This window comes from Mesorhizobium sp. GW821-FHT04C10 (assembly GCF_059420305.1).
In genome coordinates, this window is sequence record NZ_JBWKTL010000001.1 from 3,723,503 (window position 1) to 3,834,741 (window position 111,239).

Sequence of the window (111,239 nt, forward strand, 5' to 3'; positions counted from 1 at the left end):
TTCCAGTCCATGGTGTCACTCCAAGCCGTTTTCGTAGGGGACAACGGCTCAAGGGCGAAATTGGTTCAATCTTGAGCGTCTTGTCGCAGTCAGGCGAGATCGGGAACCGACTCGGGAGTTCCACAAGCAATTGAAGATAAAGACTTTCCTGGCGGCTAACTGCTGGATGCAGGCTTGTGGAAGGCGACACCGGCAACCACCAGTGCGATGCCGAGGCAATCGATGAGGCTCGGAATCTGACGCAGCACGATGACGCCGATCAGCGTTGCCGTGACCGGCAGCAGCGACAGCATCAGCGCGAAACTCGCGCGCGGCAACCGCGACATGGCAAGCTGGTCGCAGATGTAGGGAATGACCGAAGAGCAGATGCCGACGCCGATGGCGGCGACCAGCAGCGGCGCCGAGAAAAAGGCGGGCAGGGCATTCGCGAAGCCGATCGGCAGCACGACGATGAAGGCGACCGCCATGGCGGCACCGAGGCCCGCAATGCCGTCGCCTGCGCCGGAACGCGCGACGCGGTGGCCGAGCACGATGTAGCCGACAAACAGCGCGCCGTTGAGGAAAGCCCAGAATAGCCCGACGGGATCATCGGACCATCTGACGTCGATGAGCAGCAAGGTGCCGGTGACGGCGACGGCGAGGGCAGCCAGGTTGCGGGCGCTCCTGAGGCCAACGAGCGCGACGCCGATGGTGCCGACGAATTCGATCGCCGCCACCAGCGAGATCGGCAAGCGGTCCAGCGCCAGGTAGAACGAGCAATTCATCACCGCCAGGCAGGCACCGAAAGCCAGCAGCAACAGGCGCGTTGCGGGATCGGCGCGAGCGAAGCTTCGCCACGGGCGCGTCAGCGGCGCGAAGATCAGCGCCGCGGTGGCGATACGCAGCCATGCCATGCCGAGCACGCCGACATGCGGGAACAGCAGCACCGCGAAGGCCGGGCCGAGATAGTGGAAGATTGCGCTGACACCGAACCAGACATGTGGCGGCAACCTTGCCGCCAGAGTGTCGAGCACCGGCCCGTTGAGGGCAGGGCCGGCAGCCGGCGCTTGCGTCTGATCGTTCATCAGATCAGTATCGCAGGCGGTTTTTCTACTTTATATGGCGAATAACCGACAATTCCGGCAATTTTATTCCTGAAAGAAAGGATTTTTCGTTGAAACGCCTTGGAACTGAAAATGCCGATCTCGACGCGGCGGATATGAAAATCCTGCGCCTGCTGGAAAAGGATGCGCGCATCAGCACGGCGGAGCTTGCACGCTCGGTCGGCCTGTCGGCGCCGAGTGTCGCAGAGCGCATCAAGCGGCTGCAGGAGAATGGCGTCATCGAAGCCTATTGCGTCCGGATCAATCCGGCCGCGCTTGGCCTGACGTTGTCAGCGTGGCTGCGCATCCGGCCGGTGCCGGGACAATTGTCGGTCGTCGCCGATATCATTCGCGAGCTGCCGGAGATCGCGCAATGCGACCGGGTGACCGGCGAGGACTGCTTCATCGCGCTCGCCCATGTCGGCTCGGTGGCCGAGCTCGAACGGGTAATCGACCGCATCATCCCCTATGCGATGACGAATACGGCCATCATCCAGTCATCGCCGGTAGCGGCGCGCTCGCCGCTGGCGGCGGCGAAGCGATCGCCGTGAAATGGTACGACAAAATTGGTTGGCCGGTTTTTCTCAGGCCGACGCGCCGACGCTAGGCGTGGCCGCGCTTCAGGCGGGCGCGCTTCAAAATGCTGCGCCAGCGGATCATGTCGAACGGGATCGGCTCGTTGTTGTTGGCTATATGGAAGATCTCGTTGTCGACATTCTTGAGCGAACGCCAGAAATCATAGTCCGATATGCGCGGATCAGCGGCCAGCCTGTCCACCTCGACCTTGATGTCGGTTTTCATGCACGTCCCTCGAACCGGCTTCGCCCCGCCGCTCGTAAACAACTCTATGCGGATGGTTTTCGACCGCTCCGCTGAGTCGTTCAACGGCTCAATTGGCTTGTTCCCGTTAAAACCTCGGTAAGGTTAACGCCGGTCCAAACCCGCTTCAAGCACCGCTGCCGGTGGATATCGGGGGCTCCGCGATTTTGAGTTCAGGGTGTGGCTTTGAAGTCAGACCCAATGCCCCGCCGTGCCGAATCTGGATGGATGTCGGCTTCGCCCTACTTGTGTTTGATGCCGATCGCGCGGCCGGCGCGCTCCGGCATGGGCAGCACCGAATGGGCGGCGCGCATGGCTTCGATCTTGGCCAGAACATCGGCGGGGAAGGGCGCGACCTTCGGCCCCGCCATGTCTACATGCAGCGACAGCGTCTCGGACGTGGCGGCGAGCCAGCCATCGACATGGCGGATTTCCTGGTAGGACCTGATCCGCTTCGCGTCATGGTCGATTAGCTGGAAGGAGACCGTGACCTTGTGGTCGAGATGCAGCTCCTGGACGTAGCAGACATGGACTTCGGCGGTGTAGATGGTGAGGCGCCGTTGCTTCACATAGTCCAGTCCCACGCCCATCGCCTCAAAGGCCTCATCCGAGCAGCGGTCGAACAGGACGTTATAATAGGCCATGTTGAGATGGCCGTTGTAATCGATCCAGTCCTTCTGGATGTCCATGGGCCTGGAGACGAAGGGGGCGGGGATGGACATTGAAACTTCCTTGTTCTGGTGCTGGACAGAGCGTGGCTGCGGAGACTTTTTTGTTCTGACGCCATCCCCAGGGAAAGCGCCATGCGGTTTTCCCGGGAAAAGCGCTTCACACTTTTCCTGGAATTGCTTTAGGCATCCATAGCTGCAAAACAAGCGTGGGCGCTGGTCCATTCGCGGAGGAATTCATGGCTCTGAGCGACCTCAATCCGGTCGAACGCAACGAGGAAGGGATCGCTGCGGTCCTCGGCATCCTCAAGCAACAGTTGGGCGAGCGCTTCCAGACGGGCCAGGCCATCCGCTCGCAACACGCGCACACCACCACCTATATCCCGACGCAGGCGCCCGATGGTGTCGCTTTCCCGGAGACGACGGCCGAGGTGCAGGAGATCGTGCGTGTCTGCGCGGCGCACCGTGTGCCGGTCATCGCCTTCGGTGTCGGCTCCTCGCTGGAAGGCCACACCAACGCGCCGGGCGGCGGCATCTCGGTCGACACGTCGCGTATGAACCGTATTCTTTCGGTCAACCCGCAGGATCTCGACTGCACGGTCGAGCCCGGCGTGACACGCGAGGATCTGAACCGGCATCTGCGCGACACCGGCCTGTTCTTTCCGATCGATCCGGGCGCCAATGCCTCGCTGGGCGGCATGGCGGCGACGCGGGCTTCTGGCACCAATGCGGTGCGCTACGGCACGATGCGCGAGAACGTGCTGTCGCTGACGGCCGTCATGGCCGATGGCGAGACGGTGACGACCGGCAAGCGAGCCAAAAAGAGCTCGGCCGGCTACGATTTGACCAGGCTTCTGGTCGGTTCGGAAGGCACACTCGGCATCATCACGTCACTGACGCTGAAGCTGCAAGGCATTCCGCAGGCGATCTCGGGAGGCGTCTGCCCGTTCCCGACTGTCGAGGCGGCCTGCAACGCCGTCATCGCGACGATCCAGATGGGTATTCCGGTGGCGCGCATCGAACTGGTCAACGGGTTGCAGATGCGGGCGATGAAGAATTATTCCAAGCTCGACTATCCCGAGAGCCCATGCCTGTTCGTGGAGTTCCACGGCAGCGACGCCAGCGTTGCCGAACAAGCCGAGACTTTCGGCATGATCGCCGAGGAAAATGGCGGCGGCCCGTTCCTGTGGACCAGCGTCGCAGAAGAGCGCACCAAGCTGTGGAAGGCCAGGCACGATGCCTACTGGGCGTCGCTGACGCTGCGGCCGGGCGCCAAGGGCCTGTCGACCGATGTCTGCGTGCCGATCTCGCGCTTTGCCGAATGCGTCACCGAAACCGAGGCCGACATCGCCGAAATGGGCCTGATCGCGCCGATCGTCGGGCATGCCGGCGACGGCAATTTCCACGTGCTGGTGCTGATGGATGTGAACGACCCGAACGAGATAGCGCTGTCGGAAAAGTTCGTCGCTCGGCTCAATTTGCGGGCGATCGCCATGGATGGCACCTGCACCGGCGAGCACGGCATTGGCCAGGGCAAGATCGGCTTCCTGCGCCGCGAACTCGGCCACGGCGTCGACATCATGCGAACCATCAAGCAGGCGCTCGACCCGCAAAACATCATGAATCCGGGCAAGATCCTGCCTGATGTGGGGTAGGGACCATCCCGCCGCAGCCAGGAGCCGGCGCGAGGCCGGTATTCTCATGTCCAGCGGTGGCCCAGATCATATCGACGAACGACGTGCCGGCTCGGCCCGGTGGAGATAGCCGGTGAATGTGTCGGGAGACGTGGGCTTCGACAATTGGGTGACGATGCGGCCGACTTCGCCGCGATGATAGCCGCCATGGGTGATGACGTGCGCCAGCATCTCCTCGCGCGACATTTGCCCCAAGGCGCCGTCCGTGAAGGTAAACCGGATCGTCTCCGCCAGCGCTACCGGTTCAACCTCTTCGACATAGCGGAGATACCACCGGTCCGTTTTGACGATTGCCTTGGACAGTTCGGCAAGGGTCGGCGTGTTGTTCGTGCCGGTGTCCCGGTAGGCGTGCTTCTTCTTCTCGACGTTCGAGGCAAATATCCGATCGACGACATGCGCGTGATTGATGGTTTCAAGGATCTCGCCGAGCTGCTGGTCGGGTAGCTCACTCTCGATCTCGGCCAGCAAAGCGAGCAATTCGTCGTCGGCCCAGCATTTGTAACGGAACAGGGATAGAAGCAGTGTCTTGCTGCTCATGATGGTCTCTCATTGGCTTGCGTTGCGGGCTTGGATAAATGTGAGCTGACAATCGCATTTTGGTGAAGACGCCCTGACATGGCTACTCGCGTTCCGGCAGAGCAGGCAAACGTGCGCAAAGCGCCACGGCAGCAGCGTTCGCGCGCGACCGTGGACACGATTGTGGAGGCTGCGGCTCGCGTTCTGGCGTGGCGCGGCTGGGCGGATTTCACCACCAACGAAACCGCCTCCGTGGGCGGTGTCAGCGTCGGTTCGATCTATCAATATTTTCCCAACAAGCTGGCGCTGGCGGAAGAGATCCGCAAACGCCATCTCGACGCAGTGCTCGCCGCGATTTCCGGTTCGGAGGAGCGCGATGGAGCGATGACGCTCGAGCAGTGTGCAGCAAAACTGATCGACGGTGTCGTCGCCGCCCATAATGTCGATCAGGACCTGCATCGTGTCCTGCTCGACGAGGTGCCGCTTGCCGCGCGCTCGACGCAGGATGAGTTCGAGGCGGAGTATCTGCGCCGCTACCAGCGCGTAATCGCATTGGCCCCGGGCAAGTCCGACCCCGAGCGGGACGAGATTGCCGGGCGTGTGCTGTCGGGCGCCGTCGAAGGGGTCGTGCATACTGCGGCGCGACATGGCGAACTCGATTCACCAGCGCTGCGGGCCGAACTCATCGAACTGGTCTGCGCGTATCTGCGCGGCCGATCCGCTAGCTGATCGGAGTGGCATCGGCTGCCCGACAAAAGGCTCGTCTTGACCGCGCCACCATTCGGACCGAACCTCCAGAGGCGGCGGGCCTGAAAGAGCAGGCACGCCAGCTGAGGAGGACTGTGATGGCCATTTCACGCAAGGAAGAAGCGCGCGCGCTGAGCGCCGATGAAAAGGAACTGGTGGAAAAGTCGCACCATCCGGCGGTGCAGGAGCTTTCCGACGCCGACCTTTCCGGTCTGGTCAAGCTGCTGCGGGAGCGGCGCGACAAGGCGCAGACCGAAGCGCACCGCCGCCGGCGTGAGATCCGCGGCAAGGGTGCGCCGAAAGGCGCTACGCCTTCAAAGGCCGATGGTGGCTCGCAGGTGAAGCTGGCGGTGCTGGCCATGGCCATGCGGCGGCTGAATGGCGAGGCCGAACGGCGGCGCCAACTGGCGGCCCGCGTTTCCCTGGTCGGGAACGCACGCAAGGCCTTGGCCCTGAAGCAAGGTGCGCCATCGGACGGTCCGTCTCACAATTCACGGACGGCTCACAAGGGCATGCGCTCCGTGGCCAATAAGCGGGCGCCGAATCTGGTCCGGCCGGCGGAACTCGGCCGGCAGCGCAAGGCAGGCAAGGTGGCACAAGCCAAGCGCGACGCACGCTGAGGTTTTGCGGACAATAGCTGTCGGCCCGCCGCTTTACCGTGCGGCGGGAAGCTGCTCCTGCGCGTTCTGGACGAGAGTTTGCAGCAGGGGACGGGTCGGCGCGAAGAATGTCGTGCCGGTCTGCGGTGTCGAGACGTCGAGCAGCCGGTCGTAAGCCCCCGGCGGGTCGCCGACATACATGCGCTGCAGCATTTTCTCGGTGACCCAGAGGTACCTGCTGTAGCCGATGAAGTAGGTGCCGAACTCGTTCTGCCCGGGCCTGCCGAACGGCATGTTGTCGCGCAATATGTCGTACTCGTTGCCGTCGGCATCCTCGATCGTGGCCAGCGACTTGTGCGATTTGCGCGGCGCGTCGTCATCATCGATCTCGATGTTGTCGATCTTGGTTCGGCCGATGATCGCCTCCTGCTCGGGCGTCGGAATGCGCGCCCAGGCCTGCATATCGTGCAGATATTTCTGGACGACGACATAGCTGCCGCCGGCAAAGTCACCATCTTCGTCGCCCACGAGCGCCGAGGCGGGCAGGTCGAGGCCGGTCGGGTTGGCGGTGCCGTCGACGAAGCCGAGCAGGTCACGGGCATCGAAGTAGCGAAAGCCCGTCACCTCGTCGACAACGGTCACATCGGCACCAAGCCTGTCGAGCAGGATACGCTCGAACTCGAAGCACATGTCTGGCCGTTCGGACCGGATGTGGAAGAGGAGGTCGCCCGGTGTCGAGGGCGCCGAATGGACCGCTCCCTTGATCGGCGCGAACGGCTTCAGTTCCAGCGGCCGCCGGCCGGGGCTGAGCCGGTCCCAGAGATCGCGGCCGATGCCGGCAATGCACGACAGGTGGCCACCCAGGTCGCGGAACCCGACAGTCTTGACCAGATCGTCAAGCTCGCCCAGCACGGAACAAACCTTGGCCAGGGCCGGCTGCTCCGCGGCGACCGTGACGACGAGGAAAATCGCCGATTGAGAAAGCGGGGCATCGACGCTCTGCGCATCGATCGGCACACGGTCCCAGTTCTTGCTCGACATCCGAAATCTCCGCTTGTCCCGGATTTGTTTCAGATCGTCCGGGATGACGCAATACTGGATGAATTGCCTCTTTATCGACACGCGGATGCGGGTAGAGTGCGGCAGAATTTCAATCAACCTGTTCGGAGCTGATGCTCGCACGCCTGTTCGTGATCTTCGGTGGCTTGTTCGTGCTGGTGCTGTGCGCGGCGCTGGTGGGACCGTATTTTGTCGACTGGACCGGTTACCGCGCCCAGTTCGAGCGTGAGGCAAGCGCGATCCTCGGCCGCAAGGTGACCGTGCAGGGCGACGCCACGGCCAGGCTTTTACCATTCCCCTCGGTGACCTTCTCCAACGTCGCCGTCGCTGGTGGCCCCAACGGTCAGCCGGCCATGACCGTCGAGACGTTTTCGATGGATGCGGAACTGGCGCCCTTCCTGCGCGGCGAGGTGCTGATCTTCGACATGCGGCTGGTGCACCCGAAGGCGACCATCGATATTGCCAATGACGGCACGGTCGACTGGGCGATACGGCCGTCCTCGCCCTTCGATCTCAACCAGATCTCGATCGAGAAGCTTACGGTGACGGAGGGGCAGATCGAACTGCGCCATGCCGCGGGCGGACGCAGCCATGTCTTTTCCGAAATCAACTCGACCATCTCGGCCAAGTCGCTGGCCGGCCCATGGCGCATGGACGGCACGTTGCGGCTGGACGGGTTGCGCACCACGGTCGCGGCGTCGACCGGCAAGGCCGAAGGCAATGGCCAGATGCGGCTGCGGCTGAAGGCGGATCCCGATGCCTATCCGCTGGTCATCGAGACCGACGGCAATGCCGGCATCGTCAACGGCGCCGCCGTCTATTCCGGCCAGTTCAAGATTTCCGGTGCCGACAAGAACAGCGCCCAACTGCGCGGCAACGATGGCGAGACGGTGAAGGTCAGCGCCGGCAAGCCCGATCCGGGCTTCCGGCTGAACGGCAAGTTCTCGCTCGACCACCAGAAGCTCGCCGTCGACGAGTTCCGCTTCGAGACCGGACCGCTGGACAATCCCTATACAGCCGACGGCAAGGCCTCGGTCGATCTCGGCCAGAAGCCGAGCTTCGCCATCGAGGCCAATGGCGCGCAGGTGCAGTTCGACGAGGCGGTCGGCGCCCAAGCCGGCACCGGCCTGACGCTCGACCAGCGCATTGCCGGGCTGGAGCAGGCGCTGCTCGGGCTGCCGAAGCCGACCATACCCGGCAACGTGGAAGTGAAGCTGCCGGCGGTGGTGGCCGGCGATACCACGGTACGCGATGTCCATCTTTCCGCCGAGCCGGTCGAAGGAGGCTGGTCGGTGAAGTCGCTCGCCGCGACCTTGCCCGGTCGCACCACGCTGGAAGCCAATGGCATGCTGAGGGTCGAGGACCATTTCGGCTTCACCGGCTCGCTGCTGCTGGCCGTCGCCCAGCCGTCCGGTTTTGCCGCCTGGCTGTCGAAGGATGTCGACGAGGCGATCCGCCGTCTGCCCGCCGCCGGCTTCAAGGCCAAGGTCGATCTCTCCGAGAAGCGCCAGGCCTTCAGCGACCTCGAACTGATCCTGGGCAAGGCGAAGTTTTCCGGACGCATCGATTCCAGCCAGCCCGACGAAGCCAGGCCGTCGGTGCTGATGCGGCTTGAAGGCGGCGAGCTTGACGTCGATGGGCTGGCGGCCTTCGCCTCGATCTTCGTCAGCGACAAGGGGGCCAACCGCTTTGCCGACCGCGATCTCGATTTCCAGATCAAGGCCGGGCCGGTCAGCGCCGGCGGGTTGACCGCCGACACGGTCGACACCGCGCTCAGGCTGCGCGATGGGCTGCTCGAAGTCGACCGGCTGTCGGTCGGCGGGCTGGCGGGCGCCTCGATCAGCGCCACGGGCCGGATCAAGGATTTCCCGGCGAGCCCCACCGGCAAGCTCGACGCTTCCGTCGTCGCTGTCGACCTCAAGCCGCTGATCGACGTTGCCGCGCAGCATTATCCCGACAATGCGGTGCTGAAGGGGCTGGCAAGCCGTGCCGCCGCCTATCCGGACCTGTTCCAGGATGCGCGTGTCGACCTTGTGGCGAGTGCCGCCGACAATGGCGATGGCACGACGGGATTGGCTGTAAGCGGACAGGGTAACGCCGGAGGCTCGGCTTTTTCGGCTTCGCTGTCGGGGAAGGGGACGCTGGACAGACTGCTTGACGCGCCGGTGACGCTGACCTTCAACGCCAAGAACCCGGACGCCACCGCACTGCTGGCGCTTTACGGCCTGCCGGCGCTGCCGCTTGGCATGCTGGGCGAGGCACACACGGACATCCAGGCCAAAGGCACGCTTGGCGGCGGCCTGGCGACGACTTTCAGCCTTGTCGGCAATGACTTCAAGGCCGGCTTCGAAGGGACGATCGCCGATACGCCGCAAGGGCCCACCGCCAAAGGCAAAATCGACCTCGATGCCGCCGACATCGAACCCTGGCTGATGACGACAGGCATTGGCCTGCCGGGCATGGGAGCGGGCATGTCGACGTCGCTCTCGGCGCAAGGCGACTACGGCAACGGGCTGCTGGTGCTGGACAGTGTCAGCGGCGCCATCAACGAGGCGGCGGTCTCAGGCGACATCAATATCGACACCAAGGACGGCATTCCGCATCTGGCCGGCGCGCTGGCGCTCGATGAGCTCGATCTCGATCCGATGGCCGTGGCGCTGTTCGGCGATTCCGCTTTCCTTGTTGACAAGAAAAACGGGGCCGACAAGAGCGCGAGCGACAAAGCGGGCGTTTGGCCGTCCTCGCCCTTCAGCCAGAAATCCAGCCTGCCGTTCACCGCCGACCTCGATCTGACGACATCAGCCCTTGCCGCCGGACCGTTCGCCACCGCCTATGACGCCGCCTTTTCGCTCAAGCTCGACAAGGAAGGCATCCGGGTTTCGGACCTCAAGGCGAAACTTCTTGGCGGTGCGTTGACCGGCCTGTTCGAGCTGAAGAATAATGAAGGCACCGGGCTCTTCACCGGCCAGATGAAACTGGCGGGTGCCGACCTGGCGAACGTGTTGCCGGATACAGGCATTGGCGGCATCGGCGATTTCTCGACGACGCTATCGACCAGCGGCAAGTCGGTCGATGCGATGATCGCGGCCCTGTCCGGCTCCGGTACGGCGACGCTGAGGAGCTTGCAGGTCGCCGGCGTCAATCCCGATGCGTTCAGCGCCTTCCTGGCCAAGGCGGACGCGATCGGGCGCGACATCGACGTGGCCAAGACCGCCGACTTCGCGCCCGGGATCGCGGCTGATGGCAGTTTCGCCGCCAAGGATGCCGACATCGCCTTCACCATTGCCGGCGGCACGCTGCGGGCGCCGCCGATCAGCCTTGAAAACCCGGCGGCGACCCTGTCCGCCGACATCACGGCGGATCTCAACACCAGCACGGTCTCCGCCAAGGGCGCGATCACCTATCGGCCCGGCGACGAGGCGCTGGTCGGTTCGGAGCCGGTCGTCAATTTCACCGCCGAAGGGCCTTTCGGCGCCGTCACGCGGCAGTTCGACAGCGAGCCGCTGGCGCAGTTCCTGACCCAGCGCGCGCTGGAAAGAGAGCAGCAGCGCGTCGAGGCCATGCAGGCGGCGCTGCTCGAAAAGCAGAGGCTGCGGCGCGAGGTGCGCTATTACGCGGCACTACAGGACGCGCGCGACAAGGCGGCGGAAGAATTGCGCCAGCAGGAGGAAGCGGCGCGGCTGAAAGCCGAGGCGGACGCCAAGGCGAAAGCGGAGGCTGACGCCCAGGCCCAGGCTGAAGCGGAGGCGAAGGCGAAGGCCGACGAAGAGGCGAAAGCCCAGGCCGATGCCGACGCCAAGGCAAAGGCCGATGCCGATGCGAAGGCCGCAGCCGAGCAGCAGGCCGCCGACGAAGCCGCCAAGGCGCAAGCCGAGCAGGAGCGGCAGAAGGCGGAAGAAGCGCTACGCATCGCTTCGCAGGAAAAGGCCAGGCTCGAGGCCGAACGCAAGGCCGCGGAACAGGCACCCAAGGTCGACCGTGCGCCGCTGCCGGAGGCCAACGACAATCCGCCGCCGGCCAAGCCGAAGTCCAATCCGTTCACGATCGACAATCTGCTGAAGTCGTTGCAGTAGGGCCGCGCAAGACGCCCGCGCGTCACTCGCGACCCTGGTCGAGCAGGCGCCGCAGCATGGGCTCGATGCGAGAAAGCTCGTCGAGATGCGCCGCCGACAGTTCGGCCAGGCAATCGTCGGCGCGCTCGGTCAGCCGCAGCAGCACACGGCGGTGGTCATCCTTGTCCTGATCCCGTGCGACCAGGCCCGCCTCGCTGAGGCGGTTGACCAGTTCGACCGCGCTGTGGTGGCGGATGCGCAGGCGCTCCGCCAGGTCGCCGACCGTCACCGGTCCGCCGCCCGGAAATCCCTTGATCGCCAGCAGGGCCTGGTGCTGGCGCGGCGTCAGGCCGGCGTCTTCCGCCTGCAACTGGCTGAATTCGAGGAAGCGGCGGATCAGGTAGCGGAATTCGGACAGCCGCTGGTAGTCGGCCTGTTTGATGGCGGGGCGAGGTTTCTTCGGCTGCGTCATTCCTGACATTTGTTCCATTCCGGCAAAAGGCTCAAACGGTTTTGATGCAAACCGGCTTGAATTTATATCGTGTTACGATACATAGCGAGCCGACAAAGCCGGCTGGCGTCTTCGCCAGTGCCGCATATCCGAGATCCGGCCGCCGCCAGAAAGCCAGCCATGAAGCCCCATCATTCCGAAAACGGTCACTTGCGCGATTTCACCACCGACGCGCGGGTCTTGACCATTGCCACCATAGCCGTGGTGGTCGCCACGGCGGGGCTGTTCGCCGGTATCGTGCTTTTGAAACTGATCCGGCTCGCCACCAACATCGCCTACTTCGGCCAGTTCACGCTCGACGACCTGAAATTGCAGGACACGCCGCTCGGTTACGCCGCGGTGGTGGTGCCGATGATAGGTGCACTGATCATCGGCCTGATGGCGCGCTATGGCAGCGAGAAGATCCGCGGCCACGGCATACCCGAGGCCATCGAGGCGATCCTGCTCGGGCGCTCGAAGCTCGATGCCAAGGTTGCGATCCTGAAGCCGCTGTCGTCGGCGATTTCGATCGGCTCCGGCGGACCGTTCGGCGCCGAGGGCCCGATCATCATGACTGGCGGCGCGATCGGCTCGCTGATCGCGCAGATGCTGCCGGTCACCGACAATGAGCGCAAGACGCTGCTGGTGGCGGGGGCGGCGGCGGGCATGACCACGGTGTTCGGCACGCCGATCGCCGCGATCATGCTGGCGGTGGAACTGCTTCTGTTCGAATGGACGCCGCGCAGCTTCATTCCGGTGGCGGTGGCGGCCATCGTGGCCGAGGTCGAGCGCACCGTGCTGCATTTGCCCGGGCCGATCTTTCCGTTCCAGGGCGGCATGGCGGTGTCGTTCACCGGGCTCGGCGGCTGGGTTGTGGTCGGCATCTGCGCCGGCCTGTTGTCGGGGCTGCTCACCCAGATGGTCTATGCCTGCGAGGACGCCTTCCAGAAACTGCCGATCCACTGGATGTGGTGGCCGATGATCGGCGGCCTGGTGGTCGGTATCGGCGGCTTGATCGAACCACGGGCACTCGGCGTCGGCTACGACAACATCGCCGACATGCTGGATGGCCGCACGATCGCCGCCGCGGCGCTTCTCCTGCTTGTGGTCAAGGCGATCATCTGGTCGGTGGCGCTCGGCTCGGGAACATCCGGCGGCGTGCTGGCGCCACTGCTGATCATGGGTGGCGCGATGGGCGCGGTGCTTGCCGGGATACTGCCCGCGGCGGATCCGGGCTTCTGGGCGCTGCTGGCCATGGCCGCCACGATGGGCGGTACGATGCGCGCGCCGCTGACGGCCACGTTCTTCGCCGTCGAGTTGACCGGCAACACGCATGTGCTGGTGCCTCTGATCGCGGCCTGTGCGGCGGCGCATGCCGTGACGGTGCTCCTGATGAAGCGTTCGATCCTGACCGAGAAGATCGCCAGGCGAGGGCACCACCTCGTGCGCGAGTATCGTGTCGATCCGTTCGCGCTGACCAGGGTGCGCGAGGTGATGACGTCGCAGGTCGAGAGCGTGCCGGCGACGATGACGCTGCATGGCGCGGCGGCGTTCCTGACCGCGCCGGAGACACGCCATCCGAGTTTTCCCGTGATCGATGAGACCGGGCAGGTTCTCGGCCTTATCGATCCGCCGGCGATCCTGCGCTGGCGCCGTGCCGGCACGCACAGGACGACGACGCTCGGCGAGCTGCTCGCCGGAAGCAAGGTGACCCTCGCTTTTCCCGACGAATATCTGGAAGGTCTGTCCGACAAGCTGTTGATGGCCAATGTGTCGCATCTGCCGGTCGTCTCGCGCGAGGACGCAAAGCTGGTTGGCTATGTCGGCTGGAAGGATCTGATGCGCGTGCGGTCGAGGAAACAGGCCGAGGAGCGTGATCGTTCGACCTTGCTTGGCTTCGGCACCAGGCGCGGGAAAAAGGCAGGCGCTGTCGAGAGCACCTAGGCTAGGCGTTGGCTCCGCGCTTCGCCCACTCCAGGACATGCAGCCTCAACGCCGAGGACAGGTTGGTGTCGCGGGGCCGGGTCTCGTCGACTTCGGCCACGAGTGCGGCGAGCGTCAGCTTTCTCTGTGCCGCGATGGCGACGAGATCGTCGTAGAACGGTTTTTCGAGGGAATAGCTGGTGCGATGGCCGCGAATGGTCACCGAGCGCTTTTCGACGCCGCTCACGGCCGAACGCTCATTGCTCGTCCTTGCCGGACGGCTCGAGGCGATGGCCTTCGACAAATTTTTCGGCCTTGTCGGCGACCAGCCGATCGCGTTGCTTGTCAGCCTTGGAACGACCGTGCAGGGCCCGGTTCTGTTCGGCGACGCGCAGCTTCTCGTCCCGCGCCCTCTGCTTGCGAGCCTGGCGGAGATTGACGATGTCGGCCATGGCGGGAGCCCGGGAGCCTATTTCTTGCGGAAGGCGTCGAGCGAAACCACTTCGGCGCCCTTGGTGCCGGCTTCAGCCGCGGCGGGCTTCTTCTCCGCTTCGGCGGCGGCTTTCTTCTCGGCCTTCGGCTTCTTCTCGGAGACGATGGTCAGCGGCTCGGGCGCGGGCGCGGCCGGTTCCTCATCGGGTTGGGCGTCGGTCTTGACGTCGAACTCGAGTTCGAAATTGACCGAGGGATCATAGAAGCCGCGCACGGCCGAGAACGGGATTTCCAGTTTCTCCGGCACGTCGGAGAAGGACAGGCCAACTTCGAAGCCGGTGTCGGTCACCTTCAGGTCCCAATACTGGAATTGGATGACGATGGTCATCTGCTCGGGATAGCGCTCGCGCAACCGCGACGACACGCGCACGCCGGGCGCGCCGGTCAGGAAGGTGATGAAGAAGTGGTGGTTGCCGGGAAGGCCGGTGCGTGCGACCTCGGCCAGGACCTTGCGCATGACGCCGCGCAACGCCTCCTGGGCCAGAATGTCGTAGCGGATGTGGTCGTCGGCCATGTGGTGGTCGGGTTCCGTTGAATCGTCCGCATAGCTGTAATCAAGCTTGAGCGCGGCGTAAACCGCATATAGATCACCGCCGCGTCGAAGCGAGGACTATTGCCAACGATTTGATCGGCAAGCCGGCTTCATGGCAACCGCAAATGTTATGCGTTAGCCAGCGTAGGGTGCTTTTTCGCGCTGGCCGCCGTGGGGCGCTTGCCGAAAGCGCGCAGGAAGGTGCGAACGCCGTTTGTCGCCGATTGCACCACCTCATCCTCGCGCGGCGTGCCGCCGAGCATGAAGGTAGTCTGCAGTTCGGCATTGACCAGGCCGAGGAACTGGCGCGCCGCGACGTCGGGATCATCGATTACGAGATGGCCGCCATAGGCGAGGCGGGCGAAGCGGGCGGCGATTGCCGGCCATGTCCTTCCCGGGCCTTGCTCGCGCCACTCGGCAAACAGTTCGGGATAGCGCTCACCTTCGGTCTGGATCAGCTTGCGCAGGAATTTTCCGTCGCGGTTGCAGATGCAGTTCTGGTTCAGGCGCACGGCAAAGCCGATCAGGTCGGCTTCGAGATCCCCTGGCTGGTCGGGAAAGGTGGCTATGGTGGCGAAGATGCCGACATTGCAGCGCTCGGTGAGGTCGCGCACCACGGCCATGAAGAGCTTTTCCTTGTCGCCATGGTGGTTGTAGACGGTCTGGCGCGAGACGCCCGCCTCGGCGGCGATCAGGTCGATATTGGCGCCGGCGAAGCCTTCGCGGCAGAACACGGTCGCCGCGGTGTCGACGATCGACAGGCGCTTGGCCTCGTGGCCGCGTGGCGGGAAAGTGTCAGGAGAAACGCTCGCTCTCATGAAAATCTATATAGAGGTGATTGACGATTTAGACAAGACTGTCTAAATTTGTGGACAAGATACAAAGAGGTTTCGCTCCGAAGAAGTGTCGGAACCTCATGGGATGGACCGTCCTAGGGTTAGACGTCGCTTGGCGGCGGCAGCCAGATTCGAAAGAAGCCAATATCATGAGTCCCAAATTCCTCCGCATCGCGGTCGTGCTCGGCCTGTTGTCCGCCATCGGCCCGTTCGCGATCGACATGTATCTCCCCGCTCTGCCGTCGATCGGGGCGGATCTGCATGCCGGCACGGCCGCCGTACAGATGAGCCTGCTGATCTTCTTTCTGTCGATGGGTTTCGGCCAGATCGTCGTCGGTCCGATCTCCGATATGGTCGGCCGCAAGCTGCCGCTCTATGGCGGCCTTGCGCTGTTCATGGTCGGCGGCATCGGCTCGGCAATGGCGCCGACTATCGAATGGCTGATCGCCTTCCGGTTCCTGCAAGGCCTTGGCGCCAGCGCCGGCATGGCCGTGCCGCGCGCGATCGTGCGCGACCTGCACACAGGCAATGAGGCGGCCAAGCTGATGTCCTTGCTCATGCTGGTGTTTTCGGTGTCGCCCATCCTGGCGCCGCTGACCGGCAGCCAGATCATCGAGAATTTCGGCTGGCGCGCCGTGTTCTGGACGGTGACCGGCGCGGCGGCCCTTGCCACCATCCTGCTCGCGACCTCGCTCAAGGAGACGCGGCCGGCGGAAGAACGCGTCGGTTCTTCCTTCGGAACCGCACTTGCCGGCTACCGCTTCCTGATGGGGGACCGCAATTTCCTTGGCCTGGTGGCGATCGCCGGCTTCGGCATTGCGAGCTTCTTCGTCTATCTGTCGAGCTCGTCCTTCATCCTGATCGACCATTACGGGCTGTCGCCTTCGGTCTACAGCGTGTTCTTCTCGATCAATGCGGTCGCCTTCATCGGCATGTCGCAATTGACGGGAGTGCTGGCCGAGCGTTTTGGGCTGCGGCGCGTGGTGCGTGTCGCTGTGACCGGCTATGCCTCGACGATGGTGGTGCTGTTCGCGGTGATGGCGACGGGTATCGACCGGCTCGATGTGATGGCGGCACTGCTCTTCGTCGGTTACGGCTTCCTCGGCCTGGTCATCCCGACCACTTCGGTGCTGGCCATGGAAGAGCATGGCGAGATCGCCGGCACGGCCTCGGCGCTGATGGGCACGCTGCACTTCGCCATCGGCGCACTCGCCATGGGCGTCGCCGGTGTGTTCTTCGACGGCACGCCGCTGCCGATGGTCGCCGGCATCACGCTTTGCGCGGTGATTTCCTTCACGCTGGCCAAGGTCACGCTTGGCCGCTCACGCGAGGCAGTCGAGGCGCCGGCGGAATAGGCACCACTTGCAAGCACATGAAAAGGCCGGGTTTCCCGGCCTTTTTTATTGCGTGGCCCATGGCGGCCGGCACAAGCACGGCCATGTTCCGAGCTGCGTATCTCTCCGCAACGCCTCATGAAATCCGGGCTTCGAACGACCTTGTGATCAAATGGGTACCACGTTTAAGTGAGTATCTTGCATAAACAGGTACCTTCCAATAGAGTGTACTAGACTTGCCGGGAACGGACGATGACCGATCCAAATGACGTCCAGCTGAAAAAGGGAGCGCTCGAACTGTGCGTGCTTGCCTTGCTCGCCCGGCGGGAAAGCTACGCCTATGAGATCGCCAGCACGCTGGCCGAGCGTGTCGGCATGGGGGAAGGGACGATCTATCCGCTGATGCGGCGCATGCAGAGCGATGGGCTTGTCGCGACATGGCTCGTCGAATCGACGAGCGGCCCCTCCCGCAAATACTACCGGCTCACCGCGGCCGGCAGGGCCGCCTACGAAGCGCGCAGCAGAGAGTGGCGAAGCTTTGTCGATGCCGTCGACCTTTTCCTGGGAGAGATGGAATGAACCGCGATGCTTTCTTGGTTTCCCTGCGCAACAGCCTGGCCGGAATGCCCGCGGGCGAAATCGACGAAATCGTCGCCGACTACGGTGCCCATTTCGACGAGGCGCGGGCCTCGGGACGGAGCGAAGAGGATGTCGCCAAGGCACTCGGCGATCCGGCGCGGCTGGGGCGGGAGCTGAGGGCGGAAGCAGGGATCCGCCGCTGGGAGCATGATGGTGGTCCGGCCGGCGTTGCCGCCGCGCTGCTCGCGCTGACCGGGCTCGCCGCCTTCGACATCCTTCTGCTGCTGCCGGTTCTCATCGTCTTCTGCGTCGTTGCGCTCGGTCTCGGCATTGCGGTCCTGGCGCTGGGCGTCACCAGCATCGGACTGCTGTTGAGCGTCGTGCCGTTCTGGCATTTCGCTTCGTGGGCCACGGCGTTCGCACGCCTGCTGGCCGCTGTCGGCCTTGCCGCCGCCAGCATCGGATTGGGCTCGCTGCTGCTGCTTGGCCTCAATGTCGGGGTCAAGCTGCTGGGGGATTATGCGCGCCTGCACTACCGCCTGGTCAAACCACGCCAGCCCTGATCAACCCCGTGGCGCGCTGCCACGCAGAAATAACAGGTGCAACATGAACAAGACGCTTGCCTGGACCGCCGTGCTGTCGCTCGCCGTGGCGGTGATTTGTCTGTCGCTGGCCAATTCGATCGCCGGCAACGAGTGGAAAGGCGGCCGTTGGTGGAATTTTGCCTCCAGTTGCCGCACTTCCGGGGACGGGACCAAGCCAGGATCGGTAACGCTGGCCTGGGAACCGATCTCCAGCGAATTCCAGATTGCGCTGCCGGCAACGGTGACTTATCGGCCCGGCACGCCTTCCCAGGCTGTCGTGAGCGGCGATCCCGAAGCTGTTTCGCATGTGCGCCTGTCCGGCAATGTCCTCGACTTCGACGACGGCTTCGATTGTGATGGCCTGCCGGTCAGCGTCCAGCTTACCGGTCCAGCGGTCCCCAGTTGGCGGTTGAGCGGCAGCGGCAAGCTCGAGCTTTCCGCTCTTGCCCAGGAGGCGCTCGATCTGCGCATCAGCGGCAGCGGCGATGTGCGCGCCAGCGGCAATGTGCAGGATCTCTCCTTGCGCATCTCCGGTTCGGGTTCAGGCGATTTCGGCAAGCTCGCGGCCAAGACCGCCAGCGTCCAGATCAGCGGCAGCGGCAATGCCGATATCGCGCCGCAGGACCAGGCTGACATCCGCGTGTCGGGCAGCGGCAACGTGCAGGTCCACGGCAACCCGAAGATCAATTCGCATGTCAGCGGAAGCGGCAGGGTCGAGACAGTGCCTTGAACGGTCGTAAGGCGCTTGCGCAGGGTTGGACCGCGATCCTGCGCCATGGGCATCCGTGACCGGTCGGAGACAGGGAAATGCGTTTGATAAGACTTCTCCTTGCGGGCCTTGCAAGCCTGGTGGCCACGACGGCTCATGCCGCCGGCCTGAAATTCATTCGGATTCCGGCGGATGCGGCGGGGCCGGCCATCGACGCGGCCATGTGGTCGCCGTGTGCCAGCGGCTTCGACCGCATTGCCTTCCACAAGACGTTCAATGCCGATGTGTTTTGCCTTTTTTCGCCGGTATCTGGACGAGGACCAGGGGGCAAAGACGTCCGGGCCTGGCCACGAAGCAGTTGAAACGGTGGTGCAATAGAGCAATTGCCACCGATGGAAGGCCCGGACTATCCGGCCTTTCACGCCAATCCTGCCTCGGCCAGTATGAAACGCAGCCGTGTCTCGACCGGCCCCAGAGGCAGCGGAACCAATTCATAGCCCATCTCCGTATAGACGCCGGCCAGCGCATGGTAAGTGCGCTCGGCCTCGTCTGGTGTCTGCTTGCGCTCCTCATCCTGCGCGAAAATATCAGGCCAGGGCGGAGCGATGAAGACGCGCGGATTGTAGCGGAAGCGCTTGGCGGCGGTCCTGACGTGCTCTGCCACGGGCAGGCCGCTCAGCCTGAGATAGCCAAGCGTGTCCGGCACGCCGCGATCGAAGAAGACCGGTCCTTTCTGTTCGATTGCGTTCTGGTAGGAGCGCATCTCCCAGGACAGCATCAGTTCGGCGAACAATCCACGATCCGCCCAGGGTAGGGCGGATCCGCCAATGGTGCCCTGGTCGCGGATGATGCCGCGTCCGGCTTCGACTGAAGTCGCAAAGCCTGCCCGGCGCAAGGCTTCGATCAAAGTGGTCTTGCCGGAGCCCGGACCACCGGTCAGCACGAAGAATCGATCGGAATCGTTTTGCATTGTTTGCCCATGGAGGAACAGACACGCGCGACGCGGCAGCTTCGCGGCCCACGGGCCGTGCGAAGTCTGGTCGGCAAAAGCCTGGCGTTGCGCATGACGCAAATTGAAGGGAGGGAGAAGTGGAGGTTTCTGTTGCCAGGTACCTCCGAACCCCGCCTAGAAGTGCGAACCCCTAGGGCTTGATTTGAAGCGTTCGCACTGCATTAAGCAGCGAGACGAGCTTCCGCATAGTTGTCGTTGGCAACTATAAGTTTAGCCCGATGACGGTGGTACAATGCCGGGCAAAAGTACGATCTTTACACCTTCGTCGATCCTATTTCGCCCCCAGCAAAAACCGCTCTGTCGTCAACAGCGGCTTTTGGTGGAGGCGCCGGGTACCGCCCCCGGGTCCGAACGGCTTATTTCATCGCCCATTTATCGCCATAGTCGGTCAAGCCGACAAAACGAATATAGGGGGCGTTTGACTGAAATGAAAGGCCGCAATGGGCCTTTGTCCCTGTGTCAAATTGCGACGGCAAGGGTTGACTTGGGCGCGGTCTCAACCGAAGCTTTGCGGGCGGTGAGGAGTTATCGACCTAGCGCACAGATTGCGAAGCGCGCCACAGCCCTCATCGATCGGATCCGTGGCGCCGACGAGGGGAATTTTAATGGCCGACTATCTTGCAGACGTGAAGAAGTACGACGCGGGCGCCAGCGCTGAAATTGTCGAAAAGATCGTCAAGCATCTGGGCATTGCGCTCAGGAACCGCGACTCCTCGCTGGTGTCCTGCACGGACCCGAAGGAGCTTGAACGCGTCAAGGAGAGCTGGGTCGCCAAGAAGCTCGGCATCAGCGACGGCGCGAAAGCCGACGCCTCGATCGAGAAGACCTGCAAGGCCATGCACGCCGACAATACCAAGAGCCGGGTGACTTTCTACTATCTGGTGGCCAAGGATCTGGGCAAGCTCGGCTCGCTCTGAGACATCTGATACTTCCACTTTGGCGGCCGATTAGCGCGGTCTTCCGCGCTTCCGGCTCGCCAGAGCGAGTTCTGAAGAGGGCTCCGCTGCTCATCCGCGTGGGGAAGACTTCAGACAGGCGTGGCGTCGGCGCGCACATGCGCTATGATTGGTGAAATCTCGAATCGAGCCGGAACCGATGCGCCAATATCTCGACCTCTTGCAGCATGTGCTGGAAAACGGTGCCGATCGCGGCGACCGCACCGGTATTGGCACGCGCTCCGTCTTCGGCTACCAGATGCGTTTCGATCTGGCGCGCGGCTTTCCCGTGACCACGACAAAGAAGCTGCATCTGAAGTCGATCATCCATGAACTGCTGTGGTTCCTGGCCGGCGACACCAACATCAAGTACCTGACCGAGCATGGCGTCACGATCTGGGACGAATGGGCCGACGAGAACGGAGACCTTGGCCCCGTCTATGGCAAGCAATGGCGTTCCTGGCCGGATGGCCATGGTGGCTCGATCGACCAGATCGCGAATCTTCTCAAGGAGATACGCCGCAATCCTCAATCGCGGCGACTGATTGTCTCTGCATGGAATCCCGCCGAGGTGGAAGCCATGGCACTGCCGCCGTGCCACTGCCTGTTCCAGTTCTATGTTTCCGAGGGCCGGCTTTCCTGCCAGCTCTACCAGCGCTCCGCCGATATTTTCCTCGGCGTGCCGTTCAACATCGCGTCCTACGCGCTGCTGACGCTGATGGTGGCGCAGGTGACCGGGCTGAAGCCGGGCGATTTCGTCCATACGCTGGGTGACGCGCATCTCTACTCCAACCATTTCGAACAGGCGCGCGAGCAGTTGCGGCGAACGCCGAGGGCGCTGCCGACCATGTGGATCAACCCCGAGGTGAAGGACCTGTTCGCCTTCCGCTTCGAGGATTTCCGGTTGGAAAATTATGTCGCCGATGCCTCGATCAAGGCGCCCATCGCGGTTTAAGCCGCTCGCAGGACCTAGCCAATTTCGAAGTCACCCGCCTGTGGTGGCGCGATCGGCTTGAACAGCGTGCGATCCGGCTTGAGGTCGAGCAGCGGCGTGCCGTCGACGCAATCCATGCCGCGTACCAGCAGTGCCGATCCCTCGACGCCGACAAGGCTGACGATCGAGGTGCCGATCGGATTGGGCCGGACCGGCGAGCGCAGCGCGAATGTCCCGCGCGAGGTGCCGTCGCTGGCCGGGCTCTGCTTGACGAGGTCGCGCCGCGACAGATGCAGCCAGTAGAGCACTTCCAGCCGCTCGAATTTTTCGACGCCCTCCAGGGCCTGCCGCCAGGGATCGAAGATTTCGATGCGGCAGACAGGGCCGTCGTCACGGCCCTGTCGCGGCGTGACCAGACGCGAAACCCAGGGCGTGCGGATGACGCCGGTGAACACCAGTCCGGCGTCGGTCGCCGGCGGTGCCTCGATCGCGACCTCGCTCGGCCGGATCTCGTTTTCGCGAACCATGTCTGGCCGCAAGTGGTTCAGTCGATGCCGACCATCACGTCCGAGGCCTTGACCACGGCATAGGCCTGCTTGCCCTTTTCGAGCTTGAGGTCGGCGACGGCTTCGTTGGTGATCGAGGCGGTGACGATGGGGCCGCCGCCGATATCGATCCTGACATGCGAGGTGGTGGCTCCCTTGACGATCTCGGTGATCGTCCCCTTGAGGACGTTGCGGGCGCTGACCTTCATCGGGCTCTCCTTTGGTTTATGCATGCCGTTCTCCCAAGACCGAGGTCACTTTTGGGCGACATGCATTAGGTTTCCTGCTCGTCTTACCAGAACAATCGACGCCGCACAGACGTTTTCGCAAGGTGCCGGGCCTTCCCTTGTTATATTCATGCGGATATATCGGATGGCAGGCTGCGAGCCGCACGGATTTCAAACCAGGGAGAGTTTTCGATGACGCGCAAAGGTTTCGGGTTGAGGGCGATCGCCATTGGCGGTTTTGCGGCGACGCTGATGGCGGCGATGCCGGCCGCCCATGCGGAAGACAAGGTCGTGGTGTTCGCGGCGGCCAGCCTCAAGGACGCGCTCGATGCGGTGAACAAGGCCTGTGAGGCTGATGTCGGCGAGGCCGCTACCGTCTCCTATGCCGCGAGTTCGGCACTGGCCAAGCAGATCGAGGGCGGGGCACCGGCCGACGTCTTCATCTCGGCCGATCTCGACTGGATGAAATATCTCTCCGACAAGAAGCTGACCAAGCCGGACACAGAGGTGAAGCTGCTCGGCAACGAGATCGTTCTGGTGGCGCCGAAGGATTCGACGGTTGACGCCAAGATCGAGAAGGGTTTTGACCTCGCCAAGCTGGTCGGCGACGGCAAGCTCGCCATGGGCGATTTCAAGGCCGTGCCGGCCGGCAAGTACGGCAAGGCGGCACTGGAATCGCTCGGCGTCTGGTCTTCGGTCGAAGGCAAGGTGGCGCAGGCCGAGAATGTGCGCGCGGCACTCAAGCTGGTTTCAACGGGGGAGGCCGCTCTCGGCATCGTCTACGCCACCGACGCGCATGCCGAAAAGGGCGTCAAGGTGGTCGGCACATTCCCGGAGGATTCGCATCCGCCGATCATCTATCCGGTTGCCCAGACCGCCGATTCAAAGGACAAGGATACGCCGGCTTTCCTGAAATGCCTGCAGTCCGCCAAGGCTGGCGCGCTCTTCAAGGAACAGGGCTTCACCGTGCTCACGCCGAGCAACTGAGACGGGTCTGACATCGCAATATGAACTGGCTGCTGGACCTCACTCCCGACGAATGGAATGCGGTCCGGCTATCCATCAAGGTGGCGACTGTGGCGATGCTCGCCAGCCTGCCGCCCGGCATATTGATCGCGCTGCTGCTTGCCCGAGGACAATTCTGGGGCAAGACGCTGCTCAACGGCGTTGTCCACCTGCCGCTGATCCTGCCGCCCGTGGTGACCGGCTATCTCCTGCTTTTGACGTTCGGCAAGCGCGGCCCGGCCGGTGCCTTCCTGGCCGAGCATTTCGGCATTGTCTTCTCGTTTCGCTGGACCGGTGCGGCACTTGCCTGCGGCGTCATGGGATTTCCCCTGATGGTTCGGGCGATCCGGCTGTCGATCGAAGCGGTGGACCGCAAGATGGAGGCGGCGGCGGGCACGCTTGGCGCCAATCCCTTGTGGGTGTTTGGCACCATCACGCTGCCACTGATCCTGCCCGGGCTGATCGCCGGTTCCATCCTGGCCTTCGCCAAGGCGATGGGGGAATTCGGCGCGACCATCACCTTCGTCTCCAACATCCCTGGCGAGACGCAGACGCTGCCCTCGGCGATCTACACTTTCACCCAGGTGCCGGGCGGCGATGAGGGCGCATTGCGGCTGACATTGATCTCGATCGTCATCTCGATGGCGGCACTGGTCGCCTCGGAAGTGCTGGCGCGGCGCGTCGGGCGGCGGATGGACATCGAATGAGCGTTATCGTCGACATCAGCCACCGGCTGGGCGATTTCGCCATCGAGGCCCGTTTCGAGAGCGCAGGGCGGCTCACAGCGCTGTTCGGGCCATCCGGTTCGGGCAAGACCACGCTCATCAACATGATCGCCGGGCTGATCCGGCCCGACAAGGGCCGCATCGAGGTCGACGGCCGCGTGCTGGTCGACACAGATGCCGGGATTTTCGTACCGAAGCACAAACGCCGCATCGGCATGGTGTTTCAGGACGCGCGCCTCTTCCCGCATATGAGCGTGGCCGGCAATCTGCGTTACGGCCGCTGGTTCACGCCGGCAAAGGAGCGCTATGCCGACATGGATGGCGTCGTCGACCTGCTCGGCATCGGCCCGCTGCTCGGGCGGCGCCCGGCAAAGCTGTCGGGCGGCGAGAAGCAGCGTGTGGCGATCGGCCGGGCGCTGCTGGCCAGCCCCGGATTGCTGCTGATGGACGAGCCGTTGGCCTCGCTCGACGAGGGGCGCAAGGCCGAGATCCTGCCCTATATCGAGCGGCTGCGCGACGAGACGAAAATCCCGATCGTCTATGTCAGCCATTCGGTCGCCGAGGTGGCGCGGCTGGCCAGCGACGTGGTGATGCTGGCGCAAGGCAAGGTCGTTGCCAGTGGCCCGACCGAGGCCGTCATGCAAAGGCTCGACCTGTTGCCGGCGGAAGAGCGTGGCGAGGGTGGCGCCGTGCTGGACACGAAGGTGCTGCGTCACGACGAGGTGTTCGGCATGACCGTGCTCCGCTCGGCCGCCGGCGAAATCCGCGTGCCGCGCCTTGCGATGAAGGCGGGGGCTCCCGTGCGTGTCCGCATTCGTGCCCGCGATGTGATGATCGCGACGGAGACACCGACAGGCCTCAGCGCGCTCAACATCCTGCCCGGCACGATCGTCGCGATCAGCCCGGGCGAGGGGCCGACGGTCGAAGTCGGCATCGATTGCCATGGTGCGACCGTGCTTGCCCGCATCACCGAACAGTCGCGGCAGGCGCTGAAACTGCGGCTTGGCGGCAAGGTTTTCGCGGTGGTCAAGACGGTGAGCTTCGACCGGGCGAATACTGGGGCCGGCCTGCCCGCCGAGGCGGATGGATGAGTGCGCTATGTCTTTTTGGAATAGCGGTATCGCTGAAGACCTTCTACTATGGGGATCGGGCGTGAGCGAGGAGGAGCAAAAATGCCATCGCTGAGCTTGCGGATAAATCTCGATCCTGACGGGCGGATCGGTCCGGGCAAGATCGAGCTTCTGGAGCATATCGCCACCTTCGGTTCGATCTCGGCCGCCGCGCGCGGCATGGAGATGTCCTACAAGCACGCCTGGGATCTGGTCGAGGACATGAACCGGGTGTTCGGCAAGCCGCTGGTTTCGGCGCAGACCGGCGGCCGCAAGGGTGGCGGCGCGCAGCTGACGGCCATCGGCCTGGCGGTGGTCAGCCGGTTCCGCGCCATCGAGCGCGCGGCGACGGCCGCGGCGGCGACGCATATGGATGCACTGCAGGCGGAGATCGATGCGGGTTGAGATCGACTGGAAACTCTACCCCGACGGGCGACTAGCGCGATTTTCTGCGCTTCCGGTGCTCACGGACTTAATGTCCGCTCCGCTCCGGTTCTCGAAATTCACGCTATTCACCTCGTCAGGGCGAGTTTCGAGCCGATCTCAGCGTTGGCGCTGACAAAAGGGATTAATTCTCTTCCGGCTCACCAGCCTTGCGCAGCAGGTAGGTGTCCATGATCCAGCCCTTTTTCCGGCGGACCTCCTCGCGGACCTTTTCAATTTCGGCACCGACATCGCTGAGGCGGCCTGAAAGAATGATTTCGTCAGGCGTGCCGAGATAGGCCCCCCACTGGATGAAGACATCCTTGTCGGCCAGCGTGTTGAAGGCGCATTTGCCATCGAGCATGACGACTGCCGAGCCTGCATTGGCAGGCAAGCCTTCCTCGGTCAGCCGTCGGCCGGTGGTGACCAGGATGGAATCGCCAATGCGATTCAGCGCTGTCTTGTGACTGGCGGCAAGCGCCTGGATTGCGGTGATGCCGGGGATGACCTCCAGTTCGAAGGCCACATTGTCTCTCAGGCGCACCCGCTCGAGGATGCGCAACGCGCTGTCGTAGAGCGAAGGGTCGCCCCAGATCAGGAAGGCTCCGCAGCCGTCGTCCGCAAGCTCATCGCGGATCAGGCTTTCGTAGATGGCGGCGATGGCTTCGTGCCAGTCGTCGACGGTCGAGCGGTAGGAGGATGTCGGTTCGGCACGCACCGGCACGTCGAACTCGACCCGGCGGGATTTCGGGTTGGTGACGAAGCGGTCGCAGATCTCGCGCCGCAGGTCGGCAAGGTCGTTCTTTTTCGCGCCCTTGTCGGGGATGAACAGCACATCGGCGCGGTTCAGGCCTGATATGGCCTGCACGGTCATGTGGTCGGGATTGCCGGCGCCGATGCCGATGACGAGAAGCTTGCGCATGGGCGAACTCCTGCCCGATCGCAACCTGCCTGTCCAGACCGCCACTGCGTGTCCAGACCGCTACTGCGTGTCAGGCCCTGGGCCGCATGCCAAGACGCTGTCGTGTGCCCATGCGAGCGGAAGGGCTTTGAAACGCCGCATTGAAACGGCTAGGGTCATCAGGGCATTCTTGCCGAGGGGGCTTCGATGTTGCGATATGTTCTGACTGCGGCGCTTGCGCTTTCCGCTGTGCCTGCCTTGGCCAACGACTCTATTGCCGAACTCGGCACCGGCGGCCTGATCCTGTCGCGCAGCGACGCGGTCGCGATGCAAAGCGAGGATCTCTTCATCTCGCCCGAGAAGGTGACGGTCGACTACGTCTTCCACAACAACACCGATAGGGATGTCGATTCGATCGTCGCCTTCCCGATGCCGGACATTTCGGGCGATCCCAATGAGATGCCGGCGATTCCTGAAAACCAGAGCGACAATTTCCTCGGCTTCGAGGTGACGATCGACGGTGTCGCGGCAAAGCCGCAGCTCGAGCAGAAGGTGTTCGCGCTCGGCATCGACATCAGTGCCGACCTGAAGGCGCAGAATGTGCCGTTCAACCCGTTCGGTGACGCGGCCAAGGCGGCACTGGCGAAGTTGCCGAAGGCGGTGGCAGACGACTGGGTCGACCGCGGCATCATCATCGAGGATCCGGAAGGCGACAGCGACCCAGGCACCAGCCCGTCCTATGCACCCTTCTGGCAATTGCGCTCGACCTATTGGTGGCGCTCGACCTTTCCGGCCAACAAGGACGTGCGTGTCTCTCACCGCTACAAGCCCAGCGTCGGCGCCACGTCATCGGTCAGCTTCTTCAGTGACGGCCAGTTCCAGGGCGCATACGCCGCCTACAAGACCCGCTACTGCCTGGACGGCACGTTCGAGAACGCGGTGCGCAAGGCGGCGAAGGACAATCCGGACGGTTATCCGAAATATTACGAAAGCCGCATCGCCTATATCCTGACCACGGGCGGCAACTGGGCGGCGGGCACCATCGGCAAGTTCAAGCTGACCATCGACAAGGGCAATGCGAAAGCCCTGGTCTCGTTCTGCGGCGACAACGTAAAAAAGGTCGGGCCGACGACCTTCCAGATGACGGCGGATGATTTCTACCCGGAGCACGACATCGATATCCTGCTGCTCGAACCGTCGAACAACAATGGCGGGGACGCGAACTGATGCATGTCGCCATCTATGTCGCCATTGCCGAGAACGGCGTGATCGGGCGGGACGGCGGGTTGCCCTGGCGGCTCTCCACCGATCTCAAGCGTTTCAAGGCCGACACGATGGGCAAGCCCATCATCATGGGCCGCAAGACCTATGAAGGCATCGGCCGTCCGCTGCCGGGCAGGCTGAACATCGTCGTCACGCGCGACAAGACCTGGCGCGCCGAGGGCATCGAGGTGGCGCATACGCTGGAAGCCGCGATTCAGCTGGCAACGGTGCGCGGGCGCTGCATGGCCGGCGTGGACGAGGTCTGCGTCATCGGCGGCGGGGAGATCTATGCCCAGGCGCTGCCGCTGGCCGACCGGCTGCACGTCACCCACGTGCTGGCCAGCGTCGATGGCGATGCGCATTTTCCGCCGATCGACCCTGAGATATGGCGCATGGTCAGTGCGCAGGAGGTTCCGGCTGGAGAAAAGGACAGCCACGCAACGCGCTATTCGGTTTACGAGCGCCGTCGCCAGATACTTTGATAGATAAAACGTGCATTGAGGGACGACAAAGGGTCGCTACCGGGCCAAAAGGGATGATGTCGGCGGCGCATCGCGTTGAAAGCGCGCCGTGGCGTCCCTATAGAAGAACAACACTGGATTTGCGCCGTAACTCCGGCGCTTGAGGGAATTCCAAGCGAAAGGACATTCATGCCCTGGAACGACAAGAGTGGCGGAGGCGGCGGCCCGTGGGGCGGCGGCGGTAACAATCAGGGACCCTGGGGGCAGGGGCCAAAGGGGCCGAGCGGCCCGCAAGGCTCGCCTCCCGACCTCGAAGACATCATCCGCCGGGGCCAGGATCGGCTGCGTCGCGCGCTGCCCGGTGGCGGCGGTGCCAGTCCGGCTATTTTCGCGCTTGTCGCGGCAGCGCTTGTCGTGCTGTGGGCGTTCCAGGCGATTTACACCGTGCAGCCCGACGAGGTCGCGGTCGAACTGCGCTTCGGCAAGCCAAAGGCCGAACTGTCGCAGCCCGGCCTGCATTTCCATTGGTGGCCGCTCGAAACCGTTGAAACGGCGAAGATTTCCGAGCAGCTCGTGGACATTGGCGGCGGCAACACAAGCGGCAACGGCCTGATGCTTTCCGGCGACCAGAACATCGTCAACGTGCAGTTTTCGGTGGCCTACCAGGTCTCCGATCCCCGCGCCTATCTGTTCGACGTTTCCGATCCTGACGGCATGCTGCGACAGGTAGCCGAAAGCGCCATGCGCGAAGCCGTCGGCCGCAGGCCGGCGCAGGACATCTTCCGCGACGACCGCCAGGGTATCGCTGCCTCCGTGCGCGAGATCATCCAGACCACGCTCGACGGCTACAAGGCCGGCCTGCAGGTCAATGCCATCTCGATCGAGGACGCGGCACCGCCGCGCGAAGTGGCCGATGCCTTCGACGAAGTGCAGCGTGCCGAGCAGGACGAGGACAAGTTCGTCGAGCAGGCCAACCAGTATTCCAACCAGAAGCTCGGCGGCGCGCGGGGCGCGGCGGCGCAGATCCGCGAGGACGCGGCCGCCTACAAGAACCGCGTCGTTCAGGAGGCGGAAGGTGAAGCGCAGCGCTTCATCTCGGTCTATGACGAATATGCCAAGGCGCCAGATGTGACCCGCAAGCGGCTTTATCTGGAAACGATGGAGAAGGTTCTGAAGGACTCGAGCAAGGTCATCGTCGAACAAGGCAACGGGCAAGGGGTCGTCCCCTATCTGCCGCTGCCGGCATTGCAGCCGAAAGCGCCGGCACCAGCCGCCTTGGGTGCGAACACGGGAGGTAACCAGTGATGGCCAACCGTCTTCCCATCTTCGTCGTCATCGCGGCGGTCATCCTGTTCCTCATCTATTCCTCGGTCTTCGTGGTCAATGCGAAGCAGCAGGCTATCGTGCTGAGGTTCGGCGAGATCGTCGACGTCAAGAGCGAGCCTGGCATCTACTTCAAGGCGCCGTTCTCGTTCTTCGACGCCGATACGGTGCAACTGATCGAGAACCGGGTGCTGCGCTTCGACCTCGACAACATCCGCGTCCAGGTTTCGGGCGGCAAGTTCTACGAGGTCGATGCCTTTATCGCCTATCGCATCTCCGATCCGCGCATCTTCCGTGCCGCGGTGTCCGGCCAGATCGAACTGGCCGAAGCGCGGCTGAGGACCCGTCTCGACGCTGCCTTGCGCCGCGTCTACGGCCTGCGTGACTTCGAGGCGGCGCTCTCGGAAGAGCGCGCCGTGATGATGCGCGAAGTCCGCGATCAGCTCAGGCCGGACGCCACGTCGCTCGGACTGCAGATCGAGGATGTCCGCATCCGCCGGACCGATCTTACGGCCGAGGTTTCACAGCAAACCTACGACCGCATGAAGGCGGAGCGCTTGGCGGAGGCTGCGCGGCTCAGGGCGCGCGGCAACGAAGCGGCACAGCGCATCACGGCACGGGCCGATCGTGAAGTGGTCGAGATCGTTGCCGAAGCGCAAAAGGAGTCCGAGATCCTGCGCGGCGAGGGCGAGGCCCAGCGCAGCGCCACCTTCGCGCAAGCCTATCAACGCGACCCGGCCTTCTTCGATTTCTACCGGTCGATGAACGCCTATGGCACGGCGCTGGACAACACCGGCACGACCATGGTGCTGTCGCCGAGCTCGGAGTTCTTCCGCTACTTCCGCGATCCCGACGGCAAGGAAGGGCCGGCGAAACAGACGCCGCCGGCACCGGCCGCACCGGCGACGGCACCCGCTGCGCCGACGACACAACCCAGCACCGGCCAGCAATAGCCGGTGCAGGACTTCTTCGCGGCGATAGGCCTGGTCCTTGTCATAGAGGGCCTGGTCTATGGCGGCTTTCCCGGTTTCGCGAGGAAGCTCGCGGGCGAGGTGCTGTCGATGCCGGAGAACGCATTGCGGATTGCGGGGCTGGTCGCCATCGCCATGGGGGTCGGTATCGTCTGGCTGGTGCGGGGCGGATGAGAACCACCGGTTTTCGCCTTCGGCAAAACGGAGGATTTATCCTCTGCCGCTGGTCGTAGCCGCAAACGTGCCGTATTTTTTGCCAACATGGCGCAACGCGGTGTTTTTGCCGTTGCGCTTTCTCTTTCAGAAATACCGGGAGGCTTTCTCGATGACATCAACACTCCTTTTGCGCGCAGCACGGCGGACATTCATAGCCGGCACGGCGGCACTTCTTGTCGGCACTGTCGCCGTCCCGTCCTTCGTGACGCCGACCTTCGCGGCCGACGGGCCTGCTTCGGTGGCCGACCTCGCGGAAGGCCTGCTCGGCGCGGTGGTCAACATCTCGACCTCGCAGACGGTGAAGGGCACGGAAGGGCCGGGCGCAGTGCCGATGCCGCAGCTTCCGGAAGGCTCGCCCTTCCAGGACTTCTTCGACGATTTCTTCAAGAACCGCGGTGGCGACAAGGATAATGGCGCGCAGAAGGTGCAGTCGCTGGGATCCGGTTTCGTCATCGACGCCGAGCAAGGCATCGTCGTCACCAACAACCACGTGATCGCGGACGCCGACGACATCGAGGTCAATTTCTCCGATGGCGTGACGCTGAAGGCAACGCTGGTCGGCACCGACACCAAGACCGACGTCGCGGTGCTCAAGGTCGATCCGAAAGGCCACAAGCTCACCGCGGTGAAGTTCGGCGATTCCACCAAGATGCGCGTCGGCGACTGGGTGATGGCGATCGGCAATCCGTTCGGCCTTGGCGGCACGGTCACGGTCGGCATCGTCTCGGCGCGCAACCGCGACATCAATTCCGGCCCCTATGACGATTTCATCCAGACCGATGCGGCAATCAACCGTGGCAATTCCGGCGGGCCGCTGTTCAACAGCGCCGGCGAGGTCATCGGCATCAACACGGCGATCATTTCGCCCTCCGGCGGCTCGATCGGCATCGGCTTCTCCATCCCCTCGCAGCTCGCCTCGGGCGTCGTCGACCAGTTGCGCCAGTTTGGCGAGACGCGGCGCGGCTGGCTCGGCGTGCGTATCCAGCCAGTGACGGACGACATCGCCGAGAGCCTCGGCATGGCGACCGCCAAGGGGGCGCTGGTGGCCGGCGTCATCAAGGGCGGACCTGTCGACAACGGCACCATCCAGGCCGGCGACGTCATCATCAAGTTCGACGGCAAGGACATCCATGAGATGCGCGACCTGCCGCGCGTCGTTGCCGAAAGCCCTGTCGGCAAGGCAGTCGACGTGCTGATCGTGCGCAAGGGCGTCGAGCAGACGGTGAAGGTGACGCTCGGCCGGCTCGAGGATGGCGAGAAGCTCGCCAGCGGCGAGAATGGCAACACCGACAAGGACAAGGGTGACAAGGCTCCGGCCGTTTCGACCGCCTCGGTGCTCGGCATGACAGTGGGCGAGCTCAATGACGAGACGCGCAAGAAGTTCAGCATCGCCGCCGATGTCTCCGGCGTCGTCATCACCGATGTGGCCAAGGATTCGGCCGCCGCCGAGCGGGGCATCCAACCGGGCGAAGTGATCACCGAGATCGCGCAGGAATCGGTCGCCACGCCCAAGGACGTCATGGACCGGATCGGCGCGCTGAAGGAGCAGGGCCGCAAGAACGCGCTTCTGATGCTGGCGTCGAAGACCGGTGAGTTGCGCTTCGTGACGATCCGGATGGATTGAGTTTTCAATCCGCCATCTTTCAAAAAAAGGCGGCTAACGAGCCGCCTTTTTTCTTGCCTGCCAACCCTCGCGAGAGAGCCGGTAGAGCACATGCCGCTTGAGCGCGGGATGGCTGTCGGGAACGCCGGGATGATCGAAGTCGGCCGACGGATCGGCCGTCATGCCAAGGCGTTTCATGACGGCGGTCGAGCGGTGGTTTTCCGCGACCGCAAAGGAGACGATTTCGTCAACGTCAAGCGTCTCGAAACCGTAGGCAAGCCATGCCTCGGCGGCCTCGGTGACATAGCCCTTGCCCCAGAATTCCGGGGCCAGCCGCCAGCCGATCTCGATCGTGCCGGCCGGCAGGACGTCCATGTCCTCGGTTCCTGATAGTCCGACAAAGCCGATGCACGCGCCCGTGGCGGCAATTTCGGCCGCGGCGAAGCCATAGCCGTCTTCATCGATCCATGCGCGGACCTCGTCCATCTTGGCGTCGGCGGCGGCGCGGTCGCGACGGAACGGGAAGAATTCCATGACGCGCTCGTCGGAATTGATGCGATGGAAGAGCTCGCGGTCGCGCTCTTCCCAGTTGCGCAGGATCAGCCGCTCGGTACGCATTGGTTTCATTGCGCAAATTCTTCCTGGCGATAGCCCTGCAAATAGAGCAGTGCGGTCAGGTCGCCATGGTCAATGCGCACCTTCGCCTGCGCCGCCACTGTGGGCTTGGCATGGAGCGCCACGCCGGTGCCGGCGAGGCGGATCATGTCGAGATCGTTGGCTCCGTCACCGACGGCGATGGCGTCGGCGGGTGTCAGTCCAAGGCGCGCCGAAATTTCGAGCAGCGCGTCGGCCTTGGCGGCGCGACCGAGGATCGGCTCACCGACCAGGCCGGTGAAGTTTCCATCCTGTTCGAGCAGGCGGTTGGCGCGGTTTTCCTGAAAGCCGAGCATCGCCGCGATGCGTGTGGTGAAGACCTCGAAGCCGCCCGAGACCAGCGCTGCCCAGGCGCCGTTGGCGCGCATGGTCTGGACCAGTTCGCGGCCGCCCGAGGCCAATGTCAGCCGGTTGGCGACGATGCGATCGACGACGGCGGCATCGAGCCCCTTCAACAGCGCGACGCGTTCGCGCAGAGCCGGTTCGAAGGCAATCTCGCCGTTCATCGACCGCGCGGTAATAGTGGCAACGCGATCCTTGACGCCGATCTCGTCGGCCAGTTCGTCGATGCATTCCTGGTCGATCATGGTCGAATCCATGTCGGCGATGAGGATTTTCTTGCGACGCGTTTCCGCCTGCTGGACGATCACGTCGATCGGTTCAGCGGCCAATGCGGCGCGCAGGGCGTCGGTGATCCCGGCGATGTCAGCCTCTTGCGGCAAGGCAAGATCGCAGGCAATGCCTTCGGCCAGCCAGACAACGGTGCTTGCGCCCACCGTCCGCGAGGCCATATTCGCAAGCGACCGCGACAGAGCGCGGTCAGCGGGACGGGAAACAAGCGTGGCAATGAGCGGCATCGAGAATTCCGGCGCGGATGCGGGCGAAGGCCGCGTGAAGAATGCGATCCTGATAGCCGGGCCGACCGCCAGCGGCAAGTCGGCGCTGGCGCTCGACCTGGCCGAACGCACAGGCGGCGTCATCATCAACACCGATTCCATGCAAGGCTATTCGGTTCTCGACGTGCTGACCGCCAGGCCGCAGCCGGCCGACCTCGCACGGGTGTCGCATTTTCTCTACGGCCATGTCCGTCCCGATACGGCCTATTCGACTGGCGCGTGGCTGCGCGACGTGATGAAACTCATCGACGACGGAACGCTGTCGCGGCGGCCGGTCTTCGTCGGCGGCACGGGCCTCTATTTTCGCGCGCTGGCCGAGGGCATTTCGGAAATGCCCGATATTCCGCCGCGCATCCGTGACCGCTGGCGCTACGAGCTGAAAGAGCAAGGCGCGGTCAAGCTGCACGGGCTGCTGCTGCGCGAGGATTCGAGAGCCGCCATGCAGCTCAAGCCAACCGACAGCCAGCGCATCGTGCGGGCGCTTGAAGTGCTCGACGCCTCCGGCCGGTCGATCCTGGAGTGGCAGGCAGAGCGGGGCCGACCGCTCATCGATCGGCAGACTGCGCGCTTCCTGGTCATCGAGCCGGACCGGGCCGCGCTGGTCGATCGCATCGAAAGGCGCTTCGACCAGATGCTGGACAAGGGCGCGCTGGAGGAGGTCAGGCAACTTGCGGCCCTTCACCTCGATCCGGACCGGCCGGCGATGAAGGCGATCGGCGTTCGCGAACTGCAAGCCGCGATGGCCGGCCTATCCAGCTTTCCCGAGGCGATCGAGCGCGCCAAGATCGCGACCCGGCAATATGCCAAGCGGCAAGCGACCTGGTTTCGACACCAGCTGGGGCCGGAATGGCAAAGATTGCGCTGGAATGACGATCTCGAAACCACGATCCAAACACTTGTTGCTAATGCAACTTAAAAAGTTGACCTTGAGGGAAAGGTTCCCGTCGAGGTTGTCGGAGTTAACGCTCCGTAAGGCGGTCCGTGCCATAAGGTCGACGGGCACTTTTCCATTGGGGAGCAGATGCGTTTCCACAAGGCGGAATCCGCTTTTTTCGTCTTTATTTTCGTGATCCTGGCCGCTGGTCTGGTGACGCTGCACGCCTATGGACTCATGCAATCCTTCGCCACCGAACTCCATACCCAGTCGGGCCTGGACAAGGTCATCTATCTCAACAAGCTGTTGTTCGCGACCGGCGTTCTGCTCGCCACCGCGCTGTTTTTCGGCATCTTCTTCATCTACCCGCTGATCCGCAAACAGGCGACGGAAGAAGGCAAGCTGCGCGCCATGACGGTTTCGCTCAGCGCCCGTTCCGAAACGCTCGAGCACGCCGCCCTGACCGATGGCCTGACCGGCATGCAGAACCGGCGCTATTTCGACGATGCGCTGAAGGAATATCTCGAGGAGTTCCGGCGTATCGAGAAGCCGGTCGGGTTGATGATCCTTGATCTCGACCATTTCAAGCAGGTCAACGACACGCACGGTCACGACGTCGGCGACGAGGTGCTGAAGGCCGTCGCCAGCTGCCTGAAGGACATGACACGCTTCCATGATGTGGTGGCGCGGCTCGGCGGTGAGGAGTTTGCCGTGGTCACGCCCAATATGGAGGCGGAACTGCTGGGCAAATTCGCCGAGCGCATCCGCAAGGCCATCGCCAACATGTCGATCCTCTCGGGCAATGTCAGGCTCAAGATCACCACCAGCGTCGGGCTCGCCGTCTGGGACCGCAAGGAAACGGCGGAGGAGTTCTATCGCCGCGCCGACCGCCAGCTCTACGAGGCGAAGAGGCAAGGCCGCAACCGCGTCTGCGCCTGAAATCCCATCATCGAATTCGTGAGGCCGGCCGTCTGCTGCCGCTTTCTGCGCTTCCGGTGCTCACGGACCAAAAGTCCGCTCCGCTCCGGTTCTCGAAAACAGCACCAGCCGACTCGGCCCGACGAATTCCCTGACGGGATTTACCCAAGCTTCCGAGCGGAGAAGAGCCATGGCCTGGCACGGCTTCTCTGAACTGCCGGCAAATGGGCGTGACGCCCTGGGCTCAGTCGTTCTGGGGGCGCAGGCCGAAGGTGGCGGGCTTCAGGCCGTAGCGCATGTCGAAATCGTCGTCCGACGGCACGCGGGTGGTCGCCGGCTTTCGATAGTCGGGGTCGCCGGCCTGGCGGCCGGAATCGACCACCTCGGCGAAGGCCATCGCCTGCGGTGTCGGTTTGGGCACGTTGCGCAGCCGCTCGACGATCGCCACCAGATCGACATCGTCGCCGGTCTTCGCCGCCTCGGATTCTTCGCGTTTGGCCGTACCGGGCAGCAGGTGGGCTGGCAGTTTTTCAAACTTCAGCCGCATGGTCGTAGCCACGCCTTCGCCGAAGGCAATGGCCTCGCGCTGGCCCATGGACGACAGGAAGGCAAGCGTGGAGGCGGAAGAGTCGGCGATCGCCGAGCGGATGATCGCCTGGTCCTGCTCGTTGGCGAGCCGCATCGCGAAGAAGGTCGAGCATTGCGACAGGATGGTCGGGTCGAGCTCGCCCGGACGCTGGGTGACGACGCCGAGGTAGCAGCCATATTTGCGGCCTTCCTTGGCGATACGCGACAGCGCGTGCCGGGTCGGCGCGAAGCCGAGACGCGGATCGGCCGGCATGTAACGATGCGCTTCCTCGCACAGAAACAGGAGCTGCAGCTTGCCCTCGCTCCACAGAGCCAGATCGAAGGCCAGGCGCGCCAGCACCGAGCAGACGGAATTGACCACTTCTGAGGGCATGCCGGCCATCTCGAAGCAGGTCACCGGGCGGCCGTGATGCGGCACGCGGAAGATGTTGCCGATGGTCTCGTGGATGGTGTCCTCAATCAGGCGCGAGCTGAACATGAAGCGGTAGCGCGGATCGGCGGCCGCCGATTCGATGCGCGTCTTCAGCGATTTCAGCGTCGGGCGATCGTTCTTGCTTTCGAGCATGCCCATGCGCTCGTCGATCTGCTTGATCAGGTCGGCGATGCGGTAAGGCACCGGCGTATCGGCGGTCAGCGCATCGTTGCCGCGCCTGAGATAGGCACCTGAATTCGGGTTGCGGTAGAGGTTCTTGGCGAGTGGAATAAGGTCGCGCAGAGCGTCGATCTCCTCCGGGACCGTCTCACGGCCACGGAACAGCACTTCGGCGAATTCCTCGAGCTTGAACATCCAGAACGGCAGGTCGAGAGTCTTGGAATCGACCTTGACGCAATATTCGGGCAACGAGCCGGCGAATTCATTGTGCGGATCGAGGATCAGGATGCGCAGATCGGGCCGCGCCGCGATCGATTTGCGCAGCAGCAGCGAGACAGCTGTGGACTTGCCGACGCCCGTGGTGCCGACAATGGCGAAATGGCGCGCCAGCGTGTCGTCGATCGCGATGTTGGCGGCGATCCCTTCGTCCTGCGACAGCGAGCCGATGGTGATGGAGTGGCGGCCGGCCAGATCGTAGACCGCCTGGAGATCACGGCTGCGGATCCTGTGGGCGACGGCGCCGATATGCGGATAGGTGGTGATGCCGCGGTCGAAGATCGGCTTGGCGCCTGGCTCGGCGGCGTCGCGCACTTCGCCGATCAGCTCGATGCTGACCTCGATGGGGTTCTGGCCCTCATTGCTCCAGGCGCGGTTCGACTTGCCGATCGCGTAGACGAGACCCACGGTTCGTGTCGTGCCCAGATTGATCGAGATCATCTTGCCGACCGTCCACAGGCCGGTCACGGATCCGTCGATGTCATCGGCATAGGCGGCGATGGTGGCGCGCGCGCCGTCGCATTGCACGACATTGCCCAGGATGCGCCGGTCGTTCTGCTCTGCGTTGCGGCGCTCCTGCGATGTCGGTTCTCCGACTGAAGCTTCGCGTTCGACGTACATGGACAGGCCAATCCCCATTTCCCTGGAGATCGGATCCTACCGGAGCGGGGTTAAGGTCGGATGAGGCTGGATGGTGTAGAGAGGATTAAGCGCATGTTGAAAATTGTCACAAGAGGGTGCTTTCCCACGGTCGGAATTTCGCTATAGTAGACGAATGGATGATATAGCGAACGATATTTCCACGACAATCGGCAGACGGATTCACACCGAAAGGACCATGCGGGACTGGTCGCTGGCCGAACTCGCCGAGCGATCCGGTGTTTCCAAGGCGATGCTGAGCACGATCGAACGCGGCATGACCAGCCCGACCGCAGCCCTTCTGGTGCGCATTGCGGCGGCCTTCGGCATGACGCTGTCGACCCTCATCGCCCGGGCGGAATTGCAAGGCGGCGGGCTGTTGCGCGAGGCCGACCAGCCGGTGTGGCGCGATCCGGATACAGGCTATGTCAGGCGGCATTTGTCGCCGGCCTGCGACATGCCGCTCGAACTGATCAAGGTGCATTTGCCGGCGGGCGCCAGGGTCAGCCTGCCGGCGGCCTCCTACGCCTTCATCAAGCAGCAGATCTGGCTGATTTCCGGACAGCTCGAATTCACCGAAGGCGATGTGGTGCACAGGCTGGAGCCCGGCGACTGCCTGGCGCTCGGGGCGCCGTCGGACTGCATCTTCCATGCGCTGGAGGCGGGCGCCGACTATCTCGTCGCGCTGGTCAGGGGCTGACACGATGGCGAGACGGCCAAAGCGCTCCCACAATGGGGGGCCGCCTCTTGACGACTACAAGGGGCCGCCATGGGGCAAGGGCGATCCCTTTATTTTCCTGGCCTGGCAGGCCGCGCATGCCAAGGCATGGAAGGCGCCAAGCCACGAAATCATGCTGATGCGCATGGACAAGGCCGAGCGGCTGGGCCTGACCTATGAGGAATACACGCTCGAGATCCTCGAGCGCGGGCGGCACCTCAAGGAAGAAGACACCGAGCGCATCAGCGCCATCAAGGCGGCTCGCAAGCGGCGGCGCGTGCGCCAAGTCGACTGATGCCGGCGCGCTATCGACCCCATCGTTTCCAGAGGATTGGCCATGAATTCCATCGAGATCGGAGCGCTGAGCGCCAGTGCGGAAACACTGGCAAAGCTGGCTGACCTGCTGGTCGAGACAGTTGCCGGCGGCGGCTCGGTCAGCTTCATGCATCCGCTGGCGCCGGAAGCGGCAAGCGCATTCTGGGAGAGGTCGCTGGCCGCGGCGGCAAAGGGCGAAAGGGTGGTGCTTGGCGCCTGGGACGGCAAGGTCCTGGCCGGCACCGTCACCTTGCTGCTCGACTGCCCACCCAACCAGCCGCACCGTGCCGAAATCGCCAAGCTGATGACATCAGTTAAATACCGGGGCAAGGGTATCGGAACGCGCCTGATGCGGGCCGCCGAGCATCTCGCCGTCGAGAAGGGGCGCACACTGCTGGTTCTGGATACGGCGACGGAAGAGGGCGCCTCAGGCCTCTACGAAAAACTCGGTTTCACCCTGGCCGGGGAAATCCCGGACTATGCGCTGAAGCCGCATGGCGGGCTGACCGGCACGCTGATCTACTGGAAGCGCATCGGCGCCCGGCCGTGACAACTCACGCCGTTTAGGCGGAGGTTTTTCTGGACAGGTAGCTCAGCAGCCACTGGCGGAAATCCTGTTCGGCACTGGTCAGACGCGCGGTCGACGCCTTGGTCAGGAAATGGCCTGACGTGCTGGAGAGCTCGAAATCGGAAAGCGGCACCAGGCTCCGGCGCTTGAGTGCCGCGTCGACAAGCGGCCGCGACCCCAGAAGCACGCCGGCTCCGGAACTCGCCGCTTCCATGGCGGCGACAAAGCTGTCGAAGCGATGCGACCTTTGGGAGTGGCCGGCCAGTCCGGCCGCCGCGAACCATTCCGACCACATTTCGCGCGCCCCGGCGACCAGAAGCAGCGGCAGGGATGTCCAGTCGGCGGCACCGGCGAGCGCCGGGCTTGCCACCGGCACAAGCCGCTCGGCGGTCAACCTGTCAGCCTCGCGTCCGGGAAAGAATCCGTTGCCGAAACGGATGTCGAGCGCGGAGCCCGGCAAATCGTAGTCGGTCGGCCGATGGATCGTCACCAGATCGAGCTGGATACGTGGCAGTGCCTCGGCGAGATCGGGCAGCGCCGGGACCAGCATCAGCAGGGCGAAGGAGATCGGCACCCGGATCGAGACGGTCTGGACGGCGCGAGGCTCGAACAGTTCCGTCGTGCTGCTGGAGATGGTGGCGAATGCCGACTGGATGTGGGGCAGGTAGGCCGCGCCCTCGGGCGACAGGGCGACACCACGCGCCAGCCTTGAAAACAGGCGCGTCTTCAATCGTTCCTCGAGCAGCCGGATATGCTGGCTGACGGCGGCCTGGGTCAGGCCGAGTTCGGCCGCTGCCGCCGTGAAATTCGACAGCCGCGCCGCGGCCTCGAAACTGCGCAGCCAGTCGAGCGGGGGCACGGAGGGAATGGGTTTTCGAGGCATTAGAAATTTATGGTCTTTGGCCAAAAAATGATAATTTGAGTTATGCCTTTGCTGTGGCCAACATGCAATCGAAACCTCACGGATCGGGCCGTGGGGCGCAACGGACAGGAACGGCATTCCCATGCTCACCCACGCGCTGATTGGCGACGAAGGCAAGACAATCGAGCTTGGCTGGCAAGGTGGGAGGCGCGCGCGCTTTCACGCCATGTGGCTGCGTGACAATGCGCTCGACGACAAGACGCGTAGCGCCGGCAACGGCCAGCGCCTGATCACCATTCTCGACATTCCGGCCGAGACGAGGATTGGCGAGGCCACCATCAAGGCCGGTGCGCTGGAAGTCAGTTTCGTGCCAGAAGGAAAAACGGTCAGCTTTCCCGCGCAATGGCTGAGCGCAAACGCCTATGACCGCGACGAGCCTGGCGAGCCCGGCTGGACGGGCGACATCATCCAGCGCTGGACCAAGGCGACGATGCAGAATTCGGTGCCGCGCGCCCGATACGCGGCAGCCTTTCACAGCCGCAGCGTGCTGCGCGAATGGCTTTCGGCGGTGAGGACCTATGGCTTTGCAGTGATGGACGGCCTGCCGGCCGAATCCGGCGCGCTGTGCAAGGTCTCCGACCTGTTCGGTTACATCAGGGAGACCAATTACGGCCGCTGGTTCGAAGTGCGCGCGGAGGTCAACCCGAACAATCTCGCCTACACCAATCTCGGGCTTCAGGCACACACCGACAATCCCTATCGCGACCCGGTGCCGACGCTGCAGATACTCTCCTGCATCGAGAATACGGTGGAGGGCGGCGAGTCGAGCGTGGTCGACGGTTTTGCCGTCGCGGCCGCGCTGCAGGCCGAAAACCCCGAAGGCTTCCGGCTGTTGAGTTCCTGTCCGGCACGCTTCGAATATGCCGGCTCCTCGGGTGTGCGGCTGCAGGCGAAGCGGCCGATGATCGAGCTCGGGCCGGATGGCGAACTCATCTGCATCCGTTTCAACAACCGCTCGCTGGCGCCGGTCGTCGACGTGCCGTTCGCCGACATGGATGCCTATTATGGCGCCTATCGACGGTTCGCCCAGCTGATCGAGGATCCCTCTTTCGAAGTGACGTTCAAACTGGAAGCGGGGCAGGCCTTCATCGTCGACAACACGCGCGTCATGCATGCGCGTAAGGCGTTTTCGGGCACCGGCAAGCGCTGGCTGCAAGGCTGCTACGCCGACAAGGACGGCCTGTTGTCGACGCTTGCCGCGATCGAGCACAGCTTCAAGGAGGCCGCGGAATGAGTGGCCGGGATCTGAACGCCGACAACATCGTCGAGTTCATCGCCGACATCTTTGAGCGCCGGGGCGCCGAATCCTATCTCGGCGAGCCGGTGACGATGTCCGAGCACATGCTGCAGGGGGCATGGCTGGCGGAACAGGACGGCGCGCCCGACGCGCTGGTGGCAGCCGCGCTGCTGCACGACATCGGCCATTACACCAGCGAGTTCGGCACCTATTCGCCCGACGATGTCGAGGACAAGCATCATGACGAAGCCGGAGGCGAGGTGTTGGCGCCGTTCTTTCCGCCCGTCATCGTCGAGTGCGTGAGGCTGCATGTCGCGGCCAAGCGCTATCTCTGCGCCACCGACCCGACCTATTTCTCCAGGCTGTCGCCGGCATCGGTGCATACTCTGTCGCTGCAGGGCGGGCCGATGAGCGCCGACGAGGTGGCCGACTTCCGCAAGAACCCGTTCCATGAGGAAGCGGTACGAGTCCGCATCTGGGACGAGGGCGGCAAGATCGCGAACATGAAGACGCGGGCGTTTCGCGACTATGTGCCGTTGCTGCAGCGCGTCGTGCACGATTTCGCCAATCGCGCCTGAGGGCGGTCCATCACCGGGAGGGACAGCCATGTGCTTCTGCTTCGATGGCGCAAACGCGCTGGCTGCATTCCGGCCGGAGACCTGTCGCGAGCGTTCGCCTGACGCGTCTATTTTCGGCTCATTGCCGATCGCGCCCAGCGGCGAGCCTGATCAGCTCTCCGCTGCCGCTTCGTTCGAAGTCGCTGAAGCCGGACACGCCGGTCGTCTTGCCGTTGCCCCCGTTTCCGGATATTAGCCGCGCCCAGCCTGCGGCGTCCATTTCGTTTTGCCACAGACATCGACCACACGTTTCATGGAGGCGAAGATGAGATCTTGTTCACGCGTTTCGCGCCTCCGTGGCGGTCGAACGGGCTGACTCGCGCCCCAGCGAATTTTACGTCCCTGCCGATCCGAGAACCGCCTGGCTGCATGTGGCGGTCCTTTTCTCGTGCGCCCGAGCCGCATCGATGCTGGTCCTGTCATTGAGACGGTGGGGGCTTCCCGGCCGACGATGGCGGCTGCCGGAAACCTCGAGATGCACCTTTGCAACGCTCCGTCAGGCCCTTGTAAATATTGAGATAATTTCCCTTGCTTGGTTGCCTCTTGGGGCATAGAGAGCCCGCCCAGTCCAACCCGTCGTCCCAAGAGGAGACCTGTCAAATGTCACGCCAACCCAGATCGACACATTCCGTGCCGGCGCTGGACTTGCGTGCGGCTGACAGGGTTCCAATCGGGAAGAACGGCCATGGCCAGGTCCATGATCCAGCGCAGGCAGGACGCCGAGCGCGAACGCATTGAAATATACACCGCAACGCTGCGGCGGGTTTCTCCCACGCCGCGTCCCGCGCCGGATTTCGAGCGGGCGCTCGACGAGGTGCGCCGAGGCTATGCCGGCATGGCGATCCGCGACGGCGCGTTGTGGCGTCCAAAACTGAAGACGCGCGATCCCGCGCGGCTGCGGCTGGCTGCTGCCCGTCATCTTTATGCTCGCTATCCGGTTTCGGCCGCGCTCGAGGCCATCTGGCGGGATGGTTCGGGGCTGGATGCCGGCGAGATTGCGCTCCGCAAGGCCTGGTATGTCGCGGTTGCGCGCGGTGACTCGCTCTACAAGGCAGGTGCCAATGCCTTGATGTCGCGCAAGGAGGTGCATTGCTTCCTGAACCTGTCGGGCGACCTGACCTTCGACGAGGCGTTCTGGGTGGCGATCATCCGGTCCTACACGGATGATTTCGGATTGGCGGCTCGCCTTGCGCGCACGAAGATATCGCGCGCGCCGCGTGCGGATCTGGCCTTCTGGCGCGAAGTGGCGCGGTTCTTCTGCGCACATCCGACGTCCAAGGAAGAGACCGACGATCTCTGCGACTACATCGGCGCCATGTACCGGCATGACCGAGCCTACAGCCTGAAGGGGCGCACGCTCGCCTCGCTGCGCAAGCAGATGTCGGAGTGGCACCGCGACATTGCCGCCGTCGAGCGCATCGAAGCCATGCGCCGCCGTGTCGCCGGCCGGGGCTCGGCGGTAAAGGGCGCCTGGGATGGCTCGCGCCTTGAGGACTGGGAGTGGCAACCTTCGGCCAAGGAGGCGAAGGCGCATGGTGAGCGCTTCTTCGTCCGCCAGTTGAGGACCGCCGAGGACCTGGTCGGCGAATCCAGGGCGATGCATCATTGCGTCTCGACCTACGCGGCCAAATGCATCGCCGGCAATGCCTCGATCTGGGTGCTGCGGCGCACGGTACTTGGCAAGATCGAGCGGCTGCTGACGATCGAGCTCGATCCGCAGAACCGCGCGGTGCAGGTGCGTGGTTTCTCCAATCGCGTCGCCTTGCCCGACGAGCGCAAGATCATCGAGCGCTGGGCCAAGGCAAGGGGCGTGATGCTCCGCGACTGAAACGAAGTACCCGCGCGGCGGAAGCGCCGCGCGGGGCCGGCCTTGCTGATCGCAGGAGAGGAGGGGACTCCTGGGGATTGGCAGCTAGGCCTTGTGGTGAACCTGTTGCAGCCCATAGACCGGCGTCGGCAAACCGACCTGCCGGGCTTTCAGCTGCAGCGACAGATACTGCGAATAGTGGCGCGACTGGTGGAGGTTGCCGCCATGGAACCACAGTGCCTCCTGCTGGGTCGGCTTCCACATGTTGCGCTGCTCGCCTTCCCACGGGCCGGGATCCTTGGCGGTGTCGGAGCCAAGGCCCCAGACCTTGCCGACCTTGTCGGCCACCTCCTGCGAGATGAGGTCCGCGGCCCAGCCGTTCATTGAGCCATAGCCGGTGGCATAGATGACGAGATCGGCTGGCAATTCGGTGCCGTCGGCGAATTTGACGCCGGTTTGCGTCAATTCCTGCACCGCTGCACCTGGTCCGCTCTTGAGCTTGATCGAGCCGTCGATGACGAGATCGCAAGCGCCGACATCGATATAGTAGCCGGAACCCCGACGCAGATACTTCATGAACAGGCCGGAGCCGTCATCGCCCCAGTCGAGCAGAAAGCCGGCCTTTTCCAGGTCTTCGTAAAACTTCGCGTCGCGTTCCTTCATCTGTTCGTAAAGCGGGATCTGGAACTCGGGCAGGATGCGGTAGGGCAGGGAGGCGAAGATCAGGTCGGCCTTGCGCGTCGTCATGCCGTTCTCGACCGCTTGCTCGGAATAGAGCCCGCCGAGCCCGATATCCATCAGCGTATCGGACCTGACGATATGGGTGGAGGAGCGCTGCACCATGGTGACGTCGGCGCCTCCCTCCCATAGGGCCGCGCATATGTCGTGGGCGGAGTTGTTGGAGCCGATGACCACGACCTTCTTGCCACGGTACTTGTCGGGGCCTGGATGGGTCGAGGAATGCTGCTGTTCGCCCTTGAAGATGTCCTGGCCCTTGTATTTCGGCCAGTTCGCCTTGCCGGACATGCCTGTCGCGAGCACCAGCTGCTTGGGCTTGAGCACGATCTCCTCTCCATCGCGCTCGACCACGATGGTCCATTCCTTGGCCGTCTCGTCGTATTTGGCGGATTTGGCTGATGTGGAGGACCAGTAATTCAGCTCCATCACCTTCGTGTACATCTCAAGCCAGTCGCCGATCTTGTCCTTCGGCGCGAAGACCGGCCAGTTCTTGGGAAAGTCGATATAGGGCAGATGGTCGTACCAGACCGGATCATGCAGGCAGAGCGACTTGTAGCGCTTGCGCCAGGAATCGCCGGGGCGTTCGTTCTTTTCGATGATGATGGCCGACACGCCGAGCTGGCGCAGGCGTGCGCCCAGCGCAATGCCGCCCTGGCCGCCGCCGATGATCACGACATAGGGCTGTCTGCTGCGGCCGAGTTCGGCGATCTCGTCGTCACGCTCCTCGCGCCAGGATTTCCTGTCCTTGCCGTGACCATGCTTGGCACCAAGCGGTCGGGTGAAGCCGGACTTCTCCTCGTGTCCCTTCAGTTCAGCCATGGTGGTGAGCAAGGTCCAGATGAGGTCGCCCTTGAAGCGCACCAGGCCGAAGCCGCGCGCCGCCCTGGTCTCGAAGGTGATCCACGCAGTGATAACGCCGTCCGCCTCGCTCGCTTCCTCGCCTTCGGCAACCTTCCAGTCGCTCGGTCCGGTTTCAGCCAAGGTTGCCGCCAGCATGTCGCGGACCTGGTCCTGGCCCTCCATCGTCTTCAGGTTCCAGGTAAAGGTGACGAGGTCGCGCCAGTAGCAATCCGCCTGGAAACAGTTGACGGCGGCGTCGATGTCGCCGTCCGCAAGCGCCTTGCCGAACTTGTCGAGCAGCGCCTGCGCCTTCGTGGTGGGGGTTCTCTCGAGCATGTTTTCTCCTCCGGTTGTCAAATTGATCAGGACAAGTCGATCAGGATTTTCAGTTGGGTCCCGGCGGGATCGAGCAGAGCATCGAAACCGTCGGACACCGCCTCCGCAAGACGTATGCGCCTGGTGACGACCTTGGAGGCAGGCAACTGTCCCGAACTGATGAGACGTATGACACGCGGCCATAGATGCGTTGGATAGGCCCAGGACCCGCGGATATCGACGTCCTTGAACGTGACCTGGAACCAGTCGAGCGGGTTCTCGTGCGGATGCAGGCCGGTTTGCACGACGACACCTTGCTTGCGCACAGCCGCGAGGCAGGCCTTCAGCGCATGCTCGTTGCCGACGCATTCGATGGCGATATCGCAACCGACGCCGCCTTCGCTCGCGGCGCGCACTGCCTCATCCACTTTGTCCCGCTTCGGATTGAGGGTCACCACGCCAGGCAGGATCGAACGCGCCATCTCCAGCCGGGTGTCGTTCAGGTCCGAGATGAACAGTTGCGTTGCGCCCGCGGCGCGCGCGGCCAGCATCGTCAGAATGCCGATCGGGCCGGCGCCGGTGATCAGCACCGAGCTCCCGGCGCTTACCCCACCACGGTCGCAGGCATAAACGGCGACCGCGGTCGGCTCGACCAATGCAGCTTCCTCATCGGTCATTTCGTCTGGAATGCGCTCGACATTGTAGTCGTTGAGCAAGGCGGCTTCCGCCATGCCGCCGCCGATCCAGCTCAAACCCGCCAAGGCAAGCTTGTCGGACAGATGGTACAGGCCGCGCGCGGCATAATAGTCTCCCGAGCGCGGCATGATCAGCGGTTGCACGGCCACGCGGTCGCCAACCGAGACCGACGTCACGCCGTCGCCGACGGCCTCGATCACGCCGCCAAATTCATGTCCAAGCACCTGCACACCGCTGGCGCCGGTGAACGGATGCGGCTCCGTCGGTATGAAGATCGGCCCGTAACTGTATTCATGCAGGTCGGTTCCGCAGATTCCGACAAACTTGTTGCGGAGAACAACCTGTCCCGGCCCCGGCTTTGCCGGCCTGGGAATGTCCTCGATGCGCAAATCCCTGGCGGCATGAAAGCGCAGGGCCTGCATGCTTCGCGCCGTGGCTGCGAGATTGACCGCGTTCTGTGTCATGGCTTCTCCTCCAAGTTCCATGTGGGTACCTGGAACAGGGAGCAAGCAGCATGCCAACCATACCGCTGAATCGGAAACCGTAATAAAATCAGCATCATGTAGCGGTTTCTGCTGTTATGGGCTGTTGCGGCGGTGTTGCGCGCGCCATGGCGCGCCACAGCGGACGCAACACTAATTGGGCGCGTCCAGCCGCAGCCGCTTCATGCGGCGATGCACCGTCGTGCGGTCGACACCCAGACGCCGCGCGGCCTCGGAGATGTTCCAGCCCGCGGCCACGAGAGCATCCAGCAGTGCCGCACGCTCGTCCTCGGGCGACGGAGCACGCAGGGCAACCAGCCTGGCGGGCGAAGCAAGCGGCGTCAGGTATGGCAATGCGAAATCGGGCAGGTCGGCGGGCTCGATCATCCCGCCCTCGCAAAGCGTCACCGCCAGGTCGATGGCGTTTGCGAGTTCGCGGATGTTGCCGGGCCAGCGGTGACGGATCAGCGCCAGGCGCGCCGCGGGCGAGAGCTTGGCTGTCCGGCCGGCAAGGTGGGCGCGCTGATCCACCAGCCGGTCCAGCAGCCATTCGAAATCGGTGCGTTCGCGCAGCGCCGGCAAGGTCAGCGAGGCCGCGTTCAGCCGGTAGAACAGATCCTCGCGGAAACGTCCCTCTTGGACCAGCGTGCGCAGATCATGGTGCGAGGCCGAAATGATCTTGATGTCAACCTGTCGCGGCTCGATGCCGCCGACCGGGACCAGTTCGCGCTCGGCGATCACGCGCAGCAGCCGCGATTGCAGGGGGTAGGGCATGTCGCCGATCTCGTCGAGGAACAGCGTGCCGCCGTTCGCAGCCTCGATCAGTCCCTTGCGCCCCTTGGCGGCGGCTCCGGTAAAAGCACCGGCGACATGGCCAAAAAGTTCGCTCTCGATCAGATGCTCGGGAATGGCCGCACAGTTGATGGCGACAAACGGGCCGGGCCGCTGCGCGCAATCGTGGATCGCGCGGGCGAGATACTCCTTGCCGGAGCCGGTCTCGCCATGGATCAGGATGGGAATGGTCGTGCGCGCCAGCTTGGCGGCACGCAGTTGCGTGGCGGCCATCGCCGGATCGCCGCCGGAAAGGTCGCCGATCGGCTTCGGCACCGCCTCGACCGGCGCGCGGCGTCCGGTTGTCGGCTGTGGTTCGATGGCGTGCGCGAACAGCGCGCTGCCGCTGCGACCGAACACCAGCCGCTCCTCGGTCGGGCGGCCGCGTGTCAGGCTCGGCAAATCGTCTACGCTGACATCGAGATAGCGCGAGATCGACTGGCCAATGGGGGAGGGCGAGTGCCGCCAGTCGACGCCTCCGGCCTGTGCCAGAAGCAGCGCTCCGCCGCGCGTCGTGCCGAGGATGCGGCCGGAGGCATCGAGGGCGATGGCTGCCTCGGGGTCGACGTCGAGGAATTCCGGCGAACGGGAAAAACGCAGCACCCATTCGGAGTGCATCTGGGCCATCAGATTGGCGAGCTCGATGCGCCGCGCGGAAGCCGTCACCAGGTGCAGCGCCAGATTCTGGCTGATCTTCGGTTGCGGGGAGCGCAGCAGGGAAATGTCGAGCACAGCGGCGAGTTCGCCATTGGTGTCGAAGATCGGCGCGGCGGTGCAGGAGAGCGGCGTGTGGGTCGTGTCAAAATGATCGGTCTGGTGGATCGTCATCGCCTCGCCGGTGACGATGCAGGAGCCGACACCGCAGGTTCCGGTGCGGCTTTCCGACCATTCGGACCCGAGATAAAGCCCTGCCGTGCGCAACTGGTCCATGAACAGGGGATCACCGAGGAAGTCGACGGTGACGCCCTTGGCGTTTGCCAGCAGCAGCACATAGTTCTGGCCCGCCACCTGCTTGAAGAGGGTTTCCAGGCCGCTGCGGGCGATCGCGATCAGCCGCTCGGACTGTTCGCGATGTTCGCGCAACTGGGTATCGGGGACGATATAGGCTTCCGTCGGCCGGGCCGGGTCGAGCCGGTGGGTGTCGACACAGCGTAGCCAGGACTTGACCACGACATCGTCGCGGGCCGATGTCCTGCCGGACAGGACCTGCTCTATCTCCCGGATATGCTCCCTTTCGCCAGCCACGCGTCCTCCTCCCAAGGCAACGTTCTAGCCTGGCATAGTGGTGCGACGGCCGCATGGGCTCAACTGTACTATGGTAGCGCGTGGCTTTATCGCAGTATCGCGAGACGGGGCCGATCTCACAGGCGAGTGAATTCGCATTATCCCCCATTGACGAGCCCGCGACTCCGCCTTTATGGTTCGCCACCATGAAAAAGGCACTCATTCTCGTAGGAAGGCGCGTGGGCAAGGCGGTGTAACCGCCGGGCGAAATCCTCCCATGCGCAACACACAGGCTCCCTCGGGGGCCTTTTTTATTGCCTGAAACACGACTAAACGACCAGCAATCGCCAGATGGCGAACAGTACGGGACCAGACCGATGAACAATGGACAGAACGGGCGACGTGAAATGACGGGCGCCGAAATGGTGGTGCAGGCGCTGAAGGACAATGGCGTCAAGCACGTCTTCGGCTATCCCGGCGGCGCGGTCCTTCCGATCTATGACGAGATTTTCCAGCAGGACGAGGTCGAGCACATTCTGGTGCGGCATGAACAAGGCGCGGGCCATGCAGCCGAGGGCTATGCGCGCTCGACCGGCAAGGCCGGCGTCATGCTGGTGACCTCCGGCCCCGGTGCCACCAATGCGGTGACGCCGCTGCAGGACGCGCTGATGGATTCGATCCCGCTGGTCTGCCTGACCGGGCAGGTGCCGACCTCGCTCATCGGTTCCGATGCGTTCCAGGAGTGCGATACGGTCGGCATCACGCGGCCCTGCACCAAGCACAACTGGCTGGTGAAGGACGTCAACGAACTCGCGGCGACCATCCACGAGGCCTTCCATGTCGCGACGACCGGCCGCCCCGGTCCGGTGGTGGTCGACATCCCGAAGGACGTCCAGTTCGCCAAGGGGTTCTACGTCCCGCCGCAGATCGCGCCGCGCACCAGCTACCAGCCCAAGGTCCAGGGTGATCTGGAGAAGGTGAAGGCCGCGGTCGACCTGATGGCCGGCGCCAAAAGGCCGATCATTTATAGCGGCGGCGGCGTGATCAATTCCGGCCCGGAAGCGAGCCATCTGCTGCGCGAACTGGTCGACCTCACCGGTTTCCCGATCACCTCGACGCTGATGGGGCTCGGCGCCTATCCGGCATCGGGCAAGAACTGGTTGGGCATGCTCGGCATGCACGGCACCTACGAAGCCAACATGGCCATGCATGATTGCGACGTGATGATCTGCATCGGCGCGCGCTTCGACGACCGTATCACCGGCCGGCTCAACGCGTTCTCGCCGAATTCACGCAAGATCCACATCGACATCGATCCGTCGTCGATCAACAAGAACGTGCATACCGAAGTGCCGATCATCGGTGACGTCGGCCGGGTGCTGGAGGATATGGTGCGGTTGTGGCGGGCAACCGCCAAGGCCGACAAGAAGGCGCTCTATCCCTGGTGGGAGCAGATCGCCAAATGGCGCGCGCGCGATTCACTGGCGTTCAAGATGAACAACGACGTGATCATGCCGCAATACGCCATCCAGCGGCTCTACGAACTGACCAAGGACATGGACACCTACATCACCACCGAGGTCGGCCAGCACCAGATGTGGGCGGCGCAGCACTATCACTTCGACAAGCCGAACCGCTGGATGACGTCAGGCGGGCTGGGCACGATGGGTTACGGCCTGCCGGCCGCGCTCGGCGTGCAGATCGCGCATCCCGACGCGCTGGTCGTCGACATTGCCGGCGACGCTTCGGTGCAGATGACGATGCAGGAGATGAGTGCGGCCGTGCAGCACGACGCGCCGATCAAGATCTTCATCCTCAATAACCAGTACATGGGCATGGTGCGCCAGTGGCAGCAGCTGCTGCATGGCAACCGGCTGTCGCATTCCTACACCGAGGCGATGCCGGACTTCGTCAAGCTGGCCGAGGCCTATGGCGGCCACGGTATTCGCTGCGAGAAGCCGGACGAGCTGGACGATGCCATCAAGGAGATGATCTCGGTCAGGAAGCCGGTGCTGTTCGACTGCCGCGTGGCGACGCTTGCCAATTGCTTCCCGATGATCCCGTCAGGCAAGGCGCACAACGAGATGCTGTTGCCGGACGAGGCCACCGACGAGGCAGTGGCGAATGCCATCGACGCCAAGGGCCGGGAACTGGTGTAATCGACAAGCCAAGGCAGGGCTTGTCGAAAGAAGCCGTGCGCAAACAAATAATCAGATCAAGAATTTGAGATCCATGTCATGAACGCACAGCACCTTCAACCGACCGGCTCCGCCTACTTCATCGCCAAGGAAACGGAGCGGCCGGAGATCCATACGCTTTCCGTGCTGGTCGACAACGAGCCTGGCGTGCTCGCCCGGGTCATCGGCCTGTTTTCCGGGCGCGGCTACAACATCGAGAGCCTGACCGTCTCCGAGACCGAACATGAGAAGCACCTGTCGCGCATCACCATCGTGACGCGCGGCACGCCGCATGTGATGGAGCAGATCAAGAACCAGCTCGAGCGCATCGTGCCGGTACACCGTGTGGTCGATCTGACTGTGCGCTCGCACGAGCTTGGGCAGGAGCGGCCGCTGGAGCGGGAACTGGCGCTGGTCAAGGTGGCCGGCACCGGTGACGCCCGCGTCGAGGCGCTGCGGTTGGCGGACGCCTTCCGCGCCAGCGTCATCGACGCCAACACCGAGCATTTCATCTTCGAGATCACCGGCAAGGGCTCGAAGCTCGATCAGTTCATCGCCATCATGAAGCCGCTGGGCCTGGTCGAGATCTGCCGCACCGGCGTGGCGGCGATGAACCGTGGTCCGCAAGGCATGTAAGGCCTGCCACGTCGGCGTCGGATCAGTCCTGGGGTTTTGCCGGCGGGACCTCGTTTTTGCCGCTGGCCAAGGCCTTGCTTTCCCTTTTTAGTGGGCGTGACACGGGGCAGACATCCTGAACGAAGCCGTTCAGGGTGTTTACCAGGTTGTTCTCGACCAGCGAGTAGTGGATGAACTGTCCCTGCCGCTCCCTCGCGATGAGGCCCGCCGTCTCCAGAATGTTCAGGTGCTGCGAGATCGACGGCTTCGACATGTCGAAGCGCGCCGCGATCTCGCCCGCGGTCAGCGAGGAATGGGCGAGATAGGCGAGGATCCTGCGCCGGGGAGCCGAAGAGAGCGCCTCGAACACGCGCTGGATCGCGCCGCTGGCTCCGATGCCGGCTTCAACCTCCGATGCCTGTTCAGTTTTCTCGACCATTGCTCGCACCTCGCAATCACAGGCGCCATGGCGACGCTTGTCGGCATTTTTCCGGCTATCATTTAGACTATTGCCTAAATGCCTAATCCGGCATAATAGATGATTAGCTTACTGCCTAAATACGGCGCGAGGCACCAAAAGGCAAGGCATGGTTCGGAAAATGTTCATGCGAGGGAGGGGTTCCCGATGAAGACCATATCGACGGGCAGAATGATTTCTCGACAAGACAGCGACGCGCGCGACGGCAGGGTTGTCTGGATGCCGGCCAAGTCGATCTGGGTCGGCACGATGACTGTCGTCGCCATCGTGTTCGGACCGCTCACCTTCAGCTGGAGCGCTCTTGCGCTGTTCGTGGTGACGACAGCGGTGACGATCTGCGCCGGGCATTCTGTCGGCATGCATCGCCTGCTCATCCACCGCTCGTTTAAGGTCCATATCTGGATCGAACACGCGCTGGTCTATCTCGGCGTGCTGGTCGGTATGGCCGGCCCGTTCGGCATGATCCATGCTCACGATATCCGCGACTGGGCGCAGCGCCAGACGGCCTGCCACGACCTGCATGCCCACCGCCGGCCTTTCTTCACCGACGCCTTCTGGCAGATGCATTGCGCGGTCGCCTTGCGCAATCCGCCTGACTTCGTCATCGAGCCGTCGATCAGGAATGACCGGTTCTACAAATTCCTCGAGCGCACCTGGATGCTGCAGCAACTGCCATGGGCCATTGCCTTCCTGCTGCTTGGCGGCTGGAGCTGGGTGGTCTGGGGCATCGCGGTGCGTGTTTCCGCGTCCCTCACCGGACATTGGCTGGTCGGACATTTCGCGCATCGGAGCGGCGACCAGGGATGGTGTGTCGACGACGTGGCGGTGCAGGGCTACAATCTGCCGCGTTTCGGCTTAGTGACGTTCGGGGAGAGTTTTCACGGCAATCATCACGCATTTCCCGAATCCGCCAGGCTTGGTCTTGAACGGGGGCAGATCGACCTCGGCTGGGCCTTCATCCGGATCCTTGCCGGCCTTGGTCTCGCGCACAGCGTGAAGCTTCCGGAAAATACTCCAAGACGGAAGGGGTTGCGCCGCCTGCGCGGCGGGCAGCAGGCCATGCCTGCCGTCGGCAACCGGTTGCCGGCGCCGTCTCACGGCGGATGACGGCATCCTGGGTTCGGCGGGCTGAAGTCACGATCGATATGGCTGGCGGCTGCTGGACCAAAGGATTGCGGTTGCGTCTGACATGTCCGCTATCTATGTCAGCATTACTGACCTTGTGGACCCGATGTCACTCGACGCATTCCTCGCACTGCTCGTCTATGCCTTCGTGACCTCGATCACGCCGGGGCCGAACAACCTCATGCTCTTGGCCTCCGGTGTCAATTTCGGCATCACCAGGACGATACCGCACATGCTGGGCATCAGCATCGGCTTTCTCGTCCTGTTGCTGGCCGTCGGTTTCGGGCTTGGCGCGGTGCTGACGGCGTTTCCGGCGCTGCACAATGTCCTCAAGATCGCCGGCGCCGCCTATCTGCTCTACCTCGCATGGAAGATCGCCATGTCGCGCTCGCTGAGCGGCAAGGGTGAGGCGGAAGCGCGGCCGATGCGCTTCATCGATGCGGCGGCATTCCAGTGGGTCAATCCCAAGGCCTGGGTGATGGCGATCACCGCCATGGCTGTCTACACGAACCCCGATCACCCCTTCGTCTCGGTAGCGCTGATCTCGATCGCCTTCGCCGTCGTCAACTTGCCCAGCGTCTCGGTGTGGGCGGGATTCGGCACGGCGTTGCGTGGATTCCTGTCCGATCCGGCACGGCTGAAATGGTTCAACATCGCCATGGGCGTGCTGCTGGCGGCGACGCTGTGGCCAATGCTGAAATAGGGTTCCCGACGGTTCGACTGGCCTCGGCCCCCGTGGCGGCGACAGGCTGCACACGCATTGTGCAGTGCACATTAAATCTTCGTAATGCCGTGTTTTGGCCCTTTTCCGACAAACGCCTGTCCTATCTATTCGGCTAAATCGCGGCAATCAGTCGTGAATGAGCTATAATACGACCACCTGGCAGCGGCGTGTCGGACGGAGAGGGTACTTTGACGATACGTGGAAAAGCCGTTCTTTCATTGCTTGCCGTCGCCTGTGCGGGCGCGGCCTGGCTCTATCTGTCTCCCGATACGCTGAGCAAGGTTGAGCAACTGGTCGGCGTAAAGCCGGTCGCAGTTGCGGGCAAATCGGCAACCGACACGCCAGCGGCAGGGGACAAGCAGGCGTCAGGCGGCGGTGGCGCCCGTTCGGCCTCGATCGTTTCGGCAACGGCGACGACGGCCGACTTCCCAATCCGGCGCTATGCCATCGGCTTCGTCTCCTCTCCGGCCGTGGTCAACATCAACGCGCGGGTCTCCAGCCAGATCGTGTCGATCGACGTCAAGGACGGGCAGATGGTGAAGGCGGGCGACACGCTGTTCTCGCTCGATGACCGCGCGCTGAAGGCGCAGCTCGCCAAGGACCAGGCGCAGCTGGCCAAGGACCAGGCGATGCTCGCCAGCTCGAGTTCCGATCTTCAGCGCGCCAAGGATCTTGTCGCCAAGCAGGCCGGTACCCAGCAGACCTATGATCAGGCTGTTGCCGCGCAGAAGGCGGCGGCCGCCACCGTGGATGCCGACAAGGCGACGATCGATGCCGACAACGTCCAGCTTGGCTTTGCCACGATCACGGCGCCGATCGCGGGTCGACTTGGCGCCGTCAACGTGTCGGTCGGCGATCTCGTCACGGTCAGCAATGGCAACAGCAGTACGGCAACGCCGCTGGTGACGATCACCCAGATGGACCCGTTGCAGGTCAACTTCAATCTGCCGGAAAGCAACCTTGCGCTGTTGCACAAGGCGCTTGCCAATCCGCAGCAAGGGGCGGTGACGTTGATCAAGGACGGCGATCCGACGCCGATCGGCAAGGGCACGCTCGATTTCGTCGATTCCAGTGTCGATACCGCGTCGGGCACGATCGCCACGCGGGCGACCATACCGAATGCCGATCTGTCGCTGTGGCCCGGCCAGTATGTGAATGTCGTCCTTGACGCCGGGATCATGCCTCAGATGACCTCCGTTCCGACCGTCGCGGTCCAGCCCAGCCAGAAGGGGCCGTTCGTCTATGTGGTCAAGCCGGACAGCACCGTCGAGATGCGGCCGGTGCAGGTGGCCCTGACCGAAGGCCAGGACAGCGCCATCAGCCAGGGGCTGAAAGCAGGCGAGAAAGTGGTCACTGAAGGCCAGACGAGGCTGAAGAATGGTGCCGCGGTGCATGAGGGCGCCTCGACGGCCGCGCCCAAGGTGGCCGAGGCGACCAACGCCGGCGAGGCGGCCCGATGATCTCCGAATTCTGCATCCGCAGGCCGGTCGCCACCCTTCTGATGTCGTTCGCCCTCGTGCTGGGCGGGCTGTTTGCCTACAAGTTCCTGCCCGTGGCCGCACTGCCCAGCGCCGAATTCCCAGTGGTCAACGTTTCGGCTTCACTGCCGGGCGCCTCGCCGGAAACCATGGCGACATCGGTGGCGACGCCGCTGATCAAGCAGTTCGCCACCATTGCCGGCATCGATTCGATCTCGACCACGAATTCGCTCGGCCAGACTTCGATCGCCATCCAGTTCGTGCTCAACCGGGATATCGATGCAGCGGCGGCGGACGTGCAGGCGGCGATCGCGCGCACGCAGAAATCACTGCCGCCGCAGATGACGGCGCCGCCGAGCTATCGCAAGGTCAATCCCGCCGACGCGCCGATCCTCTTGATGTCGCTGGTCAGCGACACGGTTCCATTGACCGACCTCGATGCCTTCGCCGAGAACGTGATCTCGCCATCGCTGTCGACCATCGACGGGGTGGCGCAGGTCTCGATCTTCGGTCAGCAGAAATATGCGGTGCGCATCCAGATCGATCCGACAGCGCTTGCCGCGCGCGGCATCTCGATCGACCAGCTGCAGGCGGCGGTCGCGTCGGCCAACAGCAACACGCCGCTCGGCGTGCTGCAGAACAACAAGCAGCAGCTGACCATCACCGCCAACACGCAGCTCACCGACGCCGCCGGCTTCTCCAACCTCATCATCGCCACCAAGAACGGCCACCCGGTGCGGCTGGGCGAGGTGACCCGTGTCGTCGATTCGGTGCAGACCACGACGACGGCGAGCTGGTACGATGGTACCCGCGCGATCATCATGGCCGTGCAGCGCCAGCCCGATGCCAACACCGTCGATGTCGTCGACAAGGTCAAGGCTATGTTGCCGTCCTTCCAGGACCAGATGCCGGCCGCCGCGCAGATCAAGCTGCTCAACGACCGTTCGACGTCGATCCGCCAGGCCGTCGACGACGTCCAGTTCACGCTGTTGTTGACCATCGCGCTGGTGGTCATGGTTATCTTCGTGTTCCTGCGCCGGGTGACGGCGACCATCATCCCGGCCGTTGCGGTGCCGATCTCGCTGATCGCCACGCTTGGCGCGATGTTCCTGTTCGGATTCTCCATCGACAACATATCGCTGATGGGCCTGACGCTTGCCGTGGGCCTCGTCGTCGACGATGCCATCGTGATGCTGGAAAACATCTTCCGGCACATGGAGGAAGATGGGTTGTCGGCCTTCGATGCCTCGCTCAAGGGCGCGCGCGAAATCGGCTTCACCATCATCTCGATCTCGATCTCGCTGGTGGCGGTGTTCATCCCCGTGCTCCTGATGGGCGGCGTGATCGGGCGCATCTTCAACGAGTTCGCCGTCGTGGTGACGGTCGCCATCCTGGCGTCGATGTTCGTGTCGCTGACACTGACGCCGATGCTGTGCTCGCGGTTGCTCTCGGTAACCAAAGCCGATCGCGACAAGCATGGCGCCGGCCATAAGCGGGACATCGTCACACGCGGCTATGACCGGGTTCTGACATTCTGCCTGCGACACACCTTCCTGGTGTTTCTCGTCTTCGTGGGCACCGCCGCGGCGTCGGTGTGGCTGATCCAGATCTCGCCCAAGGGCTTCTTCCCGCAGGAGGATATCGGCCAGATATCGGTGACGACCATCGCGCGCCAGGACATCTCGTTTGACGCCATGGCCAAGCTGCAGGGCCAGGTGGCCAGCGTCTTCTCGCATTCGCCCTATGTCGATCACGTGGCGTGGTCGGCGGGCAGCGGCAACAATGCGCTCAACCAGGGGCAGCTCTTCGTCCAGCTCAAGGGCAAGGACCAGCGTCCCAATATCGAGAAGGTGCTTTCGGATCTGCGCAAGCAACTGGCCGGCGTGGCGGGCATCGAGACCTACATGCAGCCGGTGCAGAATCTGAGGCTGGGGTCGCGCTCGTCGGCCAGCGCCTACCAGCTCGTGGTTCAGGGCCTCGATACCGGCCTGACCGATACGTGGGCGCAGAAGCTGAACGACGCGATGGCGGCCGACCATGCGACGTTCACCGACGTCACCAGCGACCTGCAGAACAATGCGCTGCAGGCGTCGCTGGTCATCGATCGCGACAAGGCCGCCCAGCTCGGCATCGACACCGACACGCTGCGCACCGCGCTCTATGGCGGCTTCGGCACCGACCAGGTTTCTACGATCTTCGGTTCGGCCGACAGCTACGAGGTCATCACCGAGCTCGATCCCAAGATCGAATGGTCGCCCGAGCGGATGCTTGCCATCCAGATGAGGACGGCGAGCGGCTCCCTGGTTCCGCTCGGCGCCTTCGCCCGGGTCGACCGCACGGCTGGCGCCCTGACCGTCAACCAGCTCGGCCAGCTTCCCGCCGTGACCATCTCCTACAATTTGCCGCAAGGCGTGGCGCTGGGTGACAGCGTGACCCGCATCAACGCGCTCAAAGAGCAGATCGGCATGCCGACGGAGATCTCGACCACCTTTGCCGGCACCGCCAAGACCTTCCAGGATTCACTGGCCAACCAGGGGCTTCTGGTCGGCGGCGCGATCCTGACCATCTATATCGTGCTCGGCATTCTCTATGAGAGCTTCATTCATCCGCTCACGATCCTCACCGGCCTGCCGTCGGCGGTGCTCGGAGCGTTGGTTGCCTTGCGCTTCGCAGGCATGGATCTGTCCGTCATCGCGGTGATCGGTATCCTGATGCTGATCGGCATCGTCAAGAAGAACGGCATCATGATGGTCGACGTCGCGCTTGAATTGCGACGAGAGGGCATGTCGGCCAAGGAGTCCATCCACAAGGCCTGCCTGATGCGTTTCAGGCCGATCATGATGACGACGCTGGCGGCGCTGATGGGCACGTTCCCGATCGCGCTCGGTACCGGCGCCAGCGCCGAGCTGCGCCAGCCGCTGGGCGTTGCCGTTGTCGGCGGCCTCTTGGCTTCGCAGGCGCTGACCCTGTTCGTGACGCCGGTGATCTACGTCTACATGGAGAATTTCTCCGGCTGGCTGGTCGGGCTCATGCCGAAGCGCAAGGCTGAACTGAAGATGGTTGAAAATGGCGACCAGCCTTCATTGTTCGGCACCAATGACGACATCCAGACCGAGCCGCAGAAGACAGCGGCCGAATAGCAGCCTCAGGCGGCCTGGATAAAAGCTTGCCCAAGCCGTGGCGCTTGCTGCCGGCGGATCGGACCCGTAGTTTGTGGCCATGTCCCATGATCATGACCATGACAATGAACTCGACCCGTTTGCGGCGCGCGTGCGGGCGCTGGAAACCATCCTGACCCGCAAGGGGCTGATCGATCCGGCCGCGATCGACGTCATCGTCGATACCTACGAGACCAAGATCGGTCCCCGCAACGGCGCAAGGGTCGTGGCCAAGGCATGGAACGATCCCGCCTATGCCGACTGGCTGAAGCGTGACGCGACGGCGGCGATCGAATCGCTGAGCTATACCGGCCGCCAGGGCGAGCACATGCAGGCGGTGTTCAACACCAGCGACACCCACAACCTCGTCGTCTGCACGCTGTGCTCCTGCTATCCATGGTCGGTACTCGGCCTGCCGCCGGTCTGGTACAAGGCGCCGCCCTACCGGTCGCGCGCGGTGATCGATCCGCGCGGCGTGCTGGAGGAATTCGGGCTGACGCTGCCGGCCGCAACAAAGGTACGCGTCTGGGATTCGACGGCGGAGCTGCGCTATCTCGTGGTGCCGATGCGGCCGGACGGTACCGAGGGCTGGAGCGAGGAGCAGTTGGCCGACCTGGTGAGCCGCGATGCCATGATCGGCACCGCCCTGGCGAAAGAGCCGGCATGAACGGGCCCCAGGATCTTGGCGGACAGATGGGCTTCGGCCCGGTAGCGCCCGAAAAGGACGAGCCCTATTTCCACGCGGCCTGGGAGAGGCGGGCGCTCGGCGTGACGCTTTGCGCCGGCGCCATGGGAGCCTGGAATATCGATGAGAGCCGGCATGCGCGGGAATCGCTGCATCCGGCCGATTATTATTCCTCCAGCTACTACCAGATCTGGATCAAGGCGCTGGAGACCCTGCTCAAGCGCCATGGCTTCGTCAGCGAGCGCGATCTCGCGGCGGGCGAGGCGATCGATGCGGCGGCGACCCCGAAGCGGGTGCTGAAGGCCGAAAACGTGCCGGCGGTGCTGGCCAAGGGCGGTCCCTGCGACCGGCCCGTTGCCTCGCCGGCGCGGTTCAAGGCCGGCCAGCACGTGCGGACGAAGAATTTCAATCCCACCGGTCACACGCGGCTGCCGCGCTATGCGCGCGGCAAGCTTGGCAGGATCGAGGCGGTGCGCGACGGCTTCGTCTTTCCCGACACCAACGCGCATGGGCAAGGCGAGAATCCGCAATGGGTCTATACGGTGGTTTTCGACGGAACGGAGATCTGGGGCGAGGGCGCCGATCCGACGCTTGTTGTCTCGATCGACGTCTGGGAGAGCTATCTTGAGCCGGCCTGACGGGATCGCCGCCGATTTGCCCGTTGGCCTCGACGCGCCTGTTTTCGCCGAGCCCTGGCAGGCCGAGGCGTTCGCCATGACGGTGACGCTGCACGACAAGGGCCTGTTCTCGTGGAGCGAATGGGCGGATGCCCTGTCGGCGGAAGTGAAGAAACCGGGTGCGGCAGCCGACGGCCATGACTATTACGAGCATTGGCTGGCGGCGCTGGAAGGGCTGCTGGCGTTGAAGGGACTGGCCGCCAGGCCCGATGTCGATGCGATGGCGCAGGCCTGGGAACGCGCCGCGCACGCCACGCCCCACGGCAGGCCGATCCTGCTCGAGAACGACCCGGAGTTCCGATCCGCGACGTGAGCGGATGTCCAGGACCGCCCCAAATCCTCGCGTTCGCCTGAGCGATGGCAACCATCCGCCTCGAAAGCCGCCCTCTACCCAAGAGAGAATGAATGTACCTGTCGGAAATTCTCTCGATCGGCGCGGCCCTGTGCATCGCCACAAGCGGCATGTTGGCCGGTGAGCTGGTCGGCCGCATCGATGCCCTGACCCTGACCCGGCTGCAAACGCTCGCGGTGACCGTTGCCACCGCCATCACGGCAACGGTGCTGGGCGGCTGGAGCGGCCTTGTTCCGTGGCAGGTAGCCTATCTTGCTGCGTCCGGCGTGTTCGGGATATTCGTTGCCTCATCCGCCTATATCTCGTCGATATTCGCGCTCGGGCCGCGTCTGGCACTGCTGGTCTTCTCTTTGACCTCGCCCTTTGCCCTGATCATGGGCTACGTCTTCCTGGACGAGACGGTCGGTCCGGTGAAACTGACCGGCGTGGCGCTGGTCATAGCGGGCATCGTGCTCGCCATCCTGTTCGGTCGCCCCGCCAAGGTTCAGCCGGAGGGCATCTTCCCGACACTGCCCATCGAAACGCCCGTGCTGCCCGAAAAACAGATGACCTTGCCGGTCGGTCTCGTCTTTGGGCTGATTGCGGCACTGGGGCAGGCCGCCGGCGCGCTGGTCGCGCGTCCCGTCATGGCATCGGGCGTCAACCCGTTCACGGCGATGGCGATCCGGACCGGCGTGTCGGCCGCCCTGTTCCTGTTGCTGCTGGTGGTTCCGCTGCCTGGCGCTGCGAAGCGCTCCCAGCCGTCGGCGCGAACACTCGGCATCGGCATTGGCGGTGCGCTGATCGGCACGGGCATGGGCATGTCGCTCATCATGGCCGCACTGGCCGGCGGCAAGGTCGGTATCGTCTCGACATTGTCGTCACTGTCGCCGGTGCTGGTGTTGCCGATGATGTGGCTGCGCAGCGGCTACAGGCCGCCGGCGCCGGCCTGGGCGGGGGCGGTGCTCGCCTTCGCCGGCACAGCCTTGATTGCGCTCGGCTGACAGCAACGATGAGCCGGGCACCTGCTTTTTGTTCTCTTTACGTTCTCGTGCGCGCCTGATAGCCTCAGCCGTCGGAGGCGCGCGGTGCGTCATTGACGGCAGTCGATTGGCGGCTGTCTTGTGTTTCGCTTGCGAATCCGGTCTGTCGCACTGATGGAATTTTCACCCCAACAGGACGAGGCGCTGCAGGCGGTTGCCCGCTGGCTGCAAGCCGGCAAGCCGCAGCTGTTCCGGCTGTTCGGCTATGCCGGCACCGGCAAGACCACGCTGGCACGCTATTTTGCCGAACATGTAGACGGCCAGGTGCAGTTCGCCGCCTTCACCGGCAAGGCGGCCCAGGTGCTGCGCTCCAAGGGGGCGGTCAACGCCCGTACCATCCATTCGCTGATCTACAGGCCCAAGGGCGAGGAATCGGTCGAGGACGAGGTCACCGGCAAGACCTCGATGTCGCCGACCTTCTCGCTCAACCGGCAGAGCCCGATCTCGCGTGCGAAACTGGTCGTCATTGACGAATGCTCGATGGTCGACGAGCAGCTCGGCCGCGACCTCATGAGTTTCGGCACGCCGATCCTGGTTCTGGGCGACCCCGGCCAGTTGCCGCCGATTTCGGGCGGCGGCTTCTTCACCGATCACGAGCCCGATTTCCTGCTCACCGAAATCCACCGGCAGGCGCGAGACAATCCGATCCTGCGCCTGGCGCTCGATGTGCGCGAGGGCCGCGAATTCATGCGCGGCGACTATGGCACGGCGCAGGTGATCGGCAAGGAGGATGTCAACCAGGAACTGGTGCTGAGGGCCGACCAGGTGCTGGTCGGCACCAACCGCACGCGCCGCCGCTACAACCAGCGCCTGCGCGAACTCAAAGGCTTCAATGCCGACTATCCGCAGGCCGGCGACAAGCTCGTGTGCCTGCGCAACGATCCCGCCAAGGGGCTGCTCAATGGCTCGCTGTGGAAGGTGATGACCTCGTCGCGCGAGACGGTGAAGCCCGGCATCAACCTGCTGGTTTCGCCCGAAGAGGACGATCCGGACCGCGGCGTCGCCAAGATCAAGCTGCTCAAGGCGGCGTTCGAGGATCCCGACGCCGATATCCCGTGGCAGCAGAAGAAGCGCTTCGACGATTTCGACTATGGCTATGCGCTGACCGTGCACAAGGCGCAGGGTTCGCAATGGAACGAGATCGTGCTGTTCGACGAGAGCTGGGCCTTCAAGGAAACCCGGCAGCGCTGGCTCTATACCGCGATCACCCGGGCCGCCGAGCGGCTGACCATCGTCAGGTAGCTACGACGACGGCTTTTCCCGCACGCCGACGTGCCGGGCGTCGAGCCATTCCCAGGCCTCGGCTTCGTCCTCGGCCTTGAAATGCCTGAATTCGATGGGTGACGACGCGGGCAGGGCGTGCCGTGCGTCCGGCGTCCAGTCCGGTGCGCCGATCGCCGCGCAGCGGCCAATATGCTCCAGTGCATGGACGGCGCCCAGCTTGAGGGTCTCGTCGGAGATGTCGGCCCAGTCGACGCCGTCGTGATCGACCATGCGCACGGCCACGTCGATTCGCTGATGGAGCGCGTAGGCCGCTTCCAGCAGGCCGAACAGGTTTTCCGCATCGGCCGCCGAGACATGCCCGACCACATCGATTGCGAACAGGTCGTCGCGACTGGTGTCGATACGACGGATCGCCGGCACGGATTGCAGGAAATTCACGGCGGGCCTCCTTTTACGGAACAGAGTTGGTCTTCTGGAACACTGGAAAGCCCTATCTGTTCCCGTCAAAGACGTTATAGATGCCCGGTCTCAAGCGCGCCGAGGCTGAACGGATGGCTGTGGCGCGCCGTTAACCCGCCTGTTTCACGGACACCAGCCCATGCCCGCAAAGCTTTCCGTCAACCTCAACGCCATCGCCATGCTGCGCAACCGGCGCGATTTGCCGTGGCCCAGCGTGATCGGCATCGGCCGGCTCGCCCTTGCCGCCGGAGCGCATGGGCTGACCGTCCATCCGCGTCCCGACGAGCGTCACACGCGGCATTCCGACCTGCCGGAGATCCGGGCGCTGATCGATGACGAGTTCCCGCGGGCCGAATTCAACATCGAGGGCTATCCGAGCGAGGATTTCCTGGCGCTTGTGGAAAAGCATCAGCCCGAACAGGTGACGCTGGTTCCCGATGATCCGGCACAGGCAACCTCCGACCATGGCTGGAACTTCGCCGCCGATGCGGCGTTCCTGACACCAATCGTCAAACGCCTGAAGAAGGGTGGTTTCAGGGTGTCTCTGTTCTCCGACGCCGATCCCGCCAGCATTGCGGCCGCGCGCGATACCGGTGCCGACCGGATCGAGCTCTATACCGGCCCTTATGGCAGCTACCATTCCGATTCCGCAAAGGCGGCCAACGAGCTGGAAAGATTGGGGAAAACAGCCGATGCGGCATCTGCCGCCGGTCTCCAGGTCAATGCCGGGCACGATCTGACGGTGGGCAATCTGCCCGCTCTGGCGAAGCGCATTCCGGAATTGGCCGAAGTGTCAATCGGACATGGGTTGACAGCCGACGCGTTGGAGTATGGCATGGCCGGCACGGTGGGTCGATTTCTCAGGGCTTGTGGGTGGAAATGATGGCAGCCTCGCGCACCAGGCATGGCAGCCATAATTTGACGGTACTTGATATTGCATCGCAGCAAGCGTAGAGCACCGCGCGCTTATCGGAGTGTCGTCCATGGCCCTTGCCAATACTGGTAGTGAGGCAGAACCCGTCGAACAATCGAGCCATCCGGAGATCGAGCAGCATAGCACCAAGGTGCTGATGCTGGGCGCGCTTGGCGTTGTCTATGGCGATATCGGCACCAGCCCCATCTACGCCTTTCGCGAGGCCCTGGTGGCGTCTTCGGGCGGTCAAGTCGCGGAGCGTGGCGATATCCTTGGCGTGCTGTCGCTGATCATCTGGTCGCTGACCATCATCGTCACAATCAAGTACATCATGTTCGTGCTGCGCGCCGACAACCGCGGCGAGGGCGGCGTGCTGTCGCTGATGGCGCTGGCGCGCGGCAGTTTCCCCAAGCGCTCGGCGGTCATCCTGGGCATCGGCATCGTCGGTGCCTCGCTGTTCTTCGGCGACGCCGTCATCACGCCGGCGATTTCGGTGCTGTCGGCGGTCGAGGGCATGAATGTCGTCACGCCCACCTTCCAGCCTTATGTCGTGCCGCTAACGCTGGTCATCCTGGCGATCCTGTTTTCCGTGCAGCGCTTCGGCACAGGCGGCGTGGCGCTCATCTTTGGCCCGATCACCGCCGTATGGTTCCTGGCCATCGGCCTGTCCGGCCTCAAGCATATCATCGCCGATCCGGAGATCCTGTGGGCGGTCAGTCCGCACTATATCGTCGCTTTCCTGATCCATTCGCCCGACGTTGCCTTCGTAACCATCGGCGCCATCTTCCTCGCCGTCACCGGCGCCGAGGCGCTCTATGCCGATCTCGGCCATTTCGGCCGCAAGCCGATCGTGCTCGCCTGGCTGTCGATCGTGTTTCCCTGCCTGCTGCTCAACTATGCCGGGCAGGGTGCCTTCGTGCTGGCCAAGAATGGCGTCGTGGGCCATCCGTTCTTCGAGATGAACGAAGGCTGGACGCTGATCCCGATGGTGGTGCTGGCGACAGCGGCGACGGTCATCGCCAGCCAGGCGGTGATTTCAGGTGCCTTCTCGCTGACCAGGCAGGCGGTGCAGCTAAACATGCTGCCGCGGCTGGAAATCCTGCATACGTCGGAAAAACAGTCCGGCCAGATCTACATGCCCCGCGTCAACCTGTTGCTGGCGCTGGTGGTGATGATGCTGGTGGTCGGGTTCGGCGAGTCCAGCAAGCTGGCTTCGGCCTACGGCATCTCGGTGACCGGCAACATGCTGGTGACGACGGTGCTGCTCTACGTCGTGATGACCCGCATCTGGAAATGGCGGTTGTGGGTGGCCGTCGCGATGACCGCACTGTTTGCGTTCATCGACATCGGCTTCTTCGCGTCCAACATCGTCAAGGTGTTCGAGGGCGGCTGGGCCTCGCTGGCGGTGGCCTTCACCATTGTCACTGCCATGTGGACCTGGGTGCGCGGCAGCCGCTACCTGTTCGACAAGACCCGCCGTAACGAGATCCCGCTCGATTTCCTCGCCGGCAATCTGTTGAAGAAGAAACCGCAGCTGGTGTCGGGCACCGCGGTGTTCCTGACCAGCGATCCGCTCAGCGCGCCGACAGCGCTTATGCACAGCCTGAAGCACTACAAGGTGCTGCATGAGCAGAACGTCATCCTTTCGGTGGTGACGGCGCCGCAGCCGGTGGTGCCCGACAGCGATCGGGTCAAGATGGAGACGGTCAACGAACTGTTCATGCGGGTAACGCTGACCTTCGGCTACATGGAACAGCCCAATATTCCGCGCGCGCTGGCGATCTGCCGCAAGCAGGGCTGGAAGTTCGACATCATGACGACGTCCTTCTTCCTGTCGCGCCGGTCGCTCAAGGCCTCGCCCAACTCCGGCATGCCGGTGTGGCAGGATCGGCTGTTCATCGGCCTGGCGCGCACGGCCGCCGACGCGACCGAATATTTCCAGATCCCGACCGGACGCGTGGTAGAAATCGGTACGCAGGTGGCGATCTGACGAAGCTGATCGCCTCGACCTAACCTGGTGGAGGGCGGGCATGAGCGGCGAATTGGTGCTTGTCACCGGCGGATCGGGTTTCCTCGGCGCCCACTGTATCCTTGAACTCCTGAAGGCCGGCTACCGCGTACGCACCACGGTGCGCTCCGCCAAGCGGGAAGCCGATGTGCTGGCCATGCTCAAGGCCGGCGGCATCGAGCCAAGTGACAGGCTGTCCTTCGCCATCGCCGACCTCACGAGCGACGCGGGCTGGCTGCAAGCCGTCGCCGGTTGCGACTACGTGCTCCATGTCGCCTCGCCATTTCCGCCTGGCGTGCCCAAGCATGAGGATGATCTGATCATCCCGGCTCGCGAGGGGGCGCTGCGGGTGCTGCGGGCGGCGCGGGACGCTGGTGTCAAACGCGTCGTGCTGACCTCGTCCTTCGCGGCCATCGGCTATGGCAAGATGCCGCCGGACGGCCGGCCATTCACCGAGGAAAGCTGGACCGATCCGACGGCCAAGGTCAGCGCCTATGTGAAGTCGAAGACGCTTGCCGAGCGGGCGGCCTGGGATTTCATCGCCGCCGAGGGCGGCAGGCTGGAGTTGGCGGTCGTCAATCCGGTCGGCATCTTCGGACCGGTTCTCGGCTCCGACCATTCGACCTCCACCGAATTTGTCCAGCGGATGATGAACGGCGCCATGCCGGGGCTGCCGCGTCTGTCCTTCGGCGTCGTCGACGCACGCGACGTGGCCGACCTGCATGTGCGTGCCATGACCAATCCAGCCGCCAAAGGCGAGCGCTTCCTCGCGGTATCAGGCGACTTCATGACAGTGCGGGAAATCGCGCAGACCGTGAAGGCGCGGCTCGGCGACGCGGCGTCGCGCGTCTCGACGAGGCAGCTTCCCGATTGGCTGGTGCGGATCGTCGGATTGTTCAACGCCGAAGCCGCGCAACTGGTGACGGAACTGGGCAAGGTCAAGAATGCCACCAACGCCAAGGCGGTGCGTGTGCTCGGCTGGGCGCCGCGCCCGCGCGAAGACGCGCTGGCTGCCACCGGTGAGAGCCTGGTCCGGCTCGGCCTGCTCAAGACATCGAAGTAGCGCGGCGGGAGGGTGACCTCCCACCGCTCTGGTTTCAACCAGCCAGCGCGGCTTTGTTGGCTTCCAGGAACTGCTTCAGCGATACCGACTTTCGACCGGAAAGCGTCTCGACCGAATCCGTCACCATGCCAAGGCCGCCGGCGCGCGTGGCGGCGTCGAAGGACACCAGAAGCTTGGCGATCGGCTCGGGAAGCCCAGCGGCCTTCATGCCCTCAGTCAGTGCTTCATCGGAGAGCTGGACGACCTGGATCGGCTTGCCGGTGGCTTCAGTGACAAGCGCGGCGACTTCGGCTGTCGTATAGGCCTTGGGGCCGGTCAGCGTGTAGGTCTTGCTCTCAACGGTTTGCGAGGCCAGCCCCGCGGCTATGGCCGCGGCGAGATCGTCGCGCGCTCCATAGGAAATGGCGCCGTCGCCCGCGGACGTATACCATTGGCCCGACGCCAGAATCTGCGGCACCGCCATAAAGAGGTTCTCGTCGTACCAGCCATTGCGGAAGACCGTGTAGGGGATGCCGCTCGCCTTGATCGCCTGCTCGGTATCGTAGTGGTCAGGCGCGAAGAGGACCGGCGAGCCCGGCTCGGTGTTGGGCAAGGAGGTGTAGAGCAGATGCTTGACACCTGCCTTTCTGGCAGCGGCGACCGCCGCCAGTTGCTGCTCGCGACGCTTTCCCTGGATCGCCAACTCGTTGGTCGAGATGATGAGCGCCCGGTCGGCGCCTTCGAAGGTCTTTGGCAGCGACGTCGTGTCATCGAAGTCGGCCTGGCGGATGGTGATCCCGCGCGCTGCAAGGTCCGCAAGGTTGGCGGGCGTGCGCGTGGTGGCGATGATCCGGCCCGCCGGTATCTTGAATGTGTCCAGCAGGTGGTTGATGACGCTGCGGCCGAGCTGGCCGGAAGCGCCGGTGACGAGAAGGGTTGCGGTCATGGGGGATCCTGACATTGCGCCGAAAGGCGGTTTGGTTGGTGGTCTCAAAAAGAGACCAGCACTAAAATAGGAATTGACCTGGTGCCGTAAAGAAGGCAGTTTTTGGGGAGGTAGGCACAGGCAGGGAACCAGCCGTGGACAGCAAGATCATCAATCTGAAATCCAAACTCGACATCTACAAAGCCATGACCGACGGCGGCAATCTCGCCGATTGCCCGGTCCGCGACGTCATCCAGGGGCTTAGCGGCAAGTGGAGTTCGCTGTTGATGGCGGCGCTGGCCGAGCAGCCTTATCGCTTCGGCGAGTTGCGGCGGCTGGTTCCCGACATCTCGCAGCGCATGCTGACCCAGACGCTCTACGATCTACAGCGCGACGGCTATGTGCATCGCGAAGTGTTCCCGACCAAGCCGCCGAGCGTCGAATATAGCCTCACCGATCTCGGGCGCTCGATGTTTGACGCATTGCAGCATTTGTTGCAGTGGGCCGAATTCAACCATGACGCGGTGCGCGCGGCACGGGCCGGCTTCGACGCAACACAGGTTTGAACAGGCAGACAGAACCAGGCGCCGCGACTTGATTTCACACAGCGGCTGAAGGATTGTCCCGGCCAGTTCGGCTTGGGGGCATCGGCATTTCCTACGACATCGCAATTGCAGGCGCCGGTCCGGCGGGGCTGGCCATGGCGCTTTATCTCAAGCGGGCCGGGCACAGGGTCACCATGTTCGAGCGCTTCGAGGAGCCGAAGCCGGTCGGCTCCGGACTGATCCTGCAGCCGACCGGGTTGACGGTTCTTGCCGATCTCGGCCTGCTCGACGACATATTGGCGCTAGGCGCCCGCATCGACCGGCTGCATGGCGCCGATGCGTCGACCGGCCGCACCGTGCTCGACGTCCGCTATGATGCCCAGCGCGGCCGCCGTTTTGGCCTGGCGGTGCACCGGGCGGCGTTGTTCGGCGTGCTCTTTCGCGCCGCCCGGCGCGAGGCGATCGCCATCGAGACCGGCGTCGAGATCGAGACCATGGAGGCTGGCGAACGGGCGACGCTCATCCGTGGCAACGGGCGAAGGGTAGGGCCATTCGATCTGGTCGTCGACGCCAGCGGTTCGCGCTCGAAACTGCGGCAGCATGCCGGCAATGCAGGCGCGCCACGGCCACTCACCTATGGCGCGTTCTGGGCATCGCTCGGCTGGCGCGGCGAAGGCTTTGACGAGCACGCGCTCTTGCAGCGCTACGACAAGGCCAGCGTGATGATCGGCGTGCTGCCGATCGGCCGGCCGGAGCCCGGTGCCGAAAAAATGGCGGCCTTCTTCTGGAGCCTGAAGCCTGATGATGCCGACGCGGTGCGCACTGCCGGCCTCGACGCCTGGAAGGAGAGGCTGGTGCGGCTGTGGCCGCAGAGCGAAGCGTTCACCCGCCAGATCGACAGTTTCGACCAGTTGTCACTGGCCCGCTACGGCCATCACACGATGAAGCTGCCGGTAGGCCGGCGGTTGGCCGTCATCGGGGACGCCGCGCATTCGACCAGCCCGCAACTCGGACAAGGAGCCAACATGGCGCTGCTCGACGCCGCGGCGCTCAGCCATGCGCTGGCACGCACGCAGAGCGTCGAGGCAGCACTTGAAGCCTATGCCAGGGCGCGGCGCTGGCACGTGCGTGTCTTTCAGGCGCTGTCGCTGGCGTTCACGCCATTCTACCAATCCGATTCCGTGGCGCTGCCCTTCATCCGCGACAGGCTGGTGGCGACCATCGCAAAGATCCCGCCGGCACCGCAGCTTCTGGCCTCGATGGTCGCCGGCACGGTGATCGATCCGTTCAGGCGGGCAGGGCTGAGGGAAGCGCGATGGGATTTCGGGCAAAATCCAGGTCATGGTACGACTGCATCATAGAGTTTTCGCCAGGCCGATCCGCGTGAACACAGGGATGTCCATAGCCAGAGGACCGAGAGGCCTGATGCGCGTTGCGGCCTCGATGCTGGCGATGTTGATCGTCGCGCTGCCTATGCCGAAGGCATACGCCCAGACGACAAGCCAGTCCGGCCAACAGCAACCATCGGACAGCCAGGCCGCGCTGAGCGCCCGCATCGACGCCGCCTATGGGCTGATGATGGACGCGGGACGCTTCGACGAAGGCTATGCGCAATTGCGGGCAGCGCTGCTCTCCGCCGCCAGAAGCGACCTCTACGAATTCACCGTGGAGAGTTACTCGAACGCAGGCGCGACATTCCTCAACAACCAGATCCTCGACGACGCCGAGGAGATTTTTGCCGAGGGCCTGAAGACGAGGGCGATGCAGCAGGATGTCGCCAAACGCGCCGACTTTTATCTCAACTACGCAATGCTGAAGCAGGCGGAGAAGGATTATCAGGGCTTCGTGTCGATGTGCGCGACAGCCACCAATTTATACGCCCACTATCACGGCAAGGAGTCGCAGGAACTCCTGTATGCCAACGATGTGTTGGCGACCGGGGTCGCGGCGTTCGGTCAAATCGCGTCAGCCATCAATATCGAGCAGCGCAATCTGAAGTTGGCCGAGCAGGTAACCGGCACCGATGACCGTTTCATCTGGAAGCTGCGGAACAATCTGGCCGACATGCTGCGCCTGATGGGAGCTCCGACACGCGCCTTGCAATATGATCTGGCCGTGCTGGAGAAGCGGATCGGCTACTACGGCCCGGACCACTTCAACGTTTTGGTCAGCGCCAACAACACCGCGCAGGACTATCTGGACCTTGGCAAATACGACGAGGCCTTGCGCCACTTCCAGCAGGACCGGGACATTGCCGTCGTTCTCAAGCAGGAAGGCAATCTGGTCGAACAGGCCGATGCCTGGATGCTCTATACCAGGGTGCTCTCTGGTGCGCAGCCGCTCGATCAGCCAACGCTGGCACAACTGCGGCAATTGACCACCGACCCGAATTATCCCGAGATACTGGCAATCAAGATCGCTAACCTGCTGGCCGCGCATTTTGCCGCCGTGGGCGACACCGAAGGCAGTATGGCCCAACTCGAACGGGCCTATAGCGTTGCCGGATCGACTTACGGGGTGGTGCATCCACTGACATTTGCGGCGCGCCAGGCGATGGCCAATCTCAAGGCAAGGAGGAATCCTGCCGCGGCGGCCGCCGATTTCGCTGCTCTCGACGATGACATGCTGCGTTGGAACTGGTTCCAGGTGAGCACATCAGGCAATCCCGTCGTTGCGGAGGCCAGCCGCGCCCTGGCCGACGACATGCTCTACGACTATGCGCGCCTTGCAAAGGACAATGCGTCGGTGGTGCCGGCGTTTGCTGAAGCCGTGCGCCGCTGGCCGACGCTTGAAAATGAAAAACGCGACCTGTTGCGCAGGCTATCCCGCTTGATCGATTCGAATGATCTGGAGACACGGCACTTGATCGACGCCGGGATCCAACTGTCCCTGGCCTATCAGGAGGCGGCTTCCAGCGGTGACAGTTCCGATGATCCGGGAGCGGTGCAGCCCGATCAGGTTGAGGCGGCGTACCAAAAGGCCATCGCCAAGGTCATGGCCAAGTACAGTTTCAGCCAGGGCTTAGTGGACAAACCCCTCCCGTCGGCCGGCACCTTGCTGAAGCCCAATCAGGCGCTGATCGACTACTTCATCACCCGCAAGTGGCGGGCGGATCGGGAGAGCGCCGAACCGCTGGAGGACGAGCGCCTCTATGCGATCGTCACACGCAAGGACCAGCAGCCACGCCTCTACGATCTCGGCGATCCGCGCCGGCTCATCCCGGCCGCTCGCGAAACACGCATGGCAAACCTGAGGTCGACGCGTTCCGCGCAGGAGCGCGGTGCCGTGACGTTGGTCGACCTGAACGCCACATTCACCGGGCTTTATGCCGGTCTGATCGCACCGCTGGAGCCGTCGCTCAATGGCGCCGACACGCTCTTCGTGGTGCCGGACGGCAAATTGTTTTCGGTGCCGTTCCCCCTGCTGCAGGACGGCAAGGGCGCGACGCTTGATGACCGTTTCGCCGTGCGCATGCTGACGCGGCCGGAATCGCTGCTGAACGCCAGCGTCGACCAGAGTCTTCCCAAGTCCGGCAGAGCCCTGTTGGCCGGCGGGTTGGACTATGCCCGAGGTCCGGAAAAGGGGGCGGAGCCGTTGCCGGGCACAGCCAAGGAGGTCGACGAGATCGCCTCGATCCTGCGCGCCGATGACTATTCGGTCCAAATGCTGACCGGAACGGCCGCCAGCGAGCGGACGCTACGCGAGGATATGGAGCGGGCGACGGTCGCGCATCTGGCCACCCACGGCGCTTACCGCGACGAAAAAGAGGGCGGCGTGGGCGGCGTGAACGCCCTTTGGCAGAGCCAGGTCGTGCTGTCGCAAGCCGGAGACCGGCAGTCGATGAAACGTGACGATGACGATGGCCGGCTCTACGGCATGGAACTGACGAGCTGGGATCTGTCGGGGCTCGACCTGCTTGTCCTGTCCGCCTGTGAGACGGCGCGTGGCCAGGAGACATTCGTCGGTGGCTTGCGCGGCCTGCCGACGGCAATCAACATTGCCGGCGCCAAACGTTCGCTGCTGACGTTGTGGCCGGTGGACGACGCCGGTACCGCCGCCTTCATGGTCGGGTTCTACCATTATCTCGCCGCCGGGCAGACCTATCCGCAAGCGCTGCGCCAGACCCGCCGCGATGCCCGCGGCGGCAAGATATCAGGTGCCCAGGATCCGCGGGTCTGGGCCGCCTTTGTCATGTTCGAGAACTGAGGCCGCTCAAGCGAGTGATGCGCGCGGGCGTTCACGCGGACCGCGCCAACGCAAATGGTCCGGCTGCATCGCTTCGGCGGATGAGGCTCGATAGAAAAGATCCCTTCGCTTGCAGGAAGGCATGCAGGCGTTGCGGATAGTCCGGCGCCACGGCGTTCCTGATCGACGGTCGATCGTTCAAGGCTTTCCGCCAGGCTTGGACGCGCGGCTTGCCGTCCAGGATGCCGAAATCGCCGATCCGGTCGAAAGCGTCGAGATATCTGAAAACCGGCCCGTACACCGCATCGACGAGCGAGAATCGGTCGCCGCCGAACCATGGGCCGCTCCGGTCGGCGTTGTCAGCCAGTTCGGCTTCGAGGCGCTCAAACATGGCGGACAGCGCACCGGATTCGGCAAGGAAGCCCGCTTCGGCCGGCGCTGAATAGAAGCGACCGATGGCGTTGAGGATGGCCGAGCCGTATTCGATCCAGGCACGGTGCCGGGCACGAGCGTAGGGGTCGGCCGGGTGGAGAGCGCCGGCCTGCGTTTCCTCCAGGAATTCGAGGATGACCGCGGATTCGAAGAGCACTGTCTCCCCGCCCTCTTGCGGAACGCGCAGCAGCGGCACCTTGCCGAGCGGCGAGATCGCCTTGAACCACACAGGCTTGTCGGCGAGGTCGATGTCGACACGTTCGAACGGCACGCCTTTCTCGGCCAGCGAGATCGCGGCGCGTTGGACATAGGGGCACAAAGGGTGGCTGACGAGGACGAGTTTGTCGGACATGATTTGCCTTTCGATAATCAATGCAATTGCATCTATGTAGATGCGTGTGCATTTATCGTCAAGCTTGATGCATCTGCATCTATCACCTAGGGTGGCTTATGACCGAAAAAGCCACGCCTTCTCCGGAAGCCATCAAGGCCTGGGCTCGCCTGATGCGCGTTTCGCGCCAACTGGTGGAACGTGCCGAAGACGCCCTGAAAGAGGGCGGCCTGCCGCCGCTTGCCTGGTACGACGTGCTGCATGAACTCGCCGAGGCGGGCGAGGGGAGCTTGCGGCCGTTTCAATTGATCGAGCGCACCCTGTTTGCGCAGTACAACATCTCGCGGCTGCTGGCCCGGCTTGAGGCCGACGGATTGGTCGAGAAGCTGCCGGTGGCCGATGACGGCCGAGGCCAGACCATCCGCATCACGGCCAAGGGGCGCGAGACGCGCCGCCGGATGTGGGCCGTTTACGGGCGGTCGATCGCCGAACTGGTTGGCGCCAGGCTCTCGCCGGACGAGCTGAACATGGTGTCGGCACTGCTTGGCCGGCTGCGCCATCCGCCTGCCGGCGATTGAGCATAGGCGCTGCGTGCGTCGCGCGGATAGTTGCGGATATTTTTCGTCATGTCCCCTTGCGCCGAGCATCGGATTGCGCAATATGCCGAACCGTAACGTACGGTACGGCTTCTGGGTGACCCCAAGGCCTCTGCCTTTGAACGGGAACAGAGCGTGTTGCTGGCAAACGCCGACATCGACAACAGCCAGGCGCTGACGGAGCGGCAGAAGGCCGTTCTGGATGCGGCTTTGCGGCTGTTGGTCGAGGAGGGCGATCATCTGACCATGACCGCGGTGGCGCGGCGGGCCAGTTGTTCCAAGGAAACGCTCTACAAGTGGTTTGGCGACCGTGACGGGTTGCTGACGGCGACGGTGCAGTGGCAGGCCTCAAAGGTGCGCGTGGCTTCGGTTGACGGCAAGGGGCTCGACCTCGCCTCGCTGACGGCAAGCCTCGAGCGCTTCGCCTCCGACTGGCTCAAGGTGATCTCCAGCGACACCTCGATCGCGCTCAACCGGGTGGCGGTCGGCCATGCCGGATCGGGTAAGGACAATCTCGGCGCTGTTGTGCTGGAGAACGGCCGTTTCGCGCTGGCGAGGCGGCTGAAGCCGGTGCTCGAGGCGGGGCGCCAGGCCGGACTTTTGGAATTCACGGATGCCGAGACGGCGTTCCGTACCTTTTTCGGGCTGGTCGCCCGCGACGTGCAGATCCGCCTGCTGCTCGGCGACCGGCTGGAATTGACTGAGGCGGCGATCGGCGGCGATGCCGCGCGGGCGACGCAGCAGTTTCTCGCTCTTCATGGAGCAAAAACCGGGCCACAAAGCCTCTGATTTAAAAACGGGAAGGAAGACAAAATGCGTGTTTATTACGATCGTGATGCCGATCTCAACCTGATCAAGGGCAAGAAGGTCGCCATCATCGGCTATGGCAGCCAGGGCCGGGCACATGCGCTCAACCTCAAGGACTCCGGCGCCAAGGAGATCGCCATCGGCCTCAAGGCCGGCTCGGCGACCGCCAAGAAGGTCGAGGCCGACGGGCTCAAGGTGATGAGCGTGGCCGACGCCGCCAAATGGGCCGACCTGATGATGATGGCGACGCCCGACGAGCTGCAGGCCGACATCTACAAGAACGAGATCGCGCCGAACATCCGCGATGGCGCGGCGATCGCCTTCGCGCATGGCCTCAACGTGCATTTCGGCCTGATCGAGCCGAAGTCGACCGTCGACGTCGTCATGATCGCGCCGAAGGGCCCGGGCCACACGGTGCGCGGCGAATACCAGAAGGGCGGCGGCGTGCCGTGCCTGGTCGCCGTCAACCAGGACGCTTCGGGCAATGCGCTCGACCTGGCGCTCTCCTATGCCTGCGGCGTCGGCGGCGGCCGTTCGGGCATCATCGAGACCAATTTCCGCGAGGAATGCGAGACCGACCTGTTCGGCGAGCAGGTCGTGCTGTGCGGCGGCCTGGTCGAACTGATCCGCGCCGGCTTCGAGACGCTGGTGGAGGCCGGCTACGCGCCGGAAATGGCCTATTTCGAGTGTCTGCACGAGGTCAAGCTGATCGTCGACCTGATCTATGAAGGCGGCATCGCCAACATGAACTACTCGATCTCGAACACCGCCGAGTGGGGCGAGTATGTCTCGGGCCCGCGCATCATCACCGCCGAGACCAAGGCCGAGATGAAGCGCGTGCTGAAGGACATCCAGACCGGCAAGTTCACGTCGGAATGGATGCAGGAATACCGTGCCGGCCTGTCGCGCTTCAAGGGCATCCGCCGCATGAATGACAGCCACCAGATCGAGGAAGTCGGCGCCAAGCTGCGCGCGATGATGCCGTGGATTTCCAAGAACAAGCTGGTCGACAAGGCCAAGAACTAAGCGACATCCACATCCTTGTTTGCGCGTTGTCGGGCTTAGCCCTGCGGATGCGCAACCGGTCGACAAGGCCAGTACTCGAGCGAAATCAGCTCCATCAAGACAGAAACGGCGCCACGTGGCGCCGTTTCTCATTTCCGGATCATCGGGCTAACTCAGCTGTAAGGCGAGTAGCACTGCTGGCGCGGGCCGTTGTAGGGCTGGAACGTGTTGTCCCAGGAGCGATACGACCGGTAGCGGTTGTAGCACCATTGGACATGGGCGTTGGAAAGCCGTCCGGCGCGATAATGGCGGCGGGGCGGCGGCGCATAGTAATCGTAGTTGTTGTAGTTGTTGTACATGCTGCCAAGGCCGAGCCCCAGGCCCAGGCCAAGGACCGCGGCGGCGCCGTCATCATAGTAGCCGCCGTGGTAGTGGCGGCGGCCATGGCGCCAACGCCAGTCGTCGCCGCGATTCCAGTTGCCGCCACCATTCCAGTGCCGGTTTCCATTCCAATTCCGGTTTCCGTTCCAATGGCCCGACCGGCGCCAGCGCCAGTCATTGTTGAAGCCACGGTTGTTGTTATTGCCGCCCGCCCAGCTGTCGCGGACAGGCGTGACCGTCGGTGCCGCGGTGCTGGTGGGAAGCGACAGGTTCGGCTGCAGGATCGGTCCGGCGGCCGACGGCGCCGTGATGCCGGAGACAATGCCGAGCGCTATCAGCCCGGACTTGATAGTGGAAGAAAAGAGCGAGTTCATTGTACTCTCCAAGAGATACAGGCCCCACGCCTACCCTGGAATGGGCCCAATGTGGACGTTTGCGTCTGAACGGCGGATGAACGGAAAGGTTCCGTCAACCATGGCGCGAATGCCGTCAGGACCAACCGATCCCTGCTTGTGGTCCTGCGATCTTGTTTTCTGGCGCTCTTGCAGGCAAAGGTCAGGGCATGTCGCTGCGCCTTGCCACCTTCAATGTCGAGAACCTGATGAACAGGTTCGATTTTTCCGGCTATCGCAACCAACTCAACGAGGATCGGACGCTGGCGCTGTTCGATATCCAGAGCGAGGCCGAGTACAAGATGCTGGAACAGGCCCGCGCCATCGCGCAGTCCGACGACACGCGCCAGCTCTCGGCGCTGGCGATCGCGGCCACCCGGGCCGACATCATCTGCATGCAGGAGGTCGACAACATCGAGGCGCTGAAGGCCTTCGAATACGGCTATCTCTTCAAGATGGTGGGGCAGGGCTACCGGCAGAAATACACCACATCGGGCAATGATTCGCGCGGCATCGACGTCGCCGTGATGATGCGCAACGAGACCGCGCAGGGACAGCCGATCGAATTCGTGCGCATGACCAGCCATGCCTATGTCACCTACGAGCAGTTCGGGCTGCATACGCCGGAACTGGCGGCCCTCGGCAGCCAGGCCAATGAACGCATCTTCCGGCGCGACTGCCTGGAAGTCGACATCACCGTGGGCGGCCTGCCGCTGACGCTTTATCTCGTGCATTTCAAGTCCATGGGTCCGCCACGCAACGGGCTGGACGGACGCGAGGCGACGATGCCGGTGCGCGTCGCGGAGGCGCAAGCCGTGCGCCGGATCATCGAGGAGCGCTTCGGTGGGGACCATGCCGCCGACAAGCGCTGGGCGATCTGCGGCGACATGAACGACTACCGGCAGCGCGTGAAGATCGCCGGCGATGATGTCGACGGCTACCGTTTCGAGGTGGTCGACGAGAACCAGTCCTGCATCAACGTGCTGACGGCAGGCGGCTTCTGCGAAAACGTCATCGAGCGGCGGCCGGAAATGAACCGCTGGACCTTCTATCACACACGCGGGCCTGAAGAGCGGCATCTCTGCCAGCTCGACTACATCCTGCTCTCCAGGGGACTGGCGGCGAAGAATGCCACCGCCGTTCCCGACATCATCCGCAACGGCCAGCCCTGGCGCACGATCTTTCCGGCGGGCCAGGAGGTCGAGCGCTTCCCGCGCGCCGGCTGGGACCGGCCGAAAGCGTCTGACCATTGCCCGGTGGCGATCACGCTGGACATGGCTTGATACAGGGACTGGGGTTTGATTGGCATGAGTTTCGACCTGCCGCGCAATGTCATCCTGGCGGTCGATGCCGTCGACGTCCGGCTCGACCCCGGCCCGCATCCTTTCGCCAGGGATAATGCGGCGGCGATCGTCGAGAACTGGCAGCGCGAGATAGCAGCAAATCCCGCGCTGTTCGACGGCACGGTGGTGCTGCTGTCGCAACTTGCCTGGCGCGACAACCGCCTCGTCGGCCGCTGCCATGCGGTCAACTACTCCACCTTCATGCTCTGGCGGAAGCGGCCCGAGAACTCCGGCGCCGAGCACGCCTATGCCCATGCCGTGCTGGTGGCGGGCGACAATGCGCTGGTGGCGATCCGCATGGGACCGCAGACGGTCAATGCCGGCCGCGTCTATTTCGCCGCCGGCTCGTTCGAGCCTGTCGATTTCCGCGACGGGATGGTCGATGTCGATTTCAACATGATCCGCGAGGTGCGCGAAGAGACCGGCATCGACCTGTCGAACGCCAGGCGCGGCGTGCGCTGGCACGCCCTGTCGACGGCAAGCGGCACGGTGATTTTCCGCCGCTATCATGTCGATGAGCCGGCCGATGAGGTCGCGCGCCGAATCTCGGCCTTCGTTGCCACCGAAACCGATCCGGAAATCGAGGGGCCGGTCATCATCCGTCACGCCGCCGACCTGCCGGAGGGGCTGTCGCCGCACATGAAGCCGCTGATCGAGTGGCATTTCGCCAACAGCTAGATTGTCGTTTCCGCCCGCCAGCTTCTAAACTCCCCTCGGTTTTGACGAATCGGCGGGGGCCGCATGCTGTCAGTCTTTGAAATCGCCGCGCTGCTGTTGACGTTGTCGGCCCTGTTCGGCTGGCTGAACCTGCGTTTCCTCAAACTGCCGCATACGATCGGGCTTTTGATCATGGCGCTGGCGGCGTCACTGCTCCTGCTTGCCCTGGAGAAGATCGCGCCGGGTCTCGGCATCACGGCCACGCTGCAGAATGTGATGCAAGAGATCGATTTTACCTCGGCGATCATGAACGGCATGCTGTCGCTGCTGCTGTTTGCCGGCGCCCTGCATGTCGATTTCGATCTGCTCAAAGGGCAGAAATGGGCGATCACCCTGATGGCCAGCATCGGTGTCGTCATCTCGACGGCGGTGGTCGGGGTAGCCTTGTGGTTCGTGGCTGGCGGGCTTGGCTTCAACGTCCCCCTGCCATGGGCCCTGGTGTTCGGCGCGTTGATTTCGCCGACCGATCCGGTCGCCGTGCTCGGCCTGCTCAAATCCATCAACGTGCCGGAATCGATCAAGGCCAAGATCGCCGGCGAGTCCTTGTTCAACGACGGCGTCGCGGTGGTGGCGTTCGGCGTGCTGCTGGCGGTGGCTGTCGCGACCACGGGCCAGCACCGGCCCGACCTTTGGGACATTGGCGAACTGCTGCTGCGTGATGGGCTGGGCGGTGCGCTGTTCGGGCTCCTGACCGGATGGATCGCCTATCGCGCGATGCTGGCCGTCGACGATCACATCGTCGAGATCCTGATCTCGCTCGCCGTCTGCATCGGCACCTACACGCTCTGCAACCGGCTGCACATTTCGGGGCCGATCGCCGTGGTCGTCGCGGGCCTTTTGATCGGCAACCATGGCGCCGAGCATGCGATGAGCGAGACGGTGGAGGATTATCTCTTCGCTTTCTGGGAGGTGGTCGACGAGATGCTGAATTCCGTCCTGTTCCTGTTGCTCGGACTGGAAGTGCTGGTGCTGTCGTTCGATCCCTCGCATGGCTGGATCGTGCTGATCGCGATCCCGATCGTGCTGGCCGGGCGCTTTGTCTCCGTCTGGATTCCGATCTCGCTGCTGGCGGTACGCCAGACCTTCTCGGCAGGATCCATTCCCGTGTTGACCTGGGGCGGCCTGCGCGGCGGCGTTTCAGTGGCGCTGGCGCTGTCCTTGCCGGACAGCGCGGCCAAACCCGTGCTGCTGACAGCGACCTACGCAGTGGTGATCTTCTCGATCATCGTCCAGGGACTGACGATGAAGTGGGTGATCGGCAGGACGACGGACCCGGCCAGCGTGTAGCTTGCCCGGTTTTTCACAGGCCTTGTCAGCGCGGCGTGTTGTCCTGCGCCGCGCAGGCAAGCGTCCAGGGTTGGGAATAGCCGTCGAGCTGCTGCTTATTCGTGCCGCAACGCGTCGATCGGATCGAGCCTGGCGCCGCGCAGGGCCGGGAAGAAGCCGAACACCATGCCGATCAGTGCCGAAAAGCCGACAGCGAGCAGGATGACCGCCGGGCTTGGCGCGAAGGGGATGGTCAGCGTCACGGAGGCAAGGCCGGCCAGCGCCAGGCCGATCAGGATACCGATAATGCCGCCGAGCAGCGACAGCACCGTGGCCTCGACCAGGAACTGGATGAGGATGTGCTTTTCATGCGCGCCGATGGCGAGCCTGATGCCGATCTCGCGCGTGCGTTCGGTGACCGAGACCAGCATGATGTTCATGATGCCGATGCCGCCGACCAGAAGGCTGACGCCGGCGACCGCGCCAAGCATGCCGGTCATGGTGGTGGTGGCGCTGGCCATGGCGTCGGCGATCTGCGTCATGTCGCGGATGGCGAAATCGCTCTCGCGGTCAGGCGTGACGCGGCGCGCATCGCGCAAGATGTCCTCGACACGTGGCTGCAACTCGCTGGTCGGTGTGCGGTCGTCGGCGGCGATGTAGATGTTGTCGATGTCGCGATTGCCGGCGATGCGGCGCTGATAGGCGTGCAGCGGCATCAGCACGACATTGTCCTGGTCCTGGCCGAAGCCAGTGTAGCCCTTGGGTTCGAGCAAGCCGATGATCTTGCACGAAGTACGGTTGACGCGGATGATCTCGCCCTCCGGGTCGCCGGCGCCGAAGAACTGCTGGCGCACCGTCTCGCCGATCAGGCACACGCCGGTGCCCGAGCGGGTTTCGGAATCGCTGAACGGGCGGCCGGACACCAGCTTCCAGTCGCGTGCGTCGAGATAGGCGCTGTCGGTGCCGGTCACGCCCGAGGTCAGGCTCTCGGTGCCGAAGATGACGCGGACCTGCTTCTGCGAGGCCGGCGAGATGGCGCGCGCGCCGGTGAGATGCGCGACCAGTGCGGCAAGGTCCTTCTCGGCCAGCGGCCGCACCACCTGGTCGAGCCCGCCCGGGCCGCCGGGACCGGCCGGGCGACCGGCACGGACGACCAGCAGGTTGCTGCCGAGCTTGGAAATGTCGGCCTTGACCTTCTGCGTGGTGCCGGAACCGATGGTCAGCATGGCAATGACGGCGGCGACACCGATGACGATGCCGAGCAGCGTCAGGAACGAGCGCAGCACGTTGCGGCGGATCGAGCGCAGCGAGAGGCGGACGGTTTCCCAGATCATGGTCAGGCCACCTCGACATTCACGGTGTCTGATGCGACGTGGCCATCGAGGAAGCGGATGGTGCGTTCGGCATATTCGGCGACGTCGGCCTCATGCGTGACCATGGTGACGGTCAGGCCGAGCTCCTTGTTGAGCTTCGTCAGCAGTTCCATGATCTCGTGCGTGCGGGCGGTGTCGAGGTTGCCGGTCGGTTCGTCGGCGACGAGCAGCGTCGGCCGGGTGACGATGGCGCGCGCGATGGCCACGCGCTGCTGCTGGCCGCCGGAAAGTTCCGCCGGCGTATGATGCTCGCGGCCGACCAGGCCGACCTGGGCGAGTGCTTGCATGGCGAGGTCGCGCCGCTCGCGGGCGGCCACGCCCCGATAGATCAGCGGCAGTTCGACATTTTCGGCGGCCGTGGTGCGCGCGAGCAGATTGTAGCCCTGGAAGACGAAGCCGACATAGAGGTTGCGCAGCATGGCGCGGCGGTTGCGGTCGAGCCGGCCGGCGTCGACGCCCATGAAGGAGTAGGTTCCGGCCGTCGGCGTGTCGAGGCAGCCGATGATGTTCATCGCGGTCGATTTGCCGGAGCCGGACGGCCCCATGATGGCGACGAATTCGCCGCGCCTGATGGCAAGGTCGACGCCGGCGAGCGCATGGACCTTGGCTTCGCCCTGGCCATAGCTCTTCCAGACCTTGTCGAAGGTGATGAGCGTCGCGCCCGCGGCCACGGCCGTCAGCTCCGCGGCTGCGAGGCGGTGATGACCTGCGCGCCTTCGTCCAGGCCGGATGTGATCTCGGTCAGTTCGCCATCGGTCGAGCCGATCTTGACGTTGACCGGATGCGGCCGGCCATTCTCCAGCACATAGAGCGTGCGCGAGCCATCGGTCGGGGTTGTCGCCTGCCGCTGGCGGTTGCCGCCCGGACGACCCATGCGGCCGGTGAACAGGTCGCTGAGGCTCCATCCACGCGCGGCCTGCTGCGCCGGGCGGTAGCGGAAGGCGGAGGAGGGCACGGTCAGCACGCCCTTCGCCTCCCTCGTGACGACCGAAACGGTGGCGGTCATGCCGGGCCGCAACAACAGCTCGTTGTTGTCGACCTCGAGCCGCGCATTGTAGGTGACGACACCGTCTGTCGTGACCGAGGCATAGGAGATGTCGCGGATCTCGGCATCGAACAGCCGGTCGGGGAAGGCATCGACGGTGAAACGGGCATGCTGGCCTGTCTTGACGGCGCCGATGTCGGCCTCGTCGACCGCCGCCACCAGCTCCATGTTCCGCAAATCCGCGGCGATGACGAACAGCACCGGCGCCTGCAGCGAGGAGGCGACCGTCTGGCCGGGGTCGACCGAGCGCGTCAGCACGATGCCGTCGATCGGGGCATAGATGGTGCTGTTCGCAAGGTCCGTCTGCTGCGATTTGAGATCGGCATTGGCGATGGCGAGATTGGCCTGGGCGCTGTCAAGCGCCGCCTTGGAGCGGTCGCGCGTCGCGGTTGCCGCCTCGAGCGACTGGTCGGTCGCCATGCCACGCTTGGTCAAGGCGGCCGCGCGCACCAGCGCGCTTTCGTTTTCGGCCAGCGTCACCGTGGCGTCTTCGACATTGGCTGCCGCCCCTTTCGCGGAAGCCTCGGCCCGTTCGATCTGGACCTGAAGCTTGGCGGTGTCGAGGGCCGCCAGCACGTCGCCTTTCTTCACCTGCTGGTTCTCGTTGACCGAGACCGAGCGTATGATGCCGGAAAGCTGGCTGGAAATGTCGACCTGGGTGAGCGGCTGCAGCGTGCCCGTCGCCGAAACCTGGACGGTGAGGTCGGCCTTGGCGGCCGGCACGGTGGTGTAATCGATCCTGGCGGGCGTGGCCGCATACCATTGATAGAGGCCAAGACCGGCGGCAAGCACGATCAAGGTCAGCAGCGCATAGAGCCAGCCACGCCGGCGCGTCTTGCGCAGACCTTGTCGGTCGAGCCCAAGCGCCGTCTCGATGGCGGAATCCGATTCCGTCTTTGGCAGATTGACAATCTGGTCCACGTCGGACCCCTATGATGCGTATGTCCCTATCTGTGCACAGATCAGGCTTACCGGTTCAAATATCAAATTAAATTTCGCCCATGTTGGGATTGAGGCAGGAATGCAAACCCGGAATTACTTGCTTTACGATGTGTTTACGACCGAGCGACTGGCCGGAAACCCGCTGGCCGTGGTGTTGGATTGCAAAGGTCTGGACACGGCGGCGATGCAGGCCATCGCGCGCGAATTCAACCTGTCCGAATCGGTCTTTGTGCTGCCGCCCGACAATCCCAAGCACAAAAACCGGATCCGCATCTTCACGCCCGACTATGAAATGCCGTTCGCCGGCCATCCGACGGTGGGATCGGCAATCGCGCTTGCCGAGCTGGCCGGCGAGGGCGGTGCCGGCATCTTCGTGCTGGAAGAGAACATCGGCCCGGTGCGCTGCGCCGTCAGCAGGCACGATGGCAACACCTTCGCCGAGTTCGATCTGGCGAAACTGCCGGAACCGCTGAAGCTCGAGGCCGATCCGGAAGCGATCGGGGCAGCCCTTGGCCTTGCGCCGCACGAGATCGGCTTCGAGAATCACCGCGTCTCGTTCTGGTCGGCCGGCGTGCCCTATGTGACCATTCCTGTCGCCAATCTCGAGGCGGCGGGCCGCATCCGGCTGGACAACCAGGCCTGGTCGGAACTGGCACCGCGCAAGAGCGAATGGGCCTTCGCCAGCCCTTATGTCTATTGCCGCGAGACGGTGAACCACGAAAGCGCCTTTCATGTCCGCATGATCGTGCCCGGCACGCCTTCCTATGAGGATCCGGCGACGGGTTCAGCGGCGGCCGCCTTCGCCGGCGCCATCATGCATTTCGACGGCCCGACGGATGGCATTTCACAGCTGTGGATCGAGCAGGGGCTGGAGATGGGCCGGCCGTCTCGCATCCGCCTGGAGCTCAATGTCGAAGGCGGAAAACTGGCCTCGGCGCGCATTGGCGGTAACGCGGTCAAGGTGGCGGAAGGCAAGCTTTTCGTGTGACCATCTGCGTCACTTCAGCGATTTGTCGGGAAATGATTCCGGCAGGGCTAGACATGGCCGATGGTGGCGGCTATATGCCCGCCAACGCCGGTTTTTGCCGGCCGAGTGGGTGCGTAGCTCAGTTGGTAGAGCAGCTGACTCTTAATCAGCGGGTCCACAGTTCAATCCTGTGCGCACCCACCAAATTCCTAGAAGACTTGGTGGAAAGACCCTGAAAAGCGAGACGCGTGTGGCGCGTCTCGGGCCAAGTGCTGCGGCTTTTCAACCAGCAACGCTATTTCGTGCTCATGATGATCTAATTGCGTGCAAAAATGCGGCTTAGAAATCGGCCGAACCGAAAAGCAATGTTCTTTTCTACGCTTTCAGCTTCGCTGGCGTCAGTTCCGCCTTTCCCGCCCGAGAAATCGCTGATGAGCCACCAGAAGAAAACCAAGGAAAACAACGAAAATCGCGGTGTCGATCGGGCCGTGGCTGGAGTATCCATCGCGCCGAAGCACAATGGCAAGCACAACGGCAATAGCCACCGCAGCGGCGGCGGGATGGAGTTTTTTCATCCGCCAGATCTATTCGAGAATCGCCGTAGCAGGAAGATGCCACTCCTGCCGGTGACGGGAGCGGGTTCACGGACCCAACCGCAGAAGTCCGAAGCTACTTCTCCGAGACCCCAGCCTCGGCAAAGCTCGCCATTCTCGCATGACACTCCAGTGCCGAGCGCACGATGTTGACGGCGAGGCAGGCGCCCGAACCCTCACCGAGCCGCATGCCGAGATCGAGCAGCGGCGGCAGGCCGAGCGCTTCGAGCAGGCCGCGATGGCCCGATTCGGCCGAGACGTGGGCCGCGATTGTGTGGGCCAGCCCTGTCGGGTGCAGCCTTGCCAGCGGGGCGGCGGCGGCGGTGCAGACGAAGCCGTCGAGCAGCACGGGAATGCCGAGATGACGGGCGGCGAGCGTGGCGCCGAAGATGGCGGCGAGTTCTCGGCCACCGAGTGCCGCGGCAACGCCCAGCGGATCGGCAAGGGCGGCTGCGTGGCGCTTGAGGCCGGCTTCGATGGCGACAACCTTGCGCTTCAGGCCGGCATCGTCGACGCCGGTGCCGCGCCCGGTCCATTTTTCCGCGCCCCCGCCGAAGAGGGCCGCTGAAATGGCGGCAGCCGGCGTGGTGTTGCCGATGCCCATCTCGCCGAAGCAGATCAGGTCGAGATCCTTCGTCACGGCGTCGTAGCCGGCCGACACGGCGGCGAGGAAGGCTTTCTCGTCCATTGCCGGCACTTGCGTGAAGTCGCCCGTAGGATGGTCGAGGTCGAGCGGGATGACATCGAGTTCGGCGCCGGCGATGCGGGCGAGCTGGTTGATGGCGGCACCGCCGCCGGCGAAGTTCGCCACCATCTGCACTGTCACTTCGGAAGGGAAGGCCGACACGCCCTGCGCGGTGACGCCGTGATTGCCGGCGAAGACAAACACTTTCACGCGGTCGAGTTTTGGCATGTCGCGGCCCTGCCAGCGCGCCAGCCATGCGGCGATGGTTTCCAGCCGGCCGAGGCTGCCTTGCGGCTTGGTCAGCGTATCCTGGCGGCGGGCAACGGCCTTTGCGGCGGTATCGCTGCCGGCGGGCAGGTCGAGGCAGGCGGCGCGCAATTCATCGAGGGATTTGAAGGGCATGGGGGCAAGGTCTCCGGAAGAGAATCAGGTCAAGGGGAATCAGGAAAGCGCGACGGAAGCGACGAGAAGCACTGATATTTCGCTCACCTGCTGCAAGGCGCCGATCGTGTCGCCAGTCTGGCCACCGATCTGGTTGAGGCAAAGGGCATGGAAGGCGGCAAACAGCAGGCCGAGCAGGATGAGCGCGGCGATGGCGCCGCCGAGCCCAAGCAGCAGGAGAGGGATCGCGCCAAGCACGGCGCCGACGATGGCGATTTCCTGCGAGACCGTACCGGCACCGGCCGACAGGCCATCGGACCGTGCCGGCGGCAACAGGTGCATGAAGGCGCCAAGCACGCCGCGTGAGGCGGCGTGGGCAGCAACGAGAGCGAAGAGGGCCTGCGTGGGGTCGACGAATTCCGAAAGCACGTTCCAGCGGATCAGCAGCGACAGGGTCAGGGCCGCCGCGCCATAGGCCCCGATGCGGCTGTCGCGCATGATCTCCAGCTTGCGGCCGCGCGATTTGCCGCCGCCAAAGCCGTCGGCGACGTCGGACAGTCCGTCCTCGTGCAGGCAACCGGTGGTGATCACGGTTGAAACCAGGGCAAGGGCCGCCGCCGGGCCCATGGCAAGGCCAAACCGTTCCGCCGTGGCAAAGACGATGGCGCCGATCAGGCCGACGACGAGGCCGGCGACCGGCGCGGCCCAGATGGCGGCGGCAAGGCTGCGGCCGCGAAAGTCGAGGATGGGTAGAGGCAGGCGGGTGAAGAATACCAGGCAGAGCGCCATGTCGTCGAGGATTTGCCGAGGCGAAAGGGTCAAATTCGGGAGCTTCATGCGCCGCCCCTCGCTATCGCATGGAAGAAGGTGCCGCTGACATGGCCGCGCCGATAGCCGGAGGCGCCGATCGGATTGCCCTGACCATCGGCGAGGTCGGCCAGCGGCTCGTCATTGCCGGTTGCCGTCATCTGCGCATAGTGGAATTCGTGGCCCCGGATCAGCGCGCCCTGCACGCCCAGCGGGCAATCGGCGCGCAGCCGCGCCTCGCGGTAGCCAAGATTCATCTTCCGCTTTGCAAAACTGGTGGAATGGCCAAGCAGGCCAAGCATTGCGTGCGTTTCGCCCGAGGCATCCTCCAGCGTCTGGCCAAGCACCATGAAGCCGCCGCACTCGCCATGCACGGGCTTGGTCGCGGCGAAGCGCGCCATTCCGGTCTTGAAGGTCTCTGACGCCGCGAGCCGGCCGGCGTGAAGCTCGGGATAGCCGCCTGGCAGCCAGCAGACGTCACAATCCTCGTCGGGCGCTTCGTCGGCGAGTGGCGAGAACGGAACGATTTCCGCGCCCGCCTTGCGCCAATAGCTGGCGACATGCGGGTAGAGGAAGGTGAAGGCTGCATCTTCCGCCAGGGCTATCCGCTGGCCGGGCGGCTGCAGCGCCTCGTCGAAGCCGCCTTCCGCCGGGGTGAGGGGCGTTGCCAGCGCCATGACCGCGTCGAGGTCGAGCGACTTCTCCGCCATGTCGGCAAGGCGGTCGAGATGCGCCATCAGGTCATCATATTCGCCGGCCTGAACGAGGCCGAGGTGCCGCTCGGGCAGGTTCAGGGTGGGGTCGCGTAAGATGGCGCCGACGACAGGCAGGCCGATTGCCTCGATGGCGTCGCCGGACAGCCGGCGGTGGCGCTCGCTGCCCAATCGGTTGAGCACGACGCCAGCCATGCGCACATCAGGATCGTAAGTGGCAAAACCCTTGGCGACGGCCGCCGCGGTGGTCGATTGGCCGGACACGTCGAGCACCAGCAGCACAGGCAGGCCGTAGAGCCGGGCGAGATCGGCCGCCGAACCGGTGCGGCCTGGCGCGGCCGGAATGCCGTCGAACAGGCCCATGGCGCTTTCGAGGATGACGAAATCGGTGTCGTCGGCCGCCTGTGCGGCGAGCGCGTTGAGCAGCGATGGCGGCATCGCCCAGCTGTCGAGATTGACGCCGGACAGGCCGGTGGCGGCCGTGTGGAAGCCGGGATCGATATAGTCGGGGCCGGATTTGGCGCCCCGCACCTTCAGCCCGCGCCGGGTGAGCGCGCGCAGAATGCCGATGGTGACGCTGGTCTTGCCCGAGCCGGAGCGCGGCGCGCCGATGATGATCGCGCGGGCCGTCATGCCTTGCCCGCCAGTGCCGCGCGCATGGCGACGATGCCGCCGACGACGATCAGTGCCGGCGAGGCAAGGCCGGCGGCGGCCGCTTCCTCGGCGATGGTGGCGAGCGTGGCGACGACGGTCCGTTCCTGCGGCGTCGTCGCGGCGACGATCACCGCTGCCGGCGTCGATGGCGCCAGCCCGCCGTCGAGCAGCGCTGCAGCGATCAGCGGCAGGTTCGCCATGCCCATATAGACGACAACCGGCTGGCCGGTGCGGGCGATCGCCGCCCAGTCGATGTCGTCGTCGGTGCCGGCGGCGTGGCCGGTCGCCAGGATCACCGCCTTGTTGATGCCGCGCATGGTGGCCGGGATGCCGGTCGCGGCCAGCGCGCTGAGGCCGGATGTCAGGCCGGGCAAAACCCGGAAAGGGATAGCTTCGCGCGCCAGCGCCAGTGCCTCTTCGCCGCCACGGCCGAAAATATAGGGATCGCCGCCCTTCAATCTGACGACGCGGCGGCCTTCGCGCGCCAGCCGCACCAGAAGAGCGGTGATGTCATCCTGCTTCATCGACGGTTGGCCGCCGCGTTTGCCGGCGTAGAACAGTTCGGCAGCCGATGCCACCGCCACGACATCGGGTGAGACCAGCGCGTCATAAACCAGCGCATCCGCCTCGGCCAAGGCCGCCAGCACTTCCAGGGTCAGGCAGCCGGGGTCGCCGGGACCGGCGCCGGCCAGCCAGACATGGCCCGGCTCAAGCGGGCGTGGCTTGAAGTTCAGCCGGGCGAGCGCCTGTTCGAGCGTGGCGTTTTCGCCTGTGTTCCTGGTGCTGCCGCTCACAATCCGTCCCGTCCGCGAAAACGCCGCTGATAGTGGGCGTCGTACAATGAACTCTCGCCAAAGCCTTCCGCCGCCAGCGAGCGGCCGACGAAAATGATCGCCGTGCGCTCCATCGGATCGGCGGCAAGCTGTGCCTCGATCGTTTCCAGCGTTCCCGTCAGCACGCGCTCATCCGGCCACGAGGCGCGGAAGACGATCGCCACCGGACAATCGCCGCCATAATGCGGCGTCAGTTCGGCGACGACACGGTCGATGGCGTGGATGGCAAGATGGATGGCCAGCGTGGCGCCGGTGCGGCCGAAGCCGGCCAGCGTTTCGCCGGGTGGCATTTTCGAGGCGCGACCGGAGATGCGGGTCAGCACCAGGCTTTGCGCCACTTCGGGAATGGTCAACTCGCGGCGCAGCGCCGCGGCGGCTGCGGCGAAGGAAGGAACGCCCGGCGTCAGCGTGTAAGGGATCCCGTGTTTTTCCAGCCGGCGGATCTGCTCGGCGACCGCACTCCAAACCGACAAGTCGCCGGAATGCAGCCGCGCTACATCATGGCCAGCATTGTGGGCCTCGACATAGGCGGCCTCTATCTCGTCAAGCGACATCGGCGCGGTGTCGATCAGTTTGGTCCCGGGTGCGCAATGCTGCAGCAATTCGGGTGCGACGATCGAGCCGGCGTGCAGGCAGACCGGGCAGCTTGCCAGGAGCCTGGCGCCGCGTAGCGTTATGAGGTCGGCCGCGCCCGGACCAGCACCGATGAAATGGACGGTCATGACGCGTCTCCGCTGATGGCGATGGCGCAGGTGACCGGGCCAAGCACGGTGCGAGGGCCAAGCAGTTTTGCACCGGCCCCGGCAACGGCGAGGGCTGCCGCTTCGGAAACCGAGGGCGTGCCGGCCAGTTCCTGCGAGAGGCTGGAATGGGTGAGTGTGCCGGGCGAGGCGGCTTGAAGCGCTGCGTCATCGGCGATGACAACCGGGAGGTTCAGCGTGCGGCCAGCGGCGGCGATCGCGTCTTCATCCTTCTTGAGCGCTGCGGTGGCCAGTGCCGAAAGCGCCGTCATTGCCAGCCCATGCGCTTCAAGCGCGGTTTCAATCGCGGCAAGCACGTCTTCGACGCCAACGCCTTTGCGGCTGCCGATGCCCGCGACCATCATGGCTTCACCCAGTTCCATTGCGTGACCGGCATGGCCGGTCGCCATGCCTGCATCGAACCGACCGGCGAGGCGCGCGAAATATCTATCCGGGTAAGATCGCCGCCCAGTTTCAGGTGCTGGGCGAGAAGCAGCGTTTCCATCTCCAGCGTCACCGCATTGGCGACGAGACGGCCACCTGGGCGTAGCGCCTTGATGGCAGTGTTCAAGACACCGGTGTCGCTGCCGCCGCCGCCGATGAAGATCGCGTCCGGCGTCTCCAGCCCGGCAAGCGCCTTTGGCGCGTTGCCTTCCACCACCACAAGGCCCGGAACGCCGCAGGCGGCGGCATTGCGGTGGATGCGAGCGGCGCGGCTCGGGTCGGCCTCGATGGCGATGGCGCGCATCAAGGGGTGGGCGAGCATCCACTCGATGCCGATCGATCCGGAGCCGGCGCCGATGTCCCACAGCAACTCGCCGCGCCTGGGCGCCAGCGTCGATAAGGTGACAGCGCGGATTTCGCGCTTGGTGATCTGGCCGTCATGGTCGAACAGATGATCGGCAAGGCCAACCGTGAGCGGCAGCACACGGCCTTGCGGATTCGAATCAATTTCGACGGCCAGCACGTTGAGCGGATTGATGTTTTCGAGGTCGAAGGCGTCGGCGCGTGCCATGCGCTGTTTCTCGTTCGGTCCGCCCAAAGCTTCCAGGACCGTCAGCCGCGATGCGCCGAAATCGAGTTCTGTGAGCAGGCGGGCAATTGCCGCCGGCGCGTCGCCGTCCGATGTCAGTGCCAGGATGCGTGCGTTGGGCTGCAGCAGCGGCCGGATCAGGTCAAGCGGCCGGCCATGCAGCGAGACGGCCTCGATATCCTGCAGTGCCCAGCCAAGGCGGGCGGCGGCCAGCGAAACGGCTGATGGCGCGGGGATGACATGCATCTCCCGGGGCTCCACCTTGCGGGCGAGGGTGGCGCCGACGCCGTGGAAAAAAGGATCGCCGGAGGCGAGCACGCAGACTTTGCGGCCCACCAGCGCCAGCACGTCAGCCATCCCGGCATCGAAGGGCACCGGCCAGGAGCGCGGCTCGCCCTTGGCGAAGGACGCGACCAGCGCCAGATGGCGCTTGCCGCCGAAGATGAACTCCGCGTCGGCGATCCGCTGCTTGGCCTCGTCGCCGAGACCCGCTAAACCGTCCTCGCCGATGCCGATGATTGTAAGCCATTTTGGCGTATGGCCGGCTTCGCGCTGACTTTCAGCAGGCATGATGACCCACCGTATTCTGATCCTCGGCGGCACCACGGAAGCCCGGCAACTGGCCGGAAAGCTGGCGGTACGCGCTTCGGTCACGCTGTCGCTGGCTGGTCGCACCGAAAGCCCGGCCGCGCAAGGCGTGCCGGTGCGCAGCGGCGGCTTTGGCGGCGCCGAGGGTCTGGCCGCCTACCTCAAGGAGACCAGCACCGACCTGCTGATCGACGCCACGCATCCCTATGCGGCGCGAATCTCCGCCAATGCCGCGCAAGCGGCGCGGGCGACCGGCGTACCGATCCTGGCTCTGCGCCGTCCGGGCTGGGAGCCCATCGAAGGCGACCGCTGGACTGAGGTCGATGGCGTCACCGATGCCGTGCGAGCACTTGGTCCGGCACCGCGCCGCGTCTTCCTGGCGCTTGGCCGGCAAGAGGTTGCCGCGTTCGAAGCCGTGCCCCAGCACCATTACCTCATCCGCAGCGTCGATCCGGTCGAGCCGAAGCTCGCCGTGCCCGACGCTGACTACCTGCTGGCGCGCGGTCCGTTCCGCGAAGCTGACGAGCGCGCGCTGCTGGAGAGACACAGCATCGATGTCGTGGTGTCCAAGAACAGCGGCGGCGCCGCCACCTACGGCAAGATTGCCGCCGCGCGGGCGCTTGGTGTCGAGGTGATCATGATCCGCAGGCCAATGTTGCCGGAGGTGCCTTCGGCTGAAACCGTCGAAGCGCTGGCCGCGATTGTCAACCAATTCGGGGCCGATCATTTTGTCGAACCCGATGCCGAACGCGGCGTGTAGACCAGCGCCGGCTTGTCTGCGCGCTTGATGATCCGGGTTTCCGGCGACCCGATGATGATGCAGGTCGCCATGTCGGCCTTTTGCGCGTCGACGTCGGCCAGCAGATAAACCTCGATGCGCTCGTCCGGACGGCCGGCGGCGCGGCCGAAGATGACCGGCGTGGTGCCGGGCAGGATCGCGGTCAGGCATTCGAAGGCGCGGCCAAGCTGCCAGGGGCGCGCCTTGCTGATGGGGTTGTAGAGCGCGATGACGAAGCCCGCGCCGGCCGCAGCAAGCAGGCGCAGTTCGATCAGGTCCCACGGCTTCAGATTGTCGGACAGCGAGATGGCGCAGAAATCATGGCCGAGCGGTGCGCCGATGCGGGCGGCGACCGCCAGCATGGCGGTGACGCCCGGCACCACGGCAACGTCGACAGCCCGCCATTCAGCCGGGCCGGCCTCGATCGCCTCGCAAACCGCGGCCGCCATGGCAAAGACGCCGGGATCTCCGCCGGAAACCACGGCGACGTCGTGGCCTTCAGCGGCCTTGATCAAGGCGTCCTTGGAGCGGGCGAGTTCCTCGCGGTTGTCGGAGGCGACACGGATCTGATCCGGGCGCAGGTCCAGCCGGTCGAGATAAGGTTTGTAGCCGTAAAAGAACTTCGCTTCAGCGACGGCGCGGCTTGCTTGCGGCGTGACCTGATCGGCATTGCCGGGCCCGAGGCCGATGACGGTGAGGCGGCCGCTCATGCCTGTGCTCCCAGCCCGCCAGGTCGGCCGGACCAGCCGGCGACCAGCACGATGGCGAAATAGGGCGCCTTGTCGTCCTGCTTGTCGGCGAGCTTCATCGAAACGCTGCCGGCCATGGTGCCGCGCTCGACATAGACGGCGCGCGTCAGCTTGCCGGTGGCTTCGAGCGCCCGCCTGATCTTGGGCAGGTTGCGGCCGACCTTCATGATGACGGCGGCATCGGTGTCGGCCAGCCGACGCGTCAGCTCAAACTCGCTCATCGTGCCGGGCAAAACCGTCAGCACGTCGTCGCCCTGGACGATCGGCACACCGGTCTGCGACCAGCAGCCGGACATTGCGGTGACGCCTGGAATGACCTCGGTCGGGAAGCGATTGGCGAGGCGGACATGCAGATGCATGTAGGAGCCGTAGAACAGCGGGTCGCCCTCGGACAGGACGGCTACCATCCTGCCGGCTTCGAGGTGTTCTGCGACCTTTTCGGCCGACTCCTCGTAGAAACCGGTGATCTGCGAGCGGTAATCGTCGTGATCCTTGTCGATCTCGGTGGTCACGGGATAGAGCAACGGCAGTTCCAGCATGTCCGGCCGGAAGCGCGCCTCGACAATGGCGCGCGCATTGCTGTTGTTGCCGCGCTTGGCGAAATAGGCGACGACATCGGCCTCGGCGAGGGCGCGCGCGGCCTTCAACGTCAACAGTTCTGGATCGCCGGGACCGGTGCCGACGCCGACAAGTCGGCCTTTGGGGAGCGCGTTCACAGGCCGGGCCTCGCCAATGAATTGAGCGCGGCGGCGGTCATGGCGCTGCCGCCAAGCCGGCCGCGCACGATGGCATAGGGCACGCCATAAGAATTCTCGGCCAACGCATCCTTGGATTCGGCGGCACCGACGAAGCCGACCGGCATGCCGATGATAGCCGCCGGCTTCGGCGCGCCGTCGCGCAATTTTTCCAGGAGATAGAACAGTGCGGTAGGCGCATTGCCGATGGCGACCACCGAACCGGCCATGCGCTCGCCCCACAGGTCGATGGCAGCGGCCGAGCGGGTGTTGCCGATCTCTTTGGCGATGTCGTGCGTGCGCGGATCGCGCAGCGTACAGATCACCTCGTTGCCGGCCGGCAGCCGGGCGCGGGTGACGCCATGCGAGACCATTTCGGCATCGCAGAAGATCGGCGCGCCGGCGGCAAGCGCCTTGCGTGCAGAGGTAACGAAGTCAGGCGAGAAAACGAAATGGCTTGATGCTTCGACCTGGCCGCAGGCATGGATCATGCGGATGGCGACATCGGCCTCGGCGTCCGAGAAGCGCGAGAGGTTGGCCTCGGCGCGAATGATGGCGAAGGAGCGCTCGTAGATCGCCGTGCCGTCGTGAATGTAGTCGTAGGCGGCCATGCTCATTTCCGTTTTTTAGTTTGGGCCTGTCGGTAAGTCTCGGCGATTGCCGCCGGCCCGAGCCTTGTCAGGCAAGCAGCGGCGGTCTCGCCCTGAAATCGTGCGCTGCGGATCATCGCCGCGACGCGACTGAAGCCGCGCGCGGCGTCATAGCCCGGCCTGTAGCCGGCAGGAAGAGCCTTTGCCGTCGCGTTCACGACAAGTCCGGCTCCATTTTCGCCGCCGACAATTGAGAGCGCCGCCGGGCCGGGATGCGCACAGCCCTTGGCGCAGCCGGAAATGTGCAGCGTGAAGTCGAGAATATCCGCATTTTCGGTGGCGATCGTCTCGGCGATGTCACGCGTGGCGATGCGGCCGGAGGCGCAGGCCGGCGTGCCGGGGCAGGCGGCGATGCGGGTGCGCGGATCGGTGGGGGAGGTGGCGAAGCCGAGGGCGGCGGCTGTTTGCTGTAGGCTTGTGCAAGCAGCGTCTGGCTGGCCAACGAAGAGCAGGGCGCGGCCCGGGGCGAGACGGATTTCGGTGGTGCCGACAGCGCTTTTCGCGAGGGCGATGATTTTGTCAGCAGGCATGCTGCCGTAGGGAAGAGCGATGCCGAGGGCGAAAGTGTCACCGGCCAAAGGGAAAAGGCCGATAGGTTTGCGCGAGGCGCCCCCCTCTGTCCTGCCGGACATCTCCCCCACAGGTGGGGAGATTGAGCTGCCATCTCCGCTTTCGCCAATCTCAAAGGCCGCGGGAGTGGTGCCGACGACCGAACTGCCAATCTCTCCCCTTGTGGGGGAGATGTCCGGCAGGACAGAGGGGGGCGCCTCGCACAAACCTGTCCAGCATGACCAGCCCGCCAGAGACACCAACTGCCGCTCCGACAAATCCCTCGCATGTGCCTCACGGCCCTTTTCGGCGACCATCCTGAGTGCCGCGACGGCTATGTCTCTCGCGGCATCCGCGTCGACCTTTGCCAATGCTTTCGCGTTTAGGCCGTCGCCGGCAACCGATACACTCCAAACGATGTCGTTGTCGGCTCGCACGGCCTTCAGCCTGATATCGGCTGTCACCGCATCCATCGCCAGTTGTCCGCCGCCATCGACAATCACCGAAACCTTCGGCCCCAGCCTCGTCGTCAGCCCTGCCTCTTCAATTGCCATCCTGATCCGCTCGGCCAAAGGCCTGGGATCGGCGAACTCTTGAGGGTCGATACCCGCCAGCGGTCCTGTTTCCACCGGCACGCCGGTCCGCACCGCAATGCCCAGCGCATCGACCTCCGCCGCCAGCAGCGCGGCGCTCTCCGCTGTCAGCCCACGTATCTGCAGGCTGCCGCGCGCTGTCACTTCCATGATGCCGTTGCCATGCCGCAGGGCGGATTCGGCCAGCCCGATCAAAAGCTTCGGTGATAGTCCTCCTGCGACAGGATTAAGCCGCACCAACAGCCCATCGCCGGTCTGCATCGGTGCCGACAGGGCCGGACAGGCGCCCCGGCGCGAGAAGGCGTTCATGCCGCCACTCCCAGCGCCTCGGCTTCAGCAATCAGCGCGGCGAGATCGTCGTCGATGGAATTGCGCAGGGGATGCCAGAGGCCGCGCCGGCGCGCCGAGAGAAAACGCTCGGCGATGATTTTCGCGGCGGCCGGGTTTTCGCGCAGGATGAAGGCCCGAACTTCCTCGTCGCCGACATAGGCGTCGTGCACGGCCTCGATCAGCGCGCCCGAAATGGCATGGGTGGTCTCGGCGAAGCCGACCAGCCGGTCGACTGTCTCGGCGAATTCGGAGGCGCCGCGCGGGCCGTGCCGCATCTGTCCGGCAATGAAACGCGCGTTGACGGCGCGGGCGCGTACCACGCGCGAGATGGCCTCGCCGACCGAACGCGGCTTTGGCTTTTGCGGGTCCGTCGTGTCGAGGACGATGACGTCGGCATTCCGGCCAAGTGCTGCAAGTGCTGCCGAAAAGCCGCCGATGAAGGCGACGTCGGCGGAGCCTTCGAGAATGTCGCGGCCGGGGTCGTCGCCGGTGTGGACCAGCAGATCGGCTTCGGCGATGCGGGTTTCGAACGCGCCGGGCGCCGAGATACCTTCGCCGCCGGCACCGCCATAGGCATGCGAGGTGGCGTCGAGATAGGCGCGGCCGATTTCTTCGCGCGTCGCCCAGTCGCCGCTCGAGAGGAGATTCTCGACGCCGGCGCCATAAGTGCCGGGCGAGGTACCGAAGATGCGCGGGCTGATCCTGCCGTCGGCTCGGGTCCGGGCCGCGAGCGGGTTTTCCGAATCCTCTTCGTCACGCGCGGCGACCGCGTTGGCGGCGGCATCGATCAGCGCGATCTGGGTTGGGAACATGTCGCGGAACAGGCCCGATATGCGCCAGGTGACGTCGACGCGCGGCCGGCCAAGCGCCGCTGGCGGCAAGACCTCGATCCCGGTGATGCGGCCGGTGGCGGCATCCCATTGCGGCCGGCAGCCCATCAGCGCCAGGCCTTGGGCGATCTCTTCGCCGCCGGTGCGCAGCGAGGCCGAGCCCCAGAGGTTGATGACCAGCGAGCGCGGCCAGTCGCCATGCGACTGGAGGTAGCCGCGCACGACCTCTTCCGCCGCCGCCTTGCCCAGATCATAGGCAGTCGGTGTCGGCATGGTGCGTGGATCCGACGTGAACAGGTTGCGGCCGGTGGGCAGCACGTCGGAACGTCCGCGCGCCGGCGCGCCGGCCGGGCCTGCCTTGACGTGGCGGCCATCGAGCGCGGCGAGCAGCGCCGACCTTTCAGCCTCGGCACTTTGGCGGCGCATGGCGTCGGACTCATCGTCGGGCGCGCGGCCGTAGATATGCAACCCGTCCTTGATGGCGAAGTCCTTGAGGTCGCAGAGCCAGGCGTCGATGCGGCGTAGCGCCTCGTCGGGCGCGTCGGTCCTGGCGACACCGGCTTCCGAGGCAAGGCCGGTTTTTTGCGCCGTCTCGACGATCAGTTTTGCCAGGCGGTCGCGGCGGCGACGGTCGAGGCCGTCCGCCTGGGCATATTCGTCAACCAGGCGTTCGAGCTTGTGCTGGTCTTCGTCCAGTCCCGCGCCGGCCAGCGGCGGCGGCAGATGGCCAAGCGTGACGGCGGCGACGCGCCGCTTGGCCTGCGCCGCTTCGCCTGGGTTGGAGACGATGAAGGGATAGATGACGGGCAAGGGACCGGTGACGATCTCGGGAAAGCAGCTTTGCGAGAGTGCAACCGTCTTGCCCGGCAACCATTCCAGCGTGCCGTGCGCGCCGACATGGATGAGCGCATGGACGCCGAGGGATTTGCGCAGCCACAGGCCAAACGCGATCAGGGCGTGGCGCGGAGGCAAGGTTGGATCGTGGTAGTCGGCGCGGCGATCGGCGGAGCGGCCGCGATCGGGGGCGAGGGCGACCGTGATGTTACCGAAGGTCGCGGCGCGGAAGGGGAAGTGTTTTTTGCCTGTCTCGTATTCCGCTTTTCCCCAGGCCGCTTCAACGGCAGTCATTGCCTCAACCGGCAACTCCTTGGAGAAGCCGAAATAGTCCTCCAGCCCCAACCCCTGGCCGCCCGCATCCAGCAAATCCAGCAACCCACGCGGCGTTTGCGGAATCCCCTCAACCGCATAACCCTGCTCCTTCAGGTCATGCAGCATCGCCAGCACGCTGGACGGCACATCGAGGCCGACGGCATAGCCGGTTCGGCCCGGTGCGCTTGGATAGTCCGGAATCAGGATGACAAGTTTGCGCTCGGCGCGTGGTGCCCCCTGCAGCTTGATGAAGGCCACCACGCGGTCCGCCACCTGAACTACGCGATCCGGCTCCGGTCGGTTGGCGAAGGCGCGATGGCCAAGTGCCGGATCGACATCGCTTTCGCCCTTGAAGGAAATGGCGCCGGCGAGGATGCGGCCGTCCAGCTCCGGCAGCACGACATGCATGGCAAGGTCGGCGGGTGCCAGGCCGCGCTGGTTGTTTTCCCAGACGTCGCGGCGGGTGGTGGCGACGATGACCTGGAAGACGGGCACGCCGGCACGGTCGAACAGGGTTTCGACGCCGGGTTCGGCACCGGAGGCGAAGGCGGTCGCGGTGATGATGGCGGCGGGTTTCAGCGCGGCGAACGCGGTTTCCACAAAGGCGAGTGACGCCGGCTCTTTCAGGCTGGAGACGAAGATGGGGACCGGAAGCATGCCGCGTTGGCGCAGTGCTTCAAAAAGGGCATCAATCGGCGCGACATCGGCGGCGAGCAGCATCGAGCGATAGAAGAGGATCGGCACCACCTTTCCTTCCCCCTCGAGGGGAGGGTGGCCCGCAGGGCCGGCTGGGGTCGGGACCACCAGATGTGGCGTTTCTTTGAGTCGGCGCGTTTCAGAGAGGACCCCACCCCCGGCCTGCGGCCGGACCCACCCCTCGAGGGGGAGGGGGACGACGCCGCGGTTCGGCTCGTAGTAGCCAGCCTTCGGGACCGCGACTGGCTCAACAATGTCTGCCTGCGACCCCGCCAGCCGCGCCAGCCTCTGCACCAGCGCGCTCATATTGGCCGGGCCGCCTTCGCGGAAATAGCTGAGCAGCGCGTCCAATTCCTGGCGCGGCAGCGTCGAGGCTTCGATCAGCCTGAGGTCCTCGTCATGGCTTTCGCCGGGGAGCAGCGCGAGTTTAATGCCGCGTTCGCGGGCAATCGAGGCAAGCTGGTCGCAGCCATAGCGCCACCAGTCATAGCCGCCGAGGATGCGCACCAGGATGATCTTGGCGTGGCGGGCGACGCTGTCGACCCAGAGGTCGACGGACATGGGGTGCCGTAGGTCGCGCAGGGCTGCCAGCCGCATCGAGGGCAGGCGGCCGGCATCCGCCTTCCACGCCGCCGCAAGTCCGGCGAGATCGCTGTCGGTGAAGGACAAGGCCACGATATCCGCCGGCGTCTGCCGCAGATCGACCGGCTCGGCGAGATCGTCGAGCGAGGCGGAGGTCGTGGTGAGGATATGCATCGCGGTCTAGCGCGGGTCACCGCTTCACGGAAACGGCGAACCGCTCTATCTCCTTGTTTTTACGCAATTCCGGATGGAAAAACCGTGAAACACTTTTCCTGGAATTGCTAGTTTGCATCAGCCGGCGAGTATACGCTCGATTGCCGGGCGGTTCAGCCCCTTGAGGCCGATGACGACGAGGCGCGAGCGGCGGTCGTCCTCGACCGTCCAGGCGCGGTCATAGTAGTGATTGACGCGCGGGCCGACGGCCTGCAGCAGGAGCCGCATCGGCTTGCCGCCGACCTCGACGAAGCCTTTCACGCGCAGCACGTTCTCCTGTTCGGCAGCGGTGGCGACGCGCTTTGCCAACTCGTCCGGATTGGCGATCGAGGGGATGTCGACGATGAAGGTGTCGAAGTCGTCATGCTCATGGTCGAACGCGCCGTCATGATGGGATTTGCGGTTCTCGATATCGTCCTCGACGGCGAGACCGAGGCCGAGCAGCACCGAGGGATCGACCTTGCCATGCGAGGTCGGCACGATCTTCACGGCGCGGGCGGAATGTTCGTTGACGATGGCATTGGCGCGGGCCGAGCCGGCGGCGTCCATCAGGTCGCTCTTCGACAGGATGATCAGGTCCGCGCAGGCGATCTGGTCCTCGAACACTTCCTCGACCGGGTCGTCATGGTCGAGGCTCTCATCCCCGGCGCGCTGCGCCTGCAGGGCGTCCATGTCGTTGGCGACGCGGCCTTCGGCTAATGCGGGGCCGTCGACCACGGCGATGACGCCATCGACGGTGACACGGCTCTTTACCGTCGGCCACTGAAAAGCCTGGACCAGCGGCTTGGGCAGGGCCAGGCCCGAGGTTTCGATCAGGATGTGGTCGACCTTCGGCGTCAACGACAGGATCTGGTCGAGCGCCGGCACGAAATCGTCGGCCACGGTGCAGCAGATGCAGCCATTGGCCAGTTCGACGATATTTTCCTCCGGGCAGGTGTCGATGCCGCAGCCCTTCAAAATCTCGCCGTCAATGCCGATGTCGCCGAACTCGTTGACGATGATGGCGATACGCTTGCCGCCGGCGTTTTCCAGGAGATGGCGGACCAGCGTCGTCTTGCCGGCGCCGAGGAAGCCGGTGACGACGGTGCAGGGGACGCGGGATACGGAAGCGCTCATGATCAGTCCTTCAGCATGTCGAGGGGAGGGATGCGGGCAACAAGGCCGCGCTTGAGGGAATCGGGGCGGCCGCGCCACGGGATGAGGCCGTCGGTCGAGGTGGCGAAGAGTTTGGCGCCGGTGACGAGGTCGGCGCCGCTGGCCACGGTCAGGTCGCCGAAGACATAACTCCAGCAGCCATCGCGCAGGATCGCGGCGCTCAGCCGGCGCTTGCAGTTGCCGAGACATTCCACCGTGCGGACGCGGATGTTGTCATCGGCTGCGGCGCGGCGCGTGTCCTCAGCCAACAGTTCGCCGGCGCGGGGATGGGCGTCGGAACCGGTCTCGTCGCGACAGGAGGCGCAGACGATGACCGTGACGTCGGCCAAGGCTTCGCTGTCGGCGGACGAATTGTCCGCTGTGCCAGCCGAAAAACTGCCGTTCTGGTCCAAAAAGCCGGGCTCCTTGCCCGGAAACCCGCCGGGCGATCGGATTCTCTTGTCGCAGACGGCAGGTCTCCTGGCTCGCGGGTCATCGCCTTGGGTGCCGCCTTCCCGGGAAACTCCCAGTGGCTTTCGGCCTTGGCTCTTCGCTTACAGTTGCGGGGACAGCCGCGGATTTGAGATCGAAATCCCGCACCGCATTCCCTCTTAGCCCCTGCCGTTGCGGGCAGGGGACCGTCTGGACCGGATTTAGGCTTTTGCAGGCAGCGGTGTCAACGCACGGCTACGACACGGCGATGTCGGCCAGCGCCGGACCCAGATCGCCTGCCGGAGTCACGTCCATGCGTTCAAGGCCAAGCCAGCCCTGCATCTGCTTCAATTCCTCGAAGAGCTGAGCGGCGGTTTCAGGCGGCGCGCCGGGCTCGGGGTAGGCGGCATGGACGCGCAGGACGCTCGCCGGCCGGTCCGCCTTGAGGTCGACGCGCGCGACGATCCTGTCGCCAAGCAGGAAGGGGAGGACGTAATAGCCGTATTGGCGCTTTTCAGCCGGCGTGTAGATTTCGATGCGGTAGTGGAAATCGAACAGCCGCTCCGAGCGCGAGCGCTCGAAGACGACCGGATCGAAGGGCGCCAGCAAAGCACGCGCCTCGATTTTCCGGGGCAGGCGCGCGTCCTTGTGAAGGTAGGCCGGCTTGTCCCAGCCTTCGACGCGTACCGGCAGCAATTCGCCCGACTCGACCAGTTCCTCCAACCGACCCTTCATGTCGGCCGGCGACAGCCGGAAATAGTCGCGCAGGTCGCCCGATGTCGCCACGCCATGGGCGCGGGCCGAGATGCGCAGCAATTCGAGGTGCGCGTCCCGGGCCGGGGGCACCGGCAGGTCGAGGATCGCCTGCGGCAACACGCGCTCCGGCAAATCATAGAAGCGCTCGAAGCCGCGGCGGTGCGCCGTGGTGATGCGCCCGGCCCAGAACAGCCATTCGAAGGCATGCTTGGCATGGCTCCAGCCCCACCAGCCGCCCGAACCTTTCTGGCCTTCGAGCGCCGAAGCGGCGATCGGGCCGCGCTCGACGACCGCGCGGTAGATGTCTTCTATATAGGCGGCGTGTTCGCGGCCCCATTTGGCCAGTCCCAGATACATTTCATCGCCTTGCTCGGCTCGCTGCATGCGCCAGCGCATCAGCGGGTAGGTCTCGACCGGCAGGAACGAGGCCTCGTGCGCCCAGTATTCGAAGACTGTGCGTTTGCGCGTCAAGGCGGCATTGTCGAGCAGCGTGAGCGGGTAGGGGCCCAGGCGCGAATAGAGCGGCATATAATGAGCACGCACCACCGCACTGACGGAATCGATCTGCAGCAGGCCGGTGCGGGAGAGCACACGGGCGAAATGGCGGCGGTCAGGTGTGCCATTCGGGCGCGGATCGAGAAACCCTTGAGCGGCGAGTGCAATGCGGCGGGCGGCGGCAAGCGAGATTTTTTCCTTCATGCAGGCATCACTCTGAGGGGCTTCGGCTGTGGGTCGAGTCTTTGTCTGGGCAGGTTCTTGTCTTAAAACCGGGGTCCACTTTTGCGGAACCTGCGTGGTGATTCCAACCCATGCTAGCAGGGTTTTGGCGGCAACCATGTCAGGAGAGAAAAGTGGAGTAAAAAGCGAAGGAAATCAAACAGGAGCGGATCGGACCAGTTTCTCCGGATATGCCGTCCAGGTCGGCGTTTTGAACAAGGTTTGACTTGCTTCGCTGGAAGTGCTGCGCTAACCCTCGCCGCGTTGCAGCATAGGCCCCTTAAAACGGTTCAGCGGTTAAACTGTCACGCTTCCGCATTAAGGTCCGGTGCTGTAATCAAAGTGGATTGGCGCCAACGGAAAGCCGCTGCATGAACGCACTTCTCAGTTCGTACCTGCCTATCGTCCTGTTCATAGGCGTGGCACTGGTCGTCGGCCTGGCGCTGCTGGCCGCCCCGTTCCTGGTGGCCTACCGCAATCCCGATCCCGAAAAGCTTTCCGCCTACGAGTGCGGTTTCAACTCGTTCGACGATGCCCGCATGAAATTCGACATCCGTTTCTACCTGGTGTCGATCCTGTTCATCATCTTCGACCTGGAAGTGGCCTTCCTGTTCCCCTGGGCCGTGTCCTTCTCGAAGATCGGCATGCTCGGCTTCTGGTCGATGATGGTGTTTTTGGCAGTGCTGACCATCGGCTTTGCCTATGAATGGAAAAAAGGAGCGCTGGAATGGGATTGAACGACAGTTCAGGCACCCTCGTCGCGCCGAAGCCGAAGGGCATTATCGATCCCAATACCGGCAGGCCGGTGGGGGAGGACGATCCCTTCTTCCTCGAAATCAACAATGAGCTTGCCGACAAGGGCTTTCTGGTCACCTCGACCGAGGCGCTGATCACCTGGGCGCGCTCGGGCTCGCTGATGTTCATGACCTTTGGTCTGGCGTGCTGCGCGGTCGAGATGATCCACACCTCGATGCCGCGCTACGACTCGGAACGGTTCGGCGTCGCGCCGCGCGCGTCTCCGCGCCAGTCCGACATCATGATCGTCGCCGGCACGCTGACCAACAAGATGGCGCCGGCGCTGCGCAAGGTCTACGACCAGATGCCGGAGCCTCGCTACGTCATCTCGATGGGCTCCTGCGCCAATGGCGGCGGCTACTACCACTATTCCTATTCGGTGGTGCGCGGCTGCGACCGCGTCGTGCCTGTCGACATCTATGTGCCCGGCTGCCCGCCGAGCGCCGAAGCTTTGCTCTACGGCATTCTTCTCCTGCAGAAGAAAATCCGCCGCACCGGCACGATCGAACGGTAAATCCATGGCCGCATCCCTGAGCGAACTGTCGACCTATCTCGGCGAAAAGCTGATCGGTCGCGTCAACGACGCGGTGCTCGCCTATGGCGAGCTCACCATCCATGTCGAGCCGCGCGACCTCATCGAAGTGGTGACCTTCCTGCGCGACGATGCGCGCTGCCAGTTCATCTCGATCATCGATGTCTGTGGGGCCGATTATCCGTCGCGGGCCAAGCGCTTCGACGTCGTCTACCACCTGTTGTCGCCGAAGCAGAATGTGCGCATCCGCGTCAAGGTGCAGGCCGACGAGGAGACGATGGTGCCATCGATCACCGGCGTCTATCCGGGCGCCGACTGGTTCGAACGGGAGACCTACGATCTCTATGGCGTGCTGTTCTCGGGCCATCCCGACCTGCGCCGCCTGTTGACCGATTACGGTTTCGAAGGCCATCCGCTGCGCAAGGATTTCCCGCTGACCGGCTTTGTCGAGGTGCGTTACGACGACGAAGCCAAGCGGGTCATCTACGAGCCTGTGGAATTGAAGCAGGAATTCCGCAATTTCGATTTTCTTTCCCCTTGGGAAGGCACGGATTACGTGCTGCCCGGGGACGAAAAAGCGAAACAGTGAGTAGGGAAGTAGTGAGTAGTCAGTAGGGAAAGAATTGGAGCAACGGATCGAATCTTATCGCGACTTGAAGGTGTGGCAATCGGCGATGACGCTCGCCGAAGATTGTTACCGCTTCACCAAAGAGTTTCCGAGGGATGAGATTTACGGCATGACCTCTCAGATGCGCCGATCAGCAGTTTCGATCGCGGCGAACATCGCAGAGGGATACGGTCGGGAAAACAGAGGGTCGTTCATTCAATTTTTGCGCGTGGCGCAAGGCTCGTTGAAGGAACTGGAAACGCACACACTGCTGGCATGCCGGGTTGGCTTGCTGCGAAAAGACAATGAGACTGAGCTGCTGCTGCGATGCGAAGAGATTGGAAAAATGATGAGATCTCTTATCCGAACGGTGCAGGCCAAGCAGGCGGAATGAAGCAGGCATTGAGATTGATGATCACTACTCACTACTCACTACTGACTCTTCGCCAGAGGCGCCACAATGGCTGAGACCTCCGTCCGCAATTTCAACATCAATTTTGGACCTCAACACCCTGCGGCGCATGGTGTTTTGAGGTTGGTTCTCGAGCTGGACGGCGAAGTCGTCGATCGCGTCGATCCGCATATCGGGCTCTTGCATCGCGGCACGGAGAAGCTGATCGAGGCCAAGACCTATCTGCAGGCTGTGCCCTATCTCGACCGGCTCGATTATTGCGCGCCGATGAACCAGGAACATGCATTCGCTCTTGCCGCCGAGCGCCTGCTCGGCATCGAGGTGCCGAAGCGCGGCCAGCTGATCCGCGTGCTCTATTGCGAAATCGGCCGCATCATGTCGCACATCCTCAATGTGACGACGCAGGCCATGGACGTCGGCGCGCTGACGCCGCCGCTGTGGGGTTTCGTCGAGCGCGAAAAGCTGATGGTGTTCTATGAGCGCGCCTCCGGCTCGCGCATGCATGCCGCCTATTTCCGCCCCGGCGGCGTCCATCAGGACCTGCCGCGTCAGCTGGTCGAGGACATCGGCAAGTGGATCGACCCGTTCCTGAAGTCGATCGATGATCTCGACAAGTTGCTGACCGGCAACCGCATCTTCAAGCAGCGCAATGTCGATATCGGCATTGTTTCGCTGGCCGATGCCTGGGCCTGGGGCTTTTCGGGCGTCATGGTGCGTGGTTCGGGCGCGGCATGGGACCTGCGCAAGTCGCAGCCCTACGAATGCTATTCGGAAATGGACTTCGACATTCCGATCGGCAAGAACGGCGACTGCTACGACCGTTATCTCGTGCGCATGGAAGAAATGCGCCAGTCGGCCCGTATCATGCGCCAGTGCGTCGATCTCTTGCTCGGCAAGGAAAGCACCGGACCGGTGTCGAATCTCGACGGCAAGGTCGTGCCGCCCAAGCGCGCGGCAATGAAGCGCTCGATGGAAGCGCTGATCCACCACTTCAAGCTCTACACCGAGGGCTATCGCGTTCCGGCCGGCGAGGTCTACGCGGCCGTCGAGGCGCCGAAGGGCGAGTTCGGCGTCTATCTGGTCTCCGACGGCTCCAACAAGCCTTATCGCTGCAAGCTGCGCGCGCCCGGCTTCGCGCATTTGCAGGCCATGGATTTCCTCTGCCGCGGCCACATGCTGGCCGACGTCACCGCCGTTCTCGGCTCCCTCGACATCGTGTTTGGTGAGGTCGATCGCTAAATGTCAGTCCGCCGTCTCGCAGAAGCCAGCGTCCAGCCCGCGTCCTTCGCCTTCAACAAGGCGAACGCGGCAGCTGCGAAGCAATGGATCAAGAAGTACCCGAAGGGCCGTGAGCAGTCGGCGATCATTCCCCTGCTGATGATAGCGCAGGAGCAGGAAGGCTGGGTCACCAAGGCGGCGATCGAGACGATCTCGGACATGCTCGACATGCCCCGCATCCGCGGGCTCGAGGTCGCGACCTTCTACACGCAGTACCAGCTCAATCCGGTCGGCACGCGTGCGCATATCCAGGTCTGCGGCACCACGCCCTGCATGCTGCGCGGCTCGGAAGCGCTGATGGATGTCTGCCGCTCCCGGATCCATCACGACCAGTTCCATACCAACGACCAGGGCACCTTGTCGTGGGAAGAGGTCGAGTGCCTCGGCGCTTGCGTCAACGCACCGATGGTGATGATCTTCAAGGACACGTTCGAGGATCTGACACCGGAACGGCTGGCCGAAATCATCGATCTTTACGATGCGGGCAAGGGCGCTTCGGTGGCGCCCGGGCCGCAGAATGGCCGCACCGGCTCGGAGCCGGCTTCTGGTCTGACAACGCTGAAGAGCGAAAAGGCGATCCTCAAGTCGACCCGTGACAGGGAGGCGAGGGAGGCCGCAAAGGCCGCCAAGGCGGCACCCGATGCGATCATTGCCGAGCCCGTTCCGGCACCCGCCGCCGCGCCCGTCGCGCCGTCCAATGCCAGCAAGCCGAAGACCGACGCGTCCGAAACCAGCCCGGCCTTGAAGACGCCTTCGGCGACCAAGGTGGCGCCTGCGGCGGAGAAGGCGGCGAGCGTTTCGGCGCCGCTGCATTCGGCCGCCAACGCCAACAAGGCAGCGCCCGAAGTCGAGCAGGTTGCCAAGCAGCGCAACGGGCCGAAGGCCAAGGTCGAGCCGGCCGCGGCCTTCAAGGCGCCGGAAGCCAAGGCGCCAGCGGCCAAGCCGGCGAAACCGTCGCTGGACGACAAGAACCGTCCGGCCGGCATCGACAGGCCGGCCGCGGTCGACGATCTCAAGCTGATCTCCGGCGTCGGCCCGAAGATCGAGGGCATCCTGCATACGCTGGGCATCTTCACCTTCGCGCAGGTCGCGTCGTGGAAGAAGGCGGAGCGCGAGTGGGTGGACGGCTATCTTTCCTTCCACGGCCGCATCGACCGCGACGACTGGGTCAAGCAGGCCAAGGCGCTCGCCAAGGGCGGCGTCGCCGAATACATCCGCGTTTTCGGCAAGAAGCCGGTCTGAGGGACGAAAAATGCTTCAGGACAAAGACCGCATCTTCACCAACATCTACGGCCTCTTCGACAAGTCGCTGGCCGGCGCGATGGCGCGCGGCGCCTGGGACAATACGCCCGGCATCGTCGCCAAGGGACGCGAATGGATCGTCAACGAGATGAAGGCGTCCGGCCTGCGCGGCCGTGGCGGCGCCGGCTTCCCGACGGGCCTCAAATGGTCGTTCATGCCCAAGCAGAGCGACGGCCGGCCGAGCTATCTCGTCATCAATGCCGACGAATCCGAGCCCGGTACCTGCAAGGACCGCGACATCCTGCGCAACGACCCGCACACGCTGGTCGAGGGGGCGCTGCTGGCCGGCTTCGCCATGGGCGCGATCGCGGCCTACATCTATGTGCGCGGCGAGTTCATCCGCGAGCGCGAGGCGCTGCAGCGGGCCATCGAGGAGGCCTATGAGGCCAAGCTGATCGGCAAGAACAACACATCCGGCTACGACTTCGACGTCTACATGCATCATGGCGCCGGCGCCTATATCTGCGGCGAGGAAACCGCGCTGCTGGAAAGCCTCGAAGGCAAGAAGGGCCAGCCCAGGCTGAAGCCGCCATTCCCGGCCAATGTTGGCCTCTATGGCTGCCCGACCACCGTCAACAACGTCGAATCGATCGCGGTGGCGCCGACCATCCTGCGCCGGGGCGCGGCCTGGTTCTCGTCCTTCGGCCGGCCCAACAATGTCGGCACCAAGCTGTTTTGCATCTCCGGCCACGTCAACAATCCGTGCACCGTCGAAGAGGCGATGTCGATCCCGTTCCGCGAGCTGATCGAGACGCATTGCGGCGGCATTCGCGGCGGCTGGGACAATCTCCTGGCGGTCATTCCCGGCGGCGCCTCGGTGCCGCTGGTGCCGGCCGAGCAGATCATCGACACGCCGATGGATTTCGATGCGCTGCGCGACCTCAAATCCGGCCTCGGCACGGCCGCCGTCATCGTCATGGACAAGTCGACCGACGTCGTGAAGGCGATCGCGCGGCTGTCCTACTTCTACAAGCACGAGAGCTGCGGCCAGTGCACGCCGTGCCGCGAAGGCACCGGCTGGATGTGGCGCGTGATGGAGCGGCTGGTGCGTGGCGAGGCGCAGAAGCGAGAGATCGACATGCTGCTCGACGTCACCAAGCAGGTCGAGGGCCACACGATCTGCGCGCTGGGCGACGCCGCCGCGTGGCCGATCCAGGGCCTGATGCGGCATTTCCGCGGCGAGGTGGAGCGGCGCATCGACGAGTTTTCGCGCAACGCGCACCGGGCCGAGCCGGTGATGGTGGCGGCGGAATAGAATTTGTGACTGCGGGCGAGAGCCCGAAGCGAGAATAACGGGGCGGGGCGAACGAAGAAACGACCAGGAGAATTCTATGGCGCCGTATTCGACACCCAACCCATTGATGCCCAATTTGGACCAGCTCGAGAAGATGAACCAGGACCTGACCAGGATGATGCCGAAGGAGATGGCCAGCGCCGTCAACCTTTTCGTGCACCCTGTCGCGGGGGCGGCGGCGATGTCGGCGCTTGGCATCGGGCTCGCCAACCACGCGTTCGGCGTCTGGATGGGCGCGCTCTCGGGAGCCGCCGAGGCATCACAGCGGCTCATGCAGCCGCTGATCGAGGATTTCGAGGCACGCATCGAACAGTTCGAGGACGCGAACTCGTCGTCCATCAAGGCGCGGGCGACGGCGAAGACGATGATTGCCGAGGCGCAGTCCTTCGCGCAGGAGGTCACCGACATCGCCGCCAAGGAAGCCGCCACCACGGCGCCGGCGGTGAATGCCGCTCCGGCAGCCGGCGAGGCCGCGGATGTGCTGCTGCCCGAAGATTTCAGGCAGCCCAAGACCATGGACAGGCCTGCGAAACCGTCCAACCTCAAGGCGATATCGGGCATCGGCCCGAAGCTGGAGAAGGTGCTGAACGGGCTTGGCATCTGGACATATGCCCAGATCGCGGCCTGGTCGCCGCAAGAGATCGCCTGGGTCGACGACTATCTGTCGTTCAACGGCCGCATCGGCCGCGACGACTGGACTGCCCAGGCGGCGGCGCTGGCCGCGAAGAAGTGAATGAAATGTCGGGCGCTGCGTCTGTCGCGCCCGGAAAATGAGATTGCGGGAAATCCGCAGGGGTTTGAAGCGAATGGCAAAGCTCAAGGTCGACGGGAAAGAGATCACTGTACCCGACCACTACACGCTGCTGCAGGCGGCGGAAGACGCGGGCGCGGAAGTGCCGCGCTTCTGCTTCCACGAGCGGCTGTCGATCGCCGGCAATTGCCGCATGTGCCTGATCGAGGTGAAGGGCGGGCCGCCCAAGCCGCAGGCCTCCTGCGCCATGGGCGTGCGTGACCTGCGCCCCGGCCCCAATGGCGAGCCGCCGGAAATCTTCACCAACACGCCCATGGTCAAGAAGGCCCGGGAAGGCGTGATGGAATTCCTGCTGATCAACCATCCGCTGGACTGCCCGATCTGCGACCAGGGCGGCGAGTGCGACCTGCAGGACCAGGCGATGGCATTCGGCGTCGATTCCTCGCGCTATCACGAGAACAAGCGCGCGGTCGAAGACAAGTATATCGGCCCGCTGGTCAAGACGGTGATGAACCGCTGCATCCATTGCACGCGCTGCGTCCGCTTCACCACCGAGGTTGCCGGCATTTCCGAGCTCGGCCTGATCGGCCGCGGCGAGGACGCCGAAATCACCACCTATCTCGAACAGGCGATGACCTCGGAGCTGCAGGGCAATGTCATCGATCTCTGCCCGGTCGGCGCGCTGACTTCCAAGCCCTTCGCCTTCCAGGCGCGGCCGTGGGAGCTGACCAAGACCGAATCCATCGACGTGATGGATGCGGTCGGCTCGGCGATCCGCATCGATAGCCGTGGCCGCGAAGTGATGCGCATCCTGCCGCGTGTCAACGAGCAGGTGAACGAGGAGTGGATTTCCGACAAGACCCGCTTCATCTGGGACGGCTTGCGCACGCAGCGCCTCGACCGCCCTTATGTGCGCAAGGACGGCAGACTGGTTCCGGCAAGCTGGGCAGACGCGTTCGCGGCGATCAAGGATGCGGTATCGAAGACGACGCCCGAGAAGATCGGTGCCATTGCTGGCGATCTCGCGGCGGTCGAAGAGATCTACGCCCTGAAGCTCTTGATGGCTTCGCTCGGCTCGAAGAACATCGACTGCCGCCAGGATGGCGCCGCGCTCGACCCGTCGCTCGGACGCGCCAGCTATATCTTCAACCCGACCATCGAGGGCATCGAGCAGGCCGACGCGGTGCTGATCATCGGCGCCAATCCGCGCTTCGAAGCCTCGGTGCTCAATGCCCGCATCCGCAAGCGCTGGCGGGTGGGCAATCTGCCGGTCGGCGTCATCGGCGATGTCGGCGACACGCGCTATGACTATGAATTGCTGGGTGCCGGTCCGGATTCTCTCAAGGATCTGGCCGACGGCAATGGCAAGTTCTTCCAGACGCTGAAGAAGGCGACGCACCCGCTGATCATCGTGGGCCAGGGCGCACTGGCGCGCGCCGACGGCGCGGCCGTGCTCGGCCAGGCAGCCAAGCTCGCCGCGGCGGTCAATGCCGCTCGCGCCGACTGGAACGGCTTTGCCGTGCTGCACAATGCGGCAGCCAGAGTCGGCGGCCTCGATCTCGGCTTCGTGCCGGGCGAGGGCGGCAAGGACGTTGCCGGCATGCTGGGCGAAACGGACGTGCTGTTCCTGCTCGGTGCCGACGAGATCGACATGGGCAAGACCGGCGGCGCCTTCGTCGTCTACATCGGTACGCATGGTGATGCCGGTGCGCACCGCGCCAATGTCATCCTGCCGGCCGCGGCCTACACGGAAAAGTCGGCCACCTACGTCAACACCGAAGGGCGCGTGCAGCAGACCAACCGCGCCGGCTTCGCGCCGGGCGACGCGCGCGAGGACTGGGCGAT

Annotated in this window: 110 protein-coding genes, 1 tRNA gene, 1 other RNA gene and 1 riboswitch (2 of these 113 running past the window's edge); of the genes, 65 read left to right on the plus strand and 47 right to left on the minus strand. The window is 64.2% G+C overall.

The features are described 5' to 3' along the window. Together AC07UC_RS17980 and AC07UC_RS17985 are read right to left on the minus strand one after the other, a co-directional pair. A protein-coding gene (locus tag AC07UC_RS17980) for a histidine kinase dimerization/phosphoacceptor domain -containing protein (protein WP_140775834.1) crosses the window boundary here: on the minus strand, positions 1-11 show its 5' end (the start). 1,138 nt of this gene lie to the left of the window's left edge; only the first 11 of its 1,149 coding nucleotides appear in the window; its start codon is at positions 9-11; its stop codon lies beyond the left edge, outside the window. A gap of 144 nt (positions 12-155) precedes the next feature. After that, on the minus strand, positions 156-1,064 hold the full coding sequence (locus AC07UC_RS17985; RefSeq protein WP_494906924.1) for an EamA family transporter: 909 nt from the start codon (positions 1,062-1,064) through the stop codon (positions 156-158). A gap of 89 nt (positions 1,065-1,153) precedes the next feature. On the opposite strand from AC07UC_RS17985, the gene AC07UC_RS17990 reads away from it, so the two are divergent. Next, the gene (locus tag AC07UC_RS17990) at positions 1,154-1,633 is read left to right on the plus strand and encodes an Lrp/AsnC family transcriptional regulator (RefSeq protein WP_202327053.1); all 480 of its coding nucleotides are present in this window, start codon (positions 1,154-1,156) and stop codon (positions 1,631-1,633) included. A 52-nt stretch (positions 1,634-1,685) separates the two neighbouring features. On the opposite strand, the gene AC07UC_RS17995 is transcribed toward AC07UC_RS17990, so the two are convergent. Next, the gene (locus AC07UC_RS17995) at positions 1,686-1,883 is read right to left on the minus strand and encodes a hypothetical protein (protein ID WP_015317249.1); all 198 of its coding nucleotides are present in this window, start codon (positions 1,881-1,883) and stop codon (positions 1,686-1,688) included. A gap of 260 nt (positions 1,884-2,143) precedes the next feature. After that, entirely contained in the window at positions 2,144-2,623 is a 480-nt protein-coding gene (locus tag AC07UC_RS18000) for a thioesterase family protein (RefSeq protein WP_140775837.1), read from the minus strand. Positions 2,624-2,808: 185 nt separating this feature from the next. Here AC07UC_RS18000 and AC07UC_RS18005 point away from each other — a divergent pair, with 185 nt between their 5' ends. Beyond that, the gene (locus AC07UC_RS18005) at positions 2,809-4,224 is read left to right on the plus strand and encodes an FAD-binding oxidoreductase (protein WP_494906925.1); all 1,416 of its coding nucleotides are present in this window, start codon (positions 2,809-2,811) and stop codon (positions 4,222-4,224) included. A 66-nt stretch (positions 4,225-4,290) separates the two neighbouring features. On the opposite strand, the gene AC07UC_RS18010 is transcribed toward AC07UC_RS18005, so the two are convergent. Further along, positions 4,291-4,800 (minus strand): DinB family protein, encoded by a 510-nt coding sequence (locus AC07UC_RS18010; protein WP_494906926.1) that lies wholly within the window; start codon positions 4,798-4,800, stop codon positions 4,291-4,293. A gap of 78 nt (positions 4,801-4,878) precedes the next feature. On the opposite strand from AC07UC_RS18010, the gene AC07UC_RS18015 reads away from it, so the two are divergent. Together AC07UC_RS18015 and AC07UC_RS18020 are read left to right on the plus strand one after the other, a co-directional pair. Continuing rightward, entirely contained in the window at positions 4,879-5,508 is a 630-nt protein-coding gene (locus tag AC07UC_RS18015) for a TetR/AcrR family transcriptional regulator (protein WP_140775840.1), read from the plus strand. Between the two features lie 116 nt (positions 5,509-5,624). Continuing rightward, positions 5,625-6,146 carry a hypothetical protein gene (locus tag AC07UC_RS18020; protein WP_140775841.1) on the plus strand — a complete coding sequence of 174 codons (522 nt, stop codon included), beginning with the start codon at positions 5,625-5,627 and terminating at the stop codon, positions 6,144-6,146. Positions 6,147-6,179: 33 nt separating this feature from the next. Here the strand turns inward: AC07UC_RS18020 and AC07UC_RS18025 are convergent, their stop codons facing one another. Next, the gene (locus AC07UC_RS18025; protein ID WP_494906927.1) at positions 6,180-7,166 is read right to left on the minus strand and encodes a Dyp-type peroxidase; all 987 of its coding nucleotides are present in this window, start codon (positions 7,164-7,166) and stop codon (positions 6,180-6,182) included. Positions 7,167-7,297: 131 nt separating this feature from the next. Between AC07UC_RS18025 and AC07UC_RS18030 the strand changes: the two genes are divergently transcribed. Next, positions 7,298-11,257, plus strand: a complete 3,960-nt coding sequence (locus tag AC07UC_RS18030; RefSeq protein WP_494906928.1) for an AsmA family protein — start codon at positions 7,298-7,300, stop codon at positions 11,255-11,257. Positions 11,258-11,279: 22 nt separating this feature from the next. Here the strand turns inward: AC07UC_RS18030 and AC07UC_RS18035 are convergent, their stop codons facing one another. Next, positions 11,280-11,726: a MarR family winged helix-turn-helix transcriptional regulator gene (locus tag AC07UC_RS18035; protein WP_181180115.1), complete on the minus strand. Its 447-nt coding sequence runs from the start codon at positions 11,724-11,726 to the stop codon at positions 11,280-11,282. 141 nt (positions 11,727-11,867) lie between these two features. Between AC07UC_RS18035 and AC07UC_RS18040 the strand changes: the two genes are divergently transcribed. Then, positions 11,868-13,670, plus strand: coding sequence for a chloride channel protein (locus AC07UC_RS18040; protein WP_494906929.1), 1,803 nt, complete (start codon positions 11,868-11,870; stop codon positions 13,668-13,670). Between the two features lies 1 nt (position 13,671). On the opposite strand, the gene AC07UC_RS18045 is transcribed toward AC07UC_RS18040, so the two are convergent. The 4 genes from AC07UC_RS18045 to AC07UC_RS18060 all read right to left on the minus strand — a co-directional run bounded on the left by AC07UC_RS18045 (position 13,672) and on the right by AC07UC_RS18060 (position 15,491). Beyond that, a complete protein-coding gene (locus AC07UC_RS18045; protein WP_494906930.1) occupies positions 13,672-13,896 on the minus strand; it encodes a ribbon-helix-helix domain-containing protein in 225 nt (74 codons plus the stop codon). Between the two features lie 10 nt (positions 13,897-13,906). Continuing rightward, positions 13,907-14,101, minus strand: coding sequence for a DUF4169 family protein (locus tag AC07UC_RS18050; protein WP_494906931.1), 195 nt, complete (start codon positions 14,099-14,101; stop codon positions 13,907-13,909). 17 nt (positions 14,102-14,118) lie between these two features. Continuing rightward, the gene (locus tag AC07UC_RS18055) at positions 14,119-14,655 is read right to left on the minus strand and encodes an SspB family protein (protein ID WP_056573125.1); all 537 of its coding nucleotides are present in this window, start codon (positions 14,653-14,655) and stop codon (positions 14,119-14,121) included. Positions 14,656-14,801: 146 nt separating this feature from the next. Continuing rightward, on the minus strand, positions 14,802-15,491 hold the full coding sequence (locus tag AC07UC_RS18060) for a TetR/AcrR family transcriptional regulator (RefSeq protein ID WP_494906932.1): 690 nt from the start codon (positions 15,489-15,491) through the stop codon (positions 14,802-14,804). A gap of 167 nt (positions 15,492-15,658) precedes the next feature. Between AC07UC_RS18060 and AC07UC_RS18065 the strand changes: the two genes are divergently transcribed. The 4 genes from AC07UC_RS18065 to AC07UC_RS18080 all read left to right on the plus strand — a co-directional run bounded on the left by AC07UC_RS18065 (position 15,659) and on the right by AC07UC_RS18080 (position 18,736). Continuing rightward, positions 15,659-16,864, plus strand: coding sequence for a multidrug effflux MFS transporter (locus AC07UC_RS18065; RefSeq protein ID WP_202327080.1), 1,206 nt, complete (start codon positions 15,659-15,661; stop codon positions 16,862-16,864). 231 nt (positions 16,865-17,095) lie between these two features. Continuing rightward, positions 17,096-17,422, plus strand: a complete 327-nt coding sequence (locus AC07UC_RS18070; protein WP_494906933.1) for a PadR family transcriptional regulator — start codon at positions 17,096-17,098, stop codon at positions 17,420-17,422. Continuing rightward, a complete protein-coding gene (locus tag AC07UC_RS18075) occupies positions 17,419-17,985 on the plus strand; it encodes a DUF1700 domain-containing protein (protein WP_494906934.1) in 567 nt (188 codons plus the stop codon). Before AC07UC_RS18070 ends, AC07UC_RS18075 begins: the two co-directional genes overlap by 4 nt. A gap of 43 nt (positions 17,986-18,028) precedes the next feature. Beyond that, positions 18,029-18,736: a GIN domain-containing protein gene (locus tag AC07UC_RS18080; RefSeq protein ID WP_494906935.1), complete on the plus strand. Its 708-nt coding sequence runs from the start codon at positions 18,029-18,031 to the stop codon at positions 18,734-18,736. 397 nt (positions 18,737-19,133) lie between these two features. Here the strand turns inward: AC07UC_RS18080 and AC07UC_RS18085 are convergent, their stop codons facing one another. Next, a complete protein-coding gene (locus AC07UC_RS18085; RefSeq protein ID WP_494906936.1) occupies positions 19,134-19,685 on the minus strand; it encodes an AAA family ATPase in 552 nt (183 codons plus the stop codon). 118 nt (positions 19,686-19,803) lie between these two features. Beyond that, positions 19,804-20,164: a transfer-messenger RNA gene (gene ssrA / locus AC07UC_RS18090) on the minus strand. A 168-nt stretch (positions 20,165-20,332) separates the two neighbouring features. Between ssrA and AC07UC_RS18095 the strand changes: the two genes are divergently transcribed. Both AC07UC_RS18095 and AC07UC_RS18100 read left to right on the plus strand, forming a co-directional pair. Then, positions 20,333-20,644, plus strand: coding sequence for a DUF2853 family protein (locus AC07UC_RS18095; protein ID WP_056573114.1), 312 nt, complete (start codon positions 20,333-20,335; stop codon positions 20,642-20,644). Positions 20,645-20,822: 178 nt separating this feature from the next. Further along, positions 20,823-21,617 carry a thymidylate synthase gene (locus AC07UC_RS18100; RefSeq protein WP_494908956.1) on the plus strand — a complete coding sequence of 265 codons (795 nt, stop codon included), beginning with the start codon at positions 20,823-20,825 and terminating at the stop codon, positions 21,615-21,617. Between the two features lie 14 nt (positions 21,618-21,631). Here AC07UC_RS18100 and tsaA read toward each other — a convergent pair whose 3' ends face one another. Both tsaA and AC07UC_RS18110 read right to left on the minus strand, forming a co-directional pair. Then, complete coding sequence (gene tsaA, locus AC07UC_RS18105; protein WP_494906937.1) at positions 21,632-22,123, minus strand: tRNA (N6-threonylcarbamoyladenosine(37)-N6)-methyltransferase TrmO; 492 nt, start codon at positions 22,121-22,123, stop codon at positions 21,632-21,634. 17 nt (positions 22,124-22,140) lie between these two features. Beyond that, a complete protein-coding gene (locus AC07UC_RS18110) occupies positions 22,141-22,350 on the minus strand; it encodes a TOBE domain-containing protein (protein WP_494908957.1) in 210 nt (69 codons plus the stop codon). 210 nt (positions 22,351-22,560) lie between these two features. On the opposite strand from AC07UC_RS18110, the gene modA reads away from it, so the two are divergent. The 4 genes from modA (at position 22,561) to AC07UC_RS18130 (ending at position 25,612) form a co-directional block, all read left to right on the plus strand. Next, positions 22,561-23,355 carry a molybdate ABC transporter substrate-binding protein gene (modA, locus tag AC07UC_RS18115; RefSeq protein WP_140775856.1) on the plus strand — a complete coding sequence of 265 codons (795 nt, stop codon included), beginning with the start codon at positions 22,561-22,563 and terminating at the stop codon, positions 23,353-23,355. A gap of 20 nt (positions 23,356-23,375) precedes the next feature. Further along, entirely contained in the window at positions 23,376-24,080 is a 705-nt protein-coding gene (gene modB / locus AC07UC_RS18120) for a molybdate ABC transporter permease subunit (protein ID WP_202321623.1), read from the plus strand. Next, positions 24,077-25,189: a molybdenum ABC transporter ATP-binding protein gene (gene modC / locus AC07UC_RS18125; RefSeq protein WP_494906938.1), complete on the plus strand. Its 1,113-nt coding sequence runs from the start codon at positions 24,077-24,079 to the stop codon at positions 25,187-25,189. Before modB ends, modC begins: the two co-directional genes overlap by 4 nt. Positions 25,190-25,270: 81 nt before the next feature. Then, positions 25,271-25,612 (plus strand): winged helix-turn-helix domain-containing protein, encoded by a 342-nt coding sequence (locus tag AC07UC_RS18130; RefSeq protein ID WP_140775858.1) that lies wholly within the window; start codon positions 25,271-25,273, stop codon positions 25,610-25,612. A 163-nt stretch (positions 25,613-25,775) separates the two neighbouring features. On the opposite strand, the gene cobF is transcribed toward AC07UC_RS18130, so the two are convergent. Continuing rightward, a complete protein-coding gene (gene cobF / locus AC07UC_RS18135; protein ID WP_494906939.1) occupies positions 25,776-26,552 on the minus strand; it encodes a precorrin-6A synthase (deacetylating) in 777 nt (258 codons plus the stop codon). Between the two features lie 186 nt (positions 26,553-26,738). Between cobF and AC07UC_RS18140 the strand changes: the two genes are divergently transcribed. The 6 genes from AC07UC_RS18140 (at position 26,739) to AC07UC_RS18165 (ending at position 32,389) form a co-directional block, all read left to right on the plus strand. After that, positions 26,739-27,758, plus strand: coding sequence for a DUF4424 domain-containing protein (locus AC07UC_RS18140; protein ID WP_494906940.1), 1,020 nt, complete (start codon positions 26,739-26,741; stop codon positions 27,756-27,758). Further along, on the plus strand, positions 27,758-28,276 hold the full coding sequence (locus AC07UC_RS18145) for a dihydrofolate reductase (RefSeq protein ID WP_494906941.1): 519 nt from the start codon (positions 27,758-27,760) through the stop codon (positions 28,274-28,276). Before AC07UC_RS18140 ends, AC07UC_RS18145 begins: the two co-directional genes overlap by 1 nt. A gap of 168 nt (positions 28,277-28,444) precedes the next feature. Beyond that, the gene (gene hflK / locus AC07UC_RS18150; protein ID WP_140775862.1) at positions 28,445-29,560 is read left to right on the plus strand and encodes an FtsH protease activity modulator HflK; all 1,116 of its coding nucleotides are present in this window, start codon (positions 28,445-28,447) and stop codon (positions 29,558-29,560) included. Next, positions 29,560-30,531 carry a protease modulator HflC gene (gene hflC, locus AC07UC_RS18155; RefSeq protein WP_202321629.1) on the plus strand — a complete coding sequence of 324 codons (972 nt, stop codon included), beginning with the start codon at positions 29,560-29,562 and terminating at the stop codon, positions 30,529-30,531. The genes hflK and hflC overlap by 1 nt, the downstream gene beginning before the upstream one ends. A 3-nt stretch (positions 30,532-30,534) precedes the next feature. Then, positions 30,535-30,723 carry a DUF2065 domain-containing protein gene (locus AC07UC_RS18160; RefSeq protein ID WP_494906942.1) on the plus strand — a complete coding sequence of 63 codons (189 nt, stop codon included), beginning with the start codon at positions 30,535-30,537 and terminating at the stop codon, positions 30,721-30,723. A 151-nt stretch (positions 30,724-30,874) separates the two neighbouring features. Next, a complete protein-coding gene (locus tag AC07UC_RS18165; protein ID WP_140775864.1) occupies positions 30,875-32,389 on the plus strand; it encodes a DegQ family serine endoprotease in 1,515 nt (504 codons plus the stop codon). A 33-nt stretch (positions 32,390-32,422) separates the two neighbouring features. Here the strand turns inward: AC07UC_RS18165 and AC07UC_RS18170 are convergent, their stop codons facing one another. Then, positions 32,423-32,995 carry a GNAT family N-acetyltransferase gene (locus AC07UC_RS18170; RefSeq protein WP_494906943.1) on the minus strand — a complete coding sequence of 191 codons (573 nt, stop codon included), beginning with the start codon at positions 32,993-32,995 and terminating at the stop codon, positions 32,423-32,425. Further along, a complete protein-coding gene (serB, locus tag AC07UC_RS18175; protein ID WP_140775866.1) occupies positions 32,992-33,879 on the minus strand; it encodes a phosphoserine phosphatase SerB in 888 nt (295 codons plus the stop codon). Before serB ends, AC07UC_RS18170 begins: the two co-directional genes overlap by 4 nt. Between serB and miaA the strand changes: the two genes are divergently transcribed. After that, positions 33,869-34,834 carry a tRNA (adenosine(37)-N6)-dimethylallyltransferase MiaA gene (gene miaA / locus AC07UC_RS18180; RefSeq protein ID WP_494906944.1) on the plus strand — a complete coding sequence of 322 codons (966 nt, stop codon included), beginning with the start codon at positions 33,869-33,871 and terminating at the stop codon, positions 34,832-34,834. The genes serB and miaA overlap by 11 nt on opposite strands. Before the next feature lie 105 nt (positions 34,835-34,939). Beyond that, positions 34,940-35,731: a GGDEF domain-containing protein gene (locus tag AC07UC_RS18185; protein ID WP_056573060.1), complete on the plus strand. Its 792-nt coding sequence runs from the start codon at positions 34,940-34,942 to the stop codon at positions 35,729-35,731. 223 nt (positions 35,732-35,954) lie between these two features. Here AC07UC_RS18185 and AC07UC_RS18190 read toward each other — a convergent pair whose 3' ends face one another. Next, positions 35,955-37,787: an ATP-binding protein gene (locus AC07UC_RS18190; RefSeq protein ID WP_494906945.1), complete on the minus strand. Its 1,833-nt coding sequence runs from the start codon at positions 37,785-37,787 to the stop codon at positions 35,955-35,957. Between the two features lie 154 nt (positions 37,788-37,941). Between AC07UC_RS18190 and AC07UC_RS18195 the strand changes: the two genes are divergently transcribed. Genes AC07UC_RS18195 through AC07UC_RS18205 form a run of 3 tightly spaced genes read left to right on the plus strand, consistent with a single transcriptional unit; the run spans position 37,942 to position 39,388 of the window. Beyond that, complete coding sequence (locus AC07UC_RS18195; protein WP_494906946.1) at positions 37,942-38,505, plus strand: helix-turn-helix domain-containing protein; 564 nt, start codon at positions 37,942-37,944, stop codon at positions 38,503-38,505. A 4-nt stretch (positions 38,506-38,509) separates the two neighbouring features. Further along, positions 38,510-38,818 (plus strand): hypothetical protein, encoded by a 309-nt coding sequence (locus AC07UC_RS18200; protein WP_140775870.1) that lies wholly within the window; start codon positions 38,510-38,512, stop codon positions 38,816-38,818. A 42-nt stretch (positions 38,819-38,860) separates the two neighbouring features. After that, complete coding sequence (locus AC07UC_RS18205; RefSeq protein ID WP_494906947.1) at positions 38,861-39,388, plus strand: GNAT family N-acetyltransferase; 528 nt, start codon at positions 38,861-38,863, stop codon at positions 39,386-39,388. 13 nt (positions 39,389-39,401) lie between these two features. On the opposite strand, the gene AC07UC_RS18210 is transcribed toward AC07UC_RS18205, so the two are convergent. After that, entirely contained in the window at positions 39,402-40,289 is an 888-nt protein-coding gene (locus tag AC07UC_RS18210; protein ID WP_202321647.1) for a LysR family transcriptional regulator, read from the minus strand. Positions 40,290-40,410: 121 nt separating this feature from the next. Between AC07UC_RS18210 and tmpA the strand changes: the two genes are divergently transcribed. The 3 genes from tmpA (at position 40,411) to AC07UC_RS18225 (ending at position 44,010) form a co-directional block, all read left to right on the plus strand. Further along, positions 40,411-41,562, plus strand: coding sequence for a 2-trimethylaminoethylphosphonate dioxygenase (tmpA, locus tag AC07UC_RS18215; protein WP_494906948.1), 1,152 nt, complete (start codon positions 40,411-40,413; stop codon positions 41,560-41,562). Continuing rightward, the gene (tmpB, locus tag AC07UC_RS18220; protein WP_494906949.1) at positions 41,559-42,143 is read left to right on the plus strand and encodes a (R)-1-hydroxy-2-trimethylaminoethylphosphonate oxygenase; all 585 of its coding nucleotides are present in this window, start codon (positions 41,559-41,561) and stop codon (positions 42,141-42,143) included. The genes tmpA and tmpB overlap by 4 nt, the downstream gene beginning before the upstream one ends. A gap of 724 nt (positions 42,144-42,867) precedes the next feature. Then, positions 42,868-44,010, plus strand: a complete 1,143-nt coding sequence (locus tag AC07UC_RS18225) for a PcfJ domain-containing protein (RefSeq protein WP_494906950.1) — start codon at positions 42,868-42,870, stop codon at positions 44,008-44,010. Between the two features lie 84 nt (positions 44,011-44,094). Here the strand turns inward: AC07UC_RS18225 and AC07UC_RS18230 are convergent, their stop codons facing one another. From AC07UC_RS18230 to AC07UC_RS18240, 3 genes are all read right to left on the minus strand, one after another. After that, positions 44,095-45,903: an NAD(P)/FAD-dependent oxidoreductase gene (locus tag AC07UC_RS18230; RefSeq protein ID WP_494906951.1), complete on the minus strand. Its 1,809-nt coding sequence runs from the start codon at positions 45,901-45,903 to the stop codon at positions 44,095-44,097. Positions 45,904-45,929: 26 nt separating this feature from the next. Continuing rightward, the gene (locus AC07UC_RS18235) at positions 45,930-47,000 is read right to left on the minus strand and encodes a 2,3-butanediol dehydrogenase (RefSeq protein ID WP_494908958.1); all 1,071 of its coding nucleotides are present in this window, start codon (positions 46,998-47,000) and stop codon (positions 45,930-45,932) included. A 213-nt stretch (positions 47,001-47,213) separates the two neighbouring features. Beyond that, positions 47,214-49,136: a sigma-54-dependent Fis family transcriptional regulator gene (locus tag AC07UC_RS18240; protein WP_494906952.1), complete on the minus strand. Its 1,923-nt coding sequence runs from the start codon at positions 49,134-49,136 to the stop codon at positions 47,214-47,216. Between the two features lie 356 nt (positions 49,137-49,492). Between AC07UC_RS18240 and AC07UC_RS18245 the strand changes: the two genes are divergently transcribed. Next, positions 49,493-51,274: an acetolactate synthase 3 large subunit gene (locus AC07UC_RS18245; RefSeq protein ID WP_494906953.1), complete on the plus strand. Its 1,782-nt coding sequence runs from the start codon at positions 49,493-49,495 to the stop codon at positions 51,272-51,274. Positions 51,275-51,352: 78 nt separating this feature from the next. Continuing rightward, positions 51,353-51,928 (plus strand): acetolactate synthase small subunit, encoded by a 576-nt coding sequence (gene ilvN / locus AC07UC_RS18250; RefSeq protein WP_096447268.1) that lies wholly within the window; start codon positions 51,353-51,355, stop codon positions 51,926-51,928. A gap of 22 nt (positions 51,929-51,950) precedes the next feature. Here the strand turns inward: ilvN and AC07UC_RS18255 are convergent, their stop codons facing one another. Beyond that, a complete protein-coding gene (locus AC07UC_RS18255; protein ID WP_244735097.1) occupies positions 51,951-52,346 on the minus strand; it encodes a metalloregulator ArsR/SmtB family transcription factor in 396 nt (131 codons plus the stop codon). Between the two features lie 186 nt (positions 52,347-52,532). Between AC07UC_RS18255 and AC07UC_RS18260 the strand changes: the two genes are divergently transcribed. The 9 genes from AC07UC_RS18260 to AC07UC_RS18300 all read left to right on the plus strand — a co-directional run bounded on the left by AC07UC_RS18260 (position 52,533) and on the right by AC07UC_RS18300 (position 62,848). Continuing rightward, the gene (locus tag AC07UC_RS18260) at positions 52,533-53,492 is read left to right on the plus strand and encodes an acyl-CoA desaturase (RefSeq protein WP_494906954.1); all 960 of its coding nucleotides are present in this window, start codon (positions 52,533-52,535) and stop codon (positions 53,490-53,492) included. A gap of 124 nt (positions 53,493-53,616) precedes the next feature. Then, positions 53,617-54,213 carry a LysE family translocator gene (locus tag AC07UC_RS18265; RefSeq protein ID WP_140775880.1) on the plus strand — a complete coding sequence of 199 codons (597 nt, stop codon included), beginning with the start codon at positions 53,617-53,619 and terminating at the stop codon, positions 54,211-54,213. A gap of 215 nt (positions 54,214-54,428) precedes the next feature. Next, the gene (locus AC07UC_RS18270) at positions 54,429-55,694 is read left to right on the plus strand and encodes an efflux RND transporter periplasmic adaptor subunit (protein ID WP_494908959.1); all 1,266 of its coding nucleotides are present in this window, start codon (positions 54,429-54,431) and stop codon (positions 55,692-55,694) included. Beyond that, the gene (locus AC07UC_RS18275) at positions 55,691-58,852 is read left to right on the plus strand and encodes an efflux RND transporter permease subunit (RefSeq protein ID WP_494906955.1); all 3,162 of its coding nucleotides are present in this window, start codon (positions 55,691-55,693) and stop codon (positions 58,850-58,852) included. The genes AC07UC_RS18270 and AC07UC_RS18275 overlap by 4 nt, the downstream gene beginning before the upstream one ends. A gap of 79 nt (positions 58,853-58,931) precedes the next feature. Beyond that, the gene (gene nthA, locus AC07UC_RS18280) at positions 58,932-59,537 is read left to right on the plus strand and encodes a nitrile hydratase subunit alpha (protein ID WP_202321661.1); all 606 of its coding nucleotides are present in this window, start codon (positions 58,932-58,934) and stop codon (positions 59,535-59,537) included. Next, positions 59,534-60,193: a nitrile hydratase subunit beta gene (nthB, locus tag AC07UC_RS18285; RefSeq protein WP_494906956.1), complete on the plus strand. Its 660-nt coding sequence runs from the start codon at positions 59,534-59,536 to the stop codon at positions 60,191-60,193. Before nthA ends, nthB begins: the two co-directional genes overlap by 4 nt. Beyond that, a complete protein-coding gene (locus AC07UC_RS18290; RefSeq protein WP_494906957.1) occupies positions 60,180-60,545 on the plus strand; it encodes a nitrile hydratase accessory protein in 366 nt (121 codons plus the stop codon). Before nthB ends, AC07UC_RS18290 begins: the two co-directional genes overlap by 14 nt. A gap of 92 nt (positions 60,546-60,637) precedes the next feature. Then, positions 60,638-61,567, plus strand: coding sequence for an EamA family transporter (locus AC07UC_RS18295; protein WP_494906958.1), 930 nt, complete (start codon positions 60,638-60,640; stop codon positions 61,565-61,567). Between the two features lie 153 nt (positions 61,568-61,720). Beyond that, positions 61,721-62,848, plus strand: a complete 1,128-nt coding sequence (locus AC07UC_RS18300; protein WP_140775885.1) for an ATP-dependent DNA helicase — start codon at positions 61,721-61,723, stop codon at positions 62,846-62,848. Here the strand turns inward: AC07UC_RS18300 and AC07UC_RS18305 are convergent, their stop codons facing one another. Continuing rightward, positions 62,849-63,268, minus strand: coding sequence for a SpoIIAA family protein (locus AC07UC_RS18305; RefSeq protein ID WP_494906959.1), 420 nt, complete (start codon positions 63,266-63,268; stop codon positions 62,849-62,851). 160 nt (positions 63,269-63,428) lie between these two features. Here AC07UC_RS18305 and AC07UC_RS18310 point away from each other — a divergent pair, with 160 nt between their 5' ends. From AC07UC_RS18310 to AC07UC_RS18320, 3 genes are all read left to right on the plus strand, one after another. Then, a complete protein-coding gene (locus tag AC07UC_RS18310) occupies positions 63,429-64,172 on the plus strand; it encodes a pyridoxine 5'-phosphate synthase (RefSeq protein ID WP_494906960.1) in 744 nt (247 codons plus the stop codon). Between the two features lie 100 nt (positions 64,173-64,272). Then, positions 64,273-66,192 carry a potassium transporter Kup gene (locus AC07UC_RS18315; protein ID WP_140775888.1) on the plus strand — a complete coding sequence of 640 codons (1,920 nt, stop codon included), beginning with the start codon at positions 64,273-64,275 and terminating at the stop codon, positions 66,190-66,192. Between the two features lie 40 nt (positions 66,193-66,232). Next, a complete protein-coding gene (locus AC07UC_RS18320) occupies positions 66,233-67,273 on the plus strand; it encodes an SDR family oxidoreductase (RefSeq protein ID WP_494906961.1) in 1,041 nt (346 codons plus the stop codon). Positions 67,274-67,307: 34 nt separating this feature from the next. On the opposite strand, the gene AC07UC_RS18325 is transcribed toward AC07UC_RS18320, so the two are convergent. Continuing rightward, positions 67,308-68,198: an SDR family oxidoreductase gene (locus AC07UC_RS18325; protein WP_494906962.1), complete on the minus strand. Its 891-nt coding sequence runs from the start codon at positions 68,196-68,198 to the stop codon at positions 67,308-67,310. 134 nt (positions 68,199-68,332) lie between these two features. Here AC07UC_RS18325 and AC07UC_RS18330 point away from each other — a divergent pair, with 134 nt between their 5' ends. The 3 genes from AC07UC_RS18330 to AC07UC_RS18340 all read left to right on the plus strand — a co-directional run bounded on the left by AC07UC_RS18330 (position 68,333) and on the right by AC07UC_RS18340 (position 72,928). Next, positions 68,333-68,743, plus strand: a complete 411-nt coding sequence (locus AC07UC_RS18330) for a winged helix-turn-helix transcriptional regulator (protein WP_494906963.1) — start codon at positions 68,333-68,335, stop codon at positions 68,741-68,743. A gap of 53 nt (positions 68,744-68,796) precedes the next feature. After that, positions 68,797-70,083: an FAD-dependent oxidoreductase gene (locus AC07UC_RS18335; protein ID WP_494906964.1), complete on the plus strand. Its 1,287-nt coding sequence runs from the start codon at positions 68,797-68,799 to the stop codon at positions 70,081-70,083. 64 nt (positions 70,084-70,147) lie between these two features. Next, complete coding sequence (locus AC07UC_RS18340; RefSeq protein WP_494906965.1) at positions 70,148-72,928, plus strand: CHAT domain-containing protein; 2,781 nt, start codon at positions 70,148-70,150, stop codon at positions 72,926-72,928. A gap of 31 nt (positions 72,929-72,959) precedes the next feature. Here the strand turns inward: AC07UC_RS18340 and AC07UC_RS18345 are convergent, their stop codons facing one another. Continuing rightward, positions 72,960-73,691, minus strand: a complete 732-nt coding sequence (locus tag AC07UC_RS18345) for a glutathione S-transferase family protein (RefSeq protein ID WP_494906966.1) — start codon at positions 73,689-73,691, stop codon at positions 72,960-72,962. 98 nt (positions 73,692-73,789) lie between these two features. On the opposite strand from AC07UC_RS18345, the gene AC07UC_RS18350 reads away from it, so the two are divergent. From AC07UC_RS18350 to ilvC, 3 genes are all read left to right on the plus strand, one after another. Next, positions 73,790-74,248: a MarR family winged helix-turn-helix transcriptional regulator gene (locus AC07UC_RS18350; protein WP_494906967.1), complete on the plus strand. Its 459-nt coding sequence runs from the start codon at positions 73,790-73,792 to the stop codon at positions 74,246-74,248. A gap of 153 nt (positions 74,249-74,401) precedes the next feature. Further along, positions 74,402-75,055, plus strand: a complete 654-nt coding sequence (locus AC07UC_RS18355; RefSeq protein ID WP_140775896.1) for a TetR/AcrR family transcriptional regulator — start codon at positions 74,402-74,404, stop codon at positions 75,053-75,055. 24 nt (positions 75,056-75,079) lie between these two features. Next, entirely contained in the window at positions 75,080-76,099 is a 1,020-nt protein-coding gene (ilvC, locus tag AC07UC_RS18360) for a ketol-acid reductoisomerase (protein ID WP_010910140.1), read from the plus strand. A 152-nt stretch (positions 76,100-76,251) separates the two neighbouring features. Here ilvC and AC07UC_RS18365 read toward each other — a convergent pair whose 3' ends face one another. Next, positions 76,252-76,833, minus strand: a complete 582-nt coding sequence (locus AC07UC_RS18365; protein WP_494906968.1) for a BA14K family protein — start codon at positions 76,831-76,833, stop codon at positions 76,252-76,254. A gap of 188 nt (positions 76,834-77,021) precedes the next feature. Between AC07UC_RS18365 and AC07UC_RS18370 the strand changes: the two genes are divergently transcribed. The 3 genes from AC07UC_RS18370 (at position 77,022) to AC07UC_RS18380 (ending at position 80,198) form a co-directional block, all read left to right on the plus strand. Beyond that, a complete protein-coding gene (locus AC07UC_RS18370; protein WP_494906969.1) occupies positions 77,022-78,134 on the plus strand; it encodes an endonuclease/exonuclease/phosphatase family protein in 1,113 nt (370 codons plus the stop codon). A gap of 24 nt (positions 78,135-78,158) precedes the next feature. Next, positions 78,159-78,872: an NUDIX hydrolase gene (locus tag AC07UC_RS18375; RefSeq protein WP_140775899.1), complete on the plus strand. Its 714-nt coding sequence runs from the start codon at positions 78,159-78,161 to the stop codon at positions 78,870-78,872. A gap of 63 nt (positions 78,873-78,935) precedes the next feature. Beyond that, positions 78,936-80,198 (plus strand): cation:proton antiporter, encoded by a 1,263-nt coding sequence (locus AC07UC_RS18380; RefSeq protein WP_140775900.1) that lies wholly within the window; start codon positions 78,936-78,938, stop codon positions 80,196-80,198. 95 nt (positions 80,199-80,293) lie between these two features. Here the strand turns inward: AC07UC_RS18380 and AC07UC_RS18385 are convergent, their stop codons facing one another. The 3 genes from AC07UC_RS18385 to AC07UC_RS18395 are packed head-to-tail and all read right to left on the minus strand — an operon-like array spanning position 80,294 to position 83,516. Further along, on the minus strand, positions 80,294-81,511 hold the full coding sequence (locus AC07UC_RS18385; protein ID WP_140610448.1) for an ABC transporter permease: 1,218 nt from the start codon (positions 81,509-81,511) through the stop codon (positions 80,294-80,296). 2 nt (positions 81,512-81,513) lie between these two features. Next, a complete protein-coding gene (locus tag AC07UC_RS18390; RefSeq protein WP_494906970.1) occupies positions 81,514-82,221 on the minus strand; it encodes an ABC transporter ATP-binding protein in 708 nt (235 codons plus the stop codon). Between the two features lie 5 nt (positions 82,222-82,226). Further along, complete coding sequence (locus AC07UC_RS18395; RefSeq protein ID WP_494906971.1) at positions 82,227-83,516, minus strand: efflux RND transporter periplasmic adaptor subunit; 1,290 nt, start codon at positions 83,514-83,516, stop codon at positions 82,227-82,229. A gap of 100 nt (positions 83,517-83,616) precedes the next feature. Between AC07UC_RS18395 and AC07UC_RS18400 the strand changes: the two genes are divergently transcribed. Further along, positions 83,617-84,525, plus strand: a complete 909-nt coding sequence (locus AC07UC_RS18400; RefSeq protein ID WP_494906972.1) for a PhzF family phenazine biosynthesis protein — start codon at positions 83,617-83,619, stop codon at positions 84,523-84,525. Positions 84,526-84,632: 107 nt separating this feature from the next. Then, positions 84,633-84,708: transfer RNA gene (locus AC07UC_RS18405), tRNA-Lys, on the plus strand. 194 nt (positions 84,709-84,902) lie between these two features. Here the strand turns inward: AC07UC_RS18405 and AC07UC_RS18410 are convergent. From AC07UC_RS18410 to cbiE, 8 genes are all read right to left on the minus strand, one after another. After that, positions 84,903-85,079 carry a hypothetical protein gene (locus AC07UC_RS18410; protein WP_494906973.1) on the minus strand — a complete coding sequence of 59 codons (177 nt, stop codon included), beginning with the start codon at positions 85,077-85,079 and terminating at the stop codon, positions 84,903-84,905. Positions 85,080-85,173: 94 nt separating this feature from the next. Beyond that, entirely contained in the window at positions 85,174-86,184 is a 1,011-nt protein-coding gene (cobT, locus tag AC07UC_RS18415) for a nicotinate-nucleotide--dimethylbenzimidazole phosphoribosyltransferase (RefSeq protein WP_494906974.1), read from the minus strand. A gap of 39 nt (positions 86,185-86,223) precedes the next feature. After that, positions 86,224-87,000, minus strand: coding sequence for an adenosylcobinamide-GDP ribazoletransferase (gene cobS, locus AC07UC_RS18420; protein ID WP_140775906.1), 777 nt, complete (start codon positions 86,998-87,000; stop codon positions 86,224-86,226). After that, positions 86,997-88,316 carry a cobyrinic acid a,c-diamide synthase CobB gene (locus tag AC07UC_RS18425; protein ID WP_494906975.1) on the minus strand — a complete coding sequence of 440 codons (1,320 nt, stop codon included), beginning with the start codon at positions 88,314-88,316 and terminating at the stop codon, positions 86,997-86,999. The genes cobS and AC07UC_RS18425 overlap by 4 nt, the downstream gene beginning before the upstream one ends. Beyond that, positions 88,313-89,131: a uroporphyrinogen-III C-methyltransferase gene (cobA, locus tag AC07UC_RS18430; RefSeq protein ID WP_202321696.1), complete on the minus strand. Its 819-nt coding sequence runs from the start codon at positions 89,129-89,131 to the stop codon at positions 88,313-88,315. Before cobA ends, AC07UC_RS18425 begins: the two co-directional genes overlap by 4 nt. Further along, positions 89,128-89,892, minus strand: a complete 765-nt coding sequence (gene cobM / locus AC07UC_RS18435) for a precorrin-4 C(11)-methyltransferase (protein WP_494906976.1) — start codon at positions 89,890-89,892, stop codon at positions 89,128-89,130. Before cobM ends, cobA begins: the two co-directional genes overlap by 4 nt. Further along, the gene (locus AC07UC_RS18440; protein WP_494908960.1) at positions 89,889-90,275 is read right to left on the minus strand and encodes a cobalamin biosynthesis protein; all 387 of its coding nucleotides are present in this window, start codon (positions 90,273-90,275) and stop codon (positions 89,889-89,891) included. Before AC07UC_RS18440 ends, cobM begins: the two co-directional genes overlap by 4 nt. After that, positions 90,272-91,513 carry a precorrin-6y C5,15-methyltransferase (decarboxylating) subunit CbiE gene (gene cbiE, locus AC07UC_RS18445; protein ID WP_494906977.1) on the minus strand — a complete coding sequence of 414 codons (1,242 nt, stop codon included), beginning with the start codon at positions 91,511-91,513 and terminating at the stop codon, positions 90,272-90,274. The genes AC07UC_RS18440 and cbiE overlap by 4 nt, the downstream gene beginning before the upstream one ends. A 1-nt stretch (position 91,514) precedes the next feature. On the opposite strand from cbiE, the gene AC07UC_RS18450 reads away from it, so the two are divergent. Next, the gene (locus tag AC07UC_RS18450) at positions 91,515-92,291 is read left to right on the plus strand and encodes a cobalt-precorrin-6A reductase (protein ID WP_494906978.1); all 777 of its coding nucleotides are present in this window, start codon (positions 91,515-91,517) and stop codon (positions 92,289-92,291) included. On the opposite strand, the gene AC07UC_RS18455 is transcribed toward AC07UC_RS18450, so the two are convergent. From AC07UC_RS18455 to AC07UC_RS18490, 8 genes are all read right to left on the minus strand, one after another. Then, positions 92,255-93,019 (minus strand): precorrin-3B C(17)-methyltransferase, encoded by a 765-nt coding sequence (locus tag AC07UC_RS18455; RefSeq protein ID WP_494906979.1) that lies wholly within the window; start codon positions 93,017-93,019, stop codon positions 92,255-92,257. The two genes, AC07UC_RS18450 and AC07UC_RS18455, sit on opposite strands and share 37 nt — an antisense overlap. Beyond that, positions 93,016-93,774 carry a precorrin-2 C(20)-methyltransferase gene (locus AC07UC_RS18460; protein WP_494906980.1) on the minus strand — a complete coding sequence of 253 codons (759 nt, stop codon included), beginning with the start codon at positions 93,772-93,774 and terminating at the stop codon, positions 93,016-93,018. The genes AC07UC_RS18455 and AC07UC_RS18460 overlap by 4 nt, the downstream gene beginning before the upstream one ends. Then, positions 93,771-94,403 (minus strand): precorrin-8X methylmutase, encoded by a 633-nt coding sequence (locus AC07UC_RS18465; RefSeq protein WP_202321708.1) that lies wholly within the window; start codon positions 94,401-94,403, stop codon positions 93,771-93,773. Before AC07UC_RS18465 ends, AC07UC_RS18460 begins: the two co-directional genes overlap by 4 nt. A gap of 2 nt (positions 94,404-94,405) precedes the next feature. Next, positions 94,406-95,893 carry a precorrin-3B synthase gene (gene cobG, locus AC07UC_RS18470; RefSeq protein ID WP_494906981.1) on the minus strand — a complete coding sequence of 496 codons (1,488 nt, stop codon included), beginning with the start codon at positions 95,891-95,893 and terminating at the stop codon, positions 94,406-94,408. After that, positions 95,890-99,345, minus strand: a complete 3,456-nt coding sequence (cobN, locus tag AC07UC_RS18475) for a cobaltochelatase subunit CobN (RefSeq protein WP_494906982.1) — start codon at positions 99,343-99,345, stop codon at positions 95,890-95,892. The genes cobG and cobN overlap by 4 nt, the downstream gene beginning before the upstream one ends. A 117-nt stretch (positions 99,346-99,462) precedes the next feature. Continuing rightward, entirely contained in the window at positions 99,463-100,500 is a 1,038-nt protein-coding gene (cobW, locus tag AC07UC_RS18480) for a cobalamin biosynthesis protein CobW (protein WP_494906983.1), read from the minus strand. A 2-nt stretch (positions 100,501-100,502) separates the two neighbouring features. Further along, positions 100,503-100,931, minus strand: a complete 429-nt coding sequence (locus tag AC07UC_RS18485; protein WP_494906984.1) for a DUF1636 family protein — start codon at positions 100,929-100,931, stop codon at positions 100,503-100,505. 40 nt (positions 100,932-100,971) lie between these two features. Next, positions 100,972-101,176, minus strand: a riboswitch (cobalamin riboswitch). Positions 101,177-101,205: 29 nt separating this feature from the next. Then, the gene (locus tag AC07UC_RS18490) at positions 101,206-102,405 is read right to left on the minus strand and encodes a winged helix-turn-helix domain-containing protein (protein WP_494906985.1); all 1,200 of its coding nucleotides are present in this window, start codon (positions 102,403-102,405) and stop codon (positions 101,206-101,208) included. 389 nt (positions 102,406-102,794) lie between these two features. On the opposite strand from AC07UC_RS18490, the gene AC07UC_RS18495 reads away from it, so the two are divergent. The 9 genes from AC07UC_RS18495 to nuoG form a co-directional block, all read left to right on the plus strand. Then, positions 102,795-103,160, plus strand: coding sequence for an NADH-quinone oxidoreductase subunit A (locus AC07UC_RS18495; RefSeq protein ID WP_010910112.1), 366 nt, complete (start codon positions 102,795-102,797; stop codon positions 103,158-103,160). Next, on the plus strand, positions 103,151-103,732 hold the full coding sequence (locus AC07UC_RS18500) for a NuoB/complex I 20 kDa subunit family protein (protein WP_015317338.1): 582 nt from the start codon (positions 103,151-103,153) through the stop codon (positions 103,730-103,732). Before AC07UC_RS18495 ends, AC07UC_RS18500 begins: the two co-directional genes overlap by 10 nt. Before the next feature lie 4 nt (positions 103,733-103,736). Next, complete coding sequence (locus tag AC07UC_RS18505; protein WP_140775921.1) at positions 103,737-104,339, plus strand: NADH-quinone oxidoreductase subunit C; 603 nt, start codon at positions 103,737-103,739, stop codon at positions 104,337-104,339. Between the two features lie 34 nt (positions 104,340-104,373). After that, positions 104,374-104,751: a four helix bundle protein gene (locus tag AC07UC_RS18510; RefSeq protein WP_202321736.1), complete on the plus strand. Its 378-nt coding sequence runs from the start codon at positions 104,374-104,376 to the stop codon at positions 104,749-104,751. A 66-nt stretch (positions 104,752-104,817) separates the two neighbouring features. Then, entirely contained in the window at positions 104,818-106,008 is a 1,191-nt protein-coding gene (locus AC07UC_RS18515) for an NADH-quinone oxidoreductase subunit D (protein ID WP_140775922.1), read from the plus strand. After that, complete coding sequence (locus tag AC07UC_RS18520) at positions 106,009-107,289, plus strand: NADH-quinone oxidoreductase subunit E (RefSeq protein WP_494906986.1); 1,281 nt, start codon at positions 106,009-106,011, stop codon at positions 107,287-107,289. It begins immediately after the preceding gene. Between the two features lie 10 nt (positions 107,290-107,299). Continuing rightward, entirely contained in the window at positions 107,300-108,604 is a 1,305-nt protein-coding gene (gene nuoF / locus AC07UC_RS18525; protein WP_140775924.1) for an NADH-quinone oxidoreductase subunit NuoF, read from the plus strand. A 76-nt stretch (positions 108,605-108,680) separates the two neighbouring features. Beyond that, positions 108,681-109,376, plus strand: coding sequence for a helix-hairpin-helix domain-containing protein (locus AC07UC_RS18530; protein WP_202321742.1), 696 nt, complete (start codon positions 108,681-108,683; stop codon positions 109,374-109,376). Positions 109,377-109,449: 73 nt separating this feature from the next. Continuing rightward, positions 109,450-111,239, plus strand: partial view of an NADH-quinone oxidoreductase subunit NuoG gene (gene nuoG / locus AC07UC_RS18535; RefSeq protein ID WP_494906987.1) — the 5' portion only. Its footprint extends 292 nt past the window's final position; only the first 1,790 of its 2,082 coding nucleotides appear in the window; it begins with the start codon at positions 109,450-109,452; the stop codon falls past the right edge of the window.

Excerpts from the sequence above, each read along its gene's own strand:
- AC07UC_RS18300 (WP_140775885.1), top strand. The coding sequence starts at position 61,721 with ATGGAATTTTCACCCCAACAGGACGAGGCGCTGCAGGCGGTTGCCCGC.
- ilvC (WP_010910140.1), top strand. The coding sequence starts at position 75,080 with ATGCGTGTTTATTACGATCGTGATGCCGATCTCAACCTGATCAAGGGC.
- AC07UC_RS18205 (WP_494906947.1), top strand. The coding sequence starts at position 38,861 with ATGAATTCCATCGAGATCGGAGCGCTGAGCGCCAGTGCGGAAACACTG.
- AC07UC_RS18340 (WP_494906965.1), top strand. The coding sequence starts at position 70,148 with ATGCGCGTTGCGGCCTCGATGCTGGCGATGTTGATCGTCGCGCTGCCT.
- AC07UC_RS18530 (WP_202321742.1), top strand. The coding sequence starts at position 108,681 with ATGGCGCCGTATTCGACACCCAACCCATTGATGCCCAATTTGGACCAG.
- AC07UC_RS18170 (WP_494906943.1), bottom strand. The coding sequence starts at position 32,995 with ATGAAACCAATGCGTACCGAGCGGCTGATCCTGCGCAACTGGGAAGAG.
- AC07UC_RS18030 (WP_494906928.1), top strand. The coding sequence starts at position 7,298 with ATGCTCGCACGCCTGTTCGTGATCTTCGGTGGCTTGTTCGTGCTGGTG.
- cobM (WP_494906976.1), bottom strand. The coding sequence starts at position 89,892 with ATGACCGTCCATTTCATCGGTGCTGGTCCGGGCGCGGCCGACCTCATA.
- AC07UC_RS18000 (WP_140775837.1), bottom strand. The coding sequence starts at position 2,623 with ATGTCCATCCCCGCCCCCTTCGTCTCCAGGCCCATGGACATCCAGAAG.
- AC07UC_RS18225 (WP_494906950.1), top strand. The coding sequence starts at position 42,868 with ATGGCCAGGTCCATGATCCAGCGCAGGCAGGACGCCGAGCGCGAACGC.
- modC (WP_494906938.1), top strand. The coding sequence starts at position 24,077 with ATGAGCGTTATCGTCGACATCAGCCACCGGCTGGGCGATTTCGCCATC.
- AC07UC_RS18060 (WP_494906932.1), bottom strand. The coding sequence starts at position 15,491 with ATGAGAGCGAGCGTTTCTCCTGACACTTTCCCGCCACGCGGCCACGAG.
- AC07UC_RS18375 (WP_140775899.1), top strand. The coding sequence starts at position 78,159 with ATGAGTTTCGACCTGCCGCGCAATGTCATCCTGGCGGTCGATGCCGTC.
- AC07UC_RS18110 (WP_494908957.1), bottom strand. The coding sequence starts at position 22,350 with ATGAAGGTCAGCGCCCGCAACGTCCTCAAGGGGACGATCACCGAGATC.
- modA (WP_140775856.1), top strand. The coding sequence starts at position 22,561 with ATGACGCGCAAAGGTTTCGGGTTGAGGGCGATCGCCATTGGCGGTTTT.
- AC07UC_RS18380 (WP_140775900.1), top strand. The coding sequence starts at position 78,936 with ATGCTGTCAGTCTTTGAAATCGCCGCGCTGCTGTTGACGTTGTCGGCC.
- AC07UC_RS18295 (WP_494906958.1), top strand. The coding sequence starts at position 60,638 with ATGTACCTGTCGGAAATTCTCTCGATCGGCGCGGCCCTGTGCATCGCC.
- AC07UC_RS18455 (WP_494906979.1), bottom strand. The coding sequence starts at position 93,019 with ATGAGCGGCCGCCTCACCGTCATCGGCCTCGGGCCCGGCAATGCCGAT.
- tsaA (WP_494906937.1), bottom strand. The coding sequence starts at position 22,123 with ATGGTTCGCGAAAACGAGATCCGGCCGAGCGAGGTCGCGATCGAGGCA.
- AC07UC_RS18505 (WP_140775921.1), top strand. The coding sequence starts at position 103,737 with ATGGCCGCATCCCTGAGCGAACTGTCGACCTATCTCGGCGAAAAGCTG.
- cobN (WP_494906982.1), bottom strand. The coding sequence starts at position 99,345 with ATGCATATCCTCACCACGACCTCCGCCTCGCTCGACGATCTCGCCGAG.
- AC07UC_RS18425 (WP_494906975.1), bottom strand. The coding sequence starts at position 88,316 with ATGACGGCCCGCGCGATCATCATCGGCGCGCCGCGCTCCGGCTCGGGC.
- AC07UC_RS18385 (WP_140610448.1), bottom strand. The coding sequence starts at position 81,511 with ATGATCTGGGAAACCGTCCGCCTCTCGCTGCGCTCGATCCGCCGCAAC.
- AC07UC_RS18350 (WP_494906967.1), top strand. The coding sequence starts at position 73,790 with ATGACCGAAAAAGCCACGCCTTCTCCGGAAGCCATCAAGGCCTGGGCT.
- AC07UC_RS18140 (WP_494906940.1), top strand. The coding sequence starts at position 26,739 with ATGTTGCGATATGTTCTGACTGCGGCGCTTGCGCTTTCCGCTGTGCCT.
- AC07UC_RS18195 (WP_494906946.1), top strand. The coding sequence starts at position 37,942 with ATGGATGATATAGCGAACGATATTTCCACGACAATCGGCAGACGGATT.
- AC07UC_RS18025 (WP_494906927.1), bottom strand. The coding sequence starts at position 7,166 with ATGTCGAGCAAGAACTGGGACCGTGTGCCGATCGATGCGCAGAGCGTC.
- AC07UC_RS18210 (WP_202321647.1), bottom strand. The coding sequence starts at position 40,289 with ATGCCTCGAAAACCCATTCCCTCCGTGCCCCCGCTCGACTGGCTGCGC.
- AC07UC_RS18020 (WP_140775841.1), top strand. The coding sequence starts at position 5,625 with ATGGCCATTTCACGCAAGGAAGAAGCGCGCGCGCTGAGCGCCGATGAA.
- tmpB (WP_494906949.1), top strand. The coding sequence starts at position 41,559 with ATGAGTGGCCGGGATCTGAACGCCGACAACATCGTCGAGTTCATCGCC.
- AC07UC_RS18080 (WP_494906935.1), top strand. The coding sequence starts at position 18,029 with ATGAACAAGACGCTTGCCTGGACCGCCGTGCTGTCGCTCGCCGTGGCG.
- AC07UC_RS17995 (WP_015317249.1), bottom strand. The coding sequence starts at position 1,883 with ATGAAAACCGACATCAAGGTCGAGGTGGACAGGCTGGCCGCTGATCCG.
- AC07UC_RS18310 (WP_494906960.1), top strand. The coding sequence starts at position 63,429 with ATGCCCGCAAAGCTTTCCGTCAACCTCAACGCCATCGCCATGCTGCGC.
- AC07UC_RS18130 (WP_140775858.1), top strand. The coding sequence starts at position 25,271 with ATGCCATCGCTGAGCTTGCGGATAAATCTCGATCCTGACGGGCGGATC.
- AC07UC_RS18035 (WP_181180115.1), bottom strand. The coding sequence starts at position 11,726 with ATGGAACAAATGTCAGGAATGACGCAGCCGAAGAAACCTCGCCCCGCC.
- AC07UC_RS18165 (WP_140775864.1), top strand. The coding sequence starts at position 30,875 with ATGACATCAACACTCCTTTTGCGCGCAGCACGGCGGACATTCATAGCC.
- cobS (WP_140775906.1), bottom strand. The coding sequence starts at position 87,000 with ATGAAGCTCCCGAATTTGACCCTTTCGCCTCGGCAAATCCTCGACGAC.
- AC07UC_RS18515 (WP_140775922.1), top strand. The coding sequence starts at position 104,818 with ATGGCTGAGACCTCCGTCCGCAATTTCAACATCAATTTTGGACCTCAA.
- AC07UC_RS18245 (WP_494906953.1), top strand. The coding sequence starts at position 49,493 with ATGAACAATGGACAGAACGGGCGACGTGAAATGACGGGCGCCGAAATG.
- AC07UC_RS18400 (WP_494906972.1), top strand. The coding sequence starts at position 83,617 with ATGCAAACCCGGAATTACTTGCTTTACGATGTGTTTACGACCGAGCGA.
- AC07UC_RS18095 (WP_056573114.1), top strand. The coding sequence starts at position 20,333 with ATGGCCGACTATCTTGCAGACGTGAAGAAGTACGACGCGGGCGCCAGC.
- AC07UC_RS18190 (WP_494906945.1), bottom strand. The coding sequence starts at position 37,787 with ATGTACGTCGAACGCGAAGCTTCAGTCGGAGAACCGACATCGCAGGAG.
- ilvN (WP_096447268.1), top strand. The coding sequence starts at position 51,353 with ATGAACGCACAGCACCTTCAACCGACCGGCTCCGCCTACTTCATCGCC.
- AC07UC_RS18345 (WP_494906966.1), bottom strand. The coding sequence starts at position 73,691 with ATGTCCGACAAACTCGTCCTCGTCAGCCACCCTTTGTGCCCCTATGTC.
- AC07UC_RS18410 (WP_494906973.1), bottom strand. The coding sequence starts at position 85,079 with ATGAAAAAACTCCATCCCGCCGCCGCTGCGGTGGCTATTGCCGTTGTG.
- nuoF (WP_140775924.1), top strand. The coding sequence starts at position 107,300 with ATGCTTCAGGACAAAGACCGCATCTTCACCAACATCTACGGCCTCTTC.
- AC07UC_RS18005 (WP_494906925.1), top strand. The coding sequence starts at position 2,809 with ATGGCTCTGAGCGACCTCAATCCGGTCGAACGCAACGAGGAAGGGATC.
- tmpA (WP_494906948.1), top strand. The coding sequence starts at position 40,411 with ATGCTCACCCACGCGCTGATTGGCGACGAAGGCAAGACAATCGAGCTT.
- hflC (WP_202321629.1), top strand. The coding sequence starts at position 29,560 with ATGGCCAACCGTCTTCCCATCTTCGTCGTCATCGCGGCGGTCATCCTG.
- serB (WP_140775866.1), bottom strand. The coding sequence starts at position 33,879 with ATGCCGCTCATTGCCACGCTTGTTTCCCGTCCCGCTGACCGCGCTCTG.
- AC07UC_RS18235 (WP_494908958.1), bottom strand. The coding sequence starts at position 47,000 with ATGCAGGCCCTGCGCTTTCATGCCGCCAGGGATTTGCGCATCGAGGAC.
- AC07UC_RS18075 (WP_494906934.1), top strand. The coding sequence starts at position 17,419 with ATGAACCGCGATGCTTTCTTGGTTTCCCTGCGCAACAGCCTGGCCGGA.
- AC07UC_RS18495 (WP_010910112.1), top strand. The coding sequence starts at position 102,795 with ATGAACGCACTTCTCAGTTCGTACCTGCCTATCGTCCTGTTCATAGGC.
- AC07UC_RS18200 (WP_140775870.1), top strand. The coding sequence starts at position 38,510 with ATGGCGAGACGGCCAAAGCGCTCCCACAATGGGGGGCCGCCTCTTGAC.
- cobW (WP_494906983.1), bottom strand. The coding sequence starts at position 100,500 with ATGAGCGCTTCCGTATCCCGCGTCCCCTGCACCGTCGTCACCGGCTTC.
- AC07UC_RS18010 (WP_494906926.1), bottom strand. The coding sequence starts at position 4,800 with ATGAGCAGCAAGACACTGCTTCTATCCCTGTTCCGTTACAAATGCTGG.
- AC07UC_RS18065 (WP_202327080.1), top strand. The coding sequence starts at position 15,659 with ATGAGTCCCAAATTCCTCCGCATCGCGGTCGTGCTCGGCCTGTTGTCC.
- AC07UC_RS18315 (WP_140775888.1), top strand. The coding sequence starts at position 64,273 with ATGGCCCTTGCCAATACTGGTAGTGAGGCAGAACCCGTCGAACAATCG.
- nthB (WP_494906956.1), top strand. The coding sequence starts at position 59,534 with ATGAACGGGCCCCAGGATCTTGGCGGACAGATGGGCTTCGGCCCGGTA.
- cbiE (WP_494906977.1), bottom strand. The coding sequence starts at position 91,513 with ATGCCTGCTGAAAGTCAGCGCGAAGCCGGCCATACGCCAAAATGGCTT.
- AC07UC_RS18185 (WP_056573060.1), top strand. The coding sequence starts at position 34,940 with ATGCGTTTCCACAAGGCGGAATCCGCTTTTTTCGTCTTTATTTTCGTG.
- AC07UC_RS18450 (WP_494906978.1), top strand. The coding sequence starts at position 91,515 with ATGACCCACCGTATTCTGATCCTCGGCGGCACCACGGAAGCCCGGCAA.
- AC07UC_RS18265 (WP_140775880.1), top strand. The coding sequence starts at position 53,617 with ATGTCACTCGACGCATTCCTCGCACTGCTCGTCTATGCCTTCGTGACC.
- cobF (WP_494906939.1), bottom strand. The coding sequence starts at position 26,552 with ATGCGCAAGCTTCTCGTCATCGGCATCGGCGCCGGCAATCCCGACCAC.
- AC07UC_RS18255 (WP_244735097.1), bottom strand. The coding sequence starts at position 52,346 with ATGGTCGAGAAAACTGAACAGGCATCGGAGGTTGAAGCCGGCATCGGA.
- AC07UC_RS18275 (WP_494906955.1), top strand. The coding sequence starts at position 55,691 with ATGATCTCCGAATTCTGCATCCGCAGGCCGGTCGCCACCCTTCTGATG.
- AC07UC_RS18320 (WP_494906961.1), top strand. The coding sequence starts at position 66,233 with ATGAGCGGCGAATTGGTGCTTGTCACCGGCGGATCGGGTTTCCTCGGC.
- AC07UC_RS18100 (WP_494908956.1), top strand. The coding sequence starts at position 20,823 with ATGCGCCAATATCTCGACCTCTTGCAGCATGTGCTGGAAAACGGTGCC.
- cobG (WP_494906981.1), bottom strand. The coding sequence starts at position 95,893 with ATGAACGCCTTCTCGCGCCGGGGCGCCTGTCCGGCCCTGTCGGCACCG.
- AC07UC_RS18520 (WP_494906986.1), top strand. The coding sequence starts at position 106,009 with ATGTCAGTCCGCCGTCTCGCAGAAGCCAGCGTCCAGCCCGCGTCCTTC.
- AC07UC_RS18015 (WP_140775840.1), top strand. The coding sequence starts at position 4,879 with ATGGCTACTCGCGTTCCGGCAGAGCAGGCAAACGTGCGCAAAGCGCCA.
- AC07UC_RS18490 (WP_494906985.1), bottom strand. The coding sequence starts at position 102,405 with ATGAAGGAAAAAATCTCGCTTGCCGCCGCCCGCCGCATTGCACTCGCC.
- AC07UC_RS18070 (WP_494906933.1), top strand. The coding sequence starts at position 17,096 with ATGACCGATCCAAATGACGTCCAGCTGAAAAAGGGAGCGCTCGAACTG.
- AC07UC_RS18465 (WP_202321708.1), bottom strand. The coding sequence starts at position 94,403 with ATGGCCGCCTACGACTACATTCACGACGGCACGGCGATCTACGAGCGC.
- AC07UC_RS18050 (WP_494906931.1), bottom strand. The coding sequence starts at position 14,101 with ATGGCCGACATCGTCAATCTCCGCCAGGCTCGCAAGCAGAGGGCGCGG.
- hflK (WP_140775862.1), top strand. The coding sequence starts at position 28,445 with ATGCCCTGGAACGACAAGAGTGGCGGAGGCGGCGGCCCGTGGGGCGGC.
- miaA (WP_494906944.1), top strand. The coding sequence starts at position 33,869 with ATGAGCGGCATCGAGAATTCCGGCGCGGATGCGGGCGAAGGCCGCGTG.
- AC07UC_RS18365 (WP_494906968.1), bottom strand. The coding sequence starts at position 76,833 with ATGAACTCGCTCTTTTCTTCCACTATCAAGTCCGGGCTGATAGCGCTC.
- AC07UC_RS18055 (WP_056573125.1), bottom strand. The coding sequence starts at position 14,655 with ATGGCCGACGACCACATCCGCTACGACATTCTGGCCCAGGAGGCGTTG.
- AC07UC_RS18145 (WP_494906941.1), top strand. The coding sequence starts at position 27,758 with ATGCATGTCGCCATCTATGTCGCCATTGCCGAGAACGGCGTGATCGGG.
- modB (WP_202321623.1), top strand. The coding sequence starts at position 23,376 with ATGAACTGGCTGCTGGACCTCACTCCCGACGAATGGAATGCGGTCCGG.
- cobT (WP_494906974.1), bottom strand. The coding sequence starts at position 86,184 with ATGCCCTTCAAATCCCTCGATGAATTGCGCGCCGCCTGCCTCGACCTG.
- AC07UC_RS18260 (WP_494906954.1), top strand. The coding sequence starts at position 52,533 with ATGAAGACCATATCGACGGGCAGAATGATTTCTCGACAAGACAGCGAC.
- AC07UC_RS18440 (WP_494908960.1), bottom strand. The coding sequence starts at position 90,275 with ATGATGGTCGCGGGCATCGGCAGCCGCAAAGGCGTTGGCGTCGAAGAC.
- AC07UC_RS18085 (WP_494906936.1), bottom strand. The coding sequence starts at position 19,685 with ATGCAAAACGATTCCGATCGATTCTTCGTGCTGACCGGTGGTCCGGGC.
- AC07UC_RS18040 (WP_494906929.1), top strand. The coding sequence starts at position 11,868 with ATGAAGCCCCATCATTCCGAAAACGGTCACTTGCGCGATTTCACCACC.
- AC07UC_RS18500 (WP_015317338.1), top strand. The coding sequence starts at position 103,151 with ATGGGATTGAACGACAGTTCAGGCACCCTCGTCGCGCCGAAGCCGAAG.
- AC07UC_RS17985 (WP_494906924.1), bottom strand. The coding sequence starts at position 1,064 with ATGAACGATCAGACGCAAGCGCCGGCTGCCGGCCCTGCCCTCAACGGG.
- nthA (WP_202321661.1), top strand. The coding sequence starts at position 58,932 with ATGTCCCATGATCATGACCATGACAATGAACTCGACCCGTTTGCGGCG.
- AC07UC_RS18230 (WP_494906951.1), bottom strand. The coding sequence starts at position 45,903 with ATGCTCGAGAGAACCCCCACCACGAAGGCGCAGGCGCTGCTCGACAAG.
- AC07UC_RS18370 (WP_494906969.1), top strand. The coding sequence starts at position 77,022 with ATGTCGCTGCGCCTTGCCACCTTCAATGTCGAGAACCTGATGAACAGG.
- AC07UC_RS18325 (WP_494906962.1), bottom strand. The coding sequence starts at position 68,198 with ATGACCGCAACCCTTCTCGTCACCGGCGCTTCCGGCCAGCTCGGCCGC.